The 90,767-nt window shown below is 65.1% G+C and carries 80 protein-coding genes, 1 tRNA gene, 1 other RNA gene, 1 pseudogene and 1 riboswitch; of the genes and pseudogenes, 31 read left to right on the top strand and 52 right to left on the bottom strand.

Annotated features, from left to right (window positions below; translation table 11 throughout):
- The first annotated feature begins 551 nt into the window (after nt 1-551).
- The gene (locus JQ604_RS35885; protein ID WP_212365453.1) at nt 552-854 is read left to right on the top strand and encodes a DUF6916 family protein; all 303 of its coding nucleotides are present in this window, start codon (nt 552-554) and stop codon (nt 852-854) included.
- Here the strand turns inward: JQ604_RS35885 and JQ604_RS35880 are convergent.
- From JQ604_RS35880 to JQ604_RS35860, 5 genes are all read right to left on the bottom strand, one after another.
- On the bottom strand, nt 836-1,396 hold the full coding sequence (locus JQ604_RS35880; protein ID WP_212365452.1) for a GNAT family N-acetyltransferase: 561 nt from the start codon (nt 1,394-1,396) through the stop codon (nt 836-838). The two genes, JQ604_RS35885 and JQ604_RS35880, sit on opposite strands and share 19 nt — an antisense overlap.
- A gap of 7 nt (nt 1,397-1,403) precedes the next feature.
- Complete coding sequence (locus tag JQ604_RS35875) at nt 1,404-1,931, bottom strand: phage tail protein (RefSeq protein ID WP_212365451.1); 528 nt, start codon at nt 1,929-1,931, stop codon at nt 1,404-1,406.
- A 9-nt stretch (nt 1,932-1,940) separates the two neighbouring features.
- Nucleotides 1,941-2,444, bottom strand: a complete 504-nt coding sequence (locus tag JQ604_RS35870; RefSeq protein ID WP_212365450.1) for a phage tail protein — start codon at nt 2,442-2,444, stop codon at nt 1,941-1,943.
- 12 nt (nt 2,445-2,456) lie between these two features.
- Nucleotides 2,457-2,954 carry a phage tail protein gene (locus JQ604_RS35865; protein WP_212365449.1) on the bottom strand — a complete coding sequence of 166 codons (498 nt, stop codon included), beginning with the start codon at nt 2,952-2,954 and terminating at the stop codon, nt 2,457-2,459.
- Between the two features lie 426 nt (nt 2,955-3,380).
- Entirely contained in the window at nt 3,381-11,366 is a 7,986-nt protein-coding gene (locus JQ604_RS35860) for a cadherin domain-containing protein (protein ID WP_212365448.1), read from the bottom strand.
- A gap of 749 nt (nt 11,367-12,115) precedes the next feature.
- Between JQ604_RS35860 and JQ604_RS35855 the strand changes: the two genes are divergently transcribed.
- From JQ604_RS35855 to JQ604_RS35845, 3 genes are all read left to right on the top strand, one after another.
- A complete protein-coding gene (locus JQ604_RS35855; protein ID WP_433996319.1) occupies nt 12,116-13,282 on the top strand; it encodes an efflux RND transporter periplasmic adaptor subunit in 1,167 nt (388 codons plus the stop codon).
- Entirely contained in the window at nt 13,279-16,455 is a 3,177-nt protein-coding gene (locus tag JQ604_RS35850) for an efflux RND transporter permease subunit (protein ID WP_212365446.1), read from the top strand. Before JQ604_RS35855 ends, JQ604_RS35850 begins: the two co-directional genes overlap by 4 nt.
- A gap of 270 nt (nt 16,456-16,725) precedes the next feature.
- Nucleotides 16,726-17,916: an ABC transporter substrate-binding protein gene (locus JQ604_RS35845; protein WP_212365445.1), complete on the top strand. Its 1,191-nt coding sequence runs from the start codon at nt 16,726-16,728 to the stop codon at nt 17,914-17,916.
- A 138-nt stretch (nt 17,917-18,054) separates the two neighbouring features.
- Here the strand turns inward: JQ604_RS35845 and JQ604_RS35840 are convergent, their stop codons facing one another.
- The 4 genes from JQ604_RS35840 to JQ604_RS35825 all read right to left on the bottom strand — a co-directional run bounded on the left by JQ604_RS35840 (nt 18,055) and on the right by JQ604_RS35825 (nt 22,793).
- Nucleotides 18,055-18,447: an MAPEG family protein gene (locus JQ604_RS35840; RefSeq protein ID WP_212365444.1), complete on the bottom strand. Its 393-nt coding sequence runs from the start codon at nt 18,445-18,447 to the stop codon at nt 18,055-18,057.
- 83 nt (nt 18,448-18,530) lie between these two features.
- Nucleotides 18,531-19,673, bottom strand: coding sequence for a lipocalin-like domain-containing protein (locus JQ604_RS35835; protein ID WP_212365443.1), 1,143 nt, complete (start codon nt 19,671-19,673; stop codon nt 18,531-18,533).
- Nucleotides 19,663-22,122 (bottom strand): FtsX-like permease family protein, encoded by a 2,460-nt coding sequence (locus JQ604_RS35830; RefSeq protein ID WP_212365442.1) that lies wholly within the window; start codon nt 22,120-22,122, stop codon nt 19,663-19,665. Before JQ604_RS35830 ends, JQ604_RS35835 begins: the two co-directional genes overlap by 11 nt.
- Nucleotides 22,119-22,793: an ABC transporter ATP-binding protein gene (locus JQ604_RS35825; protein ID WP_249159141.1), complete on the bottom strand. Its 675-nt coding sequence runs from the start codon at nt 22,791-22,793 to the stop codon at nt 22,119-22,121. Before JQ604_RS35825 ends, JQ604_RS35830 begins: the two co-directional genes overlap by 4 nt.
- 128 nt (nt 22,794-22,921) lie before the next feature.
- Here JQ604_RS35825 and JQ604_RS35820 point away from each other — a divergent pair, with 128 nt between their 5' ends.
- Nucleotides 22,922-24,214, top strand: a complete 1,293-nt coding sequence (locus JQ604_RS35820; RefSeq protein ID WP_249159140.1) for an MFS transporter — start codon at nt 22,922-22,924, stop codon at nt 24,212-24,214.
- Nucleotides 24,215-24,825: 611 nt separating this feature from the next.
- Here the strand turns inward: JQ604_RS35820 and JQ604_RS35815 are convergent.
- Both JQ604_RS35815 and JQ604_RS35810 read right to left on the bottom strand, forming a co-directional pair.
- Complete coding sequence (locus JQ604_RS35815) at nt 24,826-26,541, bottom strand: N-acyl-D-amino-acid deacylase family protein (protein WP_212365440.1); 1,716 nt, start codon at nt 26,539-26,541, stop codon at nt 24,826-24,828.
- Nucleotides 26,542-26,650: 109 nt separating this feature from the next.
- Nucleotides 26,651-27,859 (bottom strand): MFS transporter, encoded by a 1,209-nt coding sequence (locus JQ604_RS35810; protein WP_212365439.1) that lies wholly within the window; start codon nt 27,857-27,859, stop codon nt 26,651-26,653.
- Nucleotides 27,860-28,170: 311 nt separating this feature from the next.
- Here JQ604_RS35810 and JQ604_RS35805 point away from each other — a divergent pair, with 311 nt between their 5' ends.
- On the top strand, nt 28,171-29,460 hold the full coding sequence (locus tag JQ604_RS35805) for a hypothetical protein (RefSeq protein ID WP_212365438.1): 1,290 nt from the start codon (nt 28,171-28,173) through the stop codon (nt 29,458-29,460).
- 113 nt (nt 29,461-29,573) lie between these two features.
- Here JQ604_RS35805 and JQ604_RS35800 read toward each other — a convergent pair whose 3' ends face one another.
- Together JQ604_RS35800 and JQ604_RS35795 are read right to left on the bottom strand one after the other, a co-directional pair.
- Nucleotides 29,574-29,732, bottom strand: coding sequence for a hypothetical protein (locus JQ604_RS35800; protein WP_212365437.1), 159 nt, complete (start codon nt 29,730-29,732; stop codon nt 29,574-29,576).
- Nucleotides 29,733-29,838: 106 nt separating this feature from the next.
- The gene (locus JQ604_RS35795; RefSeq protein WP_212365436.1) at nt 29,839-32,121 is read right to left on the bottom strand and encodes a TonB-dependent receptor; all 2,283 of its coding nucleotides are present in this window, start codon (nt 32,119-32,121) and stop codon (nt 29,839-29,841) included.
- A gap of 98 nt (nt 32,122-32,219) precedes the next feature.
- Nucleotides 32,220-32,418, bottom strand: a riboswitch (cobalamin riboswitch).
- Between the two features lie 110 nt (nt 32,419-32,528).
- On the opposite strand from JQ604_RS35795, the gene JQ604_RS35790 reads away from it, so the two are divergent.
- The 3 genes from JQ604_RS35790 to JQ604_RS35780 all read left to right on the top strand — a co-directional run bounded on the left by JQ604_RS35790 (nt 32,529) and on the right by JQ604_RS35780 (nt 35,343).
- Nucleotides 32,529-33,572 carry a FecCD family ABC transporter permease gene (locus tag JQ604_RS35790; protein WP_212365435.1) on the top strand — a complete coding sequence of 348 codons (1,044 nt, stop codon included), beginning with the start codon at nt 32,529-32,531 and terminating at the stop codon, nt 33,570-33,572.
- The gene (locus JQ604_RS35785) at nt 33,569-34,342 is read left to right on the top strand and encodes an ABC transporter ATP-binding protein (RefSeq protein WP_212365434.1); all 774 of its coding nucleotides are present in this window, start codon (nt 33,569-33,571) and stop codon (nt 34,340-34,342) included. Before JQ604_RS35790 ends, JQ604_RS35785 begins: the two co-directional genes overlap by 4 nt.
- A gap of 251 nt (nt 34,343-34,593) precedes the next feature.
- On the top strand, nt 34,594-35,343 hold the full coding sequence (locus JQ604_RS35780; RefSeq protein WP_249159139.1) for an ABC transporter substrate-binding protein: 750 nt from the start codon (nt 34,594-34,596) through the stop codon (nt 35,341-35,343).
- Between the two features lie 95 nt (nt 35,344-35,438).
- On the opposite strand, the gene JQ604_RS35775 is transcribed toward JQ604_RS35780, so the two are convergent.
- The 7 genes from JQ604_RS35775 to soxX form a co-directional block, all read right to left on the bottom strand.
- Nucleotides 35,439-36,479: an MBL fold metallo-hydrolase gene (locus tag JQ604_RS35775; protein ID WP_212365432.1), complete on the bottom strand. Its 1,041-nt coding sequence runs from the start codon at nt 36,477-36,479 to the stop codon at nt 35,439-35,441.
- Between the two features lie 167 nt (nt 36,480-36,646).
- Nucleotides 36,647-38,395, bottom strand: a complete 1,749-nt coding sequence (gene soxB / locus JQ604_RS35770) for a thiosulfohydrolase SoxB (protein WP_212365431.1) — start codon at nt 38,393-38,395, stop codon at nt 36,647-36,649.
- A 280-nt stretch (nt 38,396-38,675) separates the two neighbouring features.
- A complete protein-coding gene (locus JQ604_RS35765; RefSeq protein ID WP_212365458.1) occupies nt 38,676-38,981 on the bottom strand; it encodes a hypothetical protein in 306 nt (101 codons plus the stop codon).
- A gap of 8 nt (nt 38,982-38,989) precedes the next feature.
- Nucleotides 38,990-39,847 carry a sulfur oxidation c-type cytochrome SoxA gene (gene soxA, locus JQ604_RS35760; protein WP_212365430.1) on the bottom strand — a complete coding sequence of 286 codons (858 nt, stop codon included), beginning with the start codon at nt 39,845-39,847 and terminating at the stop codon, nt 38,990-38,992.
- Nucleotides 39,844-40,155 carry a thiosulfate oxidation carrier complex protein SoxZ gene (soxZ, locus tag JQ604_RS35755; protein ID WP_212365429.1) on the bottom strand — a complete coding sequence of 104 codons (312 nt, stop codon included), beginning with the start codon at nt 40,153-40,155 and terminating at the stop codon, nt 39,844-39,846. The genes soxA and soxZ overlap by 4 nt, the downstream gene beginning before the upstream one ends.
- A 75-nt stretch (nt 40,156-40,230) precedes the next feature.
- Nucleotides 40,231-40,725 (bottom strand): thiosulfate oxidation carrier protein SoxY, encoded by a 495-nt coding sequence (soxY, locus tag JQ604_RS35750; protein WP_212365428.1) that lies wholly within the window; start codon nt 40,723-40,725, stop codon nt 40,231-40,233.
- Nucleotides 40,726-40,749: 24 nt separating this feature from the next.
- Nucleotides 40,750-41,091 (bottom strand): sulfur oxidation c-type cytochrome SoxX, encoded by a 342-nt coding sequence (gene soxX / locus JQ604_RS35745; protein WP_212365427.1) that lies wholly within the window; start codon nt 41,089-41,091, stop codon nt 40,750-40,752.
- A 137-nt stretch (nt 41,092-41,228) separates the two neighbouring features.
- Between soxX and JQ604_RS35740 the strand changes: the two genes are divergently transcribed.
- Nucleotides 41,229-41,903, top strand: coding sequence for a DUF938 domain-containing protein (locus JQ604_RS35740; RefSeq protein ID WP_212365426.1), 675 nt, complete (start codon nt 41,229-41,231; stop codon nt 41,901-41,903).
- Between the two features lie 12 nt (nt 41,904-41,915).
- Here the strand turns inward: JQ604_RS35740 and JQ604_RS35735 are convergent, their stop codons facing one another.
- On the bottom strand, nt 41,916-42,812 hold the full coding sequence (locus tag JQ604_RS35735; RefSeq protein ID WP_249159138.1) for a protein-L-isoaspartate O-methyltransferase family protein: 897 nt from the start codon (nt 42,810-42,812) through the stop codon (nt 41,916-41,918).
- 50 nt (nt 42,813-42,862) lie between these two features.
- On the opposite strand from JQ604_RS35735, the gene JQ604_RS35730 reads away from it, so the two are divergent.
- The 4 genes from JQ604_RS35730 to JQ604_RS35715 all read left to right on the top strand — a co-directional run bounded on the left by JQ604_RS35730 (nt 42,863) and on the right by JQ604_RS35715 (nt 46,278).
- The gene (locus JQ604_RS35730; RefSeq protein WP_212365425.1) at nt 42,863-43,351 is read left to right on the top strand and encodes a type II toxin-antitoxin system HicB family antitoxin; all 489 of its coding nucleotides are present in this window, start codon (nt 42,863-42,865) and stop codon (nt 43,349-43,351) included.
- Nucleotides 43,352-43,577: 226 nt separating this feature from the next.
- A complete protein-coding gene (locus JQ604_RS35725) occupies nt 43,578-44,822 on the top strand; it encodes an MFS transporter (protein WP_212365424.1) in 1,245 nt (414 codons plus the stop codon).
- Nucleotides 44,823-44,824: 2 nt separating this feature from the next.
- Nucleotides 44,825-44,998 carry a hypothetical protein gene (locus JQ604_RS35720; RefSeq protein ID WP_212365423.1) on the top strand — a complete coding sequence of 58 codons (174 nt, stop codon included), beginning with the start codon at nt 44,825-44,827 and terminating at the stop codon, nt 44,996-44,998.
- 17 nt (nt 44,999-45,015) lie between these two features.
- A complete protein-coding gene (locus tag JQ604_RS35715; RefSeq protein WP_212365422.1) occupies nt 45,016-46,278 on the top strand; it encodes an MFS transporter in 1,263 nt (420 codons plus the stop codon).
- Between the two features lie 47 nt (nt 46,279-46,325).
- On the opposite strand, the gene JQ604_RS35710 is transcribed toward JQ604_RS35715, so the two are convergent.
- Together JQ604_RS35710 and JQ604_RS35705 are read right to left on the bottom strand one after the other, a co-directional pair.
- Nucleotides 46,326-46,820: a VOC family protein gene (locus JQ604_RS35710; protein WP_212365421.1), complete on the bottom strand. Its 495-nt coding sequence runs from the start codon at nt 46,818-46,820 to the stop codon at nt 46,326-46,328.
- A gap of 139 nt (nt 46,821-46,959) precedes the next feature.
- Nucleotides 46,960-47,505, bottom strand: a complete 546-nt coding sequence (locus JQ604_RS35705; protein WP_212365420.1) for a carboxymuconolactone decarboxylase family protein — start codon at nt 47,503-47,505, stop codon at nt 46,960-46,962.
- 169 nt (nt 47,506-47,674) lie between these two features.
- Here JQ604_RS35705 and JQ604_RS35700 point away from each other — a divergent pair, with 169 nt between their 5' ends.
- A complete protein-coding gene (locus tag JQ604_RS35700; RefSeq protein WP_212365419.1) occupies nt 47,675-48,859 on the top strand; it encodes an acyl-CoA dehydrogenase family protein in 1,185 nt (394 codons plus the stop codon).
- 153 nt (nt 48,860-49,012) lie between these two features.
- Nucleotides 49,013-50,152: an acyl-CoA dehydrogenase family protein gene (locus JQ604_RS35695; RefSeq protein WP_212365418.1), complete on the top strand. Its 1,140-nt coding sequence runs from the start codon at nt 49,013-49,015 to the stop codon at nt 50,150-50,152.
- Between the two features lie 183 nt (nt 50,153-50,335).
- On the opposite strand, the gene JQ604_RS35690 is transcribed toward JQ604_RS35695, so the two are convergent.
- From JQ604_RS35690 to JQ604_RS35640, 11 genes are all read right to left on the bottom strand, one after another.
- Nucleotides 50,336-51,373, bottom strand: a complete 1,038-nt coding sequence (locus JQ604_RS35690) for an amino acid ABC transporter substrate-binding protein (protein WP_212365417.1) — start codon at nt 51,371-51,373, stop codon at nt 50,336-50,338.
- Nucleotides 51,374-51,430: 57 nt separating this feature from the next.
- The gene (locus JQ604_RS35685; RefSeq protein WP_212365416.1) at nt 51,431-52,024 is read right to left on the bottom strand and encodes a L,D-transpeptidase; all 594 of its coding nucleotides are present in this window, start codon (nt 52,022-52,024) and stop codon (nt 51,431-51,433) included.
- A 168-nt stretch (nt 52,025-52,192) separates the two neighbouring features.
- Nucleotides 52,193-52,321: a DUF2474 domain-containing protein gene (locus JQ604_RS35680; RefSeq protein WP_212365415.1), complete on the bottom strand. Its 129-nt coding sequence runs from the start codon at nt 52,319-52,321 to the stop codon at nt 52,193-52,195.
- Nucleotides 52,321-53,331, bottom strand: a complete 1,011-nt coding sequence (cydB, locus tag JQ604_RS35675) for a cytochrome d ubiquinol oxidase subunit II (RefSeq protein ID WP_212365414.1) — start codon at nt 53,329-53,331, stop codon at nt 52,321-52,323. The genes JQ604_RS35680 and cydB overlap by 1 nt, the downstream gene beginning before the upstream one ends.
- On the bottom strand, nt 53,328-54,734 hold the full coding sequence (locus JQ604_RS35670) for a cytochrome ubiquinol oxidase subunit I (protein ID WP_212365413.1): 1,407 nt from the start codon (nt 54,732-54,734) through the stop codon (nt 53,328-53,330). The genes cydB and JQ604_RS35670 overlap by 4 nt, the downstream gene beginning before the upstream one ends.
- An 84-nt stretch (nt 54,735-54,818) precedes the next feature.
- A complete protein-coding gene (locus tag JQ604_RS35665; RefSeq protein ID WP_212365412.1) occupies nt 54,819-55,802 on the bottom strand; it encodes a hypothetical protein in 984 nt (327 codons plus the stop codon).
- 78 nt (nt 55,803-55,880) lie between these two features.
- Complete coding sequence (locus JQ604_RS35660; RefSeq protein WP_212365411.1) at nt 55,881-56,453, bottom strand: thioredoxin family protein; 573 nt, start codon at nt 56,451-56,453, stop codon at nt 55,881-55,883.
- Between the two features lie 19 nt (nt 56,454-56,472).
- Nucleotides 56,473-57,162, bottom strand: a complete 690-nt coding sequence (locus tag JQ604_RS35655) for a cytochrome c biogenesis CcdA family protein (RefSeq protein ID WP_212365410.1) — start codon at nt 57,160-57,162, stop codon at nt 56,473-56,475.
- Between the two features lie 230 nt (nt 57,163-57,392).
- Complete coding sequence (locus JQ604_RS35650) at nt 57,393-57,584, bottom strand: hypothetical protein (RefSeq protein WP_212365409.1); 192 nt, start codon at nt 57,582-57,584, stop codon at nt 57,393-57,395.
- Between the two features lie 171 nt (nt 57,585-57,755).
- Nucleotides 57,756-58,367, bottom strand: a complete 612-nt coding sequence (locus JQ604_RS35645; protein WP_212365408.1) for a sigma-70 family RNA polymerase sigma factor — start codon at nt 58,365-58,367, stop codon at nt 57,756-57,758.
- Nucleotides 58,368-58,611: 244 nt separating this feature from the next.
- Nucleotides 58,612-59,676: an acyltransferase family protein gene (locus JQ604_RS35640; RefSeq protein ID WP_212365407.1), complete on the bottom strand. Its 1,065-nt coding sequence runs from the start codon at nt 59,674-59,676 to the stop codon at nt 58,612-58,614.
- A 178-nt stretch (nt 59,677-59,854) separates the two neighbouring features.
- On the opposite strand from JQ604_RS35640, the gene JQ604_RS35635 reads away from it, so the two are divergent.
- The 4 genes from JQ604_RS35635 (at nt 59,855) to JQ604_RS35620 (ending at nt 66,083) form a co-directional block, all read left to right on the top strand.
- Nucleotides 59,855-61,174: a UDP-glucose dehydrogenase family protein gene (locus tag JQ604_RS35635; RefSeq protein ID WP_212365406.1), complete on the top strand. Its 1,320-nt coding sequence runs from the start codon at nt 59,855-59,857 to the stop codon at nt 61,172-61,174.
- Between the two features lie 165 nt (nt 61,175-61,339).
- Nucleotides 61,340-63,808 (top strand): ATP-dependent helicase HrpB, encoded by a 2,469-nt coding sequence (gene hrpB, locus JQ604_RS35630; RefSeq protein WP_212365405.1) that lies wholly within the window; start codon nt 61,340-61,342, stop codon nt 63,806-63,808.
- A 133-nt stretch (nt 63,809-63,941) separates the two neighbouring features.
- Nucleotides 63,942-64,457 carry a TIGR02281 family clan AA aspartic protease gene (locus JQ604_RS35625; RefSeq protein WP_212365404.1) on the top strand — a complete coding sequence of 172 codons (516 nt, stop codon included), beginning with the start codon at nt 63,942-63,944 and terminating at the stop codon, nt 64,455-64,457.
- A 126-nt stretch (nt 64,458-64,583) separates the two neighbouring features.
- Nucleotides 64,584-66,083 (top strand): phosphomannomutase/phosphoglucomutase, encoded by a 1,500-nt coding sequence (locus JQ604_RS35620; protein ID WP_212365403.1) that lies wholly within the window; start codon nt 64,584-64,586, stop codon nt 66,081-66,083.
- A 149-nt stretch (nt 66,084-66,232) separates the two neighbouring features.
- Here JQ604_RS35620 and JQ604_RS35615 read toward each other — a convergent pair whose 3' ends face one another.
- The 4 genes from JQ604_RS35615 to JQ604_RS35600 form a co-directional block, all read right to left on the bottom strand.
- On the bottom strand, nt 66,233-66,733 hold the full coding sequence (locus tag JQ604_RS35615) for an Lrp/AsnC family transcriptional regulator (RefSeq protein WP_212365402.1): 501 nt from the start codon (nt 66,731-66,733) through the stop codon (nt 66,233-66,235).
- 163 nt (nt 66,734-66,896) lie between these two features.
- Nucleotides 66,897-67,835 carry a sugar kinase gene (locus tag JQ604_RS35610; protein WP_212365401.1) on the bottom strand — a complete coding sequence of 313 codons (939 nt, stop codon included), beginning with the start codon at nt 67,833-67,835 and terminating at the stop codon, nt 66,897-66,899.
- Between the two features lie 198 nt (nt 67,836-68,033).
- The gene (nudC, locus tag JQ604_RS35605) at nt 68,034-68,972 is read right to left on the bottom strand and encodes an NAD(+) diphosphatase (protein WP_212365400.1); all 939 of its coding nucleotides are present in this window, start codon (nt 68,970-68,972) and stop codon (nt 68,034-68,036) included.
- A gap of 1 nt (nt 68,973) precedes the next feature.
- Entirely contained in the window at nt 68,974-69,393 is a 420-nt protein-coding gene (locus JQ604_RS35600; RefSeq protein ID WP_212365399.1) for an HIT domain-containing protein, read from the bottom strand.
- A 97-nt stretch (nt 69,394-69,490) separates the two neighbouring features.
- On the opposite strand from JQ604_RS35600, the gene ffs reads away from it, so the two are divergent.
- From ffs to JQ604_RS35570, 6 genes are all read left to right on the top strand, one after another.
- An RNA gene (ffs, locus tag JQ604_RS35595) (signal recognition particle sRNA small type) lies at nt 69,491-69,587 on the top strand.
- 107 nt (nt 69,588-69,694) lie between these two features.
- A complete protein-coding gene (locus tag JQ604_RS35590; RefSeq protein WP_212365398.1) occupies nt 69,695-71,533 on the top strand; it encodes a DNA polymerase III subunit gamma/tau in 1,839 nt (612 codons plus the stop codon).
- A gap of 15 nt (nt 71,534-71,548) precedes the next feature.
- Complete coding sequence (locus tag JQ604_RS35585) at nt 71,549-71,869, top strand: YbaB/EbfC family nucleoid-associated protein (protein WP_212365397.1); 321 nt, start codon at nt 71,549-71,551, stop codon at nt 71,867-71,869.
- Nucleotides 71,869-72,474 (top strand): recombination mediator RecR, encoded by a 606-nt coding sequence (recR, locus tag JQ604_RS35580; RefSeq protein WP_212365396.1) that lies wholly within the window; start codon nt 71,869-71,871, stop codon nt 72,472-72,474. Before JQ604_RS35585 ends, recR begins: the two co-directional genes overlap by 1 nt.
- 229 nt (nt 72,475-72,703) lie before the next feature.
- Nucleotides 72,704-73,057, top strand: a complete 354-nt coding sequence (locus JQ604_RS35575) for a hypothetical protein (RefSeq protein WP_433996318.1) — start codon at nt 72,704-72,706, stop codon at nt 73,055-73,057.
- A 14-nt stretch (nt 73,058-73,071) separates the two neighbouring features.
- Nucleotides 73,072-73,455: a hypothetical protein gene (locus JQ604_RS35570; RefSeq protein WP_212365395.1), complete on the top strand. Its 384-nt coding sequence runs from the start codon at nt 73,072-73,074 to the stop codon at nt 73,453-73,455.
- On the opposite strand, the gene JQ604_RS35565 is transcribed toward JQ604_RS35570, so the two are convergent.
- The 3 genes and pseudogenes from JQ604_RS35565 to JQ604_RS35555 form a co-directional block, all read right to left on the bottom strand.
- On the bottom strand, nt 73,452-74,813 hold the full coding sequence (locus JQ604_RS35565; protein WP_212365394.1) for an AmpG family muropeptide MFS transporter: 1,362 nt from the start codon (nt 74,811-74,813) through the stop codon (nt 73,452-73,454). The genes JQ604_RS35570 and JQ604_RS35565 overlap by 4 nt on opposite strands.
- A 96-nt stretch (nt 74,814-74,909) precedes the next feature.
- Nucleotides 74,910-75,213: pseudogene (locus JQ604_RS35560) on the bottom strand (GIY-YIG nuclease family protein).
- Nucleotides 75,214-75,292: 79 nt separating this feature from the next.
- A complete protein-coding gene (locus JQ604_RS35555; protein ID WP_212365393.1) occupies nt 75,293-76,495 on the bottom strand; it encodes a DNA recombination protein RmuC in 1,203 nt (400 codons plus the stop codon).
- 170 nt (nt 76,496-76,665) lie between these two features.
- Here JQ604_RS35555 and def point away from each other — a divergent pair, with 170 nt between their 5' ends.
- The 3 genes from def to truA all read left to right on the top strand — a co-directional run bounded on the left by def (nt 76,666) and on the right by truA (nt 78,956).
- A complete protein-coding gene (gene def, locus JQ604_RS35550; RefSeq protein ID WP_212365392.1) occupies nt 76,666-77,193 on the top strand; it encodes a peptide deformylase in 528 nt (175 codons plus the stop codon).
- A gap of 87 nt (nt 77,194-77,280) precedes the next feature.
- Nucleotides 77,281-78,216, top strand: a complete 936-nt coding sequence (gene fmt / locus JQ604_RS35545) for a methionyl-tRNA formyltransferase (RefSeq protein ID WP_212365391.1) — start codon at nt 77,281-77,283, stop codon at nt 78,214-78,216.
- 2 nt (nt 78,217-78,218) lie between these two features.
- Nucleotides 78,219-78,956, top strand: coding sequence for a tRNA pseudouridine(38-40) synthase TruA (truA, locus tag JQ604_RS35540; RefSeq protein WP_212365390.1), 738 nt, complete (start codon nt 78,219-78,221; stop codon nt 78,954-78,956).
- Nucleotides 78,957-79,135: 179 nt separating this feature from the next.
- On the opposite strand, the gene dapE is transcribed toward truA, so the two are convergent.
- The 11 genes from dapE to rpmH form a co-directional block, all read right to left on the bottom strand.
- Nucleotides 79,136-80,290: a succinyl-diaminopimelate desuccinylase gene (dapE, locus tag JQ604_RS35535; protein ID WP_212365389.1), complete on the bottom strand. Its 1,155-nt coding sequence runs from the start codon at nt 80,288-80,290 to the stop codon at nt 79,136-79,138.
- Entirely contained in the window at nt 80,283-80,879 is a 597-nt protein-coding gene (locus JQ604_RS35530; protein WP_212365388.1) for a DUF805 domain-containing protein, read from the bottom strand. The genes dapE and JQ604_RS35530 overlap by 8 nt, the downstream gene beginning before the upstream one ends.
- Before the next feature lie 70 nt (nt 80,880-80,949).
- Nucleotides 80,950-81,795: a 2,3,4,5-tetrahydropyridine-2,6-dicarboxylate N-succinyltransferase gene (dapD, locus tag JQ604_RS35525; protein WP_212365387.1), complete on the bottom strand. Its 846-nt coding sequence runs from the start codon at nt 81,793-81,795 to the stop codon at nt 80,950-80,952.
- A gap of 94 nt (nt 81,796-81,889) precedes the next feature.
- A complete protein-coding gene (locus tag JQ604_RS35520) occupies nt 81,890-82,621 on the bottom strand; it encodes a pyrimidine 5'-nucleotidase (protein ID WP_212365386.1) in 732 nt (243 codons plus the stop codon).
- A gap of 10 nt (nt 82,622-82,631) precedes the next feature.
- Nucleotides 82,632-83,618, bottom strand: a complete 987-nt coding sequence (locus JQ604_RS35515) for a DUF1036 domain-containing protein (protein ID WP_212365455.1) — start codon at nt 83,616-83,618, stop codon at nt 82,632-82,634.
- An 80-nt stretch (nt 83,619-83,698) separates the two neighbouring features.
- Entirely contained in the window at nt 83,699-84,592 is an 894-nt protein-coding gene (gene argB / locus JQ604_RS35510; RefSeq protein WP_212365385.1) for an acetylglutamate kinase, read from the bottom strand.
- A 216-nt stretch (nt 84,593-84,808) separates the two neighbouring features.
- Nucleotides 84,809-85,177, bottom strand: a complete 369-nt coding sequence (locus JQ604_RS35505; protein WP_212365384.1) for a DUF423 domain-containing protein — start codon at nt 85,175-85,177, stop codon at nt 84,809-84,811.
- Nucleotides 85,174-85,827 (bottom strand): ribosome biogenesis GTP-binding protein YihA/YsxC, encoded by a 654-nt coding sequence (gene yihA, locus JQ604_RS35500; RefSeq protein ID WP_212365383.1) that lies wholly within the window; start codon nt 85,825-85,827, stop codon nt 85,174-85,176. Before yihA ends, JQ604_RS35505 begins: the two co-directional genes overlap by 4 nt.
- Nucleotides 85,828-85,989: 162 nt before the next feature.
- Nucleotides 85,990-87,867, bottom strand: coding sequence for a membrane protein insertase YidC (yidC, locus tag JQ604_RS35495; protein WP_212365382.1), 1,878 nt, complete (start codon nt 87,865-87,867; stop codon nt 85,990-85,992).
- A 3-nt stretch (nt 87,868-87,870) separates the two neighbouring features.
- The gene (rnpA, locus tag JQ604_RS35490; protein WP_212365381.1) at nt 87,871-88,266 is read right to left on the bottom strand and encodes a ribonuclease P protein component; all 396 of its coding nucleotides are present in this window, start codon (nt 88,264-88,266) and stop codon (nt 87,871-87,873) included.
- A gap of 31 nt (nt 88,267-88,297) precedes the next feature.
- On the bottom strand, nt 88,298-88,432 hold the full coding sequence (gene rpmH / locus JQ604_RS35485) for a 50S ribosomal protein L34 (protein WP_008542748.1): 135 nt from the start codon (nt 88,430-88,432) through the stop codon (nt 88,298-88,300).
- A 385-nt stretch (nt 88,433-88,817) separates the two neighbouring features.
- Between rpmH and JQ604_RS35480 the strand changes: the two genes are divergently transcribed.
- Both JQ604_RS35480 and JQ604_RS35475 read left to right on the top strand, forming a co-directional pair.
- On the top strand, nt 88,818-90,269 hold the full coding sequence (locus JQ604_RS35480) for a sensor histidine kinase (protein ID WP_212365454.1): 1,452 nt from the start codon (nt 88,818-88,820) through the stop codon (nt 90,267-90,269).
- Nucleotides 90,270-90,434: 165 nt separating this feature from the next.
- A tRNA-Arg gene (locus tag JQ604_RS35475) sits at nt 90,435-90,511 on the top strand.
- Nucleotides 90,512-90,767 lie beyond the last annotated feature (256 nt).

Genomic DNA, 90,767 nt, shown 5'->3' with positions numbered 1-90,767 from the left:
CGGGGCGGCAGGCCCACACGACTTCACCGTCCGCCTTGCGCACACACGCCTGTCGCACGCTCGGCGGCCACCGCATCTGCACCCACGTTCGTGGCGTTCGCGAGCGCCCCTCGTGTCGGATGAGACGCGCGGATTAGACCACTGATTTGGGTGGATGTCAAGTTTGATTCGTCTAATCGTAAGCAAAATTCGGAAAAATAACTGATGCCCGGAACGGCGAATTCTGCGATTCGTGAGGACTGCACTGGCGGAAGGGTCCCTCTCCCGCTTGCGGGGGAGGCATAGGTGGCCTTCGGCCACCGTTCTACAAGAACGCCGATGCGAAGCATCGGCTACGGTGGGGGTGTCTCCGCATCGGGATTCCCTGCGCGGAGAGAGCCCCCACCCGCCGCGCTCTTCGAGCGCGTCGGCCTCCCCCGCAAGCGGGAGAGGCGAAGCGAGCCAGCCGATAAGCCCGTGCGCCTCAACGCGCACAACTTTCTCTCGCCGAATATTTCGCTGCAAACCCCGCACGCCGTGCTACACGTCGGCAGCAACCAGGAGTGCCCTGCATGTCGTCTTCTGCCGACCTTGCGAGACTGAACATCGACGACTTCACCGCGCACGAGGGGCGCGTGTTCGAGATGCAGGCTGTGGATCGGGCCTTGCCGTTGAAGCTCATCAAGGTCGAGCCGGCCGGCCATAGTGGGCGGCTGGGTGGGGCGTTCTCGCTGGTGTTTGCGGCGCCGAGGGATTGTTCACTGCCCCAGGCGATCTACCCGGTCGCGCATCCTTCGCTCGGGACGATGGAGATATTCCTGGTGCCGATCGGTCCGATGGCCGATGGCAACGGCTATCAGGCGATTTTCACCTGATCGGCGACGGCCGGCGCGCGCCAGCGCATCAGGTCGTAGACGCCCTTGTCCTCTTCGGTCACAAAGCCGAGCCGGCGATACAACCGCATTGCTGGATTGAACTTCTCGACATGGATGGACACGGCCTTGCCGGCGTCGGCAGCCTCGTCCAGGACGTCATGCATCAGCGCGGCGCCAAGACCCTTTCCGCGATGCTCGGGCAGGAAGGCAATGTCGATCACACAATGCTCGCTGGGCCAGCGATCGAGATAGAGACGGCCGATGTCCTGCCCGGCGCACATCGTCACGAGCCAGTCGGCCGTCGGATAATATTGCTGGTAGTGAGCGTGTTGCGCTCGGAACTGCATGTCGAGGAACGCGGCCTTCTGTTCGTCGCTCCAGGGCACCGCGGCCAGTTCATCGGCGCGGGTCGATGCATAGAGATGCGAGAGGAAAGGCAAATCGGCGTCCGTGATGCGCCGAAAGGCCAGCCCCGCGTCCGCGGCGCGCCGCCATCGAAGCGACGCGGAAGCCACGTCGATGGTCTCCCGATCGCCGCTCATGACGCACTCAGCCGCGCGCCGGGAAGATGCCCTGCAATGCGATGCAGAAATTCACGGTGAGATAGGGCATCAGATTGTTGTGGGGCTGACTGCCACCCGTGATCTGGATCGAGCTGGTCGGAGAAAATTGCGAGATGTTGGTCAGTGTCGCGGTGTAGGCCTGGCCCGGATTTGCCCTGGCCAGCGACCGCGCCGGGCTCGGCGTGGCCAGATTGGATTGACCGATGTTGCCGTCGATCGGATGATTGTGGCTCGCCATCTCGCTCTGCAGTACGGTCACGGTATCGCTCCCGCTGGTCTGTCCGAGATCGTAGAAGGTGCCTGTGGTGCTTTGGCCCTGCTGCATGGGCGCGCATCCCTGCAGGCCCGGCAATGCGAAGGTGCTTTTGCCGTCGCCGCCATAGGTGGTGCCCAGCAGCGAGAACAGCGCAGTGTTCTGCGAGATCGGCATCAACTGATTGTTGCAGAAAGCCCATCCCCGGGGAGCGAAGTTGAACGGGAAGATGCGAATCTCGGCCACGAATGGATCAGACATGGTCCCGTCCTAGGTTTGACTCGGAAAAACGCCGAACAGCGAAATGATGAAGTTGATGGCAAGGTAGGGCTGCATGTTGTCGTGCGGCTGGCTGCCGCCGGTCGGCGTGCAGGCCTGAGCTGCCATCGGCGAGGCTGCGGCGACCTCCCGGTAGATCTGCGTCGCGCCCACGACGCCGACGACGTTGCCGGCCACGGTGCTGCTGGTCGCGTTGTTCAGCGAGGCCGAGAGCGCATGCGAGTGAACCGGCAGTTGCTGGGTCGTCAGCGTCACGCTCTCGACGCCGGCGCTCTGTCCCATGACGAAACTGCTGCCCTGGTGCATGGGCAGGCGGCCCTGCAGATTGGGCAAGTTGAATGTGCTTTGACCATCTCCACCATAGGTTGTTCCAATCAACTGGAACAGAACTTCATTCCCGGAAATGGGTAGCGTCTGCCCCTGGCAGAGCATCCATCCGACCGGCGCAAAATTGCCGCCGAACATGCGAATTTCGCCGACGAAGGGCTGACTCATAGGTACGTCCTTCTAGTTCTGCGAGGGGAAGACGCCCTGCAACGCGATGCAAAAGTTGATCGTGAGGTAGGGCTGCATGTTTTCGTGGGGCTGCGAACCACCGGCATTGCCGACCGTGCCCGGCACCAGCGTCGTCAAATTGGCGGCTGCGGTGTAGAGGTTGGCGGATGTCGCCATCAGATTGCCGGTGACGGCGGGACTGTCGGCGTTGTTCGTCGTGCCCTGAAAGATGTGCTGATGCTGCGGCATCTCCCCAACCGTCAGCGTGTGGCTCTGCTCGCCACCGACCTCGCCAAGCGTGTGGCCGGAGCCCATGTGCATCGGCACTCGGCCCTGCAGGTTGGGCAGCAGGAACGTGGTCGTACCGTTGCCGCCATAGGTCGTTCCGAGCAGGGAGAACAGCGCCTGGTTCTGATTGATCGGCAAAGTCTGGCCGTTGCAGAAGGCCCATCCCTTCGGCGGGAAGTTGAACGACATCATCTTGATTTCTGAGAGAAACGGTTCGGACATCGATCCTCCGTCGGATGAATCTGGTGATTTCAGAAAGAATAAGACAATGCGCGTCGCGCCGGGAAGGTTTGCACGATAGCGTGTTTTGAGATAAGTGCAACCTCAACGATTGTGCGATCTCTTGAATTGTTTTGCTGCGCGCGGCATGTGTCCCGTTATCGCGCGATGCAGCTGCAAGTTGTGTCTTCGCGTGCCTCGATCGAGCCCGGTCGTGTCACAAATTGCACATCCGCGCATGCTCGCGACTGAGCTGAAGCGCGGCGGGATTGAGTTGAAGCGAGGTCGAAGTCAGGAATCGTCGGGGCGCGAATGCTCATTTCGACGAGCGCAGATTCCTCGGTCAAAGCCATAATTGACAGCGTCAGAATGAAAGGCGTCCGCCGAAGGAGCGTTCGACGGACGCCTGTCGTCCTGCGCGAGGCCAGCTCAGATCAACAGCCCGCCATGGATCGGCGCGACTTGGAAAGTATCCGGAAGCGTCGCGCCGTGCGACGGATCCGGAAGCGTGTAATGCGTGTCGGGCAAGGTGAGGGCGCCGGCGAGCGCTGTCGGCGACAGGGTGACCGGGCTGCCGGCGGCGGACACGGTGAAACCGCCGCTCATACCACCACCAATGTCATGGCTATCGCTGACGGGCGTCCCGCTCGCACTGTGCCACGGTGCGCCGTTCGGATCGACGAAATGTCCCGTGAACCACGCCACGGGGAAGGATTGCGCGTTTTGCAGGGCGGCGAGGATGGCGCTCAATACCGGAGGCGCCGGGGGCGTCGTCGCCGCTGGAACGGGCGGCTCGGAGAACACGAAATTGTGGCCGCCATTGTCGCTGACGAAGCTGCTGCTGGTTTGCGACGCCGCAGATGCGTTGGCCTGCGCGACATCCGCAGCGCTGGCCAGCCGGCGCTCGCCGTCGGCAAGGCCGATAAACATCAGATCGTGGACGTCGGACGACGCCGTCGAGTCGGGCAGGCCGATCACGTGCCCGAGCTCGTGCGCCACGGTGGTCAGCAAATCCATATGCCCGGCCGCGGCCGACGAGGGATCGGTCAGCAGATCGGTTCCTGACGAATTGACGGCGTGGGTGAACGCCGCGTTGCTCGTGTCGGTGAACCAGCCATGGCCCGCAGCATCGGTGTCGATCGTGATGTGGTTGGCGCCTTCCTGGCCGAGGATCTGGCCGGACAGGTCGGCGACGCTGAAGGTGACGGCATGCATTGCGGCGATCTGAGCGGCACTGGCGCCTGCGGCCGCCCATTGCGCGATGGCTGCTGTCACGGCCAAGTCGAGCTCGCTTTGCGTCAGGTTCATCTCGCCCGTGGTCGGTGTCGTCGCCTGCACGCCGCCCGCCTGGGTCAGCAGCGGTGCGACCGGCGCCGGAAGCGTCGGCAGGGTGTTGACGAGCGTCGTCGTGCCGTTTCCGCCCGAGGTATCCACGGTGATGCCGCCCGTATTGCTGGTGTTGTCGTCGGTGATCACGCCCGCAACGGTGCCCGAGCCCGAACCGTTCCTCGAAAGATTCAAATGGGTGCTGGCGTTGAAGTTGCTCAGTTCCACATCGGTGGCGTAGAGCGAGCTGTGGTTCAGCGTGTTCTTGCTGCCGGCGCCGCCGGTGCCCGAGCCGATCACGACGTTCGTCGTGCTGGTGTCGGTCGCCGTCGCCCCGTTGTCGACGAGCAGCGCGGCGAACGGAACCGTGGAGGTCGGAGACGACACCGAGTTGCCGTAGATCGAGGCGTTCAGGGTCGAGCTGCCGTCGTTGTTCTGCAGATGAATGCCGTTATTGCCGACGCCGGTGATGGTGTTGTTCTGGATCAGCGTCGTCAGGCTGCCGGCGCCGGCGTCGCGGACGAAGATGCCGTCGGAGTTCGAGTTCACCTTCGCCGGCCCGATCGCGTTGCTTGCGATGGTGCCGGACATGGTGCCGTTGTCCTGGCCCTTGGCGACGAAGATGCCGACGGTGTCGAACGCGTTGGCGCCGCCATCCGTCAGGGTGTTGTGCGAGATGTCGAAGGTGGTGGTCGCGGCGGAGACGAGGCCGCCGGATCCGCTTCTGACATCGACTGCCGTTCCGCCGCCGGGGATGATGGTCTGGCCGTTGTGGAACGTGTTGCCGCGAACCACAACATCCATCGACGAATTGTTGTTGGCAACGAAGGCGATGAAGTCCGCGCGTGTTCCGGCGAACGTGCTGTTCGTCACGGTGTAGTTGGCGGTCGCGGAATTGAAGACCTGTCCGCGGACGTTGTCGTTGCCGGTGCTGCCGATCAGACCGAACGTATTGTTGTCCATCGTCAGGCGGTTCAACGTACCGCTTGTATTGTAGAGGTCGACGTTCTCGTCGAAGCCGCCGGAGATGCTGGAGCCGGTGATCGAGGCGGCGCCCAGCAGATTGTCGAACCGGATGCTGCTCTCCTCGCGGTCTCCGGCATTGTTGCTGCCGTTGGTGCCGCTGATCGTGCTGTTGGCGAGCGTGAAGCCGGTGACGTTGTTGCCGTAGATCGCAAAGTTGCTGAAATCATGCAGCGACATGTTGCTCAGCGACACGTTTGAGGTGCTGTGCAGGTAGATGCCGGTGCCACCGGTACCCGATGTCGTCTGTCCGCCGGCGTCGGTGCCGGTGAGGATATCGGCACCCGTCTTGTTGTTGATTGTGCCGCCGGAGCCGGCAGTCCCGTCGCCGGTGACCGTGAGCCCGCCTGCCGATCCCGTCGTGTCGAGAACGATGCCGGCGCTGCCCGATGAGCCGGTGGCCGAGATGCTCTTGAAAGTAAGGCCGCTGGCGCCGATGTTGGTATTGGTGACGTTGAGCGCGGTGCCCGTGGTGGTGGCGAGTGTGTTGGTCGCGCCGGTGACGCTCACCGTGCCGCCGCCGGTCGCAGTGAAGGCGTTCGCGGCTCCCGTCGACAGGGTGACGCCGCCGTCGAAGCTCATCGTGGCGCCGGTATTGTTGGTCAGCGAGATGGCGCCGCCATTGATCGAACCGTTGAAGTCCTTGGTGCCGCCGGTCTGGCTGGAGATCGCGACCGTGCTGCCGGTCGTGTCGTTGATGTTGCCGCCATAGGTGAAGTTGACGTTGTTGGCGCCGGTGATCGAGACGTCGGCGGCGGTGGCGGCGCCGTTGTTCAGCGTGCCGCCCGATCCGGTGAACGATCCCGTGGTGTTGTTGAGCGAGATCGCGCTGGTCGTGGTGCCGCTCGCGCTGATGCTGCTGAAGTTCATGGCGAGCGTGCCGCCATTGGCGATGTTCACCGCGCCGCCATTGGCGTTGTTGATCGAGCTGTGCGCGACGGTGGCGGTTCCGACGGACGCGCCGGAATCCTGCAGCGAGAAGCCGCTGGTGTTGCCGAAGCTGACGCCGTCGATGGTGTTGCCGCTGGCCAGCGTCACCGTGCCGTTGATCGTGACGCTGCCGGCGGTTGCCGCCTCGAGCGTGGTGCCGTTGACCGTCAGGCCCTGGTTCTGGGCGATCAGCTGCTGGCCGTTTTCCAGCACGATGCCGCTGTTATAGGTGCCGTTGTAGAGGAAGATCGTGTCGTTGGGGCCGTCGAGCGCATCCGCCGAGCCGCCCGTCGACAGCGGCGCCAGCGAGGCGAACGGTTTTTCGGAGGAGCCGTCGCCGGTGGTGTCGCTGCCGGTCGCCGCGTTGACGTACCAGACCTTCGGCGTCGCGACGTTGATCGTCACCGTTCCCGTGCCGAGCCCGACGCCGGAGGCGCCGGCGTTCTGGTCCGAGACCTGGTAATTGAAGGAATCCGATCCGGTGAAGCCGACCGCCGGCTTGTAGATGAAGTCGCCGTCGGACTGCATGGTGACGGTGCCGCCCTGCGCGGTCGCAATGGTGCCGGCGACCACGATCAGCGGTCCGGGGCCGTCGATATCGCTGGCGCCGCTGAGCAGGCTGCCGGAGATGGTCTTCTGCGGGCCGGCCGGATCCGGCGCGCCGTCGGTCGGGTCGTTGACCACGAGGTCGGTGTTGCCGATCGCGCTGTTGGCGCCGTTGAAGGTGAAGTTGCTGGCGGTCGGGGCATCGTTGATGCCGGTCACCGTGACATGAAGCGACGCCGTCGAGGTGTCGCCGGCCTGGTCGCCGTGCAGTGTGTAGGCGACGTCGAACGTGGCGCTCTCGCCGTCCTGCAGATGCTGGAAGTCGGAGCCGAGATTGACCACGATCTGGTTCGAGCCGTTGACGCTGACCGCGACGTCCGTGAGGTCGATGTTCTCGCCCGAGGGCGCAGACAGATTGCTGACCGCGCCTGCCGTCACGTTGTTCGGCGCGCTGTGGTCGGCGTCGAGCGTGTCGTTGGTGAGCACGGTGAAGGCATGACCGGACTGGTCTTCGGTCATGGTTCCGGAATCATCGACGGCGACCGGCACGTCGTTGACGCCGTTGACGGTGACGACGAGATTCGCCGACGAGGTTTCGCCGGCATCGCCGGTCAGCGTGTAGGGCACCGTGACGGTGGCGTGCTCGCCCAGCGCCAGCTGCTGGAAATGGGCGTTGTCCAGCGTCACCTGCACCTGGTTGCTGACGATCGAAGCGGTCGCGTCGGTGTTGACGAAGGTCGTGCCGACCGGACCGGTGACGGTGATGCCGCCCGGCCCGAGCGTGATGGCATTCGACGCGGTGGAATCCGGGTCCTGGCTATCGTTGGCGATGACGTTGAACGAGGTCGGCGCATCGTCCTCGGTCATCGTGCCGGTGTCGGCGACGGCCACCGGCAGATCGTCCGCACCATGGATGGTGAAGGTGATCGTCGCGGTGTCCTGCAGGCCGCCGGTGTCCTGGATCGTGTAGTTGAACTGGTCGTTGATCGTGTCGGCCGACGTATGCAGCGCCTGGACCTGCGCGTCATTCTGGTTGACCGCGTAGGTGTAGGAGCCGTCGCTGTTGAGATGCAGGGTACCGTGACTTCCGATCAGATCCTGGCCGACGGTGCCGGTGCCGGTCGAGGCGCCCTCCGCGCCGGTGTGGACCGCGACGACGGTCAGCGCGCTGCTTGCGTCCTGCGCGTCGGTATCCTGGACGGCGCCGGCCGAACCGGTGCCGAGGATGACGTTGCCGGACGGATTGCTGCCGGCAATCGCGTTGTTGGCGCCGCCGGCCTCGGTGGCCGACAGCGAATCGTCGTTGGCCACGGGCGGCGTGTTCGGGACGATGCCGATGGTGAAGGTCTGCTGGCTGGTCAGCGTGCCGTCGCTGGCCTGAACCGTGACGTCGAAGCTCGGGCTGCCCGCGTTGTAGGGGATCTTGGTGGAGTCGGCGACCTTGACCTGGCCGGTCGTGGGATCGACGGTGAAGCCGCCGCCGGAGGTGTCGCCGACCAGCGAATAGGTCACCGCCGGTCCGTTGACGTCGGTCGACGACGCCGTCACGCCGGTATAGGTGCCGACCGGCGCGTTCATCGAGACCTGGTTGGTGGCGCCGTCGCTGTCGACCGGGGTCGACGGCGCGACGTCGGTGACGGCGATGACAAAGGCGTGCGAACTCGCCAGCGTGCCGTCGCTGGCCTGCGCGGTCACGGTGTAGCTGCCGCCGGAGGTTTCGAAATCGATCTTGGTGGAATCGGCGATGGTGACGACACCGGTCGCGGCATTGATGGTGAAGCCGCCGCCGGAGGTGTCGCCGATCAGTGAGTACGTCACGGCCGGGCCGTTGACGTCGGTCGACGACGCGGTGACGCCGACGGTCGAGCCGTTGGCCGCGCCCTCGGCGATCGTGTTGGTGTTGGCATCGGCGTCGACTGGGGTCGACGGGGACACATCGGCCACCGCGATGGTGAAGGTCTGCGAGCTGGTCAGGGTGCCGTCGCTGGACTGCGCGGTCACGGTGTAGCTGTGGCCTGCACCCGAGGATTCGAAATCGATCTTGGTGGGATCGGCGACCGTGATGACGCCGGTGGTCGCGTTGATGGTGAAGCCGCCGCCGGAAGTGTCGCCGGTGAGCGACCAGGTCACGGGCGGGCCGTTGACATCGGTCGACGCCGCGGTGACGCCGACGGTCGAGCCGGCGGCTGCGCCTTCGGCGACCGAATTGGCCGCCGCGTCGGAATCGACCGGGGTCGAGGGTGCGACGTCGGTCACGCCGATGGTGAAGGTCTGCGAGCTCGCCAGCGTGCCGTCGCTGGCCTGCGCGGTGACGGTGTAGCTGTGGCCGGCGCCCGACGATTCGAAATCGAGCTTGGTGGTATCGGCGACGGTGATGACGCCGGTCGCGGCATTGATGGTGAAGGCGCCGCCGGAGGTGTCGCCGATCAGGCTGTAGGTCACGGCGGGACCATTGACGTCGGTCGAGGACGCGGTGATGCCGACGGTCGAACCGTTGGCGGTGCCTTCGGCCACCGTATTGGCGGCGGCGTCGCTGTCGACCGGGGTCGACGGGGCGACGTCCGACACGGCGATGGTGAAGGTCTGCGAGCTCGCCAGCACGCCGTCGCTCGCCTGCGCGGTGACGGTGTAGCTGTGACCTGCGCCCGATGTCTCGAAATCGATCTTGGTGGAATCGGCGACGGTGATGACGCCGGTCGCCGCATTGATGGTGAAGCCGCCGCCGGAGGTGTCGCCGATCAGGCTGTAGGTCACGGCCGGGCCGTTGACGTCGGTCGAGGACGCGGTGATGCCGACGGTCGAGCCGTTGGCCGCGCCCTCCACGACGGAATTCGCCGCCGCATCGGAATCGACCGGGGTCGAAGGTGCCGCGTCGGTGACGGCGATCGTAAAGGTCTGCGAGCTCGTCAGCGTGCCGTCGCTGGCCTGCGCGGTGATCGTGTAGCTGTGACCCGCGCCCGACGACTCGTAGTCGATCTTGGTCGGGTCCGCGACGGTGACGACACCGGTGGCCGCATTGATGGTGAAGCCGCCGCCGGAGGTGTCGCCGGTCAGGCTGTAGGTCACGGCCGGGCCGTTGACGTCGGTCGAGGATGCGGTGATGCCGACGGTCGAGCCGGCCGATGCGCCCTCGGCCACCGAATTCGCCGAAGCGTTGCTGTCGACTGGGATCGACGGGGCGACGTCGTTGACGGCGATGGTGAAGGTCTGCGAGCTCGCCAGCGTGCCGTCGCTGGCCTGGGCAGTGACGGTGTAGGCGTGGCCGGCGGCCGTCTCATAATCGAGCTTGGTGGAATCGGCGACGGTGATGACACCCGTTGCGGCATTGATCGTGAATCCGCCGCCGGAGGTGTCGCCGATCAGGCTGTAGGTGACGGCGGGGCCGTTGACGTCGGTCGAAGACGCGGTGATGCCGACGGTCGAGCCGTTGGCGGCGCCTTCGGTCACCGAATTGGCGGCTGCGTTGCTGTCGACGGGTGACGACGGCGCCGCATCGTCGACGGCGATCGTGAAGCTGCTCGACGTCGTCGTGGCGCCATTGGTCGCCTGCACGGTGACGCTGTAGTTGTGGCCGGCGGCTGTCTCGAAATCGACCTTGGTCGAATCGGCGACCGTGACGACGCCGGTCGCGGCATTGATTGTGAAGCCGCCGCCGGAGGTGTCGCCGATCAGCGAATAGGTGGTGGCCGGGCCGTTCGGATCGATCGCGGACGCGGTGATGCCGACGATGGTGCCGGCTGCAGCGCCTTCCGCCACGTGATTGGCCGCGGCATTGCTGTCGGTCGGTGCGCCGATCGTGACGTCGTCGACGCCAATCGAAAAGGTCTGCGCGCTCGTCAGCGTGCCGTCGCTGGCTGTGACGGTAACCGAATAGGCATGTCCGGCTGCGCTCTCGTAGTCGATCTTGCTGCCGTCGGCGACGCTGACCACACCGGTATGCGGATCGACCTTGAAGCCGCCGCCCGAGGTATCGCCGGTGATCGCAAACGTGACGGCGCCGCCATTGACGTCTGATGAGGTCGCGGTGATGCCGACGAGGGTGTTGACGGCCGCGCCTTCTGCAACGTGGTTGGTGGCGGCATTGCTGTCGGTCGGCGTCGACGGCGCGACGTCGGCAACCGAAATCGTGAAGGTCTGCTGCGAGGTGAGGATGCCGTCGCTCGCCTTCACCGTGATGGTATAGGCGTGACCGGCCGCGCTCTCGAAATCGAGCTTGGCGGGATTGTTGACGGTGACGACGCCGGTATTGGGATCAATCTTGAAGCCGCCGGCGGAGGTGTCGCCGATCAGCGAATAGGTGACGGGAAGCCCGGCCGTGCTGGTCGCATGCGCGGTGACGTTGACGACGGTGTTGGCAGCGGCGCCTTCGAGCACGCTGTTGGCGGTGGCATTGCTGTCGACCGGCGTCGACAGCGAATCTTGCACCGGCGGCCAGGGCGTGTTGGGCGGGCAGCCGAGGTAGAGGAACTTCAGACCATAGAGCGCGGCGAAGGCCTCGGCCGCCGGGTCCAGAACGATGTTGCCTGCGGAATCGAGGTGAAGCTCGGGCCTCGTGATACCACCGATTGTATAGGCAGGTATGGTCGTCATGAGAGCTCCTGCGACCGGGCGTTGCGCCGGTCATTTCACTACGCTGTATGGGCGAGGATGTGTGTGAACTCGTTCACACGCTGGGATTGATTACCGATCGGGCGGGACGGGATTCGGCGGGACAAGAATCGAGCGCGTCGACGCGCGGGGCGGATGAAAAGTGCTGATTCGGAAAGCGGGTGCTCGGAATCGAACTCGCCCGTCATCGCGCAATGCCCCACACAGACTCCGCGCCGCGACCGAGAGAGTGATCAAAACAAGGTTCAATAAAAAAGCGGCGGCCAAAAAATTAATGCTTTGGCAACGATGAGGTTATTGGGACTGCAACCGGGAGTCAATGTGGCGAAAATATTCGCGGATGACCTCTGGTGGTAACCTTGATGCGGGCGGTTTTCACGCGACGGGACCCCGACCGCGCCGTGCCTGCGTCCAATGTGACATGGGCGTGATGTCATAACGCCGCGGCCGGCGTCGACCGCGTGTGATGCCCAACAGGCATGCCCCCGTCAAACAAAGCATTTCCGGCATCGGCGCTCACCGCGTAACACGCTCAGGCTGCATCATTATTTTGCTTGATCTGGCCACGCCCTTGAACACACTGGGGATCGGTCACATCTGTGACGTCCGCCTGTGGCACCCGGCACGCATCGTTGATCGATGCGACCTGCCGGTTCGAAGTCTTTGGGGAGACGGAATTGATAGCGGCTGACACATTGGTGCGTCCCGACGGGACCGGCACCACGCGCTCATTGAACTATCGTCTGACACCGCTCGTGCTGCTCGCCGCGTTCGCGCTCGCGGGCTGCGAGGAGAAGGCGCAACAGGCCGCAGCACCACCGCCGGCACCGGTTACCGTCGCGCAGCCGGTCAAGCGCACCGTCACCGACTGGGATGAATTCACCGGCCGCTTCGAAGCCGCCGAGGAGGTGCAGGTGCGCCCGCGGGTCGGCGGCTTCGTCACCTCGGTCGAATTCCAGGACGGCGCGATCGTGCACCAGGGCGATCTGCTTTATGTGATCGACTCGCGTCCGTTCGAGGCCGCGGCCGAGCAGGCCGAGGGCCAACTGTCGGACGCGCGCGCCAAGGTGGAACTGGCCAAGCGCGAGCTCGACCGCGGGCTGAACCTGGTCCAGACCAATGCGGTCTCCGAACAGGTGGTCGACCAGCGCCGGCAGGCGTTGCAGGCCGCGCACGCCGCCGAGATGCAAGCCGAGGGCGCGCTGAAGGCCGCGCGGCTCAATATCGAGTTCACCCATGTTGTGGCGCCGCTCACCGGCCGCGTCAGCCGCCACCTCGTCAGCCCCGGCAATCTGGTGCAGGGCAGCGACACCGGCACCTCGACGCTTCTCACCTCGATCGTGACGCTCGATCCGATCTACGTCTATTTCGACATGGATGAGGCGACCTTCATCAAATACAGCAAGCTGTGGTTCGAAGGGAAACGCCCGAGCTCGCGCGATACCGCCAACCCCGTGCAGGTGACGTTGGCCGGCGAGACCAAGCCGTCGCATGACGGCACCATCAACTTCCTCGACAACCGCCTCGACGTCTCCACCGCCACGCTGCGCAGCCGCGCGGTGATCAAGAACACCGACCTTTCCATCCTGCCCGGCCAGTTCGGCCGCGTGAGGCTGATCGGCAGCGCGCCCTACGAGGCGCTGCTGATTCCGGATGCCGCTGTTGCCACCGACCAGTCCCGCAAGATCGTGTTCGTGGTCAAGGGCGACGACACCGTCGAGGCGCGGGAGGTGAAGCTCGGGCCGCTCGATGAAGGTCTGCGCATCATCCGCGAGGGCCTCAAGGCCGACGACCGCGTGATCGTCGACGGCATCCAGCGCGCCCGCGTCGGCGCCAAGGTGTCCCCGCAGATGGCCAAGGAGACGACCAAGGCAGCGCCGGCGGCAGGTGCCAAATGAATCTCGGCAGGCTTTCCATCAACCAGCCCATCCTGGCGATGGTGCTGTCGATCGTGCTGCTGATTGTCGGCGCGATCGCTTACCAGACGCTGCCGGTCTCCGAATATCCGCAAGTGGTGCCGCCGACCGTCGTCGTCACCACGCAATATCCGGGCGCCTCGGCGCAGACCGTGTCCGACACCGTTGCCGCGCCGATCGAGCAGGAGATCAACGGCGTCGAGGACATGCTGTATCTCTACAGCCAGGCGACCTCGAACGGCCAGCTCACCATCACCGTCACCTTCAAGCTCGGCACCGACCTGGATAAGGCCCAGGTGCTGGTGCAGAACCGCGTCGCGATCGCGCAGCCGCGTTTGCCGGAGGAAGTCCAGCGCAACGGCGTCACCACGCGCAAGAACTCGCCCGACATCCTGATGGTCGTGTTCATGCTGTCGCCCGACGACACCTTCGACCAGCTCTACATCTCCAACTACGCGCTGCTGCAGGTTCGCGACCAGCTGCTGCGGCTCGACGGCGTCGGCGACATCCAGATGTTCGGCGCGCGCGATTATTCGATGCGGCTGTGGCTCGATCCCGACAAGATCTCCAATCTCGGCCTGACCTCGGCCGAGGTTCTGGCTGCGATCCGCGCCCAGAACCTGCAGATCGCCGGCGGCCAGATCGCCGAGCCGCCGATCGCCGACCGCGCCTTCCAGCCCAACCTCGTCTTCACCGGACGATTGAAGGATCCCGCGCAGTTCGAGAACATCGTGGTGAAGGCCGGCTCCGACGGGCGTGTGGTGCGCCTGCGCGACATTGCCCGCGTCGAGCTCGGTGCGCTCTCCTACAGCACCAACAGCTTCCTGCTGCGCAAATCAGCCGTCGCCCTGCTGGTGACGCAGCGGCCGGGGTCGAATGCGCTCGCCACTGAAAAGAGCATCACCGACACGATGGTGCGGCTGAAGGCGAGCTTCCCCAAGGGGCTCGACTACAATATCGGCTACAACCCGACCGAGTTCATCGCACAGTCCGTCCATGAGCTGATCAAGACCATCTACGAGGCGATGGCGCTGGTCGTGATCGTGGTGCTGGTGTTCCTGCAGGGCTGGCGTCCCGCGATCATTCCGATCATCGCCATTCCGGTGTCGCTGGTCGGCACCTTCGCCGTGATGGCCGCGCTCGGCTTCTCCATCAACAACCTCACCTTGTTCGGGCTCGTGCTTGCGGTCGGCATCGTCGTGGACGACGCCATCGTGGTGGTCGAGAATGTCGAGCGGCATCTCGAGCACGGCATGAGCCGAAAGGATGCCGCGCTGAAGACCATGGAGGAGGTCGGCGGCGCGCTGGTCTCGATCGCGCTGGTGCTGTGCGCCGTGTTCGTGCCGACCGCGTTCCTCGGCGGCATTTCCGGCCAGTTCTTCCAGCAATTCGCGGTGACCATTGCCGTGGCCACCGCGATCTCCTGCTTCTGCTCGCTGACTCTGTCGCCGGCGCTGGCCTCGCAGATCCTGGTGCCGCATGAAGAGAAGCGGCCGCCGGCAAGCTGGAATATCATCGCCCGCGGTTGGGACGCGTTCACCGGTGTGTTCAACCGCATCTTCGATCGGCTCGCGCACGGCTATGCGCGGGCGGCCGATTTCGTGATCCACCACACCGTGGTGATGCTGCTGATCTATGTGGCGCTGATCGGCAGCGCCGGCTGGCTGCTGGCGACGACGTCGCAGGGCTTCATCCCGGCGCAGGACCGCGGCTACGTCATCATCTCCGCGCAACTGCCCGGCGCCGCCTCGCTGGCGCGCACCACCGAGGTGGTGCGCGAGATCGAACGCATCGCGCTGGACACGCCGGGGATCATCAAGGTCGCGGCGTTCGCCGGCTTCTCCGGCGCCACCCGGACCCAGGCCGGCAATGCGGCGGCGCTGTTCCCGGTGTTCGATGAGCCGGAGGCGCGGCTGAAGAAGGGGCTGACGGCGACTGCGATCACCAACGAACTGCGCAAGCGGCTGTCGGCGATCCAGGGCGCCTTCATTATTGTCATTCCGCCACCCGCGGTGCCCGGCATCGGCACCGGGGGCGGCTTCACCATCCGCATCCAGGACAGGCAGGGCCGCGGGCCGGAGTTTCTGGCCTCCGCGACCGATGAACTGGTCGCGGCCGCTCGCAAATCGCCCTCGCTTCTCGCTCCCACGGTGTTTTCGCCTTTCTCGGCGAACACGCCGCAAATGTTCGTCGATATCGATCGCGTCAAGGCGCAGAAGCTCGGCGTGCCCATCGCTGGCATCAACGACACCATCCAGACCTATTTCGGCTCGACCTACGTCAACGACTTCAACCTGTTCGGACGCACCTATCACGTCACCGCGCAGGCCGATCTGCCGTTCCGAAAAGAAACGTCCGATCTCTCGCGGCTGCGCACCCGCAACGCGGCGGGCGACATGGTGATGCTCGGCAGCGTGGTCGATTTCCGCGACATCTCCGGGCCCGACCGCGTCGCGCGCTACAATCTCTATGCGGCGTCCGAGCTGCAGGGCGAGCCGATGCCGGGGACGAGCTCGCAGACCGCGCTCAACGCCATCAAGCAGCTTGCGGATACGACATTGCCGAGCGGCTTCACCTTCGAATGGACCGACCTGTCCTATCAGCAGGTCACCGGCGGCAGTGCCGGCCTCTACGTGTTCCCGATCTGCGTGCTGTTCGTCTATCTCGTGCTCGCCGCGCAATATGGCAGCTGGACCTTGCCGTTCGCGGTGATCCTGATCGTGCCGATGTGCTTGCTCGCCGCCACCATCGGGGTGCGGCTGATGGGGCAGGACGTCAACATCCTCACCCAGATCGGCTTTGTCGTGCTGGTGGGACTGGCGGCGAAGAACGCGATCCTGATCGTCGAGTTCGCGCGCGACATCGAGCTCGAAGGCAAGTCGCGGCTGGACGCGGTGATCGAAGCCTGCCGGCTGCGCTTGCGGCCGATCCTGATGACGTCGTTCGCCTTCATCCTCGGCGTGCTGCCGCTGGTGGTATCATCAGGCTCGGGATCGGAGATGCGTCAGGCCGTCGGCGTCGCCGTGTTCTTCGGCATGCTCGGCGTCACACTGTTCGGCCTGATCTTCACGCCGATCTTCTACATGGTGGTACGCAATTTGGCCGAGGGGAAGAACCCCGGGAAGCCGGCCGCCACGACGCCTGCTGCGACCTGAGCGCGCAGACCCACCAACTCACCACGGTGTCGTCCCGGCGAAGGCCGGGATCCATAACCCCGAATGGTAATTGTTGAAGCAAGCTGGGGCCGCAGGTGTGTCGATTTTCGAATGCGATGGTTATGGGTCCCGGCCTTCGCCGGGACGACGAATTTGGGTTTGGCTCCGATCCGACAATACTTTTGGCCTACGCGAAAGAGATGGGCAGCCGCGGGGTTCTAAAATAATGTTGCGCGGATTTTTCCGGATAGAAACTGCTGGGAGAGATAAATGAAATCTGGATTTTTGGCCGCAGCCGCGGCGTGCAGCCTGCTGCTTGCGATGCCTGCCTCGGCGCAGGGCGTGAAGATCGGCATCCTCAACGACCAGTCCGGCGTCTATGCCGACTATGGCGGCAAATATTCGCTCGAAGCCGCACGCATGGCGGTCGAGGATTTCGGCGGCGAGGTGCTCGGCCAGAAGATCGAGATCGTCACCGCCGACCACCAGAACAAGCCCGATCTCGCCACCGCGATCGCGCGGCGCTGGTATGAGGTCGAGAATGTCGACATGATCACCGAGCTGACGACCTCCTCGGTCGCGCTCGCGGTGCAGGAGCTGTCGAAGGAAAAGAAGAAGATCGACATCGTGGTCGGCGCCGCGACCTCGCGCATCACCGGGGATGCCTGCACGCCCTACAGCTTCCACTGGGCCTACGACACCCGCGCGCTCGCGGTCGGAACCGGCGGCGCGCTGGTGAAGGCCGGCGGCGACACCTGGTTCTTCCTCACCGCCGATTACGCCTTCGGCTACGCGCTGGAAAAGGACACCTCCGACATCGTCAACGCCAATGGCGGCAAGGTGGTCGGCTCGGTCCGCGTGCCCTTGAACTCGTCGGACTTCTCGTCGTTCCTGCTGCAGGCGCAGAGCTCGAAGGCGAAGATCATCGGCCTCGCCAATGCCGGCCTCGACACCACCAACTCGATCAAGCAGGCCGCCGAATTCGGCATCGTCCGCGGCGGCCAGAAGCTCGCAGGCCTTCTGATGACGCTGTCGGAAGTGCATGGCCTCGGGCTTGAGGCAGCCCAGGGCCTCGTGCTCACCGAAGGCTTCTACTGGGATCATGACGACGCCTCGCGCGCCTTCAGCGAGCGCTTCTTCAAGCGCACCAGCCGGATGCCGAGCATGATCCACGCCGGCACCTATTCGGCGACGCTGAGCTATCTGAAGGCGGTCAAGGCCGCCGGCAGCAAGGACAGCGAGGCCGTGGCCAAGAAGCTGAAGGAACTGCCGGTCGACGACGCCTTCGCCAAGGGCAAGGTCCTGGAGAACGGCCGCATGGTGCACGACCTCTATCTGTTCGAGGTCAAGAAGCCCTCGGAATCGAAGAAGCCGTGGGACTACTACAAGCAGCTCGCCGTCGTGCCCGGCGACAAGGCCTTCTTCACCGCCAAGGAAAGCGGCTGCCCGCTGACGAAGTAGAAGGGATAGTTGCTCTCGTGTCCCGGACGCGGTGCAGCGTGCAACGCTGCTCCGCAGAGCCGGGACCTAGAGACAGTGTGGGCCCCGGATCAGCAGCGCACCGCTGCGCGCTGCGCAGCATCCGGGGAACGCGGCCCTTCACGGATGCACCAACCGCCACACCGCCGCCCCCAGCGCGCCGACCCACAGCACGACACACACCAGCGCCTGGATTGCAAATCCCGGGCTGCGCTTCGCCACTGCCTGGCGATAGCCGAGGAAATAGACGATGCGCCCGATGATCCAGATCACACCGAGGATCGCGGCTGCTGCATCACCGACATAGATCGCGAACAGCCACAGCGACGGCAGGAAGATCGGCAGCCATTCCAGCGTGTTCATCTGGATGCGGAACACGCGCTCGAAATCCGGATGCCCCGAGATCGCCGGCAGCTTGACGCCATAGGCCGCGCGCGCCCGCGCCACCTGCAACGCGGTGAAGAAATAGAAGGCGACGGCAAGGCAGGTGACGATAGCCGTATAGTGGTACATCGCTGGCAATTCCTCATTGGTCCCAACGTCATGACGCAGCGGCTGCGGCCGGTGTGACATCACGGTGGATTTTTTAGCGGCGTCTAATAGCCGGTCATTTCGAGATAGCCGATCCCGGCGTGGCTGCCGGCAAAGCGGACCGGGCCTTCCCAGTAGGGAAAGCTGGTGCCCATCCAGGCCTTCGCGTTGAGCGGCGTGGTCTCGATGTCGAGCTTGTGCGCCGGCAGCTTGACACGCCAGGAGGTCGGCAGCTTGCGGCCGTCGATCTCGGTCGTGGCTGTCGGTGTGATGCTGTTGTCGGAAGCGGCGATTTCACGTGAGGCACCGTCCGGCGTGATCCAGTTGCCGAACAGATTTTCGCGGCCGTCCTTCTGGCGGAGGCGATAGAGCATCAGCTTCTCATCGCCGGGCAGATGCAGCGAGAACCAGTCCCAGCCGGTCTGGTCTGATGCCAGCGGCTGGCTGCTCCATTCGCGGTCCATCCAGGCTTGCCCGGTCACCTCGATCGGTCTGTCATCGATGACGATGCGGCCGCTCAATGTGAAGTAGGGCTGGCTGTAATAATACGACGCCTGTCCGCGATCGGATTTGCGGCTGTAGCCGCGATCGCCCTGCAGCACCAGCGGATGCGCGGCGGCGAGGCGGAACGCGTAGCTGAAATCGGCGGCGGATGCTTTCAGTTCGACCGGTGCAACCTTGTCGGCATCGAAGCCGTCGCGCCCGCGCATCTCCCAGGCGTCGATCCAGGCCTGGAACGGCGTCGCCTCGACATTGGCTTGCCCCACGCCGCCGCGTGCAAGGGCTTGGCCGACGCGATGCGTCGTGGCGCTGGTGACCGCGGCATGGCCCATCCAGACCTGCTGGTTGGCCCAGCCCTCGACCGGCGCGCCCGCCTTCATCGCCTGGCGGAACAGCGTCCACTGCGCGCCATAGGCCGCACCGCTCGCGTCGACGAGATTCGCCGTGACGTACCACCACTCGATGCGAAACTCCGGATGCGGACCATGATCGGCAGGAAAGCTGAATGGCCTGCCGGGCGTCACGGCGGCGAATCCATCCGCGGTCTCGCCGAGTCCTGCAAAGCCCTGCGCGAATGCGCGATTGCTGGCGCCGAGCGCGAGCGCACCGCTGGCGAACGCACGGCGCGTGATCGGGCCTCTGTGTCTAGACGCGTTTTCTTCACGCGAACCGGTACCCACTTCGCTTGAAAACGCTTTACCGCTCATTGACAAAAATCCGGATCAGGCTCGCGGGCTGCATGCGCGCCAGTCTAGCGACCGGCAGCGCCGCCGCACAGAGTGCCGCGGCCAAGGCAATGCCGAGCAACTGGATGAGCTGCAGCGGGAACACGTGGAACGGCAGCCGCCAGCCGAACGCCTTGACGTTGACGATCGCAAGCAGGCACCATGCGACCAGCAGGCCGAGCGGCAGCGCGAACAGTGCGGTGATCAACGCGACCGACAGCGTCTTCAACAGCTCGATCACGGCCAGCCGTCGCCGCGTCAGGCCGATCGCCCACAGCGGCGCGAGCTGCGGCAGCCGTGAATTCGCCAGCGTCAGCAGGCTCGTCAGCAGCGCGATGCCGGCGACGCCGAGCGTAAAGGCGTTCAGCGCCGCGGTCACCGAGAAGGTGCGGTTGAAGATCCGCCGCGAGTCTGCCTTCATCGTCGCCTGGTCGGCGACGCTGCGGTCATCGAGGCCGAACTTGTCCTGCAGCGCCGCGATCAGCGGCGGGATTTTCTCCGGCGCGACGCGCAGGCCCATCCGCGTCAGCGGCGTTTGCGGGAAGCGCCGTGTCAGCGCCGCGAAATTGACCGCGATCTGGCCCTTGGGATTGCCGTAATCGGCATAAATGCCGACGATCTCGAGCGGCCAGTTGCCGCCGGGCGCGGGCACCTCGATCCTGTCGCCGATTCCGAGCTTCATCCGCCGCGACAATTGCTCGCTGATCAGCGCGGTGTCGCCCGGCCGCAGCCGAACCCAGGCATTTTGTGTTTGTTCAAGCAACGGCCAGTGGTCGCGATAGGTGGCGTGATCGGGCAGGCCGAGCACCTCGATCGGCACGCCGCCGAATTGCGTGTCGGCGCGGCCGCCGGGCAGGATCGCATCGACCTCGGGGCGGTCCTTCAGCCACGCCTTGATTGCGGTCGCCTGGGTGTCGCTGGTCGCGTTGATATAGACATCCGAGGCAAGCCGGCCGTCGAGCCAGACCAGGAAGGTGCGGTTGAAACTTTCCACCATGGTGCTGACGCCGACATTGACCGCAAGCGCCAGCAGCAGCGCCATCAGCGCCAGCGAGAGTCCAGAGAGTTGTTGCCGGCTGTCGGCCCAGAACCACAGGCTGACCGGTTGCCGCGCACGGCGCTCGCCGAAGCCGAGCACGAGTTCCAGCAGCATCGGCAGGATCAGCGCCGCGCCGAGCATCAGCGCGGCGAGCACGGCAAAGCCCGCGAGCAGGGAATCGCCCAACCAGATCAGGCCGCCTGCGATCGCGAAGACCGCCAGCGCCGCCGCGCTCTGCAGCACCAGCCAGCGCCGCTGCGCTTGCTGCCAGGCCTGCGGCTGCGCCGAGACCAGCACCGGCATGCGGATCGCCTTGGTCAGGCTCGCAGCCGCGGCCGCCAGCGCGCCAAGAATGCTGATGGCGACGCCGGCGAGCCACCACTCGCCCTTCAGCGTCAGCTGCCCCGGGATCTGCGCGCCATAGAGCCCGCGCAGCGACGCTGCCACGTCGGGCAGCAGCGCGGCTGCGATGAAATAACCGCAGACGAGGCCGATCAGGCCGGCGACGAAAGCGAGCGATACCAGCTCCAGCACCAGCACGGTGTTGAGCATCCGCGCCGAGACGCCGCAAGCGCGCAAGGTGCGCAGCATCGGCAGCCGCTGCTCGAAGGCGAGACCGATCGCGGAATTGACGATGAACAGGCCGACGAAGAACGACAGCAGGCCGAAGGCCGTGAGGTTGAGATGAAAACTGTCGGTCAGGCGTTCGAGATCGCTCTCCGCGTCAGGCGCGACCAGGCGCAGCGTGTCGCCGGCGACGCTCTGCAATGTCGCGTGCGGCGCCCTGGATTTGCCGACCAGCAGCCGCGACACCTGACCCGGCATTCTCAAAATCGTCTGCGCGATGCCGATATCGACAACCAGCACACCGGGCACCAGCTGCTGCTGCGCACGCAGCGGCGGCAGTGTCGTGCCATTGGCCTGCGGCGTCGCGCCCTCGGTGAGCCCGAGATCGCGCAGCGTCTCCGGTGCCACCAGCATCGTGCCGGGCGGGGTGACGAAGGACTGCAAATCGCCGCGGCCGATTGCCGGTGCGCTGCCGACTTCTCCCGGCAATGTCACGGGTTCGATGCCGAGCAGGCGGAACGAGCGGCCGCCGATCTGCACGCGTCCTTCCATCACAGGCGACACCGGCCAGCCAGCGCGGCGCAGGTCGACGAACAGCTTTTGCGGGATCGTGGCGCTGTCCTTGCCCACCAGCATCGCGGTGCGCGCGCCGCCGAACGTCGCCGCCGCGCGGTCATAGGCATTGCGCGCCTGCTGGTTCAGCGCCTGCACGCCGCTCCATAATGCGGTCGCCGAGATCAGGCCGATCAGCAAGGTCGCAAGTTGCATCGGATGCCGCCGCCAGTGGCTCAGGAGCACGGCGAGGATCCAGAGCGCGCGGCTCATGCGACGCGCCCCGCATGAAGCGTCACCTGGCGGTCCAATGTCGCGGCCAGCCGAGCGCTATGGGTGACCATCAGGAAGCCGCAGCCGGTCCGCGCCACGAGGTCGCGCGCCAGCTGCAGCACGTCGTCGGCAGTGTCCTCGTCGAGATTGCCGGTCGGCTCGTCCGCGAGCAGCAGCAGCGGTTTCGGCGCCAGCGCCCGGCCGATCGCGACGCGCTGCTGCTGGCCGCCCGACAGTTGCTCGGGATAGCGCTTCAGAAACGCGCCGAGGCCGAGCCGCTCGACCAGCTCGTCATGCCAGGCTGCATCGTGCCGTCCCGCAATGCGCGATTGAAAGGCGAGATTGTCGGCGACCGAAAGGCTCGGGATCAGGTTGAACTGCTGGAAGACGAGGCCGAGCCGGTCGCGGCGCAATTCCGCGCGGCCGGCATCGCCGAGATCGGAGAGGCGCGTCTCGCCGAGCCTGATCTCGCCGCCGTCGGCGGCGTCGAGGCCGGCGATCAAATGCAGCAGCGTGCTCTTGCCGCTGCCTGATTCGCCCGTCAGCGCCACGCTCTCGCCGCGCGCCACCGCAAGGTTGACCCCGCGCAGCACCGCCACCTCCTCGCCGGCCGCGCGGTAGCTCTTTGTCAGCCTGGTGACGCTGAGAATGGGAGGGTTTTCGCTTGCCATGCCTTGTCGATGCCATGGCGGGCCTTCTACGTCAAAATCGGCGGTTGCCATGGTCAGGAACCCGTGCGTAGCATCGCCTTCGGATCGGCCGGCAGAGCCGCGCAGCGACGATGGGGAGAACTGGATTTATGTCCGCGCAAGCGACTCCAAAGGGCGCCTGGAAGATCACCTTCCTGCTATTCCTGTTCATGCTGGTGAATTTTGCCGACAAGATCGTGGTCGGGCTCGCCGGTGTTCCGATCAAGGCCGAGCTCGGCATGACGCAGGCACAGTTCGGCGATCTCGGCTCGTCGTTCTTCTATCTGTTCTCGATCACGGCGATCGTGGTCGGCTTCATCATCAATCGCGTCCCGACCCGTTGGGTGCTGCTGGTGCTGGCGGTGATCTGGGCGGTGGCGCAATTCCCGATGGTCGGCACCGTCGGCCTCACCACCCTGATGATCTGCCGCATCATCCTCGGTGCCGGCGAGGGGCCGGCTGCCTCGGTCGCGGCGCATGCGATCTTCAAATGGTTCCCCGACGAGAAGCGCACCTTGCCGATCGCGATCCTGTCGCAGGGCTCGGCGTTCGGCGTGATTCTGGCGGTGCCCGCCCTGAACTGGGTGATCGTCAATTACAGCTGGCATTATGCGTTCGGCGCGCTCGGCGTCGTCGGACTGATCTGGGTGGTGGCCTGGCTGTTTCTCGGCGAGGAGGGCCCGCTGGTGCAGACCGCCGCAGCGGCGGCAAACGAGCCGCGGATCTCCTATTTCCGGCTGCTGACCTCGCGCACCTTTGTCGGCTGTGTCGTCGCCACCTTCGGCGCCTATTGGGCGCTGTCGCTCGGGCTGACCTGGTTCACCTCCTTCATCATCGAGGCACTCGGCTACTCGCAACAACAGGCCGGCTTCATTTCAATCCTGCCCTGGGTGTTCGGCGCCACCATCGTGATCCTGACCGGCTGGATCTCGCAGGTCATGCTGACGCGCGGCTTCACCACCCGCGGCGCGCGCGGCGTGCTCGGCGCAGCACCGCTGGTCGTCGGCGGCTGCATCCTGGCGATGCTGCCCTATGTCCCGCTCGGCCCGCTGACGATCGCGATGCTGGTGGTGGGAAGCGGCCTCTGTGGCTCGATCTATGTGGTCTGCGCACCGATGATCGGCGAGTTCACGCCGGTGTCGCAGCGCGGCGCCGTGATCTCGATCTACGGCGCGATCTACACGCTGGCGGGCGTCGTGGCGCCAACGGTGATGGGCCGCGTCATCGAAGGCGCCGCCAAGCCGCTCGATGGCTACACGACCGGCTTCACCATCAACGCCGCGATCCTGATCGCCTCGGGCGTGCTCGGCCTGTTGCTGCTCTGGCCGAACACCGAGCGCGCGCGGTTGATCGGTGCGACGCAAGACCAGGGCGCGCTGAAGGGCGCGGTGTCGCCGACGTAGCTACAAATTTGTAGGGTGGGCAAAGCGACTTGTCCGCCGTAGCTCGAAGAGCGAAGGCGGAAGCGTGCCCACCGTCGCGAGCACGACATGGACGGTGGGCACGGCGCAAGTGCGCCTTTGCCCACCCTACGCGATCTTCTGCGCAGCGCGGCCTTGCCGGGCTGTAAGCTGTCATGTGAGTTGATGTCGGTGAGGTCGCCCGGATCGCGCAACGGGAAGGGCAGGGCTTCCGCCGCCGCGGAAGGGATGCCTTGGTCGCGAACCCCTTTTGGAGGTTCGTTACTCAACAAAAGCTTCCTGCCTTTCACATGCCGTAGAAAATCTTGATTTCCCACAACATGACGACGATCGCCGATATCAACGTGGCTACCGTCAACGCACATTCCAAGGAAGCGACTCTCATTCTACTCTCCGCTTCCCAGCCCCGTTAGCCATCTAGGTGATTCGCTGATTCCTCAACAATCATACGCGCAGCAGATTTGAACACTGCGTCGCCATCTGTGGTTCGCGGGCCACACCATTTCCGTAATATCCCGGGATTCCCAGCCGCCTCGACCGGCGAGGGTCCTGAAAATAGGACGCAATCCGGCCTTTGCCTTTCGCCCGGGGCGTCAGTGCAGTCCCTGCGCGCCGCGCACCAGCTGGCCCGGCCGCGCACCCGTCGCCTTGCCGCCGCGTTGCGTCACCAGGCCAGAGACGATCGTCGCGTCGTAGCCGTCGACCTGCTGCAGCAGGCGGCGGCCGCCGACCGGCAGGTCGTAATGCACCTTCGGCGGATGCAAATGCAGGCGGTCGTAGTCGATCACGTTGACGTCGGCCTTGAAGCCGGGCGCGATCACGCCGCGGTCGTAGAGGCCGACGGACAGCGCGGTCTTGCGCGACTGCGCCGCCACCACGAACGGGATCGAGAGTTTTTCGCCGCGGCTGCGGTCGCGGGTCCAGTGCGTCAAGAGATAGGTCGGGAAGCTGGCGTCGCAGATGATGCCGCAATGCGCGCCGCCGTCGGACAGGCCAGGCACCGCGTTGGGATCGCGCAGCATCTCACGCGTCGCATCGAGATTGCCCTCGGAGTAATTGAGGAACGGCACGTAGAGCATGCCGCGGCCCTCATCGGTCAGCATCGCCTCATAGGCGAGCTCTTCCGGCTGCCGGCCCTGCCGCCGCGCCTGGGCGCCGAGCGTGTTCTCCGGCGGCTGCTCATAATCGGGCGGATTGCCGAGCAGATACATCTTGTCGTAGTTCGGCCGGAAGAACAGCGGATCGTCGGTCGCCGTCGCGTTCTCCTTCAGGATCGCGGCGCGCATCTCGGCCTGGCGCAGCCGCGCTACGCGCTCGGCCAGCGGCAGATGCGCGATCGCCTTGTAGCTTGGATGGGTCTGGAACGGATTGCGCGACAGCTCGAGCCCGAGCATCAGCCCGACCGGGCGCGCGGCGATCTGGGCTGTGATCGACAGCCCGCGCTTCGACGCATCGCCGATCATATCGAGCGTCTTCCGCCAGCGCTGCGGCTCCTTGTCGTTCTGGGTGATCGAGAACGACACCGGGATATTCGTGTTCTCGGCGACCCGCAGCAGCATCGGCAGGTCTTCATTGATGGTCGAGAGGTCGAGCACGAATTGCAGCACGCTGCGGCCGGCACCATGCATCGCGCCTGCGATCGCGGTCAGTTCGTCCTCGCCGGCCTTCAAGGTCGGCGTGAAATCACCGGTCGAGGTGCGGTGATTGAGGGTTCGCGAGGTCGAGAAGCCGAGCGCGCCTGATCGCACCGCGTCGCGCGCAAGCGCCGCCATCGCGCGATTGTCCTCGTCGGTCGAGGGATCGCGGCGCGCGCCGCGCTCGCCCATCACGTAAACGCGTAGCGCCGCATGCGGCAGCTGTGCGCCGATATCCATGTCGAAATTGCGTTTCGACAGCCACTCCATGTAGTCGGGGAAGCTTTCCCATTCCCAGGGAATGCCGGCGCTGAGCACCGGCTCCGGAATATCCTCGACACCTTCCATCAGCTGGATCAGGCGGACGTGATCGCTCGGCCGGCACGGCGCAAAGCCGACGCCGCAATTGCCCATGATCGCCGTGGTGACGCCGTTCTGCGAGGACGGCGTGATGTCGTGGCTCCAGGTCACCTGGCCGTCATAATGGGTATGGACGTCGACGAAGCCCGGCGTGACCAGCTTGCCGCGCGCGTCGATCTCTTCCTTGCCTGTGCCTGCGACCTTGCCGACCTCGGTGATCTTGCCGCCTGATATGGCGACATCGGCCTCATAGAGATCGCCGCCCTTGCCGTCGGCAAGAGTGCCGCCGCGGATCACGAGGTCAGGGGAACTCATGGCGTGTCATCCCGGATTGGTTTTGTTAAGCGGCATCATGGGATTGACCCTGATGCTGTCAACCGCCGGGGGCGAGGTTCAGCTATGCCGTGTTTCGCCTGAAGAGACGTTAGGTCGCTTCGACCGGCTTGCGCTCGGTGACCAGCGCCAGCAGCACGGTCATCACCATGAACACCACGGAGGCGCCGAACACCCAGTGCGGCATGTGCTGGTCCATGATCCAGCCGAACAGCAGCGGCGCCAGGATGCCGCTGAAATTGAAGCCGGTGGAGACGATGCCGAAGGCGCGACCGGCCGCGCCGGGAGGGGCCGCGTTGCGCACCAGCATATCGCGCGACGGGGTGATCACGCCGCCGAGGAATCCCGCCGTCGTCATCAGCACCGTGAGCAGCAGCGACGGCAGTGCGACCAGCGCGATCACAAGCATGATGACCGCATTGATGACGAACGCCAGGGCTGCGACCTGGCCATGCCGATGGGTACGATCGGCGAGAAAGCCGCCGGCCAGCACGCCGAGCGCACCGGCGCCGAGGAAGGCGGTCAGCGCGACGTTGGCGGTGGCCATGTCGACGCCATAGCCGCTCATCAGCGCCACGATGCCGAAATTGCTGATGCCGGCATTGGAGAGGCCGAGCAGCATGAAGAAGATCGTCAGCATCATGATCGCGGGCGTCAGGATGCTCTGCTGCGACCCTTCCGCACCGGCCGCCTTGCGCTCGGCGACGTCGGTGTCGGGCAGGCCCATCGCGATCAGCAGCAACGCCACCAGCGGGCCGATCGCGCCGGCCACGATCAGCGCGCCAAGCCCGCCCACCGTCGCCACGAGGGCCAGCATGATTGCGGGCGCCACCGCGCCGCCGAGGAAGCCGGCGAAGGTGTGGACCGAGAACGCCCGGCCCATCCGCGCATTGTCCATATGCGCCGACAGGATCGCATAGTCGGCCGGATGATAGACGCTGTTGGCGAGCCCGAGCACGATGGCGCTGACGATGAGCGCGGGATAGCTCAAGTGCAGGCCGAGCCCGATCAGCGCCAGGCCGCCGACGGCAAGGCCGATCAGCAAGACCTTCCGCGCGCCAAAATGGTCGGTGAGATAGCCGATCGGCGCCTGGGTCAGGCCGGAGACCAGCCCGAACATCGTCAGTGCGAAACCAAGCTCGATATAGCCGACGCCGAGCCGCTCCTTGAGGAACGGAAACAGCATCGGGAACACGAAGATGTAGAAATGGCTGACCCAATGCGCGATCGAAATCCCCGTCAGCGTGCGAAGCGCGCTGTCGGATTTCGCCTGCGGCGGTGCGGCCAGAACGTCGACCATCTCTGGGAAGGGCCCTGTTTCCTCGCAGCCCGGCAGGGCCGATTGAAATTTGGGCCGAAAATACGGCCTGGCGGCTAATTGTCCATGAACGCAGGCGCATGGCTGCCCCGGCGCTACCGGGTTCGCTTCACCTCGCGGCGCTTGCTCGCATCGCAGATGCGATCCGGGTGGGGGCTTTCCCCACGCAGGGAATCCCGATGCGGATGCACCCCCACCCCAACCCTCCCCCGCAAGTGCGGGAGAGGGAGTTCTTTCGACGCATGCGGCAACAAGGGCGGCGACAAAGTGGGGCAGCGCGGCAATGATCCGACATGGTCGTGCCAGCCAAAAAGCTCCGTGTGCTCGTGTCCGAGGGGTCCAGCACCTCGGCCCGTGAGGCGATCACGATCCTGGGTTTGGCCGGCCATCACGTCGAGGTCTGCGATCCCTCGCGCTGGTGCCTGTCGCGCACGTCGCGATTCCTGCGCAGATTCCATCACTGCCCGGGCCTCAGGACCCACCCCGCGGGCTTCCTCCGCTTCATCGAGCGGCTCCTGACCATGCAGCCGTTCGACGTGCTGCTGCCGACCCATGAACAGGGCTTTGTGTTCGCGCGGGCGGCCGAACGGCTGGCCGGCCGCGCCGGCCTGGCGCTGCCGGATTTCGAGGCCTATCGCGCCGTGCACGGCAAGGCCGGCTTCAGCCGGCTGCTCGACGCGCTCGATTTGCCGCAGCCGCCGACCCGCATCGTGCGCTCGATCGACGAACTGCGCGCGGCGATCCGCTTTCCGTCCGTGGTGAAGACCTCGGTCGGCACCGCCAGTCGCGGCATCTGGTTCGTGCGCGACGACAGCGATCTCAACCTCGCGCTCTACGATCTCGAATCCTCCGGCAGTTTTGCCGGCGAGGTGCTGGTGCAGGACCTGATCACCGGTGCCACCGAGAAGGCGCAGTCGGTGTTCTGCCGCGGCAAGCTGGTCGGCTTTCACGCGTATCGCCAGGTGGCCGCCGGGGTCGGTGGCGGCGAGGCGATCAAGGAGAGTGTTGGTCGCCCCGCGGTACGCTCCTATCTCGAAACGATCGGCGCGCATCTCAACTGGCACGGCGCGCTGTCCGTCGACGTCATGATGCCGATCGACAGCGCAACGCCGCTCCTGATCGATTGCAATCCGCGGCTGGTCGAGCCGATGAACGCGTATCGGTCCGGCGTCGATCTCGTCGATCTTCTGTTGCGCGTCTCGCTCGGCGAAGTGCCCGGGATGTTGCCGGAGAGCCGCGCCGGCATCCGCACCCATCTCGCGATGCAGGCGCTGCTCGGCAGCGGCGCGCGCGACGGCACGCGCCGCGATATCCTCAGGGAATGCTGGCGGATCTATGCGGGCACGGGCGCTTATGCCGGAAGCAGCGAGGAGTTGACGCCGGTGCGTCTCGACTGGATCAGCGCTGTGCCGCTGGCGATGACCGCCGCAATCCTGCTGGCCTCGCCGCAGTTCGCCGCTTCGCTCGCCCGCGGCGGCTTCGGCGCGCATCTGCTGGATATCGAGAGCATCGGGAAAATCGAGAGCGCGGATTTTCTGCGCGATCTCTCCCCCCGTCGTCCTGGCGTAAGCCAGGACCCATAACCACGGCATTTGGTTATGGATGAGATCGTTGCCCCAGCGTCGTGCACCGACATGCATTTGGGGTAATGGGTCCTGGCTTTCGCCAGGACGACGGTCTTGATGGATTTGTGGCGCTACAACGGCTCGTCATCCGTGCCGTAGCGATCGCGCTTCGGCGTCGCGATGTCGCCGTCCTCGTAGTCTTCGTCGTCCGATGCTGGCGGCGACGGAGGCTTCTTCGGTTTGTCCTCGGCCTTGGTCGGGCCTTCGCTTGTCTTGCCGGCCTTGCCCATACGTTTTCCCCTGCACAGGAAATCGATGTGGCAATTCTACTTGATTGGAGCGCGTTTGTAACGCGTGAGAAGCGGCGCGGCCGTATCCAGCCGCGCCGCCGAGACATCAGAACGTCGCGCCGGCTTTCACCATGTAGGTCCGGCCCGCCAGCGGGTAGGCCGAGAAGCGCCCGGCGGTGAAGGTGCTGGCGACGGCGTAGTCGTAATAAAGGGCGTTGAAGATGTTGTTGACGCTGAGCGACCAGAAGAAGCGGTCATATTGTCCGCTGAGCTTCACGTCGGCCGTGGCGTTCGCCGGAATGCGCTTCTGCGTGTTGGCCTGGTCGTTGTCCATGAAGCGCTCGCTCCAGGCCCGCACCGTGCCGTCGAACACCAGGTAGTTCTGCCAGATGTTCCAGGTCACGCCGACATTGCCGGTGTAGCGCGACACCAGCGGGATATCCATGCCCGCGAACGTGCCCTCACGGAACACCGCGCGGGTGATCGCCGTGCCGGCCCGCAACGTCACGGTGTCGCTGGCGCGCACCGACGCCTGGGTTTCCCAGCCATAGCGGCGGGTCGGATCGAGGTTGACGTTGTAGAACAGCACCGGGTTGAAATGGATCTCGTTGTTGAGGTCCATCAAATAGACGCTGCTCTGCAGCTGCCAGATGTTGGTCTTGGCGCGGAAGCCGCCCTCGACGTCGTAGGACGTCTGGGTTTTCAGCTGAAAGTTCTGCGGCAGTGCGGGGAAGAACGGTGCTGGTCCGAACGCCGGTCCCGACGAGACGCGTTCATCGACGTCAGGCGTACGGAACGCACGCGCGGCGCGGCCGAACACCGAGAACACGTCGTTCAGGCGATGCTCGGTGCCGATGTGCAGCGCGTACTGCGTCTCGTTACTGTCGAGCGGGAGGGCTTGAGCAGTACAATTGAAAAACAGGGTGCACTCGGGTGCGTTGGGATTGTACTGATCACGGGCGCTCAAGCTCGTGTTTTGGACTCTGGCGCCGTAGGAGAAATCGGTCGTCGGCAACAGGCCAACTGTTTGCTGCCAATAACCGGCCAGTGTTCTCTGTGTCAGATCGTAGGTGTGGCCCGGCGCCAAGCCCTGGTAGGCGCTGCGCGTCTGATGGAATGTCGAATCGTAGTAGTCGACACCGGTCAGGATCGTGGACGGCATGCCGAACATGACGTTCTTGACGCTCAGGCGCGGCGTAAGCGACCAGGTCTGCAACGCCGCGTCGTTGTAGGTCGACGTGAAGCTCGGTGTCGGCACGAGGCCAAAGAAGCCGCTCTGGGTGTCACGCTGCCGATAACCCCCGTCGACGATGAGGTCGACGCCGTTCATCAAGGTCTTGGTGAAACCGGCGGTGGCGCTACCGGCCTGCTGGTTGGCATAGTCGAAAGGAGTGCTGGTGCCCCTGCGGTCAGTGGCAAGTTCATTCACCCCGATCGACGGATCGACCAGCCGGCCGCCGGGTAGGCCGAGCTTCTGGTCGCTGCCGGTGACGGTCAGGAACGCCGTGAGATCGGGCGTGGTGTAGTTGACGTTGCCGACGCCGTTGCGCTGGTCGAGCGCGTTGTTGACGCGGTAACCGTCGGACTTGATGCCGTTGCCGTAGAACGAGGTCGACCACGGACCGGAATTGGCTGCTGCGGAAACCGCAGCCATCCGCGAGTTGAACGAGCCCACGCCGGCCTCGGCCTTGATCGTGGCCGGCGGTCCGCTGACGCCGGTCTTGGTGACGATGTTGACGACGCCGCCGACGGCGTTGTCGCCGTAGAGCACCGCGCCGCTGTTGCCGCGGGTGATCTCGATGCGCTCGATCGAGTTCAGCGGAATAGTGGTGAGATCGAAGCCGCCCTTGTCGATGTCGTTGAGGCGTCGGCCGTTCATCAGGAACAGCACGTTGTCGCTGGCGAACGCGCCGAAGCCGCGCAGATCGACCGAGGTTTTCGCGCCGGCCACGCCGCCATACAGCGTCTGCAGCTGTACGCCCGGCACCTGCGCGATGATTTCCGCCAGCGATTGCGACGGCGAATGCGCGATGTCGTCGGCTGTGATCACGGCGGTGGACGCGCCGACGATGCCGGCGAACTGGCGGCCGCTGCCGGCTCCGCCGCTGCCCGTGCCCGTCCCGGTGCCGGAGGACGTGCTCGTCCCCGTGCCCGTGCCGGTGTTGCTGGTCTGACTGCCCGGCGCAGGGCGGGGCGACGCCGGCACATCATCCTTGGCCGGCTTGGCGCGGGTGCGGTTCTGGTCGCCGGGCTGGTCGACCTGGATCGGCGGCAGCTGTTCGGCGGGAGGTGTCTGGGCGTGGGCGACGGAGATATGGAACACCGGCGCGGCCATGGCGGATGCGAGCAGGAGCGCGCGGCGCCGCTTGGCTGAAACGAAGGAAGACATAGGCTGAGACCTCGGTAACGTCAGTGGCACGTCACCGCGAAACAGTCTCACCAACCAAGGTGAAGCTTATGCCTGTACTCCCCGACCGACATCTTCGCGTGTGACCACGGCTGACGGCAGGTCTCCTGGCTCGCGGGTCGTGACCCCATCGTCGCCTTCCCAGGACCGAGTTTCCCAGTGGCCTATGACGAAGGATTCACCGCTTACAGTTGCGGGGGCAGCCGCGGAATAGGGGAGTGTCCCCGCACCGCATTCCCTTTTGATCCCATTGAAGGAACCGTCCTGTTCATCTACGGGCCGGCCGAAAGGGGAGTCAATCGGGGCGGAAGTGGGGTAGGGCCATACCTGGAAGCTTCTTGCCGGGTGTCACTTGTTTGCCACGGCCATCCCTGTCAAAGCATGCGCCGATGAGCGTGCAGGATTTTGCTTTTGCGGCTGAAACGGCGGCGCGGCGGCGGTTGGGCGCGACCGCGGCGCTGGCTGTGCTGGTCGCGCTGCTGGTGCTGATCTCGCTCGGCATCGGCCCGGTGCGGCTGTCGCCGCTTGCGGTGATCGAAGCGCTGTTCGGCGGCGGCAGCGACGTGGCGCAGGTGATCGTGCGCGAGATCCGCCTGCCGCGCACGATCCTGGCGCTCGCGATCGGCGCCATTCTCGGTCTTTCCGGCGCCGCGCTGCAGGGCCTGCTGCGCAATCCACTGGCCTCGCCGTCGCTGTTCGGCGCGCCGCAATCGGCCGCGTTCGGCGCGGTGCTGGTGATCGCGCTCGGTCTTGCCGATGTGCGCTCCTATGCGCTGCCGATCGCGGCGATCATCGCGGCGTTCGGCTCGGTGTTCGCGCTGCTCGCGATCGCCGGCCGCAATGCCGGGCTGCTGATCCTGATTCTCGCCGGGCTTGCGATCTCGAGTTTTGCGGGGGCTGCGACCGCGCTGGTGATGAATCTTTCGAGCAATCCTTTCGTGGTGCTTGAGATCGCGTTCTGGCTGCTCGGCTCGCTGGAGGACCGCAGCTTTCAGCACGTCGCGCTGGCGCTGCCCTTCATCATTATCGGCGCCGCCATCCTGCTCAGCCAGGCCAAAGGCTTTCGCGCGCTGACGCTCGGCGAAGAGGCCGCGCAGAGCCTCGGCGTCGATGTCGGACGGTTGCGGCTGTTCGTGATCACCGGCGTCGCGCTCGGCGTTGGCGGCGCGGTCGCGGTGACCGGCACGATCGGTTTCATCGGGCTGGTCGCGCCGCACCTGATGCGGCCCTTGATCGGGCATGATCCGGCGCGGCTCTTGGTGCCGAGTGCGCTCGCGGGCTCGGCGCTGCTGCTCGCTGCCGATATCGCGGTACGCATCATTCCCTCGACCTCGGACATCAAGGTCGGCGTGCTGACCTCGATCATTGGCGTGCCGTTCTTCCTCTATCTGATCAGGCGCGAACGCCGTGCGCTCGGCGGAGGCGTGGCATGACGCTGCTCTCTGCGAAAGATCTCAGCGCGTCGCTCGGCAGCCGAAAGGTGCTGCACGAGATCTCGCTGTCGCTGGAGCCGGGCCATCTGGTCGCGCTCGTCGGCCCCAACGGCGCGGGGAAGACCACGCTGCTGCGCGCGCTGGCCGGGTTGATCCCGTCCGATGGCACGATCCGGATCGGCGGCGAGACGCTGGCGTCGCTGCCGCTGCGCGAGCGCGCAAAACGTTTTGCCTATCTGCCGCAGGGCCATCTGATGCACTGGCCGCTGCCGGCGCGCGATATCGTGGCGCTCGGCCGCTATCCGCATGGCGCCACCGATCCGGCGCGGCTGTCGCCGAAGGATATCGACGCGGTCATGCGCGCGATGCAGGCGGTCGATGTCATGGAATTCGCCGATCGCCGAGTGACGGAACTGTCCGGCGGCGAGCGCAGCCGCGTCGCGCTGGCGCGCGTGCTGGCGGTGGAAGCGCCCGTGATCCTCGCCGACGAGCCGACCGCCTCGCTCGATCCGCGCCACCAGATCGACGTGATGCAGAATTTGCGCGACGTCGCCGACCAGGGCGTGCTGGTCATCGTCGTGACCCACGACCTCGGCCTCGCCGCGCGCTTTGCCGATCACGTGCTGGTGCTGTCGGAAGGCCGTCTGGCGTCGCAGGGCGCGCCGGCGGAGGCGCTGTCGGACAAAGTGATGGCGGATGTGTTCAGGATCAGCGCCTACCGCGCGGAGTATCAGCGCGAAGCCGTGATCGTGCCATGGGCGGATGTGTGATGCGGCGATGTCGCCGCAGGCTCGCTTCACCTCTCCCGCTTGCGGGGGAGGTCGACATGCGCAAAGCGCGTGGCGGGTGGGGGCTCTCTCCACCATGTGACTCGCGGAGATACCCCCACCCCAACCCTCCCCCGCAAGCGGGAGAGGGGGCGCAGCGCCGTCGCGGTCGCAGCTTCATTCTATCGGCGCTTGTGGCACTCACATGCGCTCTCTCCACCACCGCCCACGCAACCGGCCCGCGCATCGTCTCGATGAATGTCTGCAGCGACCAGTTGCTGCTGTCGCTGGCCGACCCCGACCAGATCATCGGCCTCAGCCGCTTCTCGCGCGACGACTGGCAGTCCTTTGCCGCGGGCGATGCGCGGCGCTATCCGATCCTGTCGGGTGGTGCGGAGGATGTGCTGATTGCAAAACCCGACATCGTGGTGGCGAGCCTGTTTGACAAGCGGGCGACACGTGAACTGCTGAAGGCGAAAGGGCTGCATCTGGTCGAGTTCACGGTGCCGCGCACGCTGGACGAGGTGAAGGCACAGATCCGCGAGATGGGCGAGGTGGTGCAGCATCCCGATCGCGCCAATGCCGCGATCGCGCGCCTCGACGCCGCGATCGCGCGGGCAAGGGCGGCGGTGACCGGGAAGCATTATCGCGTGCTGCCGCTGGCGCGCCGCGGTTGGGTGTCCGGCGATGACAGCCTGGTCAATTCGCTGCTCACCACGGCCGGTCTCATCAACCCCGCCGCGGAGCTCGGTTTCGCCAATGGCGGCTTCGCCTCGCTGGAGGCGATCGTGAAATTGCGGCCGGATTTCATCCTGGTGTCGGAAGCCGGCGACCGCGCCGAGGATGATGGCCGCGCCTTCCTGCTGCATCCCGCGCTGGAGCGGTTCTATCCGCCCGACAAGCGCCTCGTGCTGCCGGAACGGTTCACGGTGTGCGGCGGCGTGATGCTGGCGGATGCGCTGGATCGGCTGACGGCGGAGTTGAAGCGCGTCGTACTGCCGTAGGGTGGGCAAAAGAGCGCAGCGACGTGCCCACCATCACGAGCGCGCCGAGAATGGTGGGCACGGCGCAAGCGCGCCTTTTGCCCACCCTACGAAGCTCACCCGTGCAGCACAGGCCCGCCGGCCTTCTTCCAGGCGTCGATGCCACCTTCGATATGCGCGGTGTTTTCCAGTCCGGCCTTCTTCGCGGCGGCCACGGCCATCGCCGAGCGTTCGCCGAAGGCGCAGAAGAACACGACGCGGCGGCCGGTGGCGGCGGCGACTTCGCGCAGCATGCCGCCGGGCTGCAGGCTCTCGCAGATCCCGCCATAGGGCGCGTGCAGCGCGCCTGACAGGGTGCCGTGTTTTGTTCGCTCGCCGGTCTCGCGCAAATCGACCAGCAGGATCTCCGGCCGGCCGAGGCTCGCGATCGCGTCGCGCGCGGTCAGCGAGCGGCCTTCCTTGGCGAGCTCATCCTGGTGCAGGCCGACATGCATGTTGGCGGGCACCGCGACGTCCATCATCTTCGGATTGGGCAGATGCAGATTGTTCATCAGCTCGATGTAGTCGTCGACCGATTTCACCTGCAGCCGCGGATTGTAGCGCTTCTCCTCGCCGATGGTGGAGACGGTGTCGCCCTTGTAGTCGTGCGCGGGGAACACCATCGTCTCGTCGGGCAGCTTCAGCAGGCGATTGAAGATCGACTCATACTGCGCCCGCGCGCTGCCGTTCTGGAAGTCGGTGCGGCCGGTGCCGCGGATCAACAGCGTGTCGCCGGTGAAGACACGGTCGCCCATCAGATAGCTGTAGGAATCGTCGGTATGGCCGGGCGTGTAGATCGCCTCCAGGCTCAGCCCTTCGATCATGACCTTGTCGCCGTCGGCAACGCGCATCGAGACCACGTCGGCCTTGCTCTGCTCGCCCATGATGGTGATGCATTGGGTGCGGTCGCGCAGCTCGCCGAGGCCGGTGACGTGATCGGCGTGCAGATGAGTGTCGACGGCCTTGACGAGGCGCAGGTCGAGCTCGCGCAGCAGCTGGCAGTAGCGGTCGGCCTTTTCCAGCACGGGATCGAGGATCAGCGCCTCGCCGCCGGCGCGGCTCGCGAGCAGATAGCTGTAGGTGCCGGACACGCTGTCGAACAGCTGACGAAAGATCATGACGGCTTACCTATTCCCTGAATTAAGTCTCAGGGAGCATAATATTCTAGAAAAACCATCGTCTCAAATCAAAATCGTCTCCGCGCACAGGACTTACGGCCGCACGTCGCTCCAGCCCTGCACCTGCAATTCCGTCGGCTGCATCACGCCCGAGGGTGGCGCCTGCATCAGCCGAGCCCCGTGATGCCCGGATTGTCCTCGACGCCTTTCAGCGTCACGCCCGGCGCGTCGCGGTTCGGCGGCCGCCCGGCGCGCAGGTGTTTTGCGACGACGTCCCAGACCGGCGCGCCCTGCTGCTCGTTGACGGAGGCCCAGCCCGCGACCTTGTAGTGCTTGTGCGCCTCGAGGTGCTTGCCGTGCGCGAGCTTCAGCTCGGAGATGCGCTTGCCGATCGGCTCTGCCGGGCTGCAGGTATAGGCGAGGCCGCCGACGCGGACCATGTCGCCGCCCTGCTGGTGATAGGGATCGGCGTTGAAGAGGTTGTCGCAGACGTCTTCCAGCACGTCCTTGATCTGGCCGCCGGTCATGGTCGCAACGTAGGTCTCCGGATAGGTGATCGCGGTTTCCGACAGCAGATCGTCCATCGTCAGCGGCTGGCCGGCGAGCGCGGTCAGGCCCCAGCGGAAGCCCGGCGACAGTGCGATCTCGGTGTCGAGCTCGCTGAGCAGCGCGTCGCAGATCAACTGGTCCACGGTGCCGGAGAAATTGCCGCGGCGGTAGAGCAAGCGGTCGGCGGCGCCGATTTTCTCGCTCCATTCGGTCGCGTGCGGCTCGCGCATCTTGTCGATCAGCGCCTGCATCGCCGGATCGGGCTTCAAGAGCTCGGCGAACACCGGCAGCAAGCGGTAGCGTACATTGGCGACCTTGCCCTTGCCGAGATCGAGATCGAGCACGCCGAGGAATTTGCCGTTCGAGCCGGCATTGGTGACCAGCGTGACGCCACCGGCGTTCTGCACACTGATCGGCTGCGGCACCGCGTCGTGGGTGTGGCCGCCGAGGATGACGTCGATGCCGCTGACGCGGCTGGCGAGCTTGAGATCGACGTCCATGCCGTTGTGCGACAGCAGGATTACCGCGTCGACCTTGTCGTTGCTGCGATGGCCGTCGACCAGCTTCTGCAGCTCCTCGTCGCGGATGCCGAAGGTCCAGTCCGGCGTGAAGCGCTTGGGATGCGCGATCGGCACGTAGGGGAAGGCCTGGCCGATCACAGCGATACGGTGTCCGCCGATCTCCTTGATGACCGACGGCTTGAACACGCGGCCCGAGGCCGGGTCGAACGCCTTGGCGTCGTTGAAGGCGGCTTCCTCGGTCAGGAACACGTTCTGCGCCAGGAACTCGCCCTTGAAGCGCGCGAGGTTGTCGCGCAGCGCCTGCTCGCCATAGGTGAATTCCCAGTGCCCGGTCATCGCCTCGATGCCGAGCAGATTGGCGGCCTCCACCATGTCGGCGCCGCGCATCGCGTTCGACAGACCCGTGCCCTGCCAGAGATCGCCGCCGTCGAGCAGCAGCGAGCGCTTCTCGCCGACATCGGCACGGAGCTTGTCGATCAGCGTCTTCAGATGTGCGAAGCCGCCGAGCTTGCCGAAGCGGGGCGCCGCCTTCTCGAACTCGACGCAGGTGAAGGCATAGGCATCGGCGCTGTCGGGGCGGATGCCGAACCGATCCAGAAACGCCTTGCCGACCAGATGCGGCGGCTGCCCTGCCATCGCGCCGACACCGAGATTGACGCTGGGCTCGCGGAAGAACACGGGCCTCAGCTGCGCATGCGTATCTGTCGTGTGCAGGATGCGCGCATTGCCGAAGCGCTCGAGATCGTAGACGCCCGATGTGTCGGCGCCCCGCGCCAGCCGCGGCAGGCTGCCCGCCAGCGCGATCGCAGCACTCGCCTTCAACAGCTCCCGGCGGCGGATCTTCATCACTCTCTAACGTCTCCGCGCGCCACGTCGCATCAACGCGCGCATCAGGTCTAAAGCCACGCGGGCGGTGGTAGGGCTCTCTCCCCCCTTGTGGGGGAGAGTTGGAGAGAGGGGTAAGCCACGATCACCGCCCGTGCGGCTTACCCCTCTCCCTAACCCTCCCCCACAAGGGGGGAGGGAACCCTTCCGCCGGTGCGTCCCTAACTCATGCTCAGCCGCACAGATCGCAAGCGGGAGAGAGAGTGCCGTGTGCGTGCAGCGGCGCTCCACCCATAACGCGTCAGCGGATTTCCAAATCCTTCCAGCGTTCCTTCTCCGACGTCGCCTGGAAGATCGATGCTTTCGCCAGTGCTTCGGCTTCCCTGGCCTGTGCCAGCGCCGCATCGAAATCGCCGGCATCGGCGGCCTTCTTCGACGCGGCGAGGGTGGATGCCGTCGTGGTCCATTGATTGCGCAATGCGCCCGCTTCCTTGTTCGCAGCTTCGGCCGCGGCATAGGCCGCCTTGTAGTCGGCCTCGGACGCGGCTTCCGCCGCGCCCGTGCCGGCCAACAGCGCCATCGCGCCTGCCAAGAGTGTCATCTTCATGGCCGCGCTCATGGTCTGGCTCCCGGCCCCGAGATCGGCAGTCCATTGCTGACATAGGAGAGGTAATATTCGACGTTGCGATATTCGTCGTCCTGCGGGCTGAGCGGCACGCCACGGATCTGGCTGTTGCAGGTGGTGAAGCGGCGGCTGGTCGTGCCCATGCCGGACCATTCCGAGCGATAGATAGGCATCGCGTTCAAAATGCCGAGCGCCGGCGCCAGTATTTCGGCGCGGATGCGCTCGCCCGGGCTCTGCACATGGCAGGTGGCGCAGGAGAAGTTGAGCTGGCCGCGGCGGGTGTAGAAATATTCCTTGCCCTTCTCATAGGCTTCGAGCGCGCGCGGATCGCTGGGTATCTTGATGTCCATCGGCTTGCCGCGCGAGGTGTAGGCCATGTACGCGGTCAGCGCCGCCATCTCGTCCTTCACATAGGAAAACGGCGCTTCGCCATTGGCCTCGCGGCAGCGGTTGAGCGCGAGCTCGAGGGTGACGACCTTGCCTTCCTTCTCGTCGAAATAGGGATAGTTCTGGCGGATGCCGATGCCTTTATTGGGGAAGCAATCCTCATAGGATTTGCCGTTCTTGAACGGCTTCGAGAACATCTCCTTGCCGGCTTCGAGCGAGAACTCGTAGGGCGGAAACTGCTCCTTCTCTTCCCACTGCTTGTGCAGGTCCTCATTCATCGAATAGGGACCGTTGACGAAATCGTCGAACTTCACCTTGGGAAACTTGTCGGTGAAGAACTTCTGGAACGCCTTCTTGTCGGCCTCGGGATTGACCGCGTCGGCCGCGCGCGTGATCGGCGCCAGCGCGAGCAGGCTCACCGCAAAGGCGGTGGCGAGGGGAAGTGCGACGCGCCACATCATTGAATCTTCGCCGTGGTGGAGTCGGTGGCGCCCTTGTTGTCGCTCCAGCTCACCTTGAGGTCGTCGCCCTTCTTGCCGCCCTTGAAGGAGAATTTCACGTAGGGGTCCTTGGAGACGCCGCCGCCCCAGTCGGCGAGGAACACCGGCTTGCCGTCATACTCGAAGGTCAGCTGCTGGATGAAATGCGGCGGAATGATCTCGCCCTTGGCGTCCTTGACGAAGCCGGAATCCATCGGGTGCTGGATCAGCGCCTGCACCTCGGTGGTGTCGCCGTTGGACGTTGCGCGCACGCGAATGCTCGATGCCATCTCACTGCTCCTTATCTTGTCTGGCGCATGATCTGATCGGAAAACCGGTGTCCACTTTTCCGGATCATGCGCGCATTAACCGCCGCAGCCGCCGACGGTGACTTTGACTTCCTTGGTGGCGCTGTAGAGCTTGCCGCCGGCTTCGACGAGCACGATGACGTTGCTGGTCTTCGCCATCTTGATGCGGTTGCCGACAGCAGGCAGCGTGCCGGCGGGAATCCTGTAGGACGCGACCAGCGTGATCGGGTTCTCGCTGACCAGGAACGAGATCGAGGTGACGTCTGCCAGCGTCGTCGTTACCGCGATCGGCACCACGGCGCCGTTCTCGGCAATCTCGGGCGCGTCCATCTTCACCTTGTCGGATGCTTCAGGCGTCTTGCCATAGAGCGCCTTGATCGCCTCGGCCTCGGTCTTCTGCTTGAACGCCTCTTCCGGATATTTGTCGTTCGCGGCGGCGAGCGCCTGCGGCACGTCGAGCGGAATGACGCCGAAGCCGACCAGCGCGGCGACGCCGATGCCCTTCAGCACCAGGCGGCGATTGGCGAAAAACTCGGGGCTCATGATGCTCATCGAAATCTCCTCAAATCCCGCGCGTCACAGCGTCTGCAGGAAATCCACCACCGAATTGATCTCCTTCTCGGACAGGATCCGGTTCCGTCCGAAGGGAGGCATCACGGTCAGCGGGTTGCGCTTGGTCTCGTCGGTGACGATCGCGATCAGCTCGTCACGGCTGTATTTGTTTTTCAGGTCGGTCAGTTCCGGGCCGATCGAGCCGGGCAGGTCGCCGCCCTTGATGACATGGCAGGTCAGGCAATTGCCCTTGCTGCGGTCGAAGGCGAGTTTCTGGCCGTCCGCGGGCGTTTGGGCTGATACCGGAGCGGCGGTGCCGGCCAGCAGCGCCAGGACCAGGGCCGGCTTGGAAAGATGGGCGATCAAAGGCGTTTCCCGGGCTTAAATCTCTGCGCCAAAGGCGCAATATAGGAGGTGAAAAGCACAAAGACCATTGGCTGGCAACGTGGAGAATAGGCGGGGTCGAGCCGGGGTTAACGTATGATAGCGGACGGGAGAGCGACGTGGCGGAATATGTGGTGGAGTTCGGCAAGGATGGCCGGCGGGTGGAAGCAGACGGGCGGCTCGATGCGGCGGCGTTCCATCGCAATCATGCGCCGATCTGGGATGTGCTGAAGGGGTTTCTCGCCGGACGATCCGGCGACGTGCTGGAGGCCGGCAGCGGCACCGGCCAGCATGTTGTGTTCTTTGCCGGGCATACGCCCGACATCGTCTGGTGGCCGAGCGATCTGCAGCCGTCGCATCTGCGCAGCATCGAGGCCTGGCGCACGCATTCAGGCCTCGCCAACATCCGCGAGCCACAGCGGATCGATCTCTCCGATCCCGCCTGGCAGGTCGCGCCTGCGGAAGGCGAGGGGCCGGATAAATTGCTCGCGATCTTCTGCGCCAATGTCATCCACATCGCGCCGTGGAGTGTCGCCGAAGGCCTGTTCGCCGGCGCCGCGCGGCAGTTGCGGCCGGACGGGCGGCTGTTTCTGTATGGCCCGTTCAAGCGCGACGGCAAGCACACCGCGCTCAGCAATGCGGTGTTCGACACCTCCTTGCGCGAGCGCGACGCGGATTGGGGTGTGCGCGACATCGCAGATCTCGAGAAGCTTGCGGGCGGTGTCGGATTGAAGCTCGCCGGCAGCTTCGAGATGCCCGCCAACAACATGATGCTGATGTTTGCGCGAACGTGATCGTCGGGCGGATCATTCGAACGCCAGACACCATCCCTCGCCGCGAACCCAGCAGCGCTCGTCGGGAATGTCGCTGTCGCGATAAAGCCGCGTGACCTTGTCCCAGCCGCCGCGCGCAAAAGCGTCTGCAAGCGCCTTCTCGGAGGCCTCGTCGCGGCCGCCGGCGCAGGGAAAGATCGCCACCGGCGAGATCCATGTCGCGTAGTAGTCGGTGCCGCCGCGCCAAATGCAGAACACCGCGCCGGCCTGCGCGATGCGCTCGGGTGCGAGGCTGCGAAAACCGTCATTCGACGTCATCGGCAGGATCAGGCGACCGCGGTTGGCAAGGTTGCTCAACCAGCGCTCCGCCGGCTGCGTGCAGCCGGCATTGACATAGATGACGTCGGCCGGATCGAACGGCACCTGCGTGCCGTCGCCTGCGATGATCTCGACATTGCCAAACGATGCCAGATTGGCGCGGGCGCGCGCGGCGAGATCGCCATCAAATTCGATTCCCGTCACCCGGCCGGACGGCCCGACCAGATGGGCGAGTATCGCGGTGTAATAGCCGGTCCCGGTTCCGACATGCACCACGTGGTCGCCGGCCGCGGGCGCCGCCTGTTGCATCAGATAGGCATGCAGCGAGGGCTGTCCGTTGTTGAGGCCGCGCTCAGGCACCAGGCCAACCAGATTGTCGGTGTAGAGATAGACCGGATCGGCGTCGGGCGTCGGCACGTAGCCGTTCATCCGCCGCATCATCCATGGTCCGGGCCCGACGAAATCCTCGCGAGGGATCGTGGCGAACGCCTCGATCACGCGCGCATTGTCGACGCGGACGGCGGCCGCGATCTGTTTGGCATAGGCCGCGCGGATGATGCGGAGCTCGGTCTGCCGGTCCATGCGGGGCACCTCGTCAGGTGAATGTGTCATTTGACACACCATGGTGTGTGAAATAGCATACCTCGACGCAGGAGGCCAGCATGAAACGACGGCTCTATCCGGCAGTGCTCGAGCGCGGGCCTCGCGGTGCGTTCGGCGCGTGGTTTCCGGACTTTCCGGGCTGCGTCGTCGCCGGGCGCTCGCAGGAGGAGGCGATCGAGCGCGCGGAAGCAGCACTCGCGCAGGCGGTCGACGGCTGGGCCGAGCAGGGCCGGCCGATGCCGGAGCCGACGCCGATCGAGACCATCGTGCCGCCGAAGGGCTCCGATGTCGCGGCGTTCTTCATGGTCGGCGTCGATCCGCCCGATCCCTCCGAGCGCGTCAACGTCTATCTGCCGAAGAGCCTGATCGCCAAGATCGACCGCCACGCCGCCGGCATGGGCATGAGCCGCTCCAGCTTCTTCGGCTTCGCCGCCACGCTGGCGCTCGAATGGCGTTTCCCGCCGCCGACGCCAACGTCGCGCTCCAAGGCCCACAGGGCCGGCGCGCTGCGTGCGGACAAGCGGGCGGGGAAGAGGATCATGCGATAGAATCGTAGGGCGGATTAGCGAAGCGTAATCCGCCATTGCCGCAACACCGGTCGGCGGATTACGCCTTCGGCTAATCCGCCCTACGATTTCTGAAGGGTGGGCAATCCCCGACGCACCGTGCACATCCCGCATGGCGTTCGTCGTTTTGCGCTGGTTGATCGACCTGCTGCGTCTCTCCATAGTGCCGGCCAAACAAGGGCTCCCGCCGGGGCCGCGGGAACGCCTGATGATCGACGTGACAGCCACTGCCGAGACCGACGACGATACGCGCGCGCGGCGCAATGTGCTGCTGCTGGCGGCGGCGCAGGCGCTGACGGGAGCCAATTCGGCCGTCATCTTCGCGACCGGCTCGATCGTCGGCGCGACGCTGGCGCCGGACATCTCGCTCGCGACCGTGCCGCTGTCGATGTATGTGCTGGGGCTCGCCGCCGGCACGCTGCCGACCGGCTGGATCTCGCGCGCCTACGGCCGCCGCGTTGCCTTCATCATCGGCACCTTCTGCGGCGCGCTGACCGGCATGCTCGGGGCATGGGCGATCCTGCACGCCTCGTTCTGGCTGTTCTGCGGCGCGACCTTCCTCGGCGGGCTCTATGGCGCGGTGGCGCAATCCTATCGTTTTGCCGCGGCCGACGGCGCCAGCGCCGCGTTCCGGCCGAAGGCGGTGTCGTGGGTGATGGCGGGCGGCGTGTTCGCCGGCGTGCTCGGGCCGCAGCTCGTGCAATGGACCATGGAGTTCTGGTCACCGTATCTGTTCGCGTTCTCCTTCGTGGTGCAGGCGGCCGTCGCGCTGGTGGCGATGGCGATTCTCGCCGGCGTGCATGCGCCGAAGCCGGCGGCGGCCGACCTGCATGGCGGCCGGCCGCTGCTGCAGATCGCAAGGCAGCCGCGCTTCATCGCCGCGGCGCTGTGCGGCGTGATCGCCTATCCCATGATGAACCTCGTGATGACCTCGGCGCCGCTCGCGATGAAGATGTGCGGGCTCACGGTCAGCGATTCCAATTTCGGCATTCAGTGGCACATCGTGGCGATGTACGGCCCGAGCTTCTTCACGGGCTCGCTGATCGCGCGCTTCGGCGCACCGCGCATCGTCGCGCTTGGCCTGACGCTGGAGGCGGTGGCCGCGATGATCGGGCTCTCCGGCATCACCGCGCCGCACTTCTGGGCGACGCTGATCGTGCTCGGCGTGGGCTGGAATTTCGCTTTCGTCGGCGCCTCCGCGCTGGTGCTGGAAACGCACCGGCCGCAGGAGCGCAACAAGGTGCAGGCCTTCAACGATTTCCTGGTGTTCGGCATGATGGCGATCGGCTCGTTCTCGTCGGGCCAGCTGCTTGCGCATTACGGCTGGAACGCCGTCAACATGGTGGTGTTTCCGCCGGTGCTGCTGGGGCTCGCCGTGCTGTCGTTCGCGTCCTTCGCCAAGCGGCGGGCGAAACTGCGCGAGGTCGACGAGTTTCCGGAGCCGAGTCTCTAGGCATGATCCGGACCCGAAGGGCCGCGTTAGCGCAAAGTGTGGCGCGGTTTTCCGATGAGATCATGCCCAAAAATGTCCTCTTGCTGCCAACAGCTGACACTTCGATCGCCATCGAAGTGATCGCCTTGCGGGCCTTCTTACATCGTCAGGACCGAACGATTCCTGACCTGATGTGAGACGCAAAGAGCACAAGATGGACGCATCCACGCATACGCGCAGCACGATCGACGAGACCTCCTACCGCTATGACGGCTGGCGGATCGTCGCCGTCTGCTTCCTGCTCGCGACCTTCGGCTGGGGGCTCGGCTTCTACGGCCAGAGTGTCTATGTCGCCGAGCTGCATCGCCAGCACGGCTGGCCGACCTCGCTGATCTCCTCCGGCACCACGTTCTTCTATCTGTTCGGCGCCGTGCTGGTCGCCTTCGCGAGCGAGGCGATCAAGGCATTCGGTCCAAGGAATTGCCTGATCGCCGGCACCTTTGCGATGGCCGCGGCGGCGCTCTCGATCGGCTGGGTCACCACGCCCTGGCAGCTCTATCTTGCGAATGCCGTGCTCGCCTTCGGCTGGGCCGGCACCAGCCTCGGCATCATCACCAACACGCTCGGCCTCTGGTTCGACACCAAGCGCGGTATGGCGATCAGCCTGGCGCTGAACGGCGCCAGTTTTGGCGGTATCGTCGGCGTGCCCTTGCTGGTCGCCGGGATCGGCTATTTCGGCTTCGCCGGCGCGATGATCGCATCCGCCGTGTTGCTGGTCGTGACGATGGTCCCGATCATCCTGATCTTCGTCGGCGAGCCGCCGGTGCATCTCCGCGCCGTCACGGCCGCCGCAATGGATGCGCCGTCGCCGACGCAGGTCCGGGCGCGGGCGTTCCGCGATATCGGCTTCCTCTCGGTCTCGACCGCGTTCGCGCTGGTGCTATTCGCCCAGGTCGGCTTCATCGTCCACCTCATCACTTTCCTGGACGGCGTGATTGGCCGTGAGCGCGCCACTGTGGCGATGGCGTTGCTCACCGCGATGGCCGTGGTCGGCCGCGTCTCGTTCTCCTTTGTGATCGACCAGCTGAACCAGCGACTCGCCTCGGCGCTGTCGTTCCTGAGCCAGGCGATCGCGCTGCTCGTCGTGATCAACCTGCGCAGCGACATCGCGCTGATCGCGGCCTGCGGGCTGTTCGGCTTCTCCGTCGGCAATCTGATCACGCTGCCGGCGTTGATCGTGCAGCGCGAGTTCGATCCGCGCGCGTTCGGCGTGCTGATCAGCCTGATCACCGCGATCAACCAGGTCACCTACGCGTTCGGCCCCGGCGTGGTCGGTCTGCTGCGCGATCTCTCCGGCGGCTACGCGTTGCCGTTTTACGGGTGTATCGGGCTGGAGGTCATCGCAGCGGTGATGGTCATGGTCCGCGGGCGTAGCCCGGATGGAGCGAAGCGCAATCCGGGGCCGACGTCGACATGAGGCGAGACCTATCCCGGATTTCGCTGCGCTTCATCCGGGCTACAAGATTACCCCTCCCGCGCCCGCAGCAGATCGTCCAGATCGAGCCGCTGCGTGAACATCGCCAGCTTTCCATCCGCGGTGCGCGGCCATTCGGCCTCGGGCCGGTCCCAATAGAGCTCGACGCCGTTCTCGTCGGGGTCGCGCAAGTACAGCGCCTGGCTGACACCATGGTCGCTGGCGCCGTCGAGCTGGATGCCTGATGAGATCACCCGATGCAGCGCGTCGGCGAGTGCGGCGCGGGTCGGGTAGAGGATCGCGGTGTGGAAGAGGCCGGTGGTACCCGGCGGCGGCGGATGGCCGCCCTTGCTCTCCCAGGTGTTGAGGCCGATGTGGTGATGATAGCCGCCGGCGGAGATGAAGGCCGCCGCCGAGCCCATTTTCTGCATCAGCTCGAAGCCCAGCACGCCGCAATAGAAGCCGAGCGCGCGTTCGAGATCGGCGACCTTGAGATGGACATGCCCGATCCGGGTCCCGGCGATGATGGGAGGATTCTGCGGCATGGGACGGCTCCAGTTGGACTCACGCCCCGGCGGTCAGCGGCGAGGCTTCGCCTTCGATATAGTCCAACTCCGCCGGAGCACGAGCGGCCGATCCTGAAACCCAGCGTTTCCGGACCGGCAATGATGGTGGACCGGGCGGCTACGCCAGCTCGGACAGCTCCCCGCCGGGCACCTCGAACTCGAACGTGTTCAGCGTCATCGACACCATGGTGTAGTAGCCGCAGAGGCCGATCACCTCGACCACGCCGCGCAGGCTGAGCACCTCGACCGCCTCATCATACAGCGCCCTCGGCAGGCCGTGGCCCTCATGCAGCGCCTTGGCGACGTCGTAGATCATCTTCGCCTTGGGATCGTCGAAATGCGGGGTGCGGCGAACGCGGATGTCCTCGATCAGCTTTGGATCCATGCCGCCCTTCAGCGCCAGCCGCTTGTGCGCGTACCATTCGTAATGCGCGGTCCAGTGCCGCGCGGTGACGAGGATCGCGATCTCCGACAGCTTTGGCGGAAAGATCGTGTCGAAGCGCAAGACCTCGCCGAGCCTTGTAGCGTGCCGTGCCATTTCGGGGCTGTTCAGCCAGGCCATCATCGGCGCCGGCGGGGCGCCGCGCTTGCCGGCAATCGACTCGTCATAGGTTTCTTTTTGTGCAGCGTTCATTTCGCCAGGCGAAAGCAGTTTCAGCCGCATGACGGTTTCCCCTTGTTTTTCAATTGTTATCTCACTTCGCGCATACACCCGATCGCGTGCACTGACCACCGACGCCAGAGCATGGCGCGGTCGCAAGACATATTGAATTCGGCGGTGCTGTGACTAAGGTCGAATCCAATTCGTCAATCCCGACCCCGGAAACGCCTCAATGTCTGATCTCGAAAAATTCCGCAGTGAAACCCGCGCCTGGCTGGAGCAGAACTGCCCGCCGGAAATGCGCAAGCCGATGACCTCGGACGGCGACACGTTCTGGGGCGGCCGTAACGCGAAATATTCCTCCGACGCGCAGCGCGTCTGGTTCGAACGGATGCGCGACAAGGGCTGGACCGTGCCGCACTGGCCGAAGGAATATGGCGGCGGCGGCCTTGACGGCGAACAGGCCAAGATCGTGCGGCAGGAGATGGCGGCGATCGGCGCGCGGCAACCGCTGACCTCGTTCGGCATTTCGATGCTCGGGCCGGCGCTGCTGAAATATGGCACCGAAGAGCAGAAGAAGGAGCATCTGCCGAAGATCACCGCGGGCCTGATCCGCTGGTGCCAGGGCTATTCCGAGCCGAACGCCGGCTCCGACCTTGCCTCGCTGCAGACCCGCGCCGAGAGCGACGGCGATCACTATGTCATCAACGGCCAGAAGATCTGGACGTCCTATGCCAATTATGCCGACTGGATCTTCTGCCTGGTTCGCACCGATCCCGCCGCGAAGAAGCATGACGGCATCAGCTTCATCCTGTTCGACATGGCCTCGAAGGGCGTGACGACGAAGCCGATCCTGCTGATCTCCGGCTACTCGCCGTTCTGCGAAACCTTCTTCGACAATGTGCGCGTGCCGAAGTCGCACGTCGTGGGCACCGTCAATCGCGGCTGGGATGTCGCGAAATACCTGCTGCAGCATGAGCGGGCGATGATCTCGGGCATGGGCGAGCGCGGCGTCGGCCGTCCGCTCGGCCAGATCGCGGCCGACTCCGTCGGCGCCGACGATCACGGCCGGCTCGACGATGCGCAGCTGCGCAGCCAGATCGCGAGCTTCGAGGTCGATGAAGCTGCGCTTGCAGCCGCTGCCGAGCGCGCGGTCGATCTGGCCAAGGCCGGCCAGTCGCACCCGGCGTTCTCCTCGGCGATGAAATATTACGGCACCGAGCTCAACAAGCGTCGCTACGAGATCCTGATGTCGGCCGGCGGCATCGACGCGCTGGAATGGGAAAGCGACCGCTCCAGGGGCGGCGCGCGTCCGCGCGCCTGGTTGCGCACCAAGGCGAACTCGATCGAGGGCGGCACGTCGGAGGTGATGCTCGGCATCGTCGCCAAGCGCATCCTGGATCTGCCGGGGGCGTGAATGAGAATCCCTCATCCTGAGGAGCGCGGAACGCGCGTCTCGAAGGATGAGGGTGCGAATATCGGCCTCGTGGTTCGAGACGGCGCCAGGGCGCCTCCTCACCATGAGGGTCAACAGTGAATGTGATCGAAGATCAGAATAGCGGATACACCAATGGCTCTCGTCCTCACCGAAGAACAAACCCTGCTGCGCGACAGCGCGCGCGGCCTCATCAGCGACAAGGCACCCGTGTCGCATCTGCGCAACCTTCGCGATGCAAAGGATGCCACCGGCTTCTCGCGTGACCTCTGGAAAACCTTTGCCGAGATGGGCTTCTCCGGCCTGCTGGTGCCGGAGCAATTCGGCGGCAGCGGGCTCGGCGCGGTCGAGGCCGGCATCGTGATGGAGGAGATCGGCCGCACCTTGATGCCGTCGCCGTTCCTCGCGACCTCGGTGCTCGCGGCCTCGGCACTGTCGCGCGGCGGCAGCGAGGCGCAGAAGGCGCAGCATCTGCCCAAGATCGCCGACGGTTCGCTGCTGGCGGCGCTCGCGATCGATGAAGGTGCAAAGCATCGTCCGTTGCAGACCAAATTGCAGGCGGTTCGTTCCGGCAACGGGTTCAAGCTTTCCGGCGACAAGGCGTTCGTGGTCGACGGCCACACCGCTGACCTCTTGATCGTCGCGGCGCGCAGCGCGGGCGCGGCCGGTGACAGGAACGGGCTGACCTTGTTCCTGGTCGATCCGAAGGCCAAGGGCCTCGCGGTCGAGCGCACCGCGATGGTGGACTCTCATAACGCTGCAAGAATCGTGTTCGACAATGTCGAGGTCAATGCCGACAGCGTGCTCGGCGAGGTCGATCAGGGTTATGGCCTGCTCGACGGCGTGCTCAACATCGGCCGCGGCGCTGTCGCCTCCGAGATGGTCGGCCTCTCCGAGGAGGTGTTCGGCCGCACCGTGATGTATCTCAAGGAACGCAAGCAGTTCGGCAAGGCGATCGGCGAATTCCAGGCGCTGCAGCACCGCGCCGCGCAGCTCTACATCGAGATCGAGATCACGCGTGCGGCGGTGCTGAAGGCGCTGCAGGCGCTCGATACTGATCTCGATAAGGCTGGCACGGCAGTGTCCGTGGCGAAGGCGCGCGCCGGCGCCACGGCGACCCTGGCCGTGCAGGAAGGCGTGCAGATGCATGGCGGCATGGGCATGACCGACCAGTTCGACATCGGCTTCTTCATGAAGCGCGCGCGGGTCTGCCAGGAGCTGTTCGGCGACAGCAACTTCCACGCGGATCAACTGGCGCGCGGCAAGGGGTATTGAGGTCGGAGCCGCGGCGTCGCCACCTCATAGGTGTCATCGCCCGCCTTGTGCGCAATTGCGCACTGGAGCGGGCGACCCAGTATTCCAGAGACGACTGTGCTTGAGCCGAGAAGCCGCGGCGTACTGGGGCCCCCGCTTTCGCGGGGGACGACACTGTGGGCGTGGAGGCGCCTACTGCCCAACTTACCTGATCGGCGGCGCGTACTGGATGCCGCCGGCGCTCCAGAGCTGGTTGAGGCCGCGCGGGATCTTCAGCTTGGACTCGGCGCCGACGTTGCGGTCGTAGACCTCGCCGTAATTGCCGACGCGGCGGATGATGCGGGCGGCCCAGTCCTTGGTGAGACCGAGGTCCTCGCCATAGGCGCCCTCGGTGCCGACCAGGCGCATCACTTCGGGCTTCTTCGACTTCAGTGCCTCGTCGATGTTCTTCGAGGTGATGCCGAGCTCTTCCGCGTTGATCATCGCATACAGCGTCCATTTCACGATCATCATCCAGTCGTCGTCACGGAGACGAACGACAGGCGCGAGCGGCTCCTTGGAGATGATGTCGGGCAGGATGGTGTGGTCGCCGGGCTTCGACATGTTGAGGCGTAGCGCGTAGAGCTGCGAGGCGTCGGCCGTGATGGTGTCGCACTGGCCGGTGTCATAGGCCTTCACGACCTCATCGAGCTTCGGAAACTTCATCTCCGTGTACTTCATGTTGTTGGCACGGAAATAGTCGGCGAGGTTCAGCGCCGTCGTCGTGTCGGCCTGCACGCAGACCTTGCTGCCGTTCAGGTCGAGCGCGGAATCGATGTTGCGCGATTTCGGCAGCATGAAGCCTTCGCCGTCATAATAGGCGACCGCCGGGAAATAGAGGTCGTAATTGGTCTCGCGCGACATGCTCCAGGTCGAGTTGCGGGAGAGGATGTCGACCTTGCGGGCCTGCAGTTCCTTGAAGCGCTCGCTGGCGTCGAGCGGAATGAACTTCGCCTTCGTCGGATCGTCGAAGATCGCCGCCGCCACCGCGCGGCAGAAGTCGACGTCGAAGCCGCTCCAGTTGCCCTTGTCGTCGGGGATCGAGAAGCCGGGCAGGCCCTTGTTGACGCCGCACAGCACCTCGCCGCGGCGGATGGTGCGCTTCAGCGTCTTGGTGTCGTAGCGCTCATAAGTGATGGCGGCGGCCCCAACCAGCACGGCGACCGCGAGCCCGATCAGCAGGCCGCCTCGAAATGTACGCATGGGTTCTCTCTCTCGAATAATCGGGAAGAAGGAAGGGATATCGAAGGCGGGGTAAAGCTACAGTTCGGGCTTCTGCCGGATCACCACCCTGGTGCCGACGGGGACGCGGCTGTAGAGGTCGGCGACGTCGTTGTTGACGAGACGGAAGCAGCCGGACGACACGGCGGTGCCGATCGTGTCGGGCCGATTGGTGCCGTGGATGCGGTAGACCGTGGTGCCCAGATACATCGCGCGCGCGCCGAGCGGATTGCCCGGGCCGCCCGCCATGAAGCGCGGCAGATAGGGCTGGCGCGCGATCATCTCCGGCGGCGGCGTCCAGTCCGGCCACTCGGCCTTGCGGGTGATGTTGACCAGGCCCTGCCAGGTGAAACCTTCGCGGCCGACGCCGATGCCGTAGCGGATCGCGCGGCCATTGCCCTGCACGAGATAAAGGTGCCGCTCGGCGGTCACGACGATGATGGTGCCCGGCGCCTCGTTGGTGCGATAGTATACCACCTGCTTCTGCCACTCGGGATCGAGCGCGTAGGAGTCATCGGCGACCAGGCCCGGCTCGTCGGCATCGGGACGCGGCTGCGCAAAGCCTTGCGATGTCGACAGCGCAAGCGTGGTCGCGGCAAGCAGCATCCAGACCGAGTGACGAAGTTTCGTCATGCAAAGCTCTCCTTGTGGCGTGCCGCCAATGGTTGCTCCACCCAAATCGCGGAACATCAAACCTCAGTGACAGTTTGATGGCAAGTTTAGGGCGGGCGTGGCCGATACCCTGCTGGAATGCCTCTGTTTTTTATGAACGGCACGAACCGGCGCAGCGCACAACCTGCCTTATTTCGGCGCGATCCAGAATCGCAGCACCAGCGAGATCAGTGCCACCGTGCCGACGCCGCCGAGCCAGAGCACCGCGAACCACAGCAGCCGCTGCGCCAGCGGGCGTTGATTTGGATCAACGGCCATCAGTGGTAGCCGGCGCCGTGCCGCACCTTGCCGCGGAACACCCAATAGGCCCAGGCGGTGTAGGCGAGGATCAGCGGGATCAGGATGGAGACGCCGAACAGCATGAACACCTGGCTGTTCTCCGGCGAAGCCGCCTGCCAGATCGTGATGCTCTGCGGCACGATGTAGGGATACATGCTGATGCCGAGCCCGGCATAGGACAGCGCGAACAGCGCCAGCGTCAGGAAGAACGGCTGGTAGTCGTACTTGTTGGCGAGCGCGCGCAGCAGCATCGCGGTGACGGCGGCGACCGCGATCGGCACCGGCGCGGTCAGGATGATGTTCGGCCAGGCGAACCAGCGATGGATGTACTGCACATGCAGGAACGGCGTCGCGACGCTGACCGCGCCGATCGCGACCAGCATCGCGATCAGGAGAATCCAGCTGAAATGATAGGCGCGCTCGCGCAAGCTATCCTCGGTCTTCATGACCAGCCAGGTCGCGCCGAGCAGCGCATAGCCGACCACCAGCGAGACGCCGGTCAGGATGCTGAACGGCGTCAGCCAGTCCCACCAGCCGCCGGCATAGTGACGGCCCTCGACATGCACGCCCTGCAGGATGGCGCCGAGCGCAATGCCCTGGGCAAGGGCGGCAAGAATGGAGCCGCCGGCGAAGGCGACGTCCCATTTGTTGCGCTCCTTCTGGGTGCGCCAGCGGAATTCGAAGGCGACGCCGCGGAACACGAGGCCGAGCAGCATCACGATCATCGGCGTGTAGAGTGCCGGCATCAGCACCGCATAGGCCAGCGGAAACGCCGCCATCATGCCGCCGCCGCCGAGCACCAGCCAGGTCTCGTTGCCGTCCCACACGGGAGCAACGCTGTTCATGATGACGTCGCGATCGGCCTTGTTCGGGAAGAACGGGAAGAGAATGCCGAGGCCGAGATCGAAACCGTCCATCACGACATAGACGAACACGGCAAAGGCGATGATGAAGGCCCAGACGGTGGCGAGGTCGATCGCGATGCTCATCGTGCGCCCTCCGCGACCGTGCCGGCGGCCGGCGTGATGCCGGCGGCGCGGGCGGGCAGGTCCTTCGACGGGCCGTGCTCACCGGGATGGGGCGGCTGCGCCATCAGTCGCAGCAGATAGACGACGCCGGCGATGAACACGATGAAATAGACGATGATGAACGCGATCAGCGAGGAGCCGACCGCGGGCGCCGCGAGTGGCGAGACCGAGTCCGCGGTACGCAGCAGGCCATACACCGTGAACGGCTGCCGTCCGGTCTCGGTGGTGATCCAGCCCGCCAGCACCGCGATGAAGCCCGCCGGCCCCATCACCATCGCGAACCGATGCAGCAGCGGCGAGTGGTACAGCCTGCCGCGCCAGCGCAGCCACAGGCTCAGCATGCCGAGCCCCAGCATCAGGAAGCCGAGCCCGACCATGATGCGGAACGACCAGAAGGTGATCGGCACCGGCGGCCAGTTTTCACGCGGCACGGTGTCGAGACCGGCCATCGGCGCATCCGGCGAATGCTTGAGAATGACGGAGCCGAGCTTCGGAATCTCGATCGCGTAGTCGATCCGCCCAGCAGTCTGGTTGGGCCAGCCGAACAGGATCAGCGGCGCGCCATCCTTGTGGCTCACGAAATGGCCTTCCATGGCCATGATCTTGGTCGGCTGATGCTCCAGCGTGTTGAGGCCGTGCTGGTCGCCGGCGAGGATCTGGATCGGCGCGACCAAGGTCGCCATCCACATCGCCATCGAGAACATCACGCGGGCGCCGGCGAGATGCTGGTCGCGCAGCAGATGGTAGGCGCCGACCGCGCCGACCACCAGCGCGGTGGTCAGATACGCTGCCAGCACCATGTGCACGAGGCGGTAGGGGAACGACGGGTTGAAGATCAGCTTGAGCCAGTCGGCGGCGACGAACTGCCCGTCGGCGTTGATGGCGTGGCCGGTCGGGGTCTGCATCCAGGAATTGGCGGAGAGAATCCAGAACGCCGAGATCAGCGTGCCGATCGCGACCATCAGGGTCGCCAGGAAATGCAGCCTGGGGCCGACGCGCTCGAGCCCGAACAGCATCACGCCGAGGAAGCCCGCCTCGAGGAAGAACGCGGTCAGCACCTCATAGGCCATCAGGGGCCCGATCACCGGGCCGGTCTTGTCGGCGAAGGCCGCCCAGTTGGTGCCGAACTGGTAGGACATCACGATGCCCGACACCACGCCCATGCCGAAGGCGACCGCGAAGATCTTCAGCCAGTAATTGAACAGGTTGATGAAGACCTCGCGCTTCGTGATCAGCCACAGGCCTTCCAGCACCGCGAGATAGCTCGCCAGCCCGATCGAAAACGCCGGGAAGATGATATGGAACGACATCGTGAAGGCAAACTGCGCCCGGGCGAGCGCGACGGCATCCCAACCTTCGAACATCGCTGAACACCTATGTCGCTTCCGACGCGGAGCCTATCATGCCGGCCGCGACGACAATACGGCGCCTTTTGCTGCAGAAGCGAGCTATCCCGTCAGCTTTTCGGCCTCCGGAGCGGCATTCAGCCGTCGGATGATTTCTGCGCACACGGCGCGTGCCCCGTTTTCGTCGTGCTTGATCGGGCTGCGGAAGGTTTGGCCGTTGTTCAGGCGGATGCTGATGGTGCAGGTCCAACCCTCTGCGTCGGGCTTGTCGACCTCGATCGCGGCGACGTCGCCCGCCCGGATCGTCTCGACGTATAATTCACCCTTCAACCCGACCCGCTCGATGCGGATCTCGCCATGCCTGACGATCCAGAATGCGCCGGCGAGCCGGTACGCGTAGCGGTAGAGGGCAAAGGCTGCGAGCAAGCCGAGCGGCAACAGCAATCCGAGCGCCAGTTCCGACTTGCCGAGCCAGAAGGCGATCAGGAATGGCACGGCGCACAGGCCGGCCAGGACCGGCACCGCCATTCGAACGATGCGACCGAGATAGAGGCTGACCGGGGAGCCAAGCGTGAGCTCGGACGTGCCGGCATCGAGCGGGTTGTCGATGGGCTCGGCATCGGGAAGGCCGAGGAGTCCTGCGACCTTAGCTGTGGTTTCGTTGATGCGCGTGATGTCCGGCAGCGGTGGCGAGATCAGGACATCGCCTGATGCCAGCCTGCAAACAAAGCTGAAGCTCGCGGGATAGCTGAGCCTGTTCCTGCGGACGCGGATGTCCGCAATGTCGTGATGGCCGATCAGTCGCTTCTGCACGGGCCCGAACGGAAGCTGTTTGCCGATCAGGATGCCGTCGCGCGTGATGATCCAGGCCACATTGCGCTCAAGGGCGGCAACGCCGATCAGGAACAATCCGATCGGCGCGGCCCAGAACGCAGCGATCAATGGGTGGCCGCCTGAGGCCCAGGTCAGCAGGCCCGGAACGAGGATCAGCAACAGGACGGCGCCGGAGCCCGCCCGGACCAGCCTTTCCCTGAGCGAGGATCCCCTGCGCAGCCGTACTTCATTCGGATTTGCCGCTGCATCCATGGTCAGCGGCAGACATCACGGCCGGTGCCGCCCGGTCAAGTGGCTGACCGGGCCGCAATTGGCTGCTGTCGGCCGGTCTCAACTCGTTGTGTTCAAGAGCCGTGCGATGGTGCGGTCGATCTGATCGTACTGCCCCTCGCCATCGTGCTGGAACACGATCTTGCCGGTCTGGTCGACGATGTATTGCGCCGGCCAATACTGGTTGCGCCAGGCGTTCCAGGTCTGCGAGTTGTTGTCCTGCGCCACCGGATAGGTGATGCCATGGCGTTTCAGCGCGGCCTGGACGTTGGAGGCGGAACGCTCGAACGGGAATTCCGGCGTGTGGATGCCGACCACGACGAGGCCACGATCTCTGTATTTGGCATAGAGCTCGGTGACGTGCGGCAGCGTGTTGACGCAGTTGACGCAGCCATAGGTCCAGAAATCCACCAGCACGACCTTGCCACGGAGATCGGCGAGCTTCAGCGGCTGCGAATTGAACCAGTTGCTGAGGCCGACGAACTCGGGTGCGGTCTGCGCGGCCGTGGCGGTCGCGGCCACGTTGACCGGCCGCGCCGGCGCATCGGCCTCCGTGCAGAGGCCGGGGATGACGGCTCCGCCGAGGCCAAAGCCGGCAACGAGCGTGGATATGGCGAGCAGGCGCAGGGTCATCGGTGTCTCCTTCTTGGTGTCACAGGCCGATCTGGCCGTTGGGATAGAAACGCGTCAGCCACGCCACGATCAGCGTGTCGTATTGGAAGTAGGACAGCGCAGCGAAGGCGAGGATGACGACGCCAAAACCCTGCTGCAGCCGCGGGGCGAATTTTGCGATGCTGCGCACGCGGGCGGTCATCGCCTGGCCGCCATAGGCGATCGCCAGCATCGGGATCGCCGCGCCGATGGCGTAGGTGACGAGCTGCAGGCTCGCCCAGGCCGTATCCTTTGAGGTTGCGACGATGGTCAGGATCGAGCCGAGCACGGGGCCGGCACAGGGCGTCCAGACCAGTCCGAGCGTGCTGCCGAGCACGAAGCCGCCGAGCACGCCACGCGACGTAATGGCCGTGCCGCCGATCGCAGGCGAGAGCTGTATCGTCAGCCATTCGAACGGCGTCGGCCAGATCATCAGGAGTGCGAAGCCGGCGAGCAGGATCGCAGCGCCGGTCCGCAGCACGTTCGGATCGAAATCGAAGGCGCGCGTGATCGCGCTCAGCAGCAATGCCACCATCGAGAATGACATCACAAAGCCGAGCGCGATCATCGCGGGCCGCGCCTTGTCGGTCTGGCCTATCGATACTCCGAGCAGGATCGGCAGCATCGGCAGGGTGCAAGGCGCGGCGACGGTGGCGACACCGGCAAGCAGGGCAAGGGCGAGGCTGAGCATCGTGATCCGTCCATCAGATGTCCGGCCCGCCAGATGGCCGACCCGGGTCGCCTGATGTTCTTCGGAGGATCGCGCCGGTCGTTACGGCGGCGGCGGCGCGGGGCGCGTCACGTCCGTGTGAGGCGGATCGTGCCTTGCTTCACGAAACGGTCGCCAAACGTAGAGCGACCCGGCTGGGGGGCATCCCGGCCGGGTCGTTGGAGGTACTTGGGGAGGTTAGAAACTTTGGTTCAGCGAGAGCTGGGGGAGATCACACAGACCTCCGTGGAAACCTTGGCGCTGCAGTCGACCACCTGCTCTCGGACCAGCATCGAACCATTGTCGCGCTGGGCGCGGGGCTGGATGTTCTGGGCCGACAGGGTGGCCAGGGTCGCCACCGCGCCGAGCGGGACGATGAAGAGGCGGAAGGACGGCTTCAGCATGGTCTCGCTCCTTACGGGTTGGCGTTGCGTCGTTGGTTAATGGTTTAGAGATCGCGTTTTTCCGGGTGATGTCGTGGATTGTTTCAATTGTTTCGTCGCCGGACTTTTTTGGCTTCGTGGACAATTGCCGGAGTTACGCGGTCTCCTATTTAAGCTATTGAATTTGCTGACTTATGCTGCGATGCTGTCGACGCCGGCGACCTTCAGGAGGTCGGCGAGCTGCTTGCGGGCATAGAACATGCGGGTCTTCACCGTGCTCTGCGGGATACCGATGATCTGGCCGGCCTCCTCGACCGACTTCTCATGGTAGTAGACCAGGTTGATGATCTCCCGGTGCGCCGGCGACAGCTTGGCCACGCAGGCGCGCAGGATCTCGCTGGTGGTGGCGCGGTCGAGCGAGGCTTCCGGGGTGGCGGCCTCGTCGGCGATCTCCAGCACGTCGTCCTGGTCGATATCCTCATGCTTGCGCTGGCGGAGCGCGGTCAGCGCCTTGAAGCGGGCGATCGACAGCAGCCAGGTGGAAACCTGCGAGCGGCCCTCGAACTGGGCAGCGGTGCGCCACACGTCCAGGAACACCTGGCTGACCAGGTCTTCGGCCATCGTGGTGTCGCGCACCATGCGGAGCACGAAGCGGTAAACCCGGACGTTATGGCGGGAATAGAGCACGTGCATCGCGGTACGGCCGCCCTTGGCAATACTCTGTAGGAGCATCTCGTCCGTGGTCGCGCGGGCAGCGGCAATGTGCTTCTTGGCTGCGGCGTTGATGGCAATGACGTTCGACATGACAGGCTCCCAGTTCACCGCTTGGCGGCGGTTCGTTGGGAGAATTGTTAGTCAGGCCCCGTTTCGGGATGTCTGCGCCAAAAGCGGAAAATGGTTTCGTGAGCGGGAGAATTGTTTCGTCAGACGTTGCGCCACGAAACATTCGGGGTCAAAAAGCCAGTCATTTCAATACGCGGAAAATTTGAGGGGCCGAAAGGGCACCTCAGGAACAATTCCGGCCGTCGTGCGTATAGGGTTTTTCGGTCTATTCGGCGGCCTGCAGGCGAGCGGCGGGCTGTTTTGGCGCGATCCAGAATGCGTCAGGCCGCTCGAACAGGAAATTGGCGTGCACGGCAAGCGCTATCCGCCAGATCAACAGCGAGCCGGCGACGCCGACGACCGTGACGATCAGCGAGATCAGGCCGATGTCGGGGATGATGCCGGCGCGCAGCAGGAGCGTGCGGGCCGCGGCCATCGGCAGGAAGAAGGCGAGATAGATGACGATCGAGTGCTCGCCGCAATAACGCAGAAAATTCAGCCAATGCGCGCGTGCCAGCAGCGTGCCGATCACGATGATCGCGCAGGCGCCGGCAAGCCCGAGCGCAAGCGAGACGATCGGCCACTCGCTCGCGCCTGATGTCACCAGCCCGCTGTTGATGAGGGCCCACAGCGCAAGCCCGCCAAGCGCAAGCACAGGCCGCGCTCGCGCGCGATCCGACAGCGCGAAGACATAATCGGCGAGGATGTAGCCGGTGAAGAAATAGACGAAGCGCGCAGAGAATTCGTCGATCACAGTCCAGCCTGTCGCGAGATGCGTCATCTCGAGCGCGGCGGCGATCAGCCAGATGACGAACGGATGAATGTTGCGCGTCAGCTTGGTGACGACGAAGAAGATCGGCAGCAGGTAGATGAACCACAGCGTGCCGAACGGCTCGATGAAGGATTCAAGATACAGCAAGCAGACGTCGCGCCAGCTTGATTCCGCGGCCAGCGACGGCGCCTTGAAGCCGAACTGGATCGTCACCCACAGCAGATAGAAATAGGCGAAGTGCACCACCTTGCGATCGAGATAGGTGCGCCAGTCGCGGTCAATCACGACCGACAGGAAAAGCCCGGAAATCAGGAAGAAATCCGGCATCCGGAACGGCTTTGCGAACATCACGACGTAATGCATGAAACCGGTCTGGTCGGCGGCCTTCTCGACGCCCAGCACCGAATGCATCATCACGACCATGACGATGCAGATGCCCTTGGCATAATCGACCCAGTCGATGCGGCGCCCCGCGTCGATGGAACGATTTGTCACGGCGGATGTGCCGTTTGCGGTCATCTGTGTCCTGTTCCGGTTCTTGCGGGCGCATCATCCGCCCGTTAGGTTTCCTTCTCCTTTATTCATACAAACGTCATGCCGGGTTTGGCCGCAATTTGCGCGTTTCCCTGACGCCACAAATCGTCTAAGAGGCCCCCGAATCCACGGGACTTGTTAACCATAGGAAGCGGGTTTTCTGATGCGCATCACCATGATTGGCACGGGCTATGTCGGACTGGTGTCGGGCGCCTGCTTTGCGGATTTCGGCCACGACGTCATCTGCGTCGACAAGGACGAGAAGAAGATCGCCGCGCTCCATCGCGGCGAGATCCCGATCTACGAGCCCGGCCTCGACGAGCTCGTTGCATCCAATGTGAAGGCCAGGCGGCTCGGCTTCACCACCGACCTGTCGAAGCCGGTTGCGGATGCCGACGCCGTCTTCATCGCGGTCGGCACGCCGTCGCGCCGCGGTGACGGTCACGCCGATCTCTCCTACGTCTACGCCGCCGCGCGCGAGATCGCGCAGTCGCTGTCCGGCTTCACCGTCGTGGTGACGAAGTCGACCGTTCCGGTCGGCACCGGCGACGAGGTCGAGCGCATCATCCGCGAGACCAATCCCAAGGCCGACGTCGTGGTCGCCTCCAATCCCGAATTCCTGCGCGAGGGCGCGGCGATCCGCGACTTCAAATTCCCCGATCGCGTCGTCGTCGGCACCTCCGACGAGCGCGGCCGCAAGGTGATGGGCGATATCTATCGTCCGCTGTCGTTGAACCAGGCGCCGGTGATGTTCACCGCGCGGCGCACCGCCGAGATGATCAAATACGCCGCGAACGCGTTCCTCGCGACCAAGATCACCTTCATCAACGAGATCGCGGACCTCTCCGAGAAGGTCGGCGCCAACGTGCAGGAGGTCGCGCGCGGCATCGGCCTCGACAACCGCATCGGCACCAAATTCCTGCATGCGGGGCCGGGCTTCGGCGGCTCCTGCTTCCCAAAGGACACCAAGGCGCTGATCAAGATCGCGCAGGACTACGATGTGAACCTGCGCATCGTCGAATCCGTGCTGGCGGTCAACGAGAACCGCAAGCGCGCGATGGCGCGCAAGGTCAGCCAGGTGCTTGGCGGCTCGCTGCGCGGCAAGACCATCGCCGTGCTCGGCCTCACCTTCAAGCCCGACACCGACGACATGCGCGATGCGCCGTCGATTCCGCTGGTGACCGGTCTGCTCGACATGGGAGCTACGGTGCGCGCCTACGATCCGGTCGGCATGGAGCAGGCCAAGGCCGAGCTGCCCAGCATCACCTATTGCGAGGATGCCTATTCCTGTGCCGAAGACGCCGACGCACTCGTGGTCGTCACCGAATGGGTCCAGTTCCGCGGTCTCGATCTCGACCGGCTGAAGGCGACCATGGCGCAGCCCGTCGTCGTCGACCTCCGCAACATCTTCAGCCCCGAAGACATGCGTGCGGCCGGCTTCATCTACGACAGCATCGGCCGCGCACCGCTGCCGCGGACGTGATATCAGCTTCACCTCGCCCCGCTTGCGGGGAGAGGTCGGATCGCATCGAAGATGCGATCCGGGTGAGGGGGACTCTCCACGAGCGCATCTGTGGAGACTCCCCCTCACCCTGACCCTCTCCCCGCAAGCGGGGAGAGGGGAAATGCACGCTTCACCGGATTCATATTGCCCCGCCAATTCGACAGTCCCCTCCCGATCGATGCCGTGCTCGACGAGCTCGGCCGCACCCTCGACGGCCGCACCACCGCGGTGCTGGTGGCGCCGCCGGGTGCCGGCAAGACCACGCGGGTGCCGCTGGCGCTGCTCGATGCTGACTGGGCGAAGGGCAAGAAGATCATCGTGCTCGAGCCGCGCCGGATCGCCGCGCGCGCCAGCGCCGAGCGGATGGCCAAGACGCTCGGCGAGCGCGCGGGCGAGACCGTCGGTTACCGCGTGCGCTTCGGCTCGAAGATCTCGCGGGCGACGCGGATCGAGGTCGTCACCGAGGGCATCTTCTCGCGGCAGATCCTCGACGATCCCGAATTGAACGGCGTCGCCGCGGTGCTGTTCGACGAATTCCATGAGCGCTCGCTCGACGCCGATCTGGGCCTGGCGCTGGCGCGCGACGCGCAGACCGGCCTGCGCGAGGACCTGCGCATCCTCGTGATGTCGGCGACGCTGGACGGCGCGCGGGTCGGCAGACTGCTGGGCGATGCGCCGGTGGTCGCGAGCGAAGGCCGCGCCTTTCCGGTCGAGACGCGCTATGTCGGCCGCAAGATCGACATGCCGCTGGAGCGGCAGATGGCGGAGACGATCGCAACTGCGCTGCGCGCGGATGCCGGCTCGGTGCTGGCGTTCCTGCCGGGCGCCGCAGAAATCCGCCGCACCCAGAACTTCCTCGCCGAGCGCGTGCAGGATGCGGGAATCGAGATCGTGCCGCTGTTCGGCGCGCTCGATGCCGGCGTGCAGGACCGCGCCATCGCGCCGGCCCCGAAGGGGACGCGCAAGGTGGTGCTGGCGACCTCGATCGCCGAGACCTCGCTGACCATCGAGGGTGTGCGCATCGTGGTCGATTCCGGCCAGGCGCGGGTGCCGCGCTACGAGCCCGACATCGCACTGACCCGGCTGGAGACGGTGCGCGCCTCGCGCGCCGCGGTCGACCAGCGCCGCGGCCGTGCCGGCCGTATCGAGCCCGGCGTTTGCTATCGGCTGTGGGACGAGCCGCAGACTGCCTCGCTTGCGGCCTACACCGCGCCGGAAATCCTGTCCGCCGATCTGTCCTCGCTGGTGCTCGACCTCGCGCAATGGGGCGTCAGCGACGCGAGCGGGCTGGCGTTCCTCGACCCGCCGCCCGCGCCGGCCTGGAAGGAGGCAAAGTCTCTGCTTAACGAACTCGGCGCGCTCGATGGCGACGGCCGCATCACCGCGGAAGGCAAGAGCCTGCGCGCGCTGGCGCTGCCGCCGCGGCTGGCGCGGATGATTGTCGACTCCGCGCGCTTCGGTGCGGCCGACGAGGCCGCCGAGATCGCGGCCATCCTGACCGAGCGTGGGCTCGGCGGCGACAGCGTCGATCTCGATCACAGGCTGGATCAGTTCCGCCGCGATCGCGGCCAGCGGACATCCAGCGCGCGCAGCCTGGCGCAGCGCTGGGCCTCGCAGGTCGCGACGTCAAAGGCAGAAGCGGCCGATCTGTCGACCGGCGTCATGCTCGCCTTTGCCTTCCCGGACCGTGTCGCCAGGAATCGCGGCAATGGCAGCTTTGTGCTCGCCAATGGCCGCGGCGCCGCGGTGGAGCAGACCTCGGCGCTGGCGCGCGCGCCCTATATCGCGGTCGCCGAGCTGACCGGCACGGCCGCGAGCGGCCGCATCCTGCTGGCGGCGCCGATCGCGCAGGACGAGATCGAGCGGCGCTTTGCCGATCAGATCGAGAATGCCGAGGAGATCAGCTTCGATCGCGGCGCGATGGCGCTGCGCGCGCGCCGCCGCCGCTCGCTGCATGCGATCACGCTGTCGGAAGCGCCGATGTCGCTGTCACCGTCGGCGGAGACCGCGCGGATTTTTGCCGACGGTCTGATCGCGGCTGGCCTCGACAGACTGCCGTGGTCGAAGACCTCGAAGCAGTGGCGCGACCGCGTCATGTTCCTGCGCAAGGCCGAGGACGATAGCTGGCCGGATCTGTCCGATGCCGCGCTCGCCGAGCGCGCCGAGGACTGGCTGGTGCCTGCGCTGTACGACAAGACCGCGCTGAAGGATCTCTCCGCCGGCGATTTCTCGGACGCGCTGATGGCGCTGCTGCCATGGGAGCTGCGCGCGCGGCTCGATCGCGAGGCGCCGACCCATTTCGAGGCGCCGACCGGCACGCAGCTCGCGATCGACTACGAGGCCGAGCAGGGGCCGACCATCGCGGTGCGGCTGCAGGAATTGTTCGGGCTCACCACCCATCCCTCGGTCGCCAAGGGCGCGGTACCGCTGGTGCTGGAGCTGCTGTCGCCGGCGCAGCGTCCGGTGCAGGTCACGCGCGACCTGCCGGGCTTTTGGCGCGGCAGCTATGCCGCGGTGCGCTCCGATCTTCGCGGCCGCTATCCCCGTCACCCCTGGCCGGAGGACCCCGCCAGCGCGATGCCGACGCGGCGGGTGAAGCCGCGGGGCACCTGAAACGCGGCGATCTCGTCACAACATTAACCCTTCGCTCATCCTTTTCGCCAAAATGGCGGGACCCTGCCGGCGGGATCGCTCGCGGCAGGGCCTATTGCGTGGTGAAATTGCGTTTTCAGTTCCGAGTGGCGTCATGCGTAACCTCATGATCTTTGCGGCCGTCATGATCGGGCTTGGCCTTGCCATGGCGCAGATGGCGAGCCGGATGCAGCCGGCCGCCGCATCGACGACACAGGCCCAGCCGAGGGCCGCTGTCGCAACCGTGGCGCAGGCGAGCGGCCGCACCCTCACCATTCCCCGCGACTCGCGCGGCCACTTCGCAACCGATGGCCGCATCGACGGTCAGCGCGTCGACTTCATGGTCGACACCGGCGCCTCGCTGGTCGCACTGAATGAAAAATCTGCCGCGCGTTTCGGCCTGCGTCCGACACCCAACGACTACAACGCCCGCGTCACCACCGCGAACGGCACCATCAAGGCCGCGCGCACCCGCATCGCCATGATCGACCTCGGCGGCATCGTGGTGCGCGATGTCGACGCCATGGTGTTGCCTGACGAGGCGCTGTCGGAAAACCTGCTCGGCCTGTCCTTCCTGTCGAAGCTGAAGCGGTTTGAGTACGCCAACGGCAAGCTGGTGCTGGAGCAATAGGCAGCCCCTCGCTGCCAAATGGCCGCATTTGACGGCCAAAAGGCGCTAACCCGCCTTCCGCCCGGCCCTGGCATTCGCTAAGGCTGCGGCGTTGTTCCCTCAATCTTGCGACAGGGCCATTTCCTGATGTTTCCCAAGCCGAAATCCGCGCTGGTTCCGAACACCTATGCCTTCGAATCCGAGCCGATGGTGAAGCCGACCGGGTTTCGCGAATATGACGCGCGCTGGCTGTTCCAGAAGGAAATCAATTTGATGGGCGTGCAGGCGCTGGGCATGGGGCTCGGCGCGCTGATCGCGGAACTCGGCGTCAAACAGGAGATCGTCACCGGCCACGATTTCCGCGGCTACTCGGCCTCGATCAAATACGCGCTGATCTCCGGCCTGATGGCATCAGGCTGCAAGGTGCACGACATCGGGCTTGCGGTGACGCCGATGGCCTATTTCGCGCAGTTCGATCTCGACGTGCCCGCCGTCGCGATGGTCACTGCCTCGCACAACGACAATGGCTGGACCGGCGTCAAGATGGGCGCCAACCGTCCGCTGACCTTCGGGCCCGACGAGATGACGCGGCTGAAAGAGATCGTGCTCAACGCCGAGTTCAAGAACAAGGCCGGCGGCTCCTATCAATTCCATGAGAATTATCCGGCGCGCTATATTGCCGATCTCACCAACCGGCCGAAGCTGACGCGCAAGCTCAAGGTCGTCGCCGCCTGCGGCAACGGCACCGCGGGCGCCTTCGCGCCGCAGGTGCTGGAGGCGATCGGTTGCGAGGTGATCCCGCTCGACACCGAGCTCGATCACACCTTCCCGAAATACAATCCGAACCCGGAAGACATGGAGATGCTGCACGCGATCCGCGACGCGGTGCTGCATCACAAGGCCGATGTGGGCCTGGGCTTCGACGGCGACGGCGACCGCTGCGGCGTGGTCGACAACACCGGTGAAGAAATTTTCGCCGACAAGGTCGGCGTGATGCTGGCGCGCGACATGTCGGCGATCCACAAGGACGCGCAGTTCGTAGTCGACGTGAAGTCGACCGGGTTGTTCGTCACCGATCCGATCCTGCAGAAGCAGGGTGCGAAGACCGCCTATTGGAAGACCGGCCATTCCTACATGAAGCGCCGCACCAACGAGATGGGTGCGCTGGCGGGCTTCGAGAAGTCCGGCCATTTCTTCTTCAACAAGCCGTTCGGCCGTGGCTATGACGATGGCCTCGTCTCGGCAATCGCGATCTGCGAGATGCTCGACCGCGCGCCCGGCAAGTCGATGGCGGATTTGAAGGACGCGCTACCGAAGACCTGGTCGTCGCCGACGATGTCGCCGCATTGCGCCGACGAGACCAAGTATGGCGTCGTCGATGCCGTGGTGAAGCATTTCGAGGCGTTGCAGAACAAGGATGCCAAGATCGGCGGTCAGGCGATCCGCGATCTCGTCACCGTCAATGGCGTGCGCATCACGATGGAGGACGGCAGCTGGGGCCTGGTCCGCGCTTCGTCCAACAAGCCCGAGCTCGTGGTCGTGGTCGAAAGCCCCGTCAGCGAGCAACGCATGCGCGACATGTTCGAGATGGTGGATTCGGTGCTGCGCACCCATCCGGAGGTCGGCGAGTACAACCAGAAGATTTGAGAACTGGTCTCGTGTCCCGGGCGCGGCGCAGTGTGAGCGCAGCGAATAGTGCGCCGCAGAACCGGGACCTATATCGGAGAGGCATGGGTCCCGGCTCTGCGGTGCACCGCTGAAGAAGCGCTGCACCGCGTCCGGGACAAGAGCGAACTTTACGCCGCCGGCACCGGCAGCGCCGTCACCGACTTGATCTTCTCCATCGCAAAGCGCGAGGTGACATTCTTGAGCGGCACGGCGGCGATCAGCTTCTTGTAGAACACGTCGTAGGCGGCCATGTCGGCGACCACGACGCGCAGCATGTAGTCGACGTCGCCGGCCATCCGGTAGAATTCCATCACCTCGGGCATGGCGCTGACGGCGTCGGCGAATTTGCGCAGCCAGGCGTCGGAGTGATCGTTGCTCTCGACCGAGACGAACACGGAAATCCCGAGCCCGATCTTGTTCTGATCGACCAGCGCCACCCGGCGCAGAATCACGCCGTCGGCCTCCAGCCGCTGGATGCGCTTCCAGCACGGCGTCGACGACAGCCCGACCCGGTCGCCGATCTCGGCGACGGAAAGCGAGGCATCCTCCTGCAGCACGGTCAGGATCTTGCGGTCGATGGCGTCCAGACGGCGGTTGTCGTGGATCGGGGCGGTAGCCAGGTCGGTCATAGAAGAAAGTTCCATATGAAGGGTCGATATCCCTCATATAGAGAAAAATCTTCTCAAGCAAGCCGCTTTTGGCCGCACACGAGCATGATCCGGACCCGTCGGGCCGCGTTAGCGCAAAGTGGAAGCCGGTTTTCCGAGAAGATCATGCTCCATCAAAGGGCGGTCAGACGGTGGCGTGCTGGTTCAAAAACGCTTCAACTTCAGTACGTTGCGGTGCGGCATAGGCGCCACCGAAGCGGGTGCATTTCAGCGCCGCCGCGGCGGAGGCGAATCGCAGCGCCTGCCGCAGGTCCTGCTTCTCGGTGATCGCCAGCGCGAAGGCGCCGTGGAAGACGTCGCCGGCGCCGAGCGTATCGACGGTATGGACCGGGAAGGCGGGGGTCTCCTCCAGTTCGCCCTGCTCGTTGAGCCAGATCGTGCCCCGCGGCCCGCGGGTTCCGGCCAGGAAGGATGGGGTGAGTTTTGCCAGTTTCTTCAGCGCCTGGCCGTCGTCGGTGACATCGGCGGTTTCCTGCAGCGGCTCTGAGGAGAACACGAGATGCGACGAGGCGTTCAAGAGCCCCTCGCTCATCGACATCGCGCGGTCGACATCGACGATCACGGGAATGCCGCGTCGCACCGCTTCGGCGCAGAGCTCGGTGCAGAACGAGGCGCAGCGGCTCTCGGTGAGGATCGCGTCGCAATCTTCCAGCAGCGTATCGATCGGCGGCAGCTTCAGCTTCCACAATTCAGGATCGCGGAACGTGACGATGGTGCGCTCGCCAGAGTCGTCGATCATGATCGCGGAGATCGGCGTCACCAGGTTCGGCATGTGAATGAGATGATTGGTCTCGATGCCCTCTGCTGCGAGCTTGTCGAAGATGTAACGGCTGGAGGTCTCGCGCGAATCGCCCATCGGTCCAAGGATCGTGGCGCGGCCGCCGAGCCGCACGATGCCGATCGCGGCGTTCAGCGCATTGCCGCCGCAGATCTCGTCGAAATGCGAGGCGTTTTCCTTGGAGCCGCGCGCGGGAACGTCGACCCGGAAGGTCAGGTCGCGCACGGGCAGGCCGATGCAGAGGATGCGGGGCGGGATTCTTGGGGCGCCAACGTTAAAGTTCATGCCGGAGTCCGTCATGGTGGTTCCGCTTTCTGCCGGAACCTTCCGTCCAGCTTTAAGTGTTGAGGCGCGAGACGGTTCCGCCAGATGCATGATCCGGAAAAGTGTGAAGCGGTTTTCCCTCGCGACAAACGCGGAACGCGTTTGCGCGGAGATCATGCTCAAAAAAAGGGCTAAAGCGCGATGACGTCTCGTCGCGCTTTAGCCGCCGTCATGCACCCAGCGGCCGAGCAGATGATGCGCGATCGCGAATGGATGCGGGCCGGCGAGGCCGTCGGGATGCTGGCGCTTGATCATCATGGTGGCTTCATCGCGGTTGAACCAACGCGCGTCTTCGAGTTCCGTTCGATCGACCACGATGTCTTCGTTGAGCGCGCGCGCGGTGCAGCCGATCATCAGCGATGACGGATAGGGCCAGGGCTGCGTCATGTAGTAGTTGACGTCGGTGCAGCGGATGCCGCTTTCCTCGAAGATCTCGCGGCGGACCGCGTCCTCGATCGTCTCCGCGGCTTCGACGAAGCCGGCGAGGCACGAATACATGCCGGGCAGGAACTGCTTCTGCCGTCCGAGCAGCACCTTCTCGCCATGGGTGACCAGCATGATCACCACAGGGTCGGTGCGCGGAAAATGCTCGGCCTTGCAGCTCGGGCATTCGCGCTTCCAGCCGCCGTCCTTCATCGCGGTGCGGACGCCGCAATTGGCGCAGAAGCCGTGGCGCTGATGCCAGTTCACCATCGACTTGGCCATCGCGATCGCCGACAACTGCTCGGGCGGCACCACGCCCTGCATCGCCATGCCGCGCAGCTCGTTGACCACGACATCGCTGCGGCCGACCAGCTTCTCGGCGGCCTGCGCCGCGATGCCCATGCCGAAGATCGGCGCTCCGTCACGCAATCCCAGGAAGATCGTGCCGGGATTGGCGCCGAAGCCGCGGGCTTCATCGAGCGAGAGCAGGGCGCGCGGGCCGCTCTCCTCCTGCTTCACCACCAGCGAGTCGCGATAGATCACATAGGCGCGGGCCTCGCGGTGGCCTTCGAGCGCGAACAATCTTTCGTCGCTGGTGCGCAAATGCGCGGCGCGGTCGAGCACATGGGTGACGAAGGCAGGCTGCCCCAGCGGAAACTTGTCGAATGCGGACATCTCAACCCAACCAGATCTTGCGGCGAAGCGCGTTGATGAAATTCTGCACTTCCTCGGCGTCATGCGCCAGCGGCGGCATCACGCCCCAAACCGGACGCGGCCATGCAACGTCGCTGGTCCGGCGCGCGATGACGTGGACATGCAGCTGCGGAACGAGGTTGCCGAGCGCTGCGATGTTGAGCTTGTCGCATTTGGTGATGTCCTTGAGCGCGCGGGCGACCCGCGACGTCTCCGTCATCAGCTGCGCCTGCTCGACCTCGTCGAGGTCGATCATCTCGACCGCGTTCTCGCGCCGCGGCACCAGCAGGAGCCAGGGGTAATGTGCGTCCTTGATGACCAGCACCTTGCACAGCGGCAGATCGCCGATGTCGATGGTGTCTTTCTTGAGCTGCGAATGCAGCGACCAATTGGAGGAGGGCATGATGCGGAAATAATGCCTTTCGGTGTTCCCTTACAAGTCCCACAAACCATCCTCAGGCCGCTTGCTTTCCGGTCCTTTTGGCCCCAAATAGGGGCCGGGAGATTGGCGGTGGACGAGCCACTCGCCAACCGGGTCAGGTCCGGAAGGAAGCAGCCCTAACGAGGTCCGGATCGGGTCGCTCGTCAGTCTCCTACCAGTTTTTTGAGCGAATCGCGCTGGAACGGCGGACTCCGCGCCTGGCGCCCGATTTTGGCTCCTATCCGCAAGCCGGCCGAGAGACATCCAAGTTGCGGATCGACGCATGAATGACGCTGGCGCCCCTTCCAATCCTCCTGATGGCGCTAACCAGGGCGGCTTCGATCTCGGCGGAGCCGGCGACGCTGCCAAACCCTACCGCGTCCTCGCCCGCAAATATCGCCCCTCCAGCTTCGAGGATCTGATCGGCCAGGAGGCCATGGTCCGTACCGTCTCGAACGCGTTCGAGACCGGGCGGATTCCGCAGGCCTGGATCCTCACCGGCGTCCGCGGGGTCGGCAAGACCACCACCGCGCGCATCCTCGCCCGGGCACTTAACTACGAGAAGTCGGACGGCTCGGTCCCCGGACCGACCATCCACATGCCCGATCTCGGCGTGCACTGCCAGGCGATCATGGAAAGCCGGCACATGGACGTGCTGGAGATGGACGCCGCCTCCCACACCGGCGTCGACGATGTCCGCCAGATCAATGACAGCGTGCGCTATGCGCCGGCCAGCGCGCGCTACAAGGTCTACATCATCGACGAAGTCCACATGCTGTCGACGGCGGCCTTCAACGCGTTCCTGAAGACGCTGGAGGAGCCGCCGGAGCACGCCAAATTCGTGTTCGCGACCACCGAGATCCGCAAAGTCCCGATCACGGTGCTGTCGCGCTGCCAGCGTTTTGATCTCCGCCGCGTCGAGGCCGACGTGCTGATGAAGCACCTCGGCAACATCGCGACCAAGGAAGGCGTCGAGGTCGAGGGCGAAGCGCTCGGCATCATCGCCCGCGCCGCCGAAGGCTCGGTGCGCGATTCGCTGTCGCTGTTCGACCAGGCCATCGCCCATGCCGCCGGCCAGGTGAAGGCCGACGCCGTCCGGCAGATGCTCGGGCTTGCCGACCGCACCCGCGTGATCGATCTCTTCGAGTCGCTGGCGCGCGGCGATATCGCCGCCGCCTTCGCCGAATTCCGCGCGCAGTATGACGTCGGCGCCGATCCGGTCGTGGTGCTGTCTGATCTCGCCGAGTTCGTCAATTTCGTCACCCGCGTGAAGGTCGTGCCGGCGACCGTGGACAATGTCGCGTTCGGCGAGACCGAGCGGGTGCGCGGGCGCGAATTCGCCTCAAAGCTTTCGATGCGCGTGCTGTCGCGGATGTGGCAGATGCTGCTCAAGGGTATCGCCGAGGTGCAGACCGCAACGCGCCCGGCCGCCGCCGCCGAGATGGTGCTGGTGCGGATCGCCTATGTCGCCGATCTGCCGACGCCGGATGAGGCGATCCGGATGATCGAGCAGAATGGCGGTGGTGCTGCGCCTGTGGTTACGGGTGGTGGTGCCGCGCCGTCACGCGGAGCGCCGACCTCGTCCATGTCTGCGATGCCGTCGGCGCCGATGCGCGCGCCGCAAGCCGGCCCGCGCGCCGATGTCGCGATGCGCCCGCAGATGGCGTCGCCGGCCACCAATGCCGCGCCGGCACTGCGGATATCAAGCTTTCCGCAATTGATCGCGCTTGCGGGCGAAAAGCGCGATATCATGACCAAGAGCGCGCTGGAAGCCGACGTGCGGCTGGTCCGCATCGAGGACGGCCAGCTCGAGATCGCGCTGGAGCCGAAGGCCCAGCGTGCCCTCGTCACCGACCTCCCGCGAAAGCTGGAGATGTGGACTGGGCGGCGCTGGACCGTGATCATCTCCAACGAGGCCGGCCAGCCGACGGTGCGCTCGCAGAACGAGCTGGCGCGCAGCGAGCATCAGCGTGCGGCGGAAGCCGATCCGCGGGTGCAGGAGGTGCTGGCACGCTTCCCGGGCACGAAGGTGGTCGAGGTTCGCCGCCTCGCCAATGAGCTGCCGGAAGCGGATGCGACCGGCGAGGACCCGATCGAGGGGCCCGACAACGACGACGATTGAGACAAGGAACGACGCATGGCTGATTTCCTCGGCATGATGAAACAAGCGGCGCAGCTGCAATCCAAGATGCAGGCGATGCAGGAAGAGCTCGGCAATGTCGAGGTCGAGGGCATCTCCGGCGGCGGCCTGGTCGCCGTGCGCATGACCGCGAAGATGGATGTGAAGGGTGTCACCATCGATCCGTCGCTGATGAAGCCGGAGGAGCGCGAGGTGCTCGAAGATCTGCTGGTCACGGCCTTCGGCGACGCGAAGCGCAAGGCGGAAGCCGCGATGCAGGAAAAGATGGCGGCACTCACCGGCGGCCTCGGCCTGCCGCCGGGACTTGGTCTCGGCTGATGGCCGCAAGCGTTGCCGGACCTGAAATCGAGCGGCTGATCCAGCTGCTCGCGCGGCTGCCTGGGCTCGGCCCGCGCTCGGCGCGGCGCGCCGCGCTGCATCTGATCAAGAAGCGCGAGGCGCTGATGACGCCGCTCACCGCGGCGCTGCAGGTTGCGATCGACAAGATCCAGGTCTGCAAGACCTGCGGCAACATCGACACCCAAAATCCCTGCACGGTGTGCACCGATCCGCGCCGCGATCCCTCGATCATCGTCGTGGTTGCCGATGTCGCCGATCTCTGGGCGCTGGAACGGGCCAACGCCATCAACGGCCGCTACCACGTGCTCGGCGCGACGCTGTCGCCGCTCGACGGCGTCGGCCCGCAGGACCTCACCATCGATGCGCTGGTGGCCCGCGCGCATGCGCCGGAGGTCACCGAGATCATCCTGGCGCTCAACGCCACCGTCGATGGCCAGACCACGGCGCATTACATCACCGACCTCCTCTCGGAGGCCAATGTGCGGGTGACGAGGCTGGCGCATGGCGTGCCCGTCGGCGGCGAGCTTGATTATCTCGATGAAGGTACGCTATCGGCTGCGATGCGACAGCGGACGCTGTTCTAGGACATGAGCCGGAAAAGCGGGGGCATTTTCCGACAAAAGATCATGTAGAATCAAAATGTTGGCGGGCGATGACGGGGCAGGAGCCGCGCGTCGCGCGGTTTGCGAATCAGCTACGGAATATCAGGACATGACGACACACCGATTCGGCGTACGCGTGAGCTTTGTGATTTTCGGCTCTGCAATTTTGGGCTCGGCAATTTTAACCTTGGCGCTGATTGTGCCCACCGCCATGGCCCAGCAGGCCGAGGCGCCATCCAAGCCCGGCAAGCTGATGAACGCCGGCGACGTGCTGTCCGGGGAACTCAACGCCATGAATGTCCGCGGCGGCAAGCGGGGAGCCCGGGTCGCGACCTATCAGCTCACCAGCGAGCCGCGCCGCCTGCCGCCGCCGAACGGCCTGTGCAATCTCGAGACCGGCCCGGAGACGTTCCAGCTCGTCACCACCAGCGATGCCCAGGCCAGCCAGCTGAAGAAACTGGTCGGCAAGGAAATCTCGATCAAGGTCGACGAGGTCGCCTGCGCCCAGGATGCCGGCCAGATCAGCGAAGCCATCATCACCAAATGGAGCGTGGTGACGAAGTAGCGGAGTCTTTGGCCATGCTGCGGTTCGCCTCTCTTGCGATGGGAATCGGGCTGGCGCTGCTGGCATCCCCTGCGGTCGCGCAGGAACCGATCAAGGACGGCGATACGGTGACCGGTGTGCTACGGCTCGTGCGCGCGCGGCATCCGAACGGTACGAGGATCGAGGCCTACCAGATCGTCAGCGCCCCGCGCGCGATGCCTGAGGGCGACGACTTCTGCGACTATGACAAGGCCGTTACCACCTTCCATCTGTTCGCGCCGACGGTTGCGGCAAGGACGCAGCTGAAGCCGCTGCTCGGCAAGACCATCACCGCAAAGGCGACCGCGCTGTTCTGCTCGCAGACCGCCTGGCACATCGGCGATGTCGCCGTGCCGGAATGGACGTTGGTGAATCGCTAGACCCTCACCGGCCCCAGCTCATCGAAATGTCCGCGGCGCTGCAGCCAGGCGAGCAGGATCAGGCTCGGGATCGCGACCAGCATGCAGATCGCGAAGAACACCGGCCATCCCACGGTCTTGGCGACGAAGCCCGCACCCGACGACAGATAGGTGCGGCCGACCGCCGATAATGCGGTGAGCAGCGCATATTGGGTCGCGGTGTGCAGCGGGTTGCGGCACAGCGCCGAGAGATAGGCAACGAAGATCACGGTGCCGATCGCGCTGGTGAAATTCTCCGCGGTGATCGCGAGCGCCAGCGCCCATTGATTGACGCCGACCAGCGCCAGCCATGAGAACGACAGATTGGCGACCGCCTGCAGCAGGCCGCCGATCCACAGGCTCGTCGCCAGCGGATAGCGCCGCGCCACGAAACCGCCGGCAAAGCCACCGATCAGCGTCGCCGCAAGACCAACGCCTTTGACGATCGCGGCATAGTCGACCTTGGAGAAGCCGATGTCGATCACGAACGGCGCCGTCATGGTGCCGGAGAACGCGTCGGTGAACTTGAACAGCACGACGAAGGCGAGCGCCGCGAAGGCATCCTTGCGGCTGAGGAACTCGATGAAGGCCCCGCCGGCCGCAAGCACCACGCGGTTGATCGCGCTCTCCGCATGGGTGGCGGCTTCGGCGTCGATGGATTGCTGCGGCTCGGTCGCCGCGAGCGCGGTGATGGTGCCGATCACGATCAGCGCGGCCATCACCACATAGCCCCACATCCAGGCCGATCCGCGCACCAGCCCCGCCGACTCGAAGCCGCTGACGATGAACAGTGCGCCCGCGGTCGAGACCAGCATGCCGATCCGGTAGGCTGCGACATAGGACGCCATGCCGGCAGCCTGCTCACTTTCGGGCAGGCTCTCGACGCGGAACGCATCGACGACGATATCCTGCGTCGATGAGGCTGCGGCCACCAGCAGCGCCGCGAAGGCTGCGAACGCCGGCGTGCGCGCGGGGTCGGAGACGGCGAGCAGCAGGATCGTCGCAATCAACAGCAGCTGCGCGAACACCAGCCAGCCGCGCCGCCGCCCAAGCCATCGCGTGAACAGCGGCACATGGATGGCGTCGACCAGCGGCGCCCAGAGGAATTTAAGCGTGTAGGGCGTACCGATCAGCGCCAGCAGCCCGATGGTGCCGAGATCGACCCCGGCCTCCTTCATCCAGACCTGCAGCGTCGAGCCGGACAGCGCCAGCGGCAGGCCGGAGGAGAAGCCGAGCAGCATCACGATCAGCACGCGCGGCTGCAGATACACCGCAAGGCCGTCGCGCCACGAGGCGGGGGCGGCGGGTGCAGGTTTAGAGAGAGCTTCCGGAGCGGTCATAGGGCTTTGGTAGCAGATTCTACCTCATAAAAGGTGTCATCGCCCGGCCTGTGCGCGCTTGCGCACATGGACCGGGCGACCCAGTATTCCAGAGGCCTATCCACCGCTCGCAGCAATTTCCGGATAAAGATCGATCCAGTCCGGATTGTGCTTCTCGATGAGCGAAATCTTCCACGCGCGAGTCCATTTCTTCAGCCGCTTCTCGCGGTGGATCGCCTCTTCAACGTCCTCATATCTCGAAATAGACCAATCGATCGACGTCATACTTCTTGGTGAAGCCATCGACTAACTTCAGCTTGTGCTCTCCGACTCTGCGGATGAGGTCATTTGTCACACCGATGTAGAGCGTGCCGCCGATGCCGCTGGCGAGAATGTAGACGTAGTAGCTACGTGCTCCCATCTGACGCCTCTGGGATACTGGGTCGCCCCGGTCAAGCCGGGCGATGACACCGGTTATTTGGCTTGAGCGAAGACAAAATCTACTCCCCCGCCTGTAGCTTGCGCGGGAACAGCTCCGGTGTCGCGCTCTTGACGAAGCGGGGGACTTCGACCGGGGTGTCGGCCTTGCTGAAATCGAGTTCCTCGATGCGGCCGGCGCGCTTCTCGATCTTGTCGGCGGAGATCAGGATCTGCCGGACGTCCTCGTTGACCTGGCCGAAATGGGTCTGCAGCTTGAGCACACGCTCGCGCAGGCGACCGAGGTCATCGCCGAGATGCATCACCTCGTTGCGGATCTGGTCGGCGGCGTCGCGGATGCGGGCGTCTTTCAGGATCTGCTGCATCACCTGGATCGCGAGCATCAACAGCGAGGGCGACACCAGCACGACACGGGCGCGATAGGCCTTTTGCACGACGTCGTCGAACCCGTCATGGATTTCGGCGTAGACCGATTCCGACGGCACGAACATCAGCGCGGTGTCCTGGGTCTCGCCGGGGATCAAATATTTCTCGGCGATGTCGCTGACATGCTTGAGCACGTCGGTGCGCAGCCGCGCGCTGGCGTATTTGCGCTCCTCATCGCTGCGCGCATCGTGCAGCGCGGTCATCGCCTCCAGCGGGAATTTCGCGTCGATGCAGAGCGGGCGCTGATCCGGCAGGAACACGACGCAGTCCGGCCGCTTGCCCGACGTTAGCGTGTACTGGAACTCGTAGGAATCCTTCGGCAACCCGTCCTGGACGATCGCCTCCATCCGCGCCTGGCCGAACGCGCCGCGCGACTGCTTGTTGGCGAGCACATCGCGCAACGTCGTCACCTGGGTGGTGAGCTCGTTGAGGTTCTTGTGGGCGTGATCGATGATGCCGAGCCGCTCATGCAGCACGCGGAGTGAGTCCATCGTGTTGCGGGTCGACTGTTCCATCGACTGGCCGACCCGGTGGGTGACCGAGTCCAGTCGCTCATTGACCGCCCTTGCCATATCGGCCTGCCGGCCGGCCAGCGCCTGCGCCATGGCGTCGACCCGGCCCGAGGCCTCGCTCTGGGCCCGCAGCATGTCGGCGAGCCGCTCTTCCAGCTCGTCGGCGCGGATGGTCTGGGCAACAGCGAGTTCCGCGCCGCGCCGGCCGGAGCGCGCGATCACGATGGCGATCGTCAGCAGCAGGACCAGCGCCAGCACGCCGAAGGCGATCAGCGCGTCGGAGATGCGGACCGGCAGGTCGCCGGCCATGAAAAGAATCTCATTCATATCGGCGGTTGTAGCCGATTCGCCGACTTGCACGAACGAATAGCGAACATTTATGGTGAATGGAGACTTAATTTTCGTGGTTAACGCCGCGTAAAGAAACGTGGTTAAGGCCGTCTTAACCGGTTCCGGCGCGGATTGACCCCCACATTCTGGCAGCTTAAATCGCGCCCATGGCACTTAGAGAAATCATCATCCTGCCGGACAAGCAGTTGCGGCTGGTGTCGAAGCCTGTCGAGAAGGTGACCGCGGAGATCCGCAAGCTCGCCGACGACATGCTCGAGACCATGTACGACGCGCCCGGCATTGGCTTGGCGGCGATCCAGGTCGCGCAGCCGCTGCGGCTGATCACCATGGACCTCGCCAAGCGCGACGAGAATGGCGAGACCCAGCCGCAGCCGCGCGTCTTCATCAATCCCGAGATCATCGCGCGTTCGGAAGAGCTGTCGGTCTATGAAGAGGGCTGCCTCTCGATCCCCGAATATTACGAGGAGGTCGAGCGCCCGGCGAAGGTGCGCGTGCGCTTCCTGGATCACGACGGCAAGCTGCATGAAGAGGATGCCGAGGGGCTCTACGCCACCTGCATCCAGCACGAGATCGATCACCTCAACGGCGTGCTGTTCGTCGACTATCTGTCGAAGCTGAAGCGCGACCGCGTGTTCAAGAAATTCGAGAAGGCCGCCAAGCGCGCGGCGGAGTGACGCCGTTCTCTCAGTCGTCATGCCCGGGCTTGTCCCGGGCATCCACGTCTTGCTTCGCTGCTACCCACCTCTGTCGAGTTTGACCGCATGCCTCTCCGCCTGATCTTCATGGGCACGCCCGATTTCGCGGTGCCGACACTGCTGGAACTGGTGGCGCACGGCCATGAGGTGGTCGCGGTGTACACCCGCGCGCCAAAGCCCGGCGGGCGGCGCGGCCTGCAATTGCAGCCGACGCCGGTCGAGCAGGAGGCGCGGCGGCTCGGAATTCCCGTGCTGACGCCGAAGACGCTGAGGACGTCGGAAGCGCTCGAGGAATTTCGTTCGCATGAGGCGGATGCGGCCGTCGTCGTCGCCTACGGCATGATCCTGCCGCAGGCAATCCTCGATGCGCCTGCGCTCGGTTGCTTCAACCTGCACGGCTCGCTGCTGCCGCGCTGGCGCGGTGCGGCTCCGATCAACCGCGCCATCATGGCCGGCGACGCCGAGAGTGGCGTGATGGTGATGAAGATGGATGTCGGCCTCGACACCGGCGACGTCGCGATGGCCGAGCGGCTTCCAATCAGCGACAGCATGACGGCCTCCGACCTGCACGATGCGCTGGCGCCGCTCGGCGCCGATCTGATGGTCCGCGCGATGGCCGCGCTCGGGCGCGGCGGACTGCAGCTGACCAGGCAGAGCGAGGACGGCGTCACCTATGCCGCCAAGATCGAGAAGGCGGAGGCGAGGATCGACTGGTCCAAGCCGGCACGCGAGGTGCTGCGGCACATCCACGGCCTGTCGCCGTTTCCCGGCGCCTGGGCGGAGCTCGAGATCGAGGGCGCTCTCGTACGCGTCAAGATGCTGCGCTGTGAGCTCGCCAAGGGCGCGGGGGCGCCGGGCGCGGTGCTCGACGACGATCTTGCGGTGGCCTGCGGCGATGGCGCGATCCGGTTGCTCGAGTTGCAGCGCGAGGGTAAGGCGCGGATGAAGGCAGCGGATTTCCTGCGCGGCACGCCGCTGAAATCGGGCGCTCGATTCACATAGCCATGCCCCGCTACAAGCTCACCATCGAATATGACGGCTCGCCGTTCTCCGGCTGGCAGATCCAGGACACCGCGCCGACCGTGCAGGGTGCGCTGGAAGCCGCGGTGAAGGCGATCTGTGGCGAGGATGTGCGCGTCCATGGTGCCGGCCGCACCGATGCCGGCGTACATGCGCGGGGGCAGGTGGCGCATTGCGACATCGCAAAACACTTTCCACCCGGCCGCTTCCGCGACGGGCTCAACGCGCATCTGCGGCCGAATCCAATCGGTGTACTTGCCGCCGACATCGTGCCTGATGATTTCGAGGCACGCTTCTCGGCCCTGAAGCGGCACTATCTCTATCGCATCACCAACACGCGGGCGAACCTCGCGCTCGACATCAAGCGCAGCTGGCGGGTGCCGCGGCGTCTCGATGCGGCCGCGATGCATGCGGCCGCGCAACGCCTGCTCGGCAAGCATGATTTCACCACCTTCCGCGACACCGAGTGCCAGGCCAAATCTGCGGAGAAGACGCTCGACCAGCTCGACGTGACGCGCGAGGGCGATGCCATCAGCATCGTGACCTCGGCGCGCTCGTTCCTGCACAGCCAGGTGCGCTCGATGGTGGGCTCGCTGGTTTGGGTCGGCGAAGGCCGCTGGAGCGCCGATGATCTCGCCGCCGCCTTGGCCGCGCGCAACCGCGCCGCCTGCGGCCCCGTCGCACCGCCGGACGGGCTCTATCTGATGCGGGTGGATTATTAGCTAACCCCAATCCTACTGTGCATGGGGTTGTTTTCGATGTTTTTGTCTGGCCGAGCGCGGTGGATTATTGGCCGTGGTGGAATTGTAGGGTGGGCAAAGCGAAGCGTGCCCACCTCACGAGCACGCCGTGAATTGTGGGCACGTCGCTTCGCTCCTTTGCCCACCCTACGGCACCGTGCCTATTTGAAATACCGGTCCAGCACGCCGCGATACACCTTCGTCAGCTGCTCCAGATCCTTGACCGGCGTGCGCTCGTCGATCTGGTGCATGGTCTGGCCGACCAAACCGAACTCGATCACCGGACAATAGCTCGAGATGAAGCGCGCATCGGAGGTGCCGCCTGAGGTCGAGAGCTCCGGCTTGCGGCCGGTGACCTCCTCGATCGCGGCAATGGCGAGATCGGTGAACGGGCCGGGCTTGGTCACGAACACGTTCGAGTTCGACGGCATCCACTCGATGTGGGCGCGGATGCGGTTGCCGCAGGCTTTTGCCAAGCGATCGTCGACCAGCTGGCGCAGGCTCTCCTGCGTGTGGTTGTCGTTGTAGCGGATGTTGAATTTCGCCCGCGCCTGGCCGGGAATCACGTTGCTCGCGGCGTTGCCGACGTCGACCGTGGTGAATTCGAGGTTGCTCGGCTGGAATTGCGCGCTGCCGTGATCGAGCGGCTCGTCGCTGAGCGCAACGATCAGCCTGGAGATATCGGGCACCGGATTCGAGGCGCGATGCGGATAGGCGACGTGGCCCTGCTTGCCCTCGACATGCAGCGTGCCGGATTGCGAGCCGCGGCGGCCGACCTTGATGCAGTCGCCGAGCACCTCGACATTCGAGGGCTCGCCCAGCACGCAATGATCGAATTTTTCGCCGCGCTCGGCGCACCATGTCAGCAGTTTGATGGTGCCGTTGACGGAGATGTCTTCTTCGTCGCCGGTGATCAGGAACGAGATCGAGCCCTTTGGCTTGCCGTCATTGTCGATGAGATATTGCAGCACGGCGGCGACGCTGCAGGCGATGCCGCCCTTCATGTCGACGGCGCCGCGGCCGTAGAGGAAACCGTCCTTCACCTCGCCGGAGAATGCACCGAGCGTCCAGGCGGATTCGTCGCCGGGCGGCACCACGTCGGTATGGCCGGCAAAGGTGATGTGCGGCGCCTCAGAGCCGATGCGGGCGTAGAGATTGTCGATGTCCGCAGTGCCGGGCTCGCCGAACGTGACGCGATGCGTCGTGAAGCCGGCAGCCTTCAGGAGGTCTTCGAGAACACCGAGGGCGCCGGCATCGGCCGGGGTGACGGAGGGGCAGCGGACGAGGTCGCGGGTGATGGAAACGGCGTCAGTCATACCCCGGCTTAACACGCCACTGCGGCGGCGGGCCAGCCTTCTGCGCGGCCATTTCGAGTTCGCGCTTCTGATCCCAACCCATCTCCTGCGCCGGCGAGACGTAGAGCGGATCGGCACCAAACCGGTTGGTCTTGCGCGAGCCCTTGAAGAACAGCAGTTCGATCCAGCCCCAGGTGGTCAGCACGAACGCGATCAGGGCCAGCGCGAAGCTGACATAGTCGTTGCCGACCCGGTCCATGAACTGGTTGATCAGGCCGGGCAGCACGAAGAACGGCAGCACCCACCAGGCGGTCTTGTCGCGGTCATGCAGCCGCTTGACCGCGGTCGCGGCAAACACCCAGGTGAACAGCGGCGTGCCGATCACCTTGGCCAGGATCAGCGGAAGATCGGCGCGCGACAGCCGGCGATAGGTGTCGGGATCGACGACCTTGAAGATATCCTCGACCGAGAAGCCGAACCTGCGGGCGCCGAACGCCACCACGATCAGCGCCAGGAAGATCATCCAGCAGACGATGATCAGCCCCGCGAGCCAGAACTTGGCGCGGTTGATGCGGCCGTTGAAGCCGAAAAGGTACCAGGTCCAATCCATGACAAAAAAACTCCGGGGTGCGGTCATCAGCCGCGGCCCGGAGTTTGGTCGGTTTTGGACCGAACTAGGTTCAGTCGCGGAGAAGCTCGTTGATGCTGGTCTTGGCGCGGGTGCGCTCGTCGACGCGCTTGACGATCACGGCGCAGGCCGTCGACGGGCCCGGCTGGCCGTTCTTCAGGGGCTTGCCGGGCAGGCTGCCTGGCACCACCACGGCATATTCCGGCACCTCGCCGATGAAGGTCTCGCCGGTCTCGCGGTCGACGATCTTGGTCGAGGCGCCCAGGAACACGCCCATCGCCAGCACCGCGCCCTTGCGCACGATGACGCCCTCGGCGACCTCACTACGCGCGCCGATGAAGCAGTCGTCCTCGACGATCACGGGCTCGGCCTGCAGCGGCTCCAGCACGCCGCCGATGCCGACGCCGCCGGAGATGTGCACGCGCTTGCCGATCTGGGCGCAGGAGCCGACCGTCGACCAGGTGTCGATCATGGTGGCCTCATCGACGTAGGCACCGAGATTGACGAAGGACGGCATCAGCACAACGTTCTTCGCAATGAAGGCCGAGCGGCGGACGATTGCGCCTGGCACCGCGCGAAAACCGGCATCGCGAAAACGGTTCTCGCCCCAGCCCTCGAACTTGGAGGGCACCTTGTCCCACCACGAGGCCTTGCCGGGGCCGCCGCCGATCTGGCCCATGTCGTTGAGGCGGAACGACAGCAGCACCGCCTTCTTCAGCCACTGATTGACCTTCCACTTGCCCGTGGCCTCGCGCTCGGCAACGCGCGCCTCGCCCTTGTCGAGCAGCTCGAGCGCATGATCCACGGCCTCGCGAACCTCGCCCTTGGTCGAGGTCGAGATGCCGTCGCGGGCATCGAACGCGGAGTTGACGGTGGATTCGAGGGCGGACAGCGACATCGGGATTTCCTCGGGCGCGGCAGATTTGTGACGGGGAATTTGGAGGCCTTTTCGGGATTTGGGGCTGGAGAGTCAAGGCTGACTCCGGGCCGACTTATCTCCACTCGTCGCGTTCGCCAGGATGACGTGGTGAGGACGTGCGTAGCCCCTGCAAGAATCCCGTCAGATCATCCGTGACATGGTCGACATGGCCGGCGCCGCGGCCTTCCAGTTCCCAATCCTCGCGCACCACCTCCTGGCTGCCATCGGGCACGACAAGCACGGTGGTCATGCCGAGCTGGTGCGGCACGACGAGGTTGCGGGCGAGGTCCTCGAACATTGCCGATCTCGTGGGATCGACACCGTGCAGCGTCAGGAACTTTTGATAGGTCTGCGGCGCCGGCTTGGGCTCGAAGTCGGCGGCGATGATGTCGAACACGCCGTCGAAATGCTCGCCGATGCCGAGCCGCGCCAGCACCGCGTCGACGTGGTCGACCGAGCCATTGGTCAGGATCAGCTTGCGCCCGGGGAGTTTTGAAATCGCGGCGCCCATCGCCGGGTTCGGCTCCAGCGGCGAGTGGTCGATCGCATGCACATAGGCGAGGTAATCATCGGCGCGCACGTCGTGCTCGGTCATCATGCCGCGCATCGTGGTGCCGTAGCGCAGATAGTAATCCTTCTGGATCCGTCGCGCTTCTGACGGTGTCACCTTCAGCCAGTTGCTGACGAACTCTTCGATCCGCGCATCGACCTGCTGCCACAGATTGACGTGATGCGGGTACAGCGTGTTGTCGAGATCGAACACCCAGGTGTCGACGTGATCGAAAGTGCGTGGTGAGTCTGTCATGATGATTTTGTCACGGCATCGCAAAGCGCAGCGTTTTGCCGCCGCTGGTCATGTCGACCGGCGTAAAGCCGATCGCGGCGAGGCCGCGGCTTGCGCAGTCGCCCTGTTCGTTGACTTCGAATTTGCTCTCGCGGGTGCAGAGCTGTGTCACGCCGCCCCAGTTCAGGGGCTTGTCCTTGATCTTGATGGTGCGGTTCTCGGTATCGACGGCCTCCGCGAAGGAAAATATCTGCTTCGGCGTGCCCGTGACGTCGGGATGCAGGCACTTGCCGGGATCGATCCGGTACCAGCCGCGGCTGGTCACGGTCTTGCCGTCGTCGGTCGCCACCGCCGCCATGATCCGGTGCGGCGTGTCGTTGCACCAGGTCAGGCCCGAGGATGACGGTTTCTGCACGGCATCGACCATGGTGGTGAAGAAGTTCGGCGACTGCATGACGTCGCTGGACAGCCCGCGGCTCTTCAGGAAGGCGGACAATGCGGCTTGCGTCTTCGGCCCGTCGACGCCGTCGATCGGCGCGGCGTCGTAACCCGCGATCACCAGCAGCCGCTGAATGCCGGCGAGCCGCGCCTGCTCGTCGTCATATTCGCTGTCCTCGGCGAGATAGGCGACGAGATTGCCGTCATCGGTCTTCGTCGGCGTGATCTGGGTGAACTGCGCCGGCGCCTGGCCGGAGCGGCATTGCCGCGCGGCGGCGATGACGAAATTGTCCTGGGCGACACAGAGCGTATCGGTGCCGTTCTGCGGGATCGGCGAGGAGCCGTAGACGCCGAGCGCCCGCGCGTTCAGCAGTACGCGGTCGGCGGTCAGCGCGCCCTGCACCACGACGCGGCAGGTGGCGGGATCGATCCGGAACCAGCCGCGCGTCGCGGTCGCCGCCTTGTCATCGATGCCGATCGCAGCCTCGACGACGTAGCTCATGCGGTTGCAGAGTTTGAGGTCCGCATGCGCCGGCGCCGCGGAGAACAGCACCGAGACGGCGGCTGCCGGCAATGACATCACGAAGCGCGCCAGCGGCGACCGGCGGGGCTTTGCCTTCCTCGCGATCACCGCCGTCATGCGCGCGTCCGCGTCTGCCATCACTTATGGATCAGCGTGCCGGTGCCCTGGTTGGTGAAGAGCTCGAGCAGCACCGCGTGCTGCATCTTGCCGTCGATGATCACGACGCCCTGCACGCCCTGTTCGAGCGCGTAGATGCAGGTCTCGACCTTCGGGATCATGCCGCCGGAGATGGTGCCGTCGGCGATCAGCTTGCGGGCGTCCTTGATCGACAGATCGGGGATCAGCGTCTTGGACTTGTCGAGCACGCCGGGCACGTCGGTCAGCAGCAAGAGGCGCTTGGCTTTCAGCGCACCGGCGATCGCGCCGGCAAAGGTGTCGGCGTTGACGTTCAGCGTCTGGCCGTCCTGCGAGGTCGCCAGTGGCGCCAGCACCGGGATCAGCTCATAGCCGATCAGCTGGTTGAGCAGCGTGAGGTCGACCTTCTCGGGGTCGCCGACGAAGCCGAGATCGATCGCCTTCTCGATGTTGGAATCCGGGTCGATCATGGTACGCGTCGTCTTCGACGCCTTCACCATGTTGCCGTCCTTGCCTGACAGCCCCACGGCCTTGCCGCCGGCCTCGTTGATGTAGCCGACGATCTGCTTGTTGACGGAGCCGGCGAGCACCATCTCGACGATCTCGATGGTCGCGGCATCGGTGATGCGCAGGCCGGCCGCGAACTCCGACTGGATGCCGAGGCGCTTGAGCATGGTCGCGATCTGCGGCCCGCCGCCATGCACGACCACCGGATTGATCGCGGTCTGCTCGAGCAGCACGATGTCGCGCGCAAAGGCCTTCGCCGTGTCCTCGGCGCCCATGGCATGGCCGCCATATTTGATGACGATCGTCTCTTCGTCATATTCCTGCATATGCGGCAGCGCCTCGGACAGGATGCGGGCCTGATCGAGCGGGCTGATGATCGTGTCGGTCATGGAGCGGATCTCGTCGTCAGCGGAGGGTCGGGCGGGGTTCTATCCGATTGCCGGGCAGGGCGCAAAGAGGGGTTATGCATTGCTGGTCTCGTGCCCCGGACGCAGTGCGGCGCGACAGCGACGCGCTGCAGAGCCGGGGCCCATGTGGCCGCAAACTGGGTCCCGGTTCTGCGGAGCAGCGTTGCACGCTGCACCGCGCCCGGGACACGAGAATCATCAACGTTTCGGCCACGCCGCCGCGATGGCCAGCACGACCCAGCTCGCAATCAGCAGCGTTCCGCCGGTCGGTGCCGCCATTGGAAACAGGCCGTGGCCGGCATATTGGCGCAGGCTGAGGTCGCCGGCGAACAATGACGCTGACATGACAAAGCCGACTGCTGCGACGATTCCGATCCTGGCATGAACGATGGCGCGATCGGCGAGCGCAACGATCGCGAGCACGGCGATGCCGTGAAACAGCAGCATCGAGGAGGCCGAGGCCAGCCGCGCGGCATCGGGCAGGTGCGCAGCCGCAGCCGCCAGCATCACGCCGCATGCGCCCATCGTTGCTGCGAGGGCGATCAGGATCCGGGAGAGACCGTTCATCGGCGCCGCTCTTCGATCAGCCGGACCATGGCGGCGCGCAGTTCCGGCATGCCGCCGCCTGACCGCGACGACGTGACCAGCACCTCGGGGAACGCGGCGGGGTGCTTGGCGAGCGCGGCTGATGTGTCGGCCATCATGCTCTGCAACGCGGCCGCCTTGACCTGATCGGCCTTGGTCAGCACGACCTGGTAGCTGACGGCGGACTTGTCGAGCGTCTTCAGCACCTCCTGGTCGACGTCCTTGATGCCGTGGCGGGCGTCGATCAGCACATAGACCCGCGCCAGCGTGGCGCGGCCGAGCAGGTATTTGTGGATCAGCGCGGTCCAGGACGCGACCTGGGTCTTGGGCGCGGAGGCGTAGCCATAGCCGGGCATGTCGACGAGGCGGAAGTTGGCCTTCTCGGGGCCCTCGAAGAAGATCAGTTCCTGGGTGCGGCCCGGCGTGTGCGAGGTGCGCGCCAGATTGCTGCGGCCGGTCAGCGCGTTGATCAGGCTCGACTTGCCGACATTGGAGCGGCCGGCGAAGGCAACCTCGAGCCCGGCCATCGGCGGCAGCGTCTCGATCGAGGGCGACGCCCAGATGAAGCGCCAGTCGCCGGCGAACAGCTTTCGTCCCTGCTCGATCAGCCCCGCATCGGGTTCGGTGGTCATGTGTCTCACTACCGTCATGGCCGGGCATAGCCGTCTGAAGGACGGCGTCGCTTCCGCTCGCCTACGCCCGGCCATCCACTGCTTGCGCTTTTGTCAGCCTCCAAGACGTGGATGCCCGGCACAAGGCCGGGCATGACGATCTTGAGACTGTCGGTCGAAGTCCTACGTCGCTTTCTTCGTTTCAGTCGTCACGCTTTTTTTTTGAAACATCGACTTCAGATTATCGAACAGCTCCACCTTCACGCCGTTCTTGCGCATGATGAAGCTCTGCTGCAGCACGGAGAGCGTGTTGTTCCAGGCCCAGTAGATCACGAGACCCGCCGGGAAGCCCGCCAGCATGAAGGTGAAGATCAGCGGCATCCAGTCGAAGATGATCTTCTGTGTCGGATCCGGCGGCGCCGGGTTGAGCTTCATCTGGAACCACATCGTGATGCCCATGATGATCGGCCAGATGCCGAGCCACAGATAATGGCCGAACACCGGAATCGTCGTGGGATCGAACGGGATCAGGCCGAACAGCGTGAACAGATTGGTCGGGTCCGGCGCCGAGAGGTCCTTGATCCAGCCGAAGAACGGCGCGTGCCGCATTTCGATGGTGACGAACAGCACCTTGTAGAGCGAGAAGAACACCGGGATCTGCAGCGCGACGGGAAGACAACCGGCGATCGGGTTGATCTTCTCCTTCTTGTAGATCTCCATCATCTCCTGCTGCTGCTTCACCCGGTCGTCGGGATAGCGCTCCTTCAGCGCCTGCAGCTGCGGCTGCACCGACTTCATCTTCGCCATCGAGGCATAGGACTTGTTGGCGAGCGGGAAGAACAGCAGCTTCACGATCACGGTGACGAGCAGGATCGAGACGCCGAAATTGCCGAACAGGTGGAAGAACCAGTCGAGCCCGAGGAACATCGGCTTGGTGATGAAGTAGAACCAGCCCCAGTCGATCAAGAGGTCGAAATGGTTGAGGCCGAGCTGCTTGGTGTAGCCGCCGAAGCCGACCAGCGGGAAGTTGATGCCGACGACGCTGGCTTCCTTAGCGCCGGCGAACAACCGTCCATTGGCGGTGGCGGTGGCGCCGACCGCGATGGTCTGCGGCTCCAGCAGATAGTCGGTCTGGTAATTGTGGCTGGTGCCGACCGCTTTCGACGAATACTGCACCTTCAGCTTGGCATTGGTGTCCGGCAACAAGGCCGACGCCCAATACTTGTCGGTCATGCCGAGCCAGCCATTGGTGACGTCGAAGGTTTCCTTCTTCGCGTCGTCGATCTTCTTGTAGGCGTATTCCTGCAGGCCCTTGTCGCCGAGATAGCCGATCAGGCCTTCATGCAGGATGTAGTAGCCGGAGACCTGCGGCGTGCCGTGGCGCGAGATCAGCCCGAACGGATACAGCGTGACCGGCGCGTTGCCGGCATTGCTGACCTCGTCCTTGATGTTGAACAGATAGCGGTCGTCGATCGAGATGGTGCGGCGGAAGGTGAGGCCCTCGCCATTGTCGTATTTCAGCGTCACCGGGCTGGTCGGCGTCAGCGCGCCAGAACCCTCCTGCTGCCACATCGTGGTCTGGTCGGGGAGGCGTGCGGTCGAGCCGGTCGACGGCACCCAGCCGAACTCGGCGTAATAGGGCGCAGCCGTCTGCGACGGCGAGAACAGCACGATCGGCGGCGAATGCGGATCGACCGTCTCGCGATACTGCACCAGTGCGATGTCGTCGATGCGTGCACCCTTCAGCGAGATCGAACCGGTCAGCCGCGGCGTGTCGATCTTGACGCGCGGATTGGCGGCGAGCGCCGTCTCGCGGCTGATCACGGGGGCGACCGCGGTGCTTGCGCCGGGCTGGGCCGGTGTGCCGTCGGTCGGGGAGGGCGCGGCGGAGGTCTGACCCTGGCCCGGGGCCGCCTGCGGCGTCGACTTCTGCAGCTCGGACTGCCGCTGGGCCTCGGCGCGCTGCTTTTCCATCTGCGGCACGTTGTAGAAATACTGCCAGGCGATCAGCACCAGGCCGGACAGAATGACGGCAAGGATCGTATTGCGGTTGTCGGACATCTCTTAAGGTCTCGTCATTCCGTTCGGATTACGCGCCTTGTCGTTGGCGGTCCCGCTGTTAGCTACTTTGGGAGCCGCGCGCTCGAGGCGGCGCAGCGCCGAGCGTAGATCGTCAAGCATGGTCGCAAAATCGCGGGTCAGCGCGTCACGGCGGCCGACTAGCACATAATCATGGTGCGGTCGCATCGTTATGACGTCGCAACGCTTCACCAGTTCGCGAAGCCGGCGGCGGATGCGGTTGCGCTCGGTCGCGGTACCGTTCTTCTTGGTGACGGTGAAACCGACGCGGATCGGGCCCTCATCGTCGCGCTGGCGAGACTGCAGCACAAAGGCTGCGCTGTTCGCCCGCGCGCCATTGGCAACGGCGAGGAAGTCCGCCCGCTGCCTTAGCCGATCCATAAAGAATCTCCTTGGAAGGAGACGTCCGGGCTCAGGCGCTCAGGCGCTTGCGGCCACGCGCACGACGCGCGGCGAGGACCTTGCGGCCACCGGCCGTGGCGAGACGGGCGCGGAAGCCGTGACGGCGCTTGCGCACCAGTTTGCTGGGTTGATAAGTCCGCTTCACGGGTAATTCTCCGCTGACCGGGCAATTTGCCGATATATTGAGATGAAGTCCGGTGATGCGGCAGGCCCAAACCAAGCCGTTTTGCGGCCCCAATGAGCCGCCCCCGGTCAAGAACCGGGCCACCCGCGGACAGTTGGCGCGGCTTATAAGGGAGTGCCCCCTTTTCGTCAATCTCGCAGCGCGCCGCAACGGGCGTTCTTTGAAAGGTCGCAATTGGGGCGAGTATATCTGTTTTCGCGGGGTTTTTAGCCGTGAGGATGGCTCCTCCCGGCGCGTCGGAACCCGCCAACATGAGCGATCCGTAATTTGACCGGCCCGGGGGCGGCACCGCATCTTTTGAGCCCCTGCGCCCAACAAGGCCTCCTTGGCTGTGACCGACCAGGCAATGACGCAAAACCCGCGGCCGAAGCCTCCTGGAAGGCTTGGGCTGTCGGGCAAATTGCTGCTCCTGACCATTCCCCTGGCGATGATCGCCGGGATGCTGATCTATGTCCCCGCCATCGCCAACTTCCGGGTCAATCGCCTGAACGACCGTCTCGCGGCGGCCAATACCGCAGCCCTGGTGCTCGACGCCGCCCCCTCCGGCATGGTGCCGGAGTCGCTGGCGCGGCAGATCCTGACCAGCATCGGGGCGCGGGCCGTCGCGATCAAGCTCGGCCAGCAGCGCCGGCTGCTCGCCAGCGCCGATCTGCCGGCCGCGATCGACCATGACGTCGACATGCGCACCATGACGGTATGGTCGGCCATCGTCGACGCCTTTGAGATCATGCTGGAGCATGGCGACCAGACCATCCGCGTGGTCGGCGCGGCGCCGGGCCAGGCCCAGTTCATCGAGGTCGTGATCGACGAGAAGCCGCTGCGGCAGGCGATGTACCGCTTCTCGCGCAATGTGCTGGTGGTCTCGCTCCTGATCGCCGGCATCACCTCGGCGCTGGTCTATCTGGCGCTCCATTATCTCTTTGTCCGGCCGATGCGGCGGCTGACGGCGAATCTGGTCGGCTTCCACGAAAACCCGGAAAGCGCGGCGCGAATCATCGTGCCGAGCCAGCGCGGCGACGAGATCGGGGTGGCCGAGCGCGAGCTCTCGGACATGCAGCGCGACCTGGTCTCGATGCTGCATCAGAAAAGCCGGCTCGCCGCGCTCGGCCTCGCCGTCTCCAAGATCAACCACGATCTGCGCAACCTGCTGGCGTCCTCGCAGCTGCTGTCGGACCAGCTCGCCAGCGTGCCGGATCCGCGGGTGCAGCGTTTTGCGCCAAAGCTGCTGCGCTCGCTGGAGCGCGCCATCGCGTTCTGCCAGTCGACGCTGTCCTACGGCCGCGCGCAGGAGGCCGCGCCCGACCGCCGCATGATCCCCGTCGAGCCGGCGGTGGTCGAGGTGCGCGAATCGGCCGGCCTCGCCACCGACGTCACCATCACCTGGATCAGCGCGATCGAGCGCGGGCTGACCATCGACGCCGATCCCGATCAGCTGTTCCGCGTACTGCTCAATTTGGTGCGCAATGCCGCGCAGGCGCTGGAGAGCCGGCCCGCGGGTGACGGCGCCCTGCAGATCCGCATCACCGGCCGCCGCGAGGGGACGGTTGCGATCATCGAGGTCTCCGACACCGGCCCCGGCGTGCCGGCGAAGGCGCGCGAGCACCTGTTCGAGGCGTTCCAGACCTCCGGCCGCCCCGGCGGCAGCGGCCTTGGCCTCGCCATTGCCGCCGAGCTGATCCGCGCCCATGGCGGCGACATCCATCTGGTCGAGGGCACGATCGGCGCCACCTTCCGGGTCTCGATCCCGGACCGCCCGGTGGAACTGCTCTCCATCCGCAACGAGCGCGCAAGGGCCTGAGTTGTCCGATCCGGCCGGTTTCGGGCCCCAATCATGCGCAAATCGTTGACCATTTCCCGCGATCCGGAGCTTGCCAATCGCGGCCGGAGCTAGTAGCAAGTGCGCTCTTTCGCGGACTTGTCCGGGCCATATCCCGGATGCCCACCAGGGCCCTCCGCCGAAAACGCGCCCGTAGCTCAGCTGGATAGAGCACCAGACTACGAATCTGGGGGTCGGACGTTCGAATCGTTCCGGGCGCGCCATTCTCGGCCATACGTTAATCGCCGCCAAATTCGGTCAGTCCTTCAGGACGCATCTCTACGTTCTCGCGACATGTTCTGTCCGAGCTTTGCATCTCGTTCCGCCCTCTGACTTGGTAGAGGGCGCAGGGAAGACCGGGTGCACGCTGCACCCGAGGTCCCGTGCGCAATGGGTAGAAAGGGGCGCACACGGGCATACAAATGCAGCGGAGGCACGCCGGCCTTCCCTGCGCGATGGCTTTACGGCTTATACGTGCTC

It is taken from the genome of Bradyrhizobium jicamae (assembly GCF_018130695.1).
GTDB lineage: Bacteria > Pseudomonadota > Alphaproteobacteria > Rhizobiales > Xanthobacteraceae > Bradyrhizobium > Bradyrhizobium jicamae_B.
This window is presented reverse-complemented; position numbering and strand designations above follow the sequence as displayed.

Coding starts and splice junctions, on each gene's coding strand:
- JQ604_RS35715 (WP_212365422.1), top strand. CDS start 45,016: ATGGACGCATCCACGCATACGCGCAGCACGATCGACGAGACCTCCTAC.
- JQ604_RS35620 (WP_212365403.1), top strand. CDS start 64,584: ATGTTTCCCAAGCCGAAATCCGCGCTGGTTCCGAACACCTATGCCTTC.
- recR (WP_212365396.1), top strand. CDS start 71,869: ATGGCCGCAAGCGTTGCCGGACCTGAAATCGAGCGGCTGATCCAGCTG.
- JQ604_RS35695 (WP_212365418.1), top strand. CDS start 49,013: ATGGCTCTCGTCCTCACCGAAGAACAAACCCTGCTGCGCGACAGCGCG.
- JQ604_RS35530 (WP_212365388.1), bottom strand. CDS start 80,879: ATGGATTGGACCTGGTACCTTTTCGGCTTCAACGGCCGCATCAACCGC.
- JQ604_RS35790 (WP_212365435.1), top strand. CDS start 32,529: ATGAGCGTGCAGGATTTTGCTTTTGCGGCTGAAACGGCGGCGCGGCGG.
- truA (WP_212365390.1), top strand. CDS start 78,219: ATGCCCCGCTACAAGCTCACCATCGAATATGACGGCTCGCCGTTCTCC.
- JQ604_RS35880 (WP_212365452.1), bottom strand. CDS start 1,396: ATGAGCGGCGATCGGGAGACCATCGACGTGGCTTCCGCGTCGCTTCGA.
- JQ604_RS35655 (WP_212365410.1), bottom strand. CDS start 57,162: ATGCTCAGCCTCGCCCTTGCCCTGCTTGCCGGTGTCGCCACCGTCGCC.
- JQ604_RS35865 (WP_212365449.1), bottom strand. CDS start 2,954: ATGTCCGAACCGTTTCTCTCAGAAATCAAGATGATGTCGTTCAACTTC.
- JQ604_RS35615 (WP_212365402.1), bottom strand. CDS start 66,733: ATGACCGACCTGGCTACCGCCCCGATCCACGACAACCGCCGTCTGGAC.
- soxZ (WP_212365429.1), bottom strand. CDS start 40,155: ATGGCATCGAGCATTCGCGTGCGCGCAACGTCCAACGGCGACACCACC.
- def (WP_212365392.1), top strand. CDS start 76,666: ATGGCACTTAGAGAAATCATCATCCTGCCGGACAAGCAGTTGCGGCTG.
- JQ604_RS35640 (WP_212365407.1), bottom strand. CDS start 59,676: ATGACCGCAAACGGCACATCCGCCGTGACAAATCGTTCCATCGACGCG.
- JQ604_RS35660 (WP_212365411.1), bottom strand. CDS start 56,453: ATGACCCTGCGCCTGCTCGCCATATCCACGCTCGTTGCCGGCTTTGGC.
- JQ604_RS35650 (WP_212365409.1), bottom strand. CDS start 57,584: ATGCTGAAGCCGTCCTTCCGCCTCTTCATCGTCCCGCTCGGCGCGGTG.
- JQ604_RS35875 (WP_212365451.1), bottom strand. CDS start 1,931: ATGTCTGATCCATTCGTGGCCGAGATTCGCATCTTCCCGTTCAACTTC.
- soxB (WP_212365431.1), bottom strand. CDS start 38,395: ATGAAGATCCGCCGCCGGGAGCTGTTGAAGGCGAGTGCTGCGATCGCG.
- JQ604_RS35730 (WP_212365425.1), top strand. CDS start 42,863: ATGAAACGACGGCTCTATCCGGCAGTGCTCGAGCGCGGGCCTCGCGGT.
- JQ604_RS35505 (WP_212365384.1), bottom strand. CDS start 85,177: ATGAACGGTCTCTCCCGGATCCTGATCGCCCTCGCAGCAACGATGGGC.
- JQ604_RS35785 (WP_212365434.1), top strand. CDS start 33,569: ATGACGCTGCTCTCTGCGAAAGATCTCAGCGCGTCGCTCGGCAGCCGA.
- JQ604_RS35575 (WP_433996318.1), top strand. CDS start 72,704: ATGGCCCAGCAGGCCGAGGCGCCATCCAAGCCCGGCAAGCTGATGAAC.
- JQ604_RS35590 (WP_212365398.1), top strand. CDS start 69,695: ATGAATGACGCTGGCGCCCCTTCCAATCCTCCTGATGGCGCTAACCAG.
- JQ604_RS35720 (WP_212365423.1), top strand. CDS start 44,825: ATGATCCGGACCCGAAGGGCCGCGTTAGCGCAAAGTGTGGCGCGGTTT.
- JQ604_RS35680 (WP_212365415.1), bottom strand. CDS start 52,321: ATGGCCGTTGATCCAAATCAACGCCCGCTGGCGCAGCGGCTGCTGTGG.
- JQ604_RS35885 (WP_212365453.1), top strand. CDS start 552: ATGTCGTCTTCTGCCGACCTTGCGAGACTGAACATCGACGACTTCACC.
- JQ604_RS35565 (WP_212365394.1), bottom strand. CDS start 74,813: ATGACCGCTCCGGAAGCTCTCTCTAAACCTGCACCCGCCGCCCCCGCC.
- JQ604_RS35775 (WP_212365432.1), bottom strand. CDS start 36,479: ATGATCTTTCGTCAGCTGTTCGACAGCGTGTCCGGCACCTACAGCTAT.
- argB (WP_212365385.1), bottom strand. CDS start 84,592: ATGACCGACACGATCATCAGCCCGCTCGATCAGGCCCGCATCCTGTCC.
- JQ604_RS35705 (WP_212365420.1), bottom strand. CDS start 47,505: ATGCGGCTGAAACTGCTTTCGCCTGGCGAAATGAACGCTGCACAAAAA.
- yidC (WP_212365382.1), bottom strand. CDS start 87,867: ATGTCCGACAACCGCAATACGATCCTTGCCGTCATTCTGTCCGGCCTG.
- dapD (WP_212365387.1), bottom strand. CDS start 81,795: ATGTCGCTGTCCGCCCTCGAATCCACCGTCAACTCCGCGTTCGATGCC.
- JQ604_RS35800 (WP_212365437.1), bottom strand. CDS start 29,732: ATGGGCAAGGCCGGCAAGACAAGCGAAGGCCCGACCAAGGCCGAGGAC.
- cydB (WP_212365414.1), bottom strand. CDS start 53,331: ATGAGCATCGCGATCGACCTCGCCACCGTCTGGGCCTTCATCATCGCC.
- JQ604_RS35690 (WP_212365417.1), bottom strand. CDS start 51,373: ATGCGTACATTTCGAGGCGGCCTGCTGATCGGGCTCGCGGTCGCCGTG.
- JQ604_RS35625 (WP_212365404.1), top strand. CDS start 63,942: ATGCGTAACCTCATGATCTTTGCGGCCGTCATGATCGGGCTTGGCCTT.
- JQ604_RS35710 (WP_212365421.1), bottom strand. CDS start 46,820: ATGCCGCAGAATCCTCCCATCATCGCCGGGACCCGGATCGGGCATGTC.
- JQ604_RS35600 (WP_212365399.1), bottom strand. CDS start 69,393: ATGCCCTCCTCCAATTGGTCGCTGCATTCGCAGCTCAAGAAAGACACC.
- JQ604_RS35555 (WP_212365393.1), bottom strand. CDS start 76,495: ATGAATGAGATTCTTTTCATGGCCGGCGACCTGCCGGTCCGCATCTCC.
- JQ604_RS35810 (WP_212365439.1), bottom strand. CDS start 27,859: ATGGTCGACGTTCTGGCCGCACCGCCGCAGGCGAAATCCGACAGCGCG.
- JQ604_RS35520 (WP_212365386.1), bottom strand. CDS start 82,621: ATGACAGACTCACCACGCACTTTCGATCACGTCGACACCTGGGTGTTC.
- JQ604_RS35870 (WP_212365450.1), bottom strand. CDS start 2,444: ATGAGTCAGCCCTTCGTCGGCGAAATTCGCATGTTCGGCGGCAATTTT.
- JQ604_RS35815 (WP_212365440.1), bottom strand. CDS start 26,541: ATGAGTTCCCCTGACCTCGTGATCCGCGGCGGCACTCTTGCCGACGGC.
- JQ604_RS35610 (WP_212365401.1), bottom strand. CDS start 67,835: ATGAACTTTAACGTTGGCGCCCCAAGAATCCCGCCCCGCATCCTCTGC.
- JQ604_RS35735 (WP_249159138.1), bottom strand. CDS start 42,812: ATGACACATTCACCTGACGAGGTGCCCCGCATGGACCGGCAGACCGAG.
- JQ604_RS35840 (WP_212365444.1), bottom strand. CDS start 18,447: ATGTACCACTATACGGCTATCGTCACCTGCCTTGCCGTCGCCTTCTAT.
- fmt (WP_212365391.1), top strand. CDS start 77,281: ATGCCTCTCCGCCTGATCTTCATGGGCACGCCCGATTTCGCGGTGCCG.
- JQ604_RS35845 (WP_212365445.1), top strand. CDS start 16,726: ATGAAATCTGGATTTTTGGCCGCAGCCGCGGCGTGCAGCCTGCTGCTT.
- soxY (WP_212365428.1), bottom strand. CDS start 40,725: ATGAGCATCATGAGCCCCGAGTTTTTCGCCAATCGCCGCCTGGTGCTG.
- soxA (WP_212365430.1), bottom strand. CDS start 39,847: ATGATGTGGCGCGTCGCACTTCCCCTCGCCACCGCCTTTGCGGTGAGC.
- JQ604_RS35825 (WP_249159141.1), bottom strand. CDS start 22,793: ATGGCAAGCGAAAACCCTCCCATTCTCAGCGTCACCAGGCTGACAAAG.
- nudC (WP_212365400.1), bottom strand. CDS start 68,972: ATGTCCGCATTCGACAAGTTTCCGCTGGGGCAGCCTGCCTTCGTCACC.
- JQ604_RS35850 (WP_212365446.1), top strand. CDS start 13,279: ATGAATCTCGGCAGGCTTTCCATCAACCAGCCCATCCTGGCGATGGTG.
- JQ604_RS35820 (WP_249159140.1), top strand. CDS start 22,922: ATGTCCGCGCAAGCGACTCCAAAGGGCGCCTGGAAGATCACCTTCCTG.
- JQ604_RS35835 (WP_212365443.1), bottom strand. CDS start 19,673: ATGAGCGGTAAAGCGTTTTCAAGCGAAGTGGGTACCGGTTCGCGTGAA.
- JQ604_RS35645 (WP_212365408.1), bottom strand. CDS start 58,367: ATGTCGAACGTCATTGCCATCAACGCCGCAGCCAAGAAGCACATTGCC.
- JQ604_RS35670 (WP_212365413.1), bottom strand. CDS start 54,734: ATGTTCGAAGGTTGGGATGCCGTCGCGCTCGCCCGGGCGCAGTTTGCC.
- JQ604_RS35765 (WP_212365458.1), bottom strand. CDS start 38,981: ATGAAGATGACACTCTTGGCAGGCGCGATGGCGCTGTTGGCCGGCACG.
- JQ604_RS35515 (WP_212365455.1), bottom strand. CDS start 83,618: ATGTCATTGCCGGCAGCCGCCGTCTCGGTGCTGTTCTCCGCGGCGCCG.
- dapE (WP_212365389.1), bottom strand. CDS start 80,290: ATGACTGACGCCGTTTCCATCACCCGCGACCTCGTCCGCTGCCCCTCC.
- JQ604_RS35795 (WP_212365436.1), bottom strand. CDS start 32,121: ATGTCTTCCTTCGTTTCAGCCAAGCGGCGCCGCGCGCTCCTGCTCGCA.
- JQ604_RS35780 (WP_249159139.1), top strand. CDS start 34,594: ATGAATGTCTGCAGCGACCAGTTGCTGCTGTCGCTGGCCGACCCCGAC.
- JQ604_RS35635 (WP_212365406.1), top strand. CDS start 59,855: ATGCGCATCACCATGATTGGCACGGGCTATGTCGGACTGGTGTCGGGC.
- JQ604_RS35585 (WP_212365397.1), top strand. CDS start 71,549: ATGGCTGATTTCCTCGGCATGATGAAACAAGCGGCGCAGCTGCAATCC.
- JQ604_RS35480 (WP_212365454.1), top strand. CDS start 88,818: ATGACGCAAAACCCGCGGCCGAAGCCTCCTGGAAGGCTTGGGCTGTCG.
- yihA (WP_212365383.1), bottom strand. CDS start 85,827: ATGACCACCGAACCCGATGCGGGGCTGATCGAGCAGGGACGAAAGCTG.
- JQ604_RS35700 (WP_212365419.1), top strand. CDS start 47,675: ATGTCTGATCTCGAAAAATTCCGCAGTGAAACCCGCGCCTGGCTGGAG.
- JQ604_RS35860 (WP_212365448.1), bottom strand. CDS start 11,366: ATGACGACCATACCTGCCTATACAATCGGTGGTATCACGAGGCCCGAG.
- JQ604_RS35805 (WP_212365438.1), top strand. CDS start 28,171: ATGGTCGTGCCAGCCAAAAAGCTCCGTGTGCTCGTGTCCGAGGGGTCC.
- JQ604_RS35665 (WP_212365412.1), bottom strand. CDS start 55,802: ATGGATGCAGCGGCAAATCCGAATGAAGTACGGCTGCGCAGGGGATCC.
- JQ604_RS35830 (WP_212365442.1), bottom strand. CDS start 22,122: ATGAGCCGCGCGCTCTGGATCCTCGCCGTGCTCCTGAGCCACTGGCGG.
- rnpA (WP_212365381.1), bottom strand. CDS start 88,266: ATGGATCGGCTAAGGCAGCGGGCGGACTTCCTCGCCGTTGCCAATGGC.
- JQ604_RS35725 (WP_212365424.1), top strand. CDS start 43,578: ATGATCGACGTGACAGCCACTGCCGAGACCGACGACGATACGCGCGCG.
- JQ604_RS35570 (WP_212365395.1), top strand. CDS start 73,072: ATGCTGCGGTTCGCCTCTCTTGCGATGGGAATCGGGCTGGCGCTGCTG.
- JQ604_RS35685 (WP_212365416.1), bottom strand. CDS start 52,024: ATGACGAAACTTCGTCACTCGGTCTGGATGCTGCTTGCCGCGACCACG.